General features: G+C 73.7%; 76 protein-coding genes, 1 pseudogene and 1 riboswitch (1 of these 78 cut by a window edge). Of the genes and pseudogenes, 34 read left to right on the top strand and 43 right to left on the bottom strand.

Annotation, left to right across the window (positions count from 1 at the left end; all coding sequences use genetic code 11):
• Positions 1-543 precede the first annotated feature (543 nt).
• Entirely contained in the window at positions 544-1,083 is a 540-nt protein-coding gene (locus A4V12_RS20090) for a GNAT family N-acetyltransferase (RefSeq protein WP_064070728.1), read from the top strand.
• A gap of 3 nt (positions 1,084-1,086) precedes the next feature.
• A pseudogene (locus tag A4V12_RS20085) lies at positions 1,087-1,779 on the top strand (methyltransferase domain-containing protein); the annotation flags it as partial.
• Positions 1,780-2,117: 338 nt separating this feature from the next.
• Here the strand turns inward: A4V12_RS20085 and A4V12_RS36945 are convergent.
• From A4V12_RS36945 to A4V12_RS20060, 5 genes are all read right to left on the bottom strand, one after another.
• Complete coding sequence (locus tag A4V12_RS36945; protein ID WP_064070727.1) at positions 2,118-2,615, bottom strand: hypothetical protein; 498 nt, start codon at positions 2,613-2,615, stop codon at positions 2,118-2,120.
• Between the two features lie 200 nt (positions 2,616-2,815).
• Positions 2,816-3,595: an amino acid ABC transporter ATP-binding protein gene (locus A4V12_RS20075; protein WP_064070726.1), complete on the bottom strand. Its 780-nt coding sequence runs from the start codon at positions 3,593-3,595 to the stop codon at positions 2,816-2,818.
• An 8-nt stretch (positions 3,596-3,603) separates the two neighbouring features.
• Positions 3,604-4,404, bottom strand: coding sequence for an amino acid ABC transporter permease (locus tag A4V12_RS20070; protein ID WP_064070725.1), 801 nt, complete (start codon positions 4,402-4,404; stop codon positions 3,604-3,606).
• Positions 4,401-5,249, bottom strand: a complete 849-nt coding sequence (locus tag A4V12_RS20065) for an ABC transporter substrate-binding protein (RefSeq protein WP_079137169.1) — start codon at positions 5,247-5,249, stop codon at positions 4,401-4,403. Before A4V12_RS20065 ends, A4V12_RS20070 begins: the two co-directional genes overlap by 4 nt.
• Before the next feature lie 477 nt (positions 5,250-5,726).
• On the bottom strand, positions 5,727-6,233 hold the full coding sequence (locus tag A4V12_RS20060; protein WP_064070724.1) for a GNAT family N-acetyltransferase: 507 nt from the start codon (positions 6,231-6,233) through the stop codon (positions 5,727-5,729).
• Positions 6,234-6,639: 406 nt separating this feature from the next.
• On the opposite strand from A4V12_RS20060, the gene A4V12_RS20055 reads away from it, so the two are divergent.
• A complete protein-coding gene (locus A4V12_RS20055; RefSeq protein ID WP_064070723.1) occupies positions 6,640-7,056 on the top strand; it encodes a cold shock domain-containing protein in 417 nt (138 codons plus the stop codon).
• Positions 7,057-7,159: 103 nt separating this feature from the next.
• Positions 7,160-8,413: a cytochrome P450 family protein gene (locus A4V12_RS20050; protein ID WP_064070722.1), complete on the top strand. Its 1,254-nt coding sequence runs from the start codon at positions 7,160-7,162 to the stop codon at positions 8,411-8,413.
• On the opposite strand, the gene A4V12_RS20045 is transcribed toward A4V12_RS20050, so the two are convergent.
• Positions 8,387-8,626, bottom strand: a complete 240-nt coding sequence (locus A4V12_RS20045) for a hypothetical protein (protein WP_064070721.1) — start codon at positions 8,624-8,626, stop codon at positions 8,387-8,389. The genes A4V12_RS20050 and A4V12_RS20045 overlap by 27 nt on opposite strands.
• 67 nt (positions 8,627-8,693) lie before the next feature.
• Positions 8,694-9,173, bottom strand: coding sequence for an NUDIX domain-containing protein (locus A4V12_RS20040; protein WP_064070720.1), 480 nt, complete (start codon positions 9,171-9,173; stop codon positions 8,694-8,696).
• A gap of 78 nt (positions 9,174-9,251) precedes the next feature.
• Here A4V12_RS20040 and A4V12_RS20035 point away from each other — a divergent pair, with 78 nt between their 5' ends.
• Positions 9,252-10,031 carry a uracil-DNA glycosylase gene (locus A4V12_RS20035; protein ID WP_079137168.1) on the top strand — a complete coding sequence of 260 codons (780 nt, stop codon included), beginning with the start codon at positions 9,252-9,254 and terminating at the stop codon, positions 10,029-10,031.
• A 24-nt stretch (positions 10,032-10,055) separates the two neighbouring features.
• Here the strand turns inward: A4V12_RS20035 and A4V12_RS20030 are convergent, their stop codons facing one another.
• The 3 genes from A4V12_RS20030 to A4V12_RS20020 all read right to left on the bottom strand — a co-directional run bounded on the left by A4V12_RS20030 (position 10,056) and on the right by A4V12_RS20020 (position 13,962).
• Positions 10,056-10,994, bottom strand: coding sequence for an FAD-dependent oxidoreductase (locus tag A4V12_RS20030; protein ID WP_064070719.1), 939 nt, complete (start codon positions 10,992-10,994; stop codon positions 10,056-10,058).
• 101 nt (positions 10,995-11,095) lie between these two features.
• Positions 11,096-12,493: an FAD-dependent oxidoreductase gene (locus A4V12_RS20025; protein ID WP_064070951.1), complete on the bottom strand. Its 1,398-nt coding sequence runs from the start codon at positions 12,491-12,493 to the stop codon at positions 11,096-11,098.
• 32 nt (positions 12,494-12,525) lie between these two features.
• Positions 12,526-13,962, bottom strand: coding sequence for an FGGY family carbohydrate kinase (locus A4V12_RS20020; protein ID WP_064070718.1), 1,437 nt, complete (start codon positions 13,960-13,962; stop codon positions 12,526-12,528).
• Between the two features lie 559 nt (positions 13,963-14,521).
• Between A4V12_RS20020 and A4V12_RS20015 the strand changes: the two genes are divergently transcribed.
• Entirely contained in the window at positions 14,522-15,517 is a 996-nt protein-coding gene (locus A4V12_RS20015; protein ID WP_064070717.1) for a hypothetical protein, read from the top strand.
• A gap of 38 nt (positions 15,518-15,555) precedes the next feature.
• A complete protein-coding gene (locus tag A4V12_RS20010; RefSeq protein ID WP_064070716.1) occupies positions 15,556-17,082 on the top strand; it encodes an amino acid permease in 1,527 nt (508 codons plus the stop codon).
• 34 nt (positions 17,083-17,116) lie between these two features.
• Here the strand turns inward: A4V12_RS20010 and A4V12_RS20005 are convergent, their stop codons facing one another.
• Positions 17,117-17,848 carry a GntR family transcriptional regulator gene (locus A4V12_RS20005; protein WP_064070950.1) on the bottom strand — a complete coding sequence of 244 codons (732 nt, stop codon included), beginning with the start codon at positions 17,846-17,848 and terminating at the stop codon, positions 17,117-17,119.
• A 195-nt stretch (positions 17,849-18,043) separates the two neighbouring features.
• On the opposite strand from A4V12_RS20005, the gene A4V12_RS20000 reads away from it, so the two are divergent.
• Positions 18,044-19,234, top strand: a complete 1,191-nt coding sequence (locus tag A4V12_RS20000) for a zinc-dependent alcohol dehydrogenase (protein WP_064070949.1) — start codon at positions 18,044-18,046, stop codon at positions 19,232-19,234.
• A 6-nt stretch (positions 19,235-19,240) separates the two neighbouring features.
• On the opposite strand, the gene A4V12_RS19995 is transcribed toward A4V12_RS20000, so the two are convergent.
• The gene (locus A4V12_RS19995; RefSeq protein WP_064070715.1) at positions 19,241-20,647 is read right to left on the bottom strand and encodes an FAD-dependent oxidoreductase; all 1,407 of its coding nucleotides are present in this window, start codon (positions 20,645-20,647) and stop codon (positions 19,241-19,243) included.
• Positions 20,648-20,670: 23 nt separating this feature from the next.
• Positions 20,671-21,048 carry an ArsR/SmtB family transcription factor gene (locus A4V12_RS19990; protein ID WP_064070948.1) on the bottom strand — a complete coding sequence of 126 codons (378 nt, stop codon included), beginning with the start codon at positions 21,046-21,048 and terminating at the stop codon, positions 20,671-20,673.
• A gap of 100 nt (positions 21,049-21,148) precedes the next feature.
• Between A4V12_RS19990 and A4V12_RS19985 the strand changes: the two genes are divergently transcribed.
• Positions 21,149-23,131, top strand: coding sequence for a heavy metal translocating P-type ATPase (locus tag A4V12_RS19985; RefSeq protein ID WP_064070714.1), 1,983 nt, complete (start codon positions 21,149-21,151; stop codon positions 23,129-23,131).
• 100 nt (positions 23,132-23,231) lie between these two features.
• On the opposite strand, the gene rpmF is transcribed toward A4V12_RS19985, so the two are convergent.
• The 12 genes from rpmF to A4V12_RS19925 form a co-directional block, all read right to left on the bottom strand.
• Positions 23,232-23,402, bottom strand: coding sequence for a 50S ribosomal protein L32 (gene rpmF / locus A4V12_RS19980; RefSeq protein ID WP_064070713.1), 171 nt, complete (start codon positions 23,400-23,402; stop codon positions 23,232-23,234).
• A 73-nt stretch (positions 23,403-23,475) separates the two neighbouring features.
• Positions 23,476-24,018 carry a PadR family transcriptional regulator gene (locus A4V12_RS19975; RefSeq protein ID WP_064070712.1) on the bottom strand — a complete coding sequence of 181 codons (543 nt, stop codon included), beginning with the start codon at positions 24,016-24,018 and terminating at the stop codon, positions 23,476-23,478.
• A 26-nt stretch (positions 24,019-24,044) separates the two neighbouring features.
• Positions 24,045-26,072 (bottom strand): NADPH-dependent 2,4-dienoyl-CoA reductase, encoded by a 2,028-nt coding sequence (locus A4V12_RS19970; RefSeq protein WP_064070711.1) that lies wholly within the window; start codon positions 26,070-26,072, stop codon positions 24,045-24,047.
• A gap of 148 nt (positions 26,073-26,220) precedes the next feature.
• Positions 26,221-27,066: an ATP-binding cassette domain-containing protein gene (locus A4V12_RS19965; protein ID WP_064070710.1), complete on the bottom strand. Its 846-nt coding sequence runs from the start codon at positions 27,064-27,066 to the stop codon at positions 26,221-26,223.
• Positions 27,063-27,812 (bottom strand): cobalt ECF transporter T component CbiQ, encoded by a 750-nt coding sequence (gene cbiQ, locus A4V12_RS19960; RefSeq protein ID WP_064070709.1) that lies wholly within the window; start codon positions 27,810-27,812, stop codon positions 27,063-27,065. Before cbiQ ends, A4V12_RS19965 begins: the two co-directional genes overlap by 4 nt.
• Positions 27,813-27,818: 6 nt before the next feature.
• A complete protein-coding gene (locus A4V12_RS19955; RefSeq protein ID WP_064070708.1) occupies positions 27,819-28,214 on the bottom strand; it encodes an energy-coupling factor ABC transporter substrate-binding protein in 396 nt (131 codons plus the stop codon).
• Entirely contained in the window at positions 28,211-28,894 is a 684-nt protein-coding gene (locus tag A4V12_RS19950) for an energy-coupling factor ABC transporter permease (protein ID WP_064070947.1), read from the bottom strand. The genes A4V12_RS19955 and A4V12_RS19950 overlap by 4 nt, the downstream gene beginning before the upstream one ends.
• 30 nt (positions 28,895-28,924) lie before the next feature.
• Positions 28,925-29,129: riboswitch (cobalamin riboswitch) on the bottom strand.
• A gap of 67 nt (positions 29,130-29,196) precedes the next feature.
• Positions 29,197-29,601, bottom strand: coding sequence for a PTS-dependent dihydroxyacetone kinase phosphotransferase subunit DhaM (locus A4V12_RS19945; protein WP_064070707.1), 405 nt, complete (start codon positions 29,599-29,601; stop codon positions 29,197-29,199).
• Positions 29,598-30,215 carry a dihydroxyacetone kinase subunit DhaL gene (dhaL, locus tag A4V12_RS19940; RefSeq protein WP_064070946.1) on the bottom strand — a complete coding sequence of 206 codons (618 nt, stop codon included), beginning with the start codon at positions 30,213-30,215 and terminating at the stop codon, positions 29,598-29,600. The genes A4V12_RS19945 and dhaL overlap by 4 nt, the downstream gene beginning before the upstream one ends.
• A gap of 8 nt (positions 30,216-30,223) precedes the next feature.
• Entirely contained in the window at positions 30,224-31,216 is a 993-nt protein-coding gene (gene dhaK, locus A4V12_RS19935) for a dihydroxyacetone kinase subunit DhaK (RefSeq protein WP_064070706.1), read from the bottom strand.
• Between the two features lie 237 nt (positions 31,217-31,453).
• Positions 31,454-31,681, bottom strand: coding sequence for a DUF2945 domain-containing protein (locus tag A4V12_RS19930; RefSeq protein ID WP_064070705.1), 228 nt, complete (start codon positions 31,679-31,681; stop codon positions 31,454-31,456).
• Between the two features lie 58 nt (positions 31,682-31,739).
• Entirely contained in the window at positions 31,740-31,919 is a 180-nt protein-coding gene (locus A4V12_RS19925) for a DUF6480 family protein (protein WP_064070704.1), read from the bottom strand.
• Positions 31,920-32,082: 163 nt separating this feature from the next.
• On the opposite strand from A4V12_RS19925, the gene A4V12_RS19920 reads away from it, so the two are divergent.
• Positions 32,083-32,661: a Dps family protein gene (locus A4V12_RS19920; protein WP_064070703.1), complete on the top strand. Its 579-nt coding sequence runs from the start codon at positions 32,083-32,085 to the stop codon at positions 32,659-32,661.
• Between the two features lie 52 nt (positions 32,662-32,713).
• Here the strand turns inward: A4V12_RS19920 and A4V12_RS19915 are convergent, their stop codons facing one another.
• The 4 genes from A4V12_RS19915 to A4V12_RS19900 form a co-directional block, all read right to left on the bottom strand.
• A complete protein-coding gene (locus A4V12_RS19915; protein WP_064070702.1) occupies positions 32,714-33,211 on the bottom strand; it encodes a hypothetical protein in 498 nt (165 codons plus the stop codon).
• 30 nt (positions 33,212-33,241) lie between these two features.
• Positions 33,242-33,874 carry a class F sortase gene (locus A4V12_RS19910; RefSeq protein ID WP_064070701.1) on the bottom strand — a complete coding sequence of 211 codons (633 nt, stop codon included), beginning with the start codon at positions 33,872-33,874 and terminating at the stop codon, positions 33,242-33,244.
• Complete coding sequence (locus A4V12_RS19905) at positions 33,867-34,706, bottom strand: DUF4397 domain-containing protein (RefSeq protein WP_064070945.1); 840 nt, start codon at positions 34,704-34,706, stop codon at positions 33,867-33,869. The genes A4V12_RS19910 and A4V12_RS19905 overlap by 8 nt, the downstream gene beginning before the upstream one ends.
• A 156-nt stretch (positions 34,707-34,862) precedes the next feature.
• Positions 34,863-35,486: an RNA polymerase sigma factor gene (locus tag A4V12_RS19900; RefSeq protein WP_064070700.1), complete on the bottom strand. Its 624-nt coding sequence runs from the start codon at positions 35,484-35,486 to the stop codon at positions 34,863-34,865.
• A gap of 107 nt (positions 35,487-35,593) precedes the next feature.
• Between A4V12_RS19900 and A4V12_RS19895 the strand changes: the two genes are divergently transcribed.
• The 3 genes from A4V12_RS19895 (at position 35,594) to A4V12_RS19885 (ending at position 39,132) form a co-directional block, all read left to right on the top strand.
• Complete coding sequence (locus A4V12_RS19895) at positions 35,594-36,613, top strand: MerR family transcriptional regulator (protein WP_064070699.1); 1,020 nt, start codon at positions 35,594-35,596, stop codon at positions 36,611-36,613.
• Positions 36,614-36,937: 324 nt separating this feature from the next.
• A complete protein-coding gene (locus tag A4V12_RS19890) occupies positions 36,938-38,182 on the top strand; it encodes an NAD(P)/FAD-dependent oxidoreductase (protein ID WP_064070698.1) in 1,245 nt (414 codons plus the stop codon).
• 218 nt (positions 38,183-38,400) lie between these two features.
• Entirely contained in the window at positions 38,401-39,132 is a 732-nt protein-coding gene (locus tag A4V12_RS19885) for a methyltransferase domain-containing protein (protein WP_064070697.1), read from the top strand.
• A 92-nt stretch (positions 39,133-39,224) separates the two neighbouring features.
• Here the strand turns inward: A4V12_RS19885 and A4V12_RS19880 are convergent, their stop codons facing one another.
• Positions 39,225-40,358, bottom strand: coding sequence for a polyprenyl synthetase family protein (locus A4V12_RS19880; protein ID WP_064070696.1), 1,134 nt, complete (start codon positions 40,356-40,358; stop codon positions 39,225-39,227).
• Between the two features lie 90 nt (positions 40,359-40,448).
• Positions 40,449-42,560 (bottom strand): MMPL family transporter, encoded by a 2,112-nt coding sequence (locus A4V12_RS19875; RefSeq protein WP_064070944.1) that lies wholly within the window; start codon positions 42,558-42,560, stop codon positions 40,449-40,451.
• A 76-nt stretch (positions 42,561-42,636) separates the two neighbouring features.
• Here A4V12_RS19875 and A4V12_RS19870 point away from each other — a divergent pair, with 76 nt between their 5' ends.
• Positions 42,637-43,134, top strand: coding sequence for a MarR family winged helix-turn-helix transcriptional regulator (locus A4V12_RS19870; RefSeq protein WP_234372254.1), 498 nt, complete (start codon positions 42,637-42,639; stop codon positions 43,132-43,134).
• Between the two features lie 448 nt (positions 43,135-43,582).
• Here the strand turns inward: A4V12_RS19870 and A4V12_RS19865 are convergent, their stop codons facing one another.
• Positions 43,583-44,380, bottom strand: coding sequence for an N-formylglutamate amidohydrolase (locus A4V12_RS19865; RefSeq protein ID WP_064070695.1), 798 nt, complete (start codon positions 44,378-44,380; stop codon positions 43,583-43,585).
• A gap of 52 nt (positions 44,381-44,432) precedes the next feature.
• On the opposite strand from A4V12_RS19865, the gene A4V12_RS19860 reads away from it, so the two are divergent.
• From A4V12_RS19860 to A4V12_RS19825, 9 genes are all read left to right on the top strand, one after another.
• Entirely contained in the window at positions 44,433-45,308 is an 876-nt protein-coding gene (locus tag A4V12_RS19860; protein ID WP_064070694.1) for a DUF72 domain-containing protein, read from the top strand.
• Positions 45,309-45,338: 30 nt separating this feature from the next.
• Positions 45,339-45,485 carry a hypothetical protein gene (locus A4V12_RS38100; protein WP_199831326.1) on the top strand — a complete coding sequence of 49 codons (147 nt, stop codon included), beginning with the start codon at positions 45,339-45,341 and terminating at the stop codon, positions 45,483-45,485.
• 28 nt (positions 45,486-45,513) lie between these two features.
• Entirely contained in the window at positions 45,514-45,921 is a 408-nt protein-coding gene (locus A4V12_RS19855) for a DUF3662 domain-containing protein (protein WP_064070693.1), read from the top strand.
• A 103-nt stretch (positions 45,922-46,024) separates the two neighbouring features.
• Positions 46,025-48,454: a SpoIIE family protein phosphatase gene (locus A4V12_RS19850; RefSeq protein WP_064070692.1), complete on the top strand. Its 2,430-nt coding sequence runs from the start codon at positions 46,025-46,027 to the stop codon at positions 48,452-48,454.
• Between the two features lie 10 nt (positions 48,455-48,464).
• Positions 48,465-49,595 (top strand): sugar ABC transporter substrate-binding protein, encoded by a 1,131-nt coding sequence (locus A4V12_RS19845; protein ID WP_064070942.1) that lies wholly within the window; start codon positions 48,465-48,467, stop codon positions 49,593-49,595.
• Positions 49,596-49,598: 3 nt separating this feature from the next.
• On the top strand, positions 49,599-50,384 hold the full coding sequence (locus tag A4V12_RS19840; protein ID WP_079137166.1) for an ATP-binding cassette domain-containing protein: 786 nt from the start codon (positions 49,599-49,601) through the stop codon (positions 50,382-50,384).
• A complete protein-coding gene (locus A4V12_RS19835) occupies positions 50,384-51,592 on the top strand; it encodes a sugar ABC transporter permease (protein ID WP_064070690.1) in 1,209 nt (402 codons plus the stop codon). The genes A4V12_RS19840 and A4V12_RS19835 overlap by 1 nt, the downstream gene beginning before the upstream one ends.
• A 94-nt stretch (positions 51,593-51,686) precedes the next feature.
• Positions 51,687-52,163 carry a MarR family winged helix-turn-helix transcriptional regulator gene (locus tag A4V12_RS19830; protein ID WP_064070689.1) on the top strand — a complete coding sequence of 159 codons (477 nt, stop codon included), beginning with the start codon at positions 51,687-51,689 and terminating at the stop codon, positions 52,161-52,163.
• Positions 52,164-52,285: 122 nt separating this feature from the next.
• The gene (locus A4V12_RS19825) at positions 52,286-53,794 is read left to right on the top strand and encodes an MFS transporter (protein ID WP_079137165.1); all 1,509 of its coding nucleotides are present in this window, start codon (positions 52,286-52,288) and stop codon (positions 53,792-53,794) included.
• On the opposite strand, the gene A4V12_RS19820 is transcribed toward A4V12_RS19825, so the two are convergent.
• Positions 53,677-54,081 carry a ChaB family protein gene (locus A4V12_RS19820; protein ID WP_064070688.1) on the bottom strand — a complete coding sequence of 135 codons (405 nt, stop codon included), beginning with the start codon at positions 54,079-54,081 and terminating at the stop codon, positions 53,677-53,679. The genes A4V12_RS19825 and A4V12_RS19820 overlap by 118 nt on opposite strands.
• A gap of 188 nt (positions 54,082-54,269) precedes the next feature.
• On the opposite strand from A4V12_RS19820, the gene A4V12_RS19815 reads away from it, so the two are divergent.
• From A4V12_RS19815 to A4V12_RS19805, 3 genes are all read left to right on the top strand, one after another.
• A complete protein-coding gene (locus A4V12_RS19815; RefSeq protein ID WP_064070687.1) occupies positions 54,270-54,719 on the top strand; it encodes an SRPBCC family protein in 450 nt (149 codons plus the stop codon).
• A 235-nt stretch (positions 54,720-54,954) separates the two neighbouring features.
• On the top strand, positions 54,955-55,359 hold the full coding sequence (locus tag A4V12_RS19810) for a DUF6153 family protein (protein ID WP_064070941.1): 405 nt from the start codon (positions 54,955-54,957) through the stop codon (positions 55,357-55,359).
• A 92-nt stretch (positions 55,360-55,451) separates the two neighbouring features.
• Complete coding sequence (locus A4V12_RS19805) at positions 55,452-56,153, top strand: DUF305 domain-containing protein (protein WP_064070686.1); 702 nt, start codon at positions 55,452-55,454, stop codon at positions 56,151-56,153.
• 198 nt (positions 56,154-56,351) lie between these two features.
• On the opposite strand, the gene A4V12_RS19800 is transcribed toward A4V12_RS19805, so the two are convergent.
• Entirely contained in the window at positions 56,352-57,440 is a 1,089-nt protein-coding gene (locus A4V12_RS19800; RefSeq protein ID WP_064070685.1) for a hypothetical protein, read from the bottom strand.
• Between the two features lie 194 nt (positions 57,441-57,634).
• On the opposite strand from A4V12_RS19800, the gene A4V12_RS19795 reads away from it, so the two are divergent.
• Positions 57,635-57,925 carry an STAS domain-containing protein gene (locus A4V12_RS19795; protein ID WP_434974781.1) on the top strand — a complete coding sequence of 97 codons (291 nt, stop codon included), beginning with the start codon at positions 57,635-57,637 and terminating at the stop codon, positions 57,923-57,925.
• Positions 57,926-57,930: 5 nt separating this feature from the next.
• Positions 57,931-58,860, top strand: coding sequence for an anti-sigma factor RsbA family regulatory protein (locus A4V12_RS19790; RefSeq protein ID WP_064070939.1), 930 nt, complete (start codon positions 57,931-57,933; stop codon positions 58,858-58,860).
• Positions 58,861-59,326: 466 nt separating this feature from the next.
• On the opposite strand, the gene A4V12_RS19785 is transcribed toward A4V12_RS19790, so the two are convergent.
• Entirely contained in the window at positions 59,327-60,370 is a 1,044-nt protein-coding gene (locus A4V12_RS19785; protein WP_064070684.1) for a DUF6777 domain-containing protein, read from the bottom strand.
• 353 nt (positions 60,371-60,723) lie between these two features.
• On the opposite strand from A4V12_RS19785, the gene A4V12_RS19780 reads away from it, so the two are divergent.
• Positions 60,724-62,061 (top strand): streptophobe family protein, encoded by a 1,338-nt coding sequence (locus tag A4V12_RS19780; protein ID WP_234372252.1) that lies wholly within the window; start codon positions 60,724-60,726, stop codon positions 62,059-62,061.
• Between the two features lie 421 nt (positions 62,062-62,482).
• Here A4V12_RS19780 and A4V12_RS19775 read toward each other — a convergent pair whose 3' ends face one another.
• Both A4V12_RS19775 and A4V12_RS19770 read right to left on the bottom strand, forming a co-directional pair.
• Positions 62,483-64,105 carry a trypsin-like serine protease gene (locus A4V12_RS19775; RefSeq protein ID WP_064070683.1) on the bottom strand — a complete coding sequence of 541 codons (1,623 nt, stop codon included), beginning with the start codon at positions 64,103-64,105 and terminating at the stop codon, positions 62,483-62,485.
• A gap of 396 nt (positions 64,106-64,501) precedes the next feature.
• Entirely contained in the window at positions 64,502-65,014 is a 513-nt protein-coding gene (locus tag A4V12_RS19770; protein ID WP_107415459.1) for a hypothetical protein, read from the bottom strand.
• A gap of 365 nt (positions 65,015-65,379) precedes the next feature.
• Between A4V12_RS19770 and A4V12_RS19765 the strand changes: the two genes are divergently transcribed.
• A complete protein-coding gene (locus A4V12_RS19765; RefSeq protein ID WP_159028902.1) occupies positions 65,380-69,216 on the top strand; it encodes a polymorphic toxin-type HINT domain-containing protein in 3,837 nt (1,278 codons plus the stop codon).
• Positions 69,206-69,664 (top strand): hypothetical protein, encoded by a 459-nt coding sequence (locus A4V12_RS19760; protein ID WP_064070681.1) that lies wholly within the window; start codon positions 69,206-69,208, stop codon positions 69,662-69,664. Before A4V12_RS19765 ends, A4V12_RS19760 begins: the two co-directional genes overlap by 11 nt.
• 844 nt (positions 69,665-70,508) lie before the next feature.
• Here A4V12_RS19760 and A4V12_RS19755 read toward each other — a convergent pair.
• The 6 genes from A4V12_RS19755 to A4V12_RS19730 all read right to left on the bottom strand — a co-directional run bounded on the left by A4V12_RS19755 (position 70,509) and on the right by A4V12_RS19730 (position 81,019).
• Positions 70,509-73,814, bottom strand: coding sequence for an RHS repeat-associated core domain-containing protein (locus A4V12_RS19755; protein WP_079137160.1), 3,306 nt, complete (start codon positions 73,812-73,814; stop codon positions 70,509-70,511).
• 911 nt (positions 73,815-74,725) lie between these two features.
• The gene (locus A4V12_RS19750; RefSeq protein ID WP_064070680.1) at positions 74,726-75,682 is read right to left on the bottom strand and encodes a serine/threonine-protein kinase; all 957 of its coding nucleotides are present in this window, start codon (positions 75,680-75,682) and stop codon (positions 74,726-74,728) included.
• The gene (locus A4V12_RS39530) at positions 75,682-76,650 is read right to left on the bottom strand and encodes a hypothetical protein (RefSeq protein ID WP_267893208.1); all 969 of its coding nucleotides are present in this window, start codon (positions 76,648-76,650) and stop codon (positions 75,682-75,684) included. Before A4V12_RS39530 ends, A4V12_RS19750 begins: the two co-directional genes overlap by 1 nt.
• Before the next feature lie 9 nt (positions 76,651-76,659).
• Positions 76,660-79,173, bottom strand: coding sequence for an FHA domain-containing protein (locus A4V12_RS19740; protein ID WP_064070679.1), 2,514 nt, complete (start codon positions 79,171-79,173; stop codon positions 76,660-76,662).
• A gap of 170 nt (positions 79,174-79,343) precedes the next feature.
• A complete protein-coding gene (locus A4V12_RS19735; protein ID WP_064070678.1) occupies positions 79,344-80,090 on the bottom strand; it encodes a zinc-dependent metalloprotease family protein in 747 nt (248 codons plus the stop codon).
• 362 nt (positions 80,091-80,452) lie between these two features.
• Positions 80,453-81,019 carry a TetR/AcrR family transcriptional regulator gene (locus A4V12_RS19730; RefSeq protein WP_064070677.1) on the bottom strand — a complete coding sequence of 189 codons (567 nt, stop codon included), beginning with the start codon at positions 81,017-81,019 and terminating at the stop codon, positions 80,453-80,455.
• A 91-nt stretch (positions 81,020-81,110) separates the two neighbouring features.
• Between A4V12_RS19730 and A4V12_RS19725 the strand changes: the two genes are divergently transcribed.
• The 3 genes from A4V12_RS19725 to A4V12_RS19715 form a co-directional block, all read left to right on the top strand.
• Positions 81,111-81,521, top strand: a complete 411-nt coding sequence (locus A4V12_RS19725; RefSeq protein ID WP_234372251.1) for a DUF1348 family protein — start codon at positions 81,111-81,113, stop codon at positions 81,519-81,521.
• Positions 81,522-81,636: 115 nt separating this feature from the next.
• Entirely contained in the window at positions 81,637-82,524 is an 888-nt protein-coding gene (locus tag A4V12_RS19720) for an SDR family oxidoreductase (protein ID WP_064070675.1), read from the top strand.
• A protein-coding gene (locus A4V12_RS19715; protein ID WP_234372250.1) for an FUSC family protein crosses the window boundary here: on the top strand, positions 82,521-82,722 show its start. The gene runs 1,049 nt beyond the window's last position; only the first 202 of its 1,251 coding nucleotides appear in the window; its start codon is at positions 82,521-82,523; the stop codon falls past the right edge of the window. Before A4V12_RS19720 ends, A4V12_RS19715 begins: the two co-directional genes overlap by 4 nt.

The following is an 82,722-nucleotide window of genomic DNA, read 5'->3' as shown; positions in this document are numbered from 1 at the left end:
GGCGTTGTCGTCGGTCACCATGGCTCCCTCCTCCGCCTTGCGATCGCACGCACCGGACACCGCGACCCCCGCCCTCCGGGCGGACGCCGATACTTTGCGGACACTCCCTAGAGGCCCGCCACGCAGCCCTGGCCGGGTAATCGACCCACTGCGCGTCAGCCAGCAGACTGTCTCCAAGACCTGATCTTGTAGGTGGTCGTGGGGCGTCGATCGAGTGTGTTCGTCCGGCCGGCCACGATCGACGAGGGTCGTAGGCTGCAGCGGATCAGCCGGACTGCGAAGGACCCGGTCGAACTCCGCCGGGCAATCGTGGTGCTCATCTGCCTGATCGTGGATCGAAGCGGAGTTCGCGGCGCTGCGCCACTTCGCGCTCAACGGCACCGACCACCGCAGCCACAGCGAGCAGAACGCCGCCATCGCCGCCTACGTCCGCCGGCGCAACGCACGCGCCGAATCGAAGACCGCCTTCGCGCCCGACTCCTCGATCCGCAGTTGGACCAAGTACCCCGCCAGGGCGGACTGAGCCAGCTCTACGATCTTCACATGAGTGACCGGAACCCGAAGGCCGATGAACTGCAGACGGCTCGGCTATCGCTACGGCGTCCGACCGAAGCCGATATCGATGCAATCTTTGCAATCCACCATGATCCCGAGACGTGCCTGCACAACCCCTCCGATGCGCTCGCCCGGCCCGACGAGGCCAGGGAGCTGTATCGACGCTGGAACGAGCAGTGGCAGCGATACGGATACGGGTACTGGGTTGCCCGGCGCCACGATTCCGATCAGCAGTTGGGCTTTTGCGGGATCAAGCCCATGGAACTGCAGGGCATGAAGGTCCTTAACCTCTTCTACCGCTTCGCCACCTCGGCCTGGGGCCAGGGCTACGCCGGCGAAGCCGCCACCGCGGTGACCACCTGGGCATCCCGCCATGTTCCCGACCTGCCGCTGATCGCCCGCGTCCGGCCGGCCAACACCGCTTCCCAGCGCGTGGCGATCCGCGCCGGCCTGACACGAGCGGAGCACCTCGACGGCACTGGATACGACGGCCACGACTGGATCTACGCAGCGAAGCTGGCGAACTGAAAGGGCACCCGTGCCACCAGCGGCGATGACGCAGCCATGGTCCAGGATCGCGACCGGTTCCTGCCGACCGGCACCTACGCGCCCATTCGCGAAGTCGGGGCCCGCCTGACGGCCGACGCCGTGTCCGAGCAGGGCACGGTGGTGGACGTGGGGTGCGGCACGGGTTACTACCTGGCCGGCGTACTCGACCAGTTGCCCGGTGTCCGTGGTCTGGGGCTGGACACATCGGTGCGCGCACTGCGCTTGGCAGCCCGTGCCCACGACCGAGCCGCCGCGGTGGCCTGGGACGTCTTCCGTCCCTTCCCGCTGGCCGACGAGGCGGCCGATGTCGTGCTGGACGTGTTCGCCCCACGCAACCCGGCCGAGTTCCGCCGCGTCCTGCGCCCGACCGGCAGGCTGATCGTGGTCCGACCCACCGGACGGCACCTGGCCGAGCTGCGCGGGCAGGTGCCTGCGATGGTCACGATCGACCCGGCCAAGGAACAGCGCCTGGACCGGGCGCTCAACCCGTTCTTCGAGGTCGCCGTTACCGAACAGGTGGAGTACCGCGCGTCCTTGACCAAGCTGGATGCCCTGAACCTGGTCGCGATGACGCCGAGCGCACGCCACGTGAGCCGTGCAGACCTGAATGACAGCAGCGTCCTGCCGGACCAGGTCACCGTCTCCGTGCTGGCCACCGCTTACCAGCCTCGGTGACCGGGCGCATGCGCCTGCTGCCGACGGCACCTGGGACACGGTTCTGGCTCGACTGACCGCCCAGGCGGACTCCATCAACGGGATCGGCTGGAGGTTCCCGGTCCACTGGACGATCAAGCTGGCCCACCAGCACGCCACGAACCGGGCTCGGCCGGGAAGCGACGACCCCGGCCGGGAAGAGCGGCGGCGCATCAGGCGACGACGCAGGTCGCGTCTGGAGGAAGCCCGGCTCCGGCAGGTCCCGAGGGGGTTGACGAGCAAGGTTCATCTCGCCGCGGACCGCCGGTGCCGGCCGTTGTGGTTCGTCCCAACCGCCTGATCACGACGTCACGCAGGACCTAGTCGGGGATTCCTGGCATGCCCCATCGGGCGGCTCTGTCGCTGACTTCGGCTTTCGGGCAGGTTTGGCGCCAGGTCGTGAGGGCCGGGGGGCGGGCCGGGCGGCCGGAGAGGCGCCGCCTGCCGTGCACGTTCAGGCGGAGTGTTGCCAGGTCGTGCACGTTGTCGTGAATGAGGACGACGCGGGTGACGTGCTGGGGGTCGTGTTCGGTGGTCCGTCCACCGACGCGGCGGAGGCGGACTCTGGCCGGGCCGCCGGCTCCACCCGGGACGATGCGCGCCTCGACCAGACGCCGTCGGTCCCACCCCCAGTACGCGACCTCCCCGAGCAGATAGACGGCACCTGCGTAGAGGACCCATGTGGCATCCGAGTCCGTCCACATCAGCAGGCCGAAGAAGCCGAGGCAGCCGACCGTCACCCCGATGCGCCGGAGCCGCGGAACCATCTGCATGCTCTTGTCGTCCGCGTCCCACAGCAGATCCTCGCTGGCAGCCATGCCGCCATCATGTGCCCCGCCCGTCTGCCTGGAAAGCCCAGAGCGTGCCGCAAGGCCCGACTCAGGGGACTTCGACTCGTACCGGTGCTGAGCGTTGGTCCGGTTCCGTGGGCTGCGCGGTGATCCGTCCGGCATCGGGCTCGAAGGAGACTCCCCAGCTCTCCGCCCGGCAGCCGATCGATCACGACGTCACACAGGCCCTAGGGCGCCTCCTCGGGGCCGGGCGGGTCGGCGGCGGCCGGGTCGAGGATGCGGGTCAGGAAGTTCCGGGTGCGTTCGTGCCGCGGATCGCCCACGACCTGCGCGGCCGGGCCCTGTTCGACGATGCGGCCCTCGTCCATGAACACCACCCGGTCGGCGACCTCGCGGGCGAAGCTCATCTCGTGCGTGACGACCATCATGGTCATGCCCTCCGCCGCCAGCATCCGCATGACGGCCAGCACGTCACCGACCAGTTCGGGGTCGAGCGCCGACGTCGGCTCGTCGAACAGCATCACCTCGGGGCCCATCGCCAGCGCCCGCGCGATCGCCACCCGCTGCTGCTGCCCGCCCGACAACTGCGCCGGATAGGCGTCCGCCTTGTCCGCCAGCCCCACCCGCTCCAGGTTCTCCCGGGCGACCTTCGCCGCGTGCCCCTTGGCGCGCCCCAGCACCCGTCGCTGCGGCAGGGTGAGGTTCTCCGTCACCGTCACGTGCGGGAAGAGGTTGAACTGCTGGAACACCATGCCGATCCGGCGGCGTACGGCGTCGATGTCGACGTCCAGGTCGGTGACCTCGGTGCCGCCCACGAAGACCTGGCCCCGGGTCGGTTCCTCCAGCAGGTTCACGCAGCGCAGCAGCGTCGACTTGCCGGAGCCGGACGGCCCGATGACGCACACCACCTCACCGGTGGCGACCTCCAGGTCGATGCCGCGCAGCACCTCGTTGTCGCCGAAGGACTTGTGCAGGCCGCGGATCTCGATCTCGTACGGTGTCGGCATCGGCGTCCTCACTTGGCCCTGGCGGTACGGGCCTCGAGGCGGCGCACCACGAAGCTCAGCGGAATCGTCACCAGCAGGTAGCACAGGCCGGCGACGAGGATGGGCGTGGAATTCGCGGTCTGGCTGGCCAGGTCACGGCCGAACTTGGTCAGTTCGCGCTCGTCCAGGGTCACTCCGAGGAACAGCACCAGGGAGGAGTCCTTGAACAACAGCACCAGTTCGTTGGTGAGCGGCGGGATGATGATCCGGTACGCCTGCGGGAGGATCACCGACACCATGGCACGGGCGTGCGAGAAGCCCAGCGACCTGGCTGCCTCCATCTGCCCCCGGGGCACGGCCTGGATGCCCGCCCGGATCGTCTCCGCCATGTACGCCGCGGCCACCAGCCCGAGACCGAGGGCGACCTTGCCGTACGTGCCGCCCGGGATCTCCGTGCCGGGGAACGCCAGAGGGACGGCCACTCCGACGAAGATGAAGATCAGGAGGGCGGGCAGGCCGCGGAAGATCTCGATGTAGACGCTCGCGGCCCACCGGTAGGGCGCCACCGACGACAGTCGCATCAGGGCGATGACGAGGCCCAGCACGAGGCCGAAGGCGAAGCCGGAGAGGGTGTACACCACCGTGTTGCGCAGGGCGATGGTGATGATGTCGGGGAAGAGCCGCTCGGCCAGGTCCGCCTGTGCGAACTGGTTCTGCAGACGGTCCCAGTCGGCCAGGACGGCGATCACGACGACGACGGCGACGAAGACCGCGTACTGCACGCCCTGCGAGATCCTCCGCCGCTGGCGCCTCGTCAGCCGTGAGGTCACGACTGGCCCTTGGGCAGCGGGCCGATCCACTGCTCGTAGATCTTGTTGTACGTGCCGTCGGCCCGGGCGTCGGTGATCGCCTTGTCGATCGCGGCGCGCAGCTTGGTGTTGCCCTTCTTGACGGAGAAGCCGTACTGCTCCCCGGTCTCGATGTTCTGCCCGAGGGCGAAGGCGTCGGCGTTGGCCTTGTCCTTCAGCCAGCCCTGCACGACGGGGTAGTCGATGACGACGGCGTCGACCTGTCCGGTGCGCAGGCCGTTGAGCACGGCGTCGGAGCTCTCGAACGCCACCGGGTCGAACCCCTGGCTCTTGGCGTAGCTCTCGCCGGTCGTCTCGGCCTGGGCGCCGAGCTTCAGCTTCTTCTCCTTGATCTCGGCGAGGGTGGTCACCCCGCTCTTCTTGCTCGCCAGCAGGGCCTGGGTGGCGTCGAAGTAGGGCACCGAGAAGTCGACGTTCTTCTTGCGGTCGGCGGTGATCGTCATCCCGGCGGCGGCCAGGTCGCACTCGCCGGAGTTGAGGAACGCACCGGTCTTGAAGTTCTCGAACGGGGTGTCGAGGATCTCCTGTTCGACCCCGAGGTCCTTCGCCACCAGGTCGATCAGCGCCACGTCGAAGCCGACGATCTTGCCGTCCTGCTCGAACTGGAAGGGCGGGTACGGCAGGTGGGTGCAGGTCGTCAGCTTGCCCTTCTCGACCACGGGCACCCCGCCCGCGGCCTCGCCGGGTCCTTCGTCGCCGTTGCCGCACCCGGTGGCGACGAACAGCAGACCGGCCGCCGCGGCGCCGGCGGTGAAGACGGTACGGGTGCGGTGGGCGCGTCGCTTGCCGCCGGCAGTCCTCGTCACGGTTGACCTCCATGGGCGCGTGGGCGGCCTTCGGGCGGCGCCGGGGGTGACGCCGGTGACGCGGCCGCCGGGCGTGATCGTATGACACGGAGGGCGCGCCGTCGCGGAGATCGGCCACGCGGCCGCGGGCCGGGCGGGACCGGGTCCGTCGCCCCCGTGCCGGGCGGCCGGCCCGGACCGTGGTCCCGGGTCCGGCCCCGCGCCGTCCCGGCGGGCCGGGCGCCGGGTCGCGGGAGCGGGCCACGTGCGGGACCGGGCCGGCCAGGGGCCGCGAGGGGTCCGGAGCTCAGGCGCGCGGGTCGGCGGCCGCCCGACGGTGAAGGGGCGACTGCCGCCACCGCCGCGGCAGCCCTGATCAGCAGTGGGCCGTACGCCGCGTGCGCGAGCACCAGGGCGTCACCAGGACGGCCGGCCGCACACCGATCCGCGAGAAGGACGGCTAGCGGGAGCGGGCTCGGGACTCCCGGGCCCGCTCCGTCACGTCCCGGCGCCGATCGTCCTGCGGAAGCACACCCGGTCCTGCCCGGGGCCGTCGTGGTCCCGGTGCACGGACATCCCCTCGACCTCGTGGTCGCCCTCCACCACGCCGAACCCCATGGCCCGGTGGAAGGCGACCGCCGCGCCGTCCCCCGGGGCGGCCACCGCCCGCACCTCCCGCCTGCCGGCCTCGGCGGCCCGCTCGAAGAACGCCGTGTACAGGCCGCGTGCCAGGCCGCGCCCGCGCAGCACCGGGTCGACCCCCACGAAGTGGATGTAGGCGACCTCCTCGCTGTCGGCCGAGTGGAGGCCGATCAGGAACGCCTTGACCCCCGTGCTGTCCTCCGCCACCAGGCTCGTACCCGCGAAGAACTGCAGGAACAGTCTCGGCAGGATCAGCGACGGCCCGCGGGGGCCGGCCGGCGCCGGCGACCGGCCGGCCCACCTGTGCGCGCACTCGACCAGTGCGCGGTGGTCGGACACGCGTGCCCGGCGCATCATCGGCATGTCAATCCCCTTGGGTCTCGGTGCGCTCGGTGTGCCACCGGCGGGTGCGGGTCGGTCCCTCCCCACCATGCCGCCCCCGGCGCGACGCAGCGCGGCGACCACCGGTGTGTCGTGGCGTGCGGATGACCGGCACCGCCGCGCCCCGGCCGGACGTCCACCGCCGCCGTGCCGCCGTGCCGCCGTGCCGCCGTGCCGCCGTGCCGCCGTGCCGCCGTGCCGCCGCGCCCGGTCCCGGTGCCCGTCTCGTTCGGTGCCCACCGTGCGCCGCCCGGGGTCCGGGCGCACCGGACGGCACCCGCCGGGGCGCTGCCGGGCGGGGCCGAACGGCGGTAGATTCACCGCCGGGCCGAGCGGGCCCAGGACCCGTACGGGTGGCGGAGCGGCGCGTGGGCGTGGAGGTACGGCTGTGCTGATGATGGGCAAGATCCTGCGGTTCGACGAGGTCCGCGGGTACGGGTTCATCGTGCCCCGGGAAGGCGGCGAGGACGTCTTCATGCACGCGAACGACCTGGTCGACGACAAGTACCTGTACCAGGCCGGGCGGGAGGTCGAGTTCTACCTGGAGATGGGCGACAAGGGCCCCAAGGCGTCCGAGATCCGGCTCGTCCACCAGCCCCCGCGCCGCCCGGCGGCCGCCGCCGTCCCGGTGCCGCGGGACGACGCCGACGACGACACGCTCGACGTGCTGTCCACCGCGGAGTTCCAGGCCGAACTGACCGAGGTCCTCATCGACGCCGACGGCACCCTCACCACCGCCCAGCTCAAGCGCGTCCGCACCCGGGTCACCGAACTGGCCCGCGCGCACGGCTGGGTGGAGGGCTGACGAGCCACCCGGCCGCGGCCCGGCGCCCGCCCGCACGGCAGGACCCGCCCAGGACGCCCGTCCGTGCCACCGGGGCACGGCGGCGACGGACAGGAGACCGCTCATGAACGCCGCACGACCGCACCGCATGGACTCCGCCGGAGGCTGCCCGCACGCGGCCAACGCGCGGCTCCTCGCCCAGGGCTCCGTCGCGCCCGTCGTCCTCCCAGGCGACGTACCCGGCATGGCCGTGGTCGGCCACGAGGCGCTCAAGCGGTTCCTCACCCACCCGGACGTGGCCAAGGGCGCCGAGCACTTCACCGCCCTGCGCGACGGGCGCATACCCGCCGGCTGGCCGCTGCGGACCTTCGCCACCGTCCCGGGCATGACCACCGCCGACGGCGCCGACCACCGGCGGCTGCGGTCGCTCGTCGGCCAGGCCTTCACCGCGCGGCGCGTGGCGGAACTGCGGCCCCGCGTCGAGGCGCTGACCGCCCGGCTCCTCGACGGGCTGGACCGGGCCGCACGGGCCGGCGACGGCGTCGCCGACCTGCGCCGCCATCTCGCCCTGCCGCTTCCCCTTGGCACCATCTGCGAACTGCTCGGCGTGCCGGACGAACACCACGACCGGCTCCACCGGCTGTCCAGCCTGGTGGTCTCCACCGACATCGGCCCCGAGGAGGTGACGGCCGCCAACCAGGAGATGGCCGAGACCCTCGGCGCCGTCGTGGCGGCCCGGCGGGCGGCCCCCGGCGACGACCTGACCAGCGCCCTGATCGCCGCCCGGGACGCCGGCGGCGACCGGCTCGGCGAAGGGGAACTGATCGGCACCCTGCTCCTGATGGTCGTCGCCGGGCACGAGACCACCCTGAACCTCGTCACCAACGCCGTCCGCGCCCTGTGCGCCCACCGCGACCAGCTCGGCCTGCTCCTCGACGGCCGCGCCCACTGGGCCGACGCGGTCGAGGAGACCCTCCGCTGGGACAGCCCCGTCAGCCACTTCCCCTTCCGCTACCCCACGCGCGACCTCACCCTCGACGGCACGCTCGTCCCGGCGGGCACCCCCGTCCTGGCCGGCTACTCGGCGGCCGGCCGCGACAAGGACGCCCACGGCCCCGACGCCGAACGGTTCGACATCACCCGTACCGCCCGCGGCACCGCCGTCCGCCACCTCTCCCTCGGACACGGGCCGCACTACTGCCTCGGCGCGCCGCTCGCCCGCATGGAGGCCACCATCGCCCTCGAACGGCTCTTCACCCGCTTCCCGGACCTGGACCTCGCGGTCCCCGAGGCGAGCCTGCCCCGCGTCCCGAGCTTCGTCGGCAACAGCGTGCGCACCCTGCCCGTACGGCTACGAGGAGGCGGCGCCGCCCGCTGAACGCAGCACGGACACCAGGTGCAGCAGCCGCGCCTCATTGCCCGTCAGGCCGGCGCGGCGCAGCGCCTCGTCCGCCTCCGCCATCGGTGACGCCAGGTACGCGCCGGCCATCGGGGCGAGCACCGGATCGGCGAGCACCGCCCGGGTCGCCTCCAGCAGGCGTATGTACGCCTGGGCCGCGGCGCGCTCGGGCATGGTCAGGGTGGTGGTCATCTCTCGCTCCCTGTCGACCGGTTGATGTGTCGTCCCCGCCGTCCACTCTCGCGCACGGCACTGACAATCAGCTCCCGTCGCGCTCGCGCACGTACGCGGCCAGCCGCTCCAGGAACACCTGCTGGCCGGAGACCAGGCGGGATGCCGCCCGGTCCGGGGACATCCACTCCACACGGTCGACCTCCGGGAACTCCCGGGTCCGCCCCGACCCGCGCGGCCATTCCATGGTGAACGTGCCGGGCACCACCGCCGCCGGGTCCAGGTCGGCCTCCACCGCCCAGACCGTGACGATCTTGCCGTTCGCCTGGCGGGTCTCGCCCAGCGGCACCTGCTCCCCGTCCGGCACCGGCAGGCCCAGCTCCTCCACGAACTCCCGCCGCGCGGCCGCCTCGGGCGTCTCGTCCGCGCCGTACTCGCCCTTCGGGACCGACCACGCCCCCGCGTCGCGGGACGCCCACAGGGGGCCGCCCATGTGGGCGATGAGCACCTTCAGCCCCCCGTCCGAGGTGCGGAACAGCAGCAGGCCGGCACTTCGCTTCACCGTCATGCCGGAAGTCTGCCCACCGGTCGGCGCGTTAGCGTCGGTACCGCAGCGATCACCCCGAGCGAGGGAGCGAGAGGTCACATGTCCGTGTCCGAAGGGCCCCGGGGCGGGACGGACGAGCCCGGATACCCCGAACGGGCGGCCGCCACCGCCCCGTCCGTGGCCGCGCTCGACGAGCGGGTCACGCACTGCCGCGCCTGCCCGCGGCTGGTCGCCTGGCGTGAACAGGTGGCCCGCGAGGGACGCCGGGCGTACGCCGGCTGGGACTACTGGGCGCGGCCCGTGCCCGGCTTCGGTCCCGACGACGCCCGCCTCCTCGTCATCGGCCTCGCCCCCGCAGCCCACGGCGGCAACCGCACCGGCCGCATGTTCACCGGCGACCGCTCCGGGGACGTCCTGTACGCCGCCCTGCACCGGGTCGGCCTCGCCAGCCGGCCGGATTCCACCGACATCGACGACGGCCTGCGCCTGTACGGGACACGGGTCACCGCCCCCGTCCACTGCGCCCCGCCCGCGAACCGGCCCACGCCCGGCGAACGCGACACCTGCCGCCCCTGGCTCGCCGGTGAACTGCGCCTGCTGCGCCCCACGGTGCGCGCCGTCGTGGTCCTCGGCGCCTTCGGCTGGCAGGCCGCGCTGCCGGCGCTGGCCGCGGGCGGCTGGTCGGTGCCCCGGCCCCGGCCGGCGTTCGCGCACGGGGCGCACCACACGCTGGCCGCCACGGACGGCGGACCGGACCTGGAACTGTTCGGCTGCTACCACGTCAGCCAGCGCAACACCTTCACCGGCCGGCTCACCCCGGCCATGCTCTCGGACGTGCTCGGCCGGGCGGCGCGGGCCGCCGGGCTGAGCGCGCCCTGACCCACGGCAGGGCACCGTCCCGGGTCACCACCACGGGCCGCGCCAACGGCCGGCGATGCGGCGCCACCCGCGCAGCGGCGCCCCGCCCTCCACGGGCACGACCGCCCCGGGCCACGGCTCGGCACCGGACAGGAAGGCCAGCACGGGCCCCGCCACCGCCCGCCCCTCCGCGGCGGCCCCGCCGGCCGGTCCGCCCGGGTGCACCAGGCCGCCCACCGCGAACACGCCGGGCACCGACGTACGGGACGCACCGTCCACCGCCGGCCCGCGCGTCCCCCCGGCCAGGGCCACGCCACCCGACCGCGCCAGCTCGTGCTCCGGGACCCAGTCGCCGGTGAGGACCAGGGTGTCGCACGCCAGGGTCGTCCCGCGCCCGTCCCGGTGCCGCACCCGTACGCCCGACAACCGCCCGCGCCCGAGGACCTCGGCGACCGCCGTACCGCGCAGCACGGGCAGCCGCCCGGTGACGGCGCCCGGCCGGCGCCACGGCTCCCGCGTGACCACGGCCACCACCCGCACGCCCGCCCCGCGCAGCGTCCGTACCGCCCGCACGGCGTCCGGCTCCGCACCGACGACCACCGCGCGGGTGCCGACGGGCTGCCCGCGGTCCAACGCCCGTCGCACCTGGCCCCCGGTCAGCACTCCCGCGGGGCGGGTCCCCGGCACGAGGCGGGCAGCGCGCGGGCGTTCCCGCGCACCCGTCGCCAGGACCACCGCCCGCGCGGTGACCCGCGCGCGGCCGGACGGGCTCGTCGTGTCCAGCGTGAGCGGGCCGGACCAGCCGGTGGCGGTCGCGCCGGCGCGGAGCACCGCACCGGCGCGTACCGCCGCGTCCGCCCGCCGCCGGACGCCCGCGAGGTCCCGCTCCGGCTCCCGCTCCAGCACTTCCACGGTGCCCGCGCCCCGGGCGGCCAGCCGGGCGGCGGCGGCCAGTCCGGCGGGCCCCGCCCCGACGACGAGCACGTCGACCGTACGCTCCGCCGTCCCCGTCCCCGTCCCCGTCCCCGTCCCTGTCGTTCCCGTGCCTGTCGTCCCGGCCCCCGTCCCTGTCGTCCCCGTGCCCGTCATCGCGCCCCCTCGAACAGCTCCCGGACCGCCGCCCCGCAGAAGGTCCCCTGGCAGCGGCCCGCGCCCGCCCGCGTCCGGCGCCGCAGCCCGGCGGGCGTGGCGGGCGGGACCGGTGAGGCGAGCGCGTCGCGGATCTCGCCGCGCGTCACCCGCTCGCAGTGGCACACGATCTCCCCGTACGCCGGATCGGCGGCGATCGCCTCCGCGTCGGCGTACGGCCGCGGGAACGCCTCGCCCACGTTCGGCATCCGCACCGCGGGCAGCTCGCGCGCGGGGCCGGGCTCCAGCCCGGCGCGGGTCAGCAGGCCGACCACGTGGGCGGCGATGGCCAGGGAGGCGGTGAGCCCCGTCGAGCGGATGCCGCCCACGGTGACGTACCGCTGTCCGGGGTGGCAGGCGATCCGGTAGTCGTCCTCCTCGGTCGCCGCCCGCAGCCCCGCGTAGACCGCCGTAACCTCCTCGTCCAGCAGCGCGGGCAGGATCCGGCGGCCCCGCTCCCGGAGGAACGCCAAGCCCTCGGCCGTCGACCCGGTCGCCGCCTTGTCGTCCACGTCCTCCGCGGTGGGCCCCAGCAGCACCTTGCCGTGCACGGTGGGGGAGACCAGCACGCCCTTGCCGCGGGCGGTCGGCACCGGCAGCAGGATGTGCCGCACCAGGCCGCGGGCGCACGCGTCGAACACGATCAGCTCGCCCCGCCGGGGCCGCACCGTGAAGTCGCGGTGGCCGAGCCGCCGGTCCAGCTCGTCGGCGTGCAGGCCCGCGGCGTTGACGAGGAACCGGGTGCGCAGCACGCCCCGGGTCGTCACCAGTTCGTGCCCCGGCCGGACGTCCAGCACCCGGTGGCCCAGCAGCAGGTCCACCCCCGCGCGGACGGCCTGCGTGGCGTACGCGAGCACGGTCGTCCACGGGCAGATGACGCTCTCGTCCGGCACGTGCAGGGCGCCGAGTGCCCCCGGCCCGAGGTGCGGTTCACGGGCCCTCAGCTCCTCGGGGCCGATGAGCCGGGCCGCCCCGTACCCGTTCGCCAGGGCCTTGCGCGCCAGCCCCGGCAGCGCGGCGAGCTGGTCCTCGTCCCAGGCGACGAGCAGCGCGCCGAGCGGCTCCACCGGGATGCCCGTGTGTGCGGCGTAGCCGGTCAGGAGCCGGTGCCCCTCCCGTACGAGCCGGGCCTCCAGCGAGCCGGGGACGGCGTCGAAACCGGTGTGCAGGATCGCGGTGTTGGCCTTGGACGTGCCCTCGCCGACGTCGTCCGCGGCGTCCACCAGCGCGGTGCGCAGCGGGAAGCGGGCCAGCTCCCTGGCGATGGCCGAGCCGACGACCCCGGCACCGACCACGACCACGTCGTACGGTGCGCCGGGCGGGGCGGCCCCGGTCACGGCGGCGGCCCGGGTCACGGCGGCGGCCCCGGTCACGGCGGCGGCCCGGGTCACGGCGTGCGCTCCGGCAGGGCGGCCACGGCCGCGCGGAAGGCGCCCATCCGCTCGGCGGCCTCGGCGGCGGAGACGCGCGGCTCGTAGACGGCGGACGGCCGCCACCGCGGTACCACCTCGCCCAGCGGCAGCAGCGGGTCGAGGCCGAGGCGGGCGAGGGCACCGGCGCCGAGGGCGGTGGCGTCCGGGGACGAGGCCACCTCCACCGGCAGCTGGAGCAGGTCGGCCTGGGTCTGCATGAGCAGCGCCGAGCGGGTCAGGCCGCCGTCGACGCGCAGGGTCGCGAGCGGGGCGCCCAGGTCGGTCGCGGCCGCGCCCGCCAGCTCCACCACCTGCGCGGCGATCCCCTCGCACAGGGCCCGCACGAGGTGCCCGGCCGTCGTGTCCAGCCCGAGGCCGGTCACCGAACCGCGGGCGTCACCGCGCCACCAGGGGGCGGCGAGCCCGGCCAGCGCCGGGACGAAGGTGACGCCGCCCGCGTCCGGCACGGAGGACCCCACCGGGTCGAGGTCGGCGGCCCCGCCGATCACCCCGAGGTCGGTGAGCCAGCGCACGGCGGAGGCGGCCGTGTACACCTGCCCGTCCAGGCAGTAGGCGGTCCGCCCGGCGAGCCGCCACGCCACGCAGGCGACGAGCCCCGATCCGCCGCGCCGGGGCCGGTCGCCGGTCTGGGCGAGGAGGAACGCCCCGGTGCCGTAGGTGCACTTGGCGTCGCCCGGCGCGGTCGCGCCCTGGGCGAGCAGCGCGGCCTGCTGGTCGACCAGCAGGCCGGTCAGCGGTACGCCGGGGCCGAAGGCGCTCGTGGTGCCCACCGGGCCCGCCGCGTCCACGATCCGCGGCAGGCGCTCGCCGGACAGCCCGTAGACCTCCAGCGCCTCGGGCGACCAGGCGGCCCGGTCCAGGTCGAGCAGCTGGGTGCGCCCGGCCGTCGCCGCGTCGGTGACGAACTCGCCGGTGAGCCGGTGGACCAGCCAGGCGTCGCTGGTCGTCACCACGCCTTCACGGGTCAGGTGCCGGCGTATCCAGGCCATCTTCGGAGCGGCGAAGTAGGGGTCGAGGGGCAGTCCGGTGACCTCCCGCAACCGGTCGGCGTGCGGGGCCAGTTCGGCGCAGACGTCCGCGGACCGCCGGTCCTGCCAGACGATGGCGTCGGTCAGCGGCTCCCCGGTGGCGGGGTCCCAGGCGAGGACCGTCTCGCCCTGGTTGGACAGGCCGACGGCGACGACCGGCTCCCCGGCGGCGGCCAGGGCGCGGCGCCCGGCGCCGACGACGGAGTCGAGCAGCTCGCGCGGGTCGGCCTCCACCCGGCCGCCCGGCAGGTGGCGGGGACGCACCGGGGCGGTGGCGGAGCCGATGACGCCGCGGTCCGGGCAGATCACCAGGGCCTTGGTGCCCGAGGTGCCCTGGTCGACGGCCAGTACGGGCCCCGTCATCGCCACTCCCGTTCGTGTGGTGTTCTCACGGACCGCGGTCGTTCGCGGCCCGCGAGGAGATCGCCGTGGTGCGTCGTGGTCCGCCGTGGTGCGCGGTGGCGCACGGACGTCCGCCGACGTCCGCCGCCGTTCGTCCCGCAGCGTGCGACAGCCGCCGGAAGGCGTCCGAAAGCCGCCCGGAGGCCCCTCGAAGCTTCGTCGAGGAGATCGCCCGAACGTGCGCGAAGACCTCGCCGAAAGATCGTCGATCAAGCGTGGTCCAGACCGGCTCCGGCGTCAAGGCCCACCGTGACCGTTCGGACACGGAGGGCGGGCACGCCCGCTCCGCACGCTACTGACGGTTCATCAATGTTCTTTACGTTGCGGAACGTTGTGTTTCTCGCTCGAAAATGGACCACGGTCGTCCGTCGAGCCCTATAGTGATCGCCGATCAACGGCCGGTAGTCGAGGAGAGTCACGACCGCTCCCCGTGGCACGCCGGCCGCACCCCCCACCGTGCGCCCAGAGGACCCATGACCGTCACACCGATACCGGCCTGCCCACCGACGGGGACGGGGTGATGCCCGGCCAGGACTTCCGGCCGGTGTACCACCCGGCGGGCCACGACATCGCCCTGCGCGGGGTGCTCCAGGACCTGCGCACCGGGCGGTGGCTGTCGATGGCCCAGCTCCTGACCGACACCGCCCGGACCGCCGACCGGTCCCTGTGGACCCGCCGCACCCAGGTGCTGGCCGCAGTCGCCGCGGGCTCCGACGTCGTGCAGGCCTGGCGCGTCGAGCAGCCCCACAGCATCGCCGCGGCCGTCATGCACGCCAGGGTCGCCGTGGAGCGCTCCCTGCGCGCCCACCGGGAGGGGCACCCGCGCACCGGGGAGCTGTGGCGGCTCGCCTGGGAGGCGTGCCGTGACGCCTCCCACGTGGCGCCCGCCGACCCGGTGCCCTGGGTGTGCCTGCTGGCCCTGGCCGTCCTGGACGGCGACCGGAGCATGGAAGAGCACCGGGAGCGACCGCCCGGCCCGATGCTGCCGCCCGGGCCGTGGGGCCTGCTCGCCGAGGCCGACAAGCGCGACCCGCACAACCGCGAGGCCTACCACCGGATGCTGCAGTTCCTGTACACCCGCCACCCGGGCAGCGGGTCCCTGCCGGAGGCCGTCAACTTCGTCCAGTGGGCCGCCGCTTCGGCGCCCCCGGGCTCGGCGCTGCACGCCCTGCCGCTGTACGCCAGGGTCGAGCGGTACCGCCGCGACGGCGGCCAGGAGCGCGCCCTGGACCTGCACTGGGTCGCCGAGGACGCGACGCGCGACGCCGAGCGGGCCCTGCTGGCCTGGTTCGACCATGCCGACCCGGCCGCCGAGTCGCTCCTCGACCTCAACCACCTGGCGCACGCGCTGTGGGGAGCCCTCCGGTTCGACGCCGCCGCCCGGGTCTTCGAGGCGCTGGGCCCGTACTACACGCCCCAGCCGTGGGCGTACCGCACCCGCGATCCGGCCGACCAGGCCCTGGCCGAGGAGCTGTTCACCCGCGCCCGCGCCCGCTGCCTGCACGCCCCCCGCTGACCGACACCCCACACCACCCACCACTCGGAGGTAGCGCCATGTCCCGCACCCTATGGGCCGGTCCGGAGCGGCCGGCGCCGGTCACGGACGAGGAGGAGCGGCTCAGGGAGCTGGGTTACCAGCCGGTCCTGGCCCGCCGCATGGGGGGCTTCGGCAACTTCGCCATCAGCTTCTCCGTCATCTCCGTCCTGTCCGGCTGCATGACCCTCTACGGCTTCGGCCTCGGTACCGGCGGGCCGGCCGTGATGATGTGGGGCTGGGCGGGCGTCGGCCTCTTCGTGCTCTGCGTCGGTCTGGCGCTCGCCGAGGTGACCAGCGCCTACCCGACGTCCGGGGCGCTGTACTACATGGCCGACCGGCTCGGCGGGCGCCGCTGGGGCTGGTACACGGGTTGGCTCAATCTGCTCGGTCTGCTCGGCGCGATCGCCGGCATCGACTACGGCGCGGCGCTCTTCACCGGCGCGTTCCTCAACCTGCGCTTCGGCTTCGAGCCGACACCCGGCTCCACCTTCGTGATCTTCCTGTGCATCCTGCTGCTGCACGCCGTGCTGAACCTCTTCGGCGTGCGCCTGGTCAGCGTCCTCAACTCCATCAGCGTGTGGTGGCACCTGACCGGTGTCGCCGTCATCGTCGGAGCCCTCGCGATCGTCCCCGACCAGCACCGGTCGGCGGAGTTTGTCTTCACCGAGTTCGTCAACGACACCGGCTGGGCCAACCCCTTCTACGTGGCGGCGGTCGGCCTGCTGCTCGCCCAGTACACCTTCTCCGGTTACGACGCCTCCGCCCACCTCTCGGAGGAGACGTCCAACGCGTCCGTCTCCGCCGCCAAGGGCATCGTGCGGGCCATCTGGGTGTCCTGGCTCGCCGGCTTCGCGCTGCTCGCCGGGCTGACGTTCGCCATCCAGGACTACGCCGGCACGCAGAACACCGCCACCGGCGTACCGCCCGCCCAGATCATGCTCGACGCGCTCGGCTCCGGCGGCGCCACCGCGCTGCTCCTGGTGGTGATTGTGGCGCAGCTGTTCTGCGGCAACGCCGAGGTGGCCGCCGCCAGCCGCATGGTCTTCGCCTTCAGCCGGGACAACGCACTGCCCGGGGCAGCGCTCTGGCGCAAGGTCAGCACCCGCACCCAGACCCCGGTCCCGGCGGTCTGGCTGTCCGTCGCCGTCGCGGCGGTGCTCGCCGTGCCGTCCCTGTACTCGGCCACCGCTTACGGCGCGGTCACCGCCATCAACGTCATCGGCATCACTCCCGCGTACGCGATCCCCATCTACCTGCGGCTGCGCGCCGGGGACCGGTTCCGGCCCGGCCCCTGGTCACTGGGCCGCTGGAGCAGGCCCGTCGGCTGGACGGCGGTCGTGTGGGTGGCGGTGGTGACCGTGCTGTTCTGCCTGCCGCAGAAGTCGCCGGTGACCATCGACACCATGAACTACGCCGTGATCGCGCTCGCGGTGGTGCTCGTCCTGTCCACCGCGTGGTGGTACGTCGCCCGCCGCTCCTACGGCACCCCGGCCCCGTACGGCACCGCCCGCGAGCAGGCGGAGCTGTCGGAGGGCATCGTCTGACGCCGCCGGGCCCGGCCCCGGTGCGCGAACGGTCTCAGCCGGTGAACTCGTAGGTCCAGGAGGCCGCGTCGGGCGAGAACCGGATGTCCGTCACCTCCAGCACATGGCCGTGCTGGTCGCTCACCACCCGGTGCACGGTGAGGCACGTGGTGGCGACCGGGCCGTGGCCGACGCCGATCGACTCCCGGCGGGTGAGCCGCAGCCCCGCCCGGTGCATCCAGTGGTACAGCATCCGCAGGTCGGGGCGGGCCGGCCAGGACTCCGGGCGCCGGTAGCGGGCGAGTTCGGGCACCTCGGAGAGCGCGTACCGGGAGAACCGGGACACCGCCTCCTGCACCGGTGTCCCCCCGGTGCCCGGCACCTGGTGGCGGTGGACGAGCGACGGCTCGCCGGGCGGCAGGCCCAGCCGTTCGGCGAGGCCGGTCGGGGCCGGTTCCCAGAAGAGCCGCGTCACGGCCGCCGCGTCCGGACCGCCGGTGCCGCACGGGAAGCGCAGCAGACCCGGCGCGAGGACCGGACCCGAGGCGTCCGGTGCGGTCGCCGCGGCGAACGTCCCGCGCCGTTCGGTCACCACGAGCCGTTCGTCGCGCAGCAGTTGCAGGGCGTTGCGCACGGTGTGCCGGTTCACCCGGAAGCGGTGCACCAGCGAGCGCTCGGACGGCAGCCGGGCGCCCGGGGCGATGCGCCGCTGGGTGAGGTCGTCGCGCAGCGCGGCGGCGACCCGGAGATAGAGCGGGAGCGCCGCGGAGGTCTGGGGCTCAGCCATGTTCAACCCTCAATTTCCTTCGCTCACAGTAGTCGAGCGTGCCGTGTGGGTGATCAATCACTATCATTGGTCTAAACCTCTACGGAAGGGGGTCCCCGGCATTCCGTCGCACTCTGGCCGGATCGGATTCACCCGCCGGGCGCCCGGGTACCCGTGGCCGCGCCCCCGCAGGAGACCGGCGAAGGGAAGCGCACGATGAGGGCCGTGACATGGCAGGGAAAGCGCGACGTACGGGTGGAGACGGTGCCCGACCCCAGGATCGAGGAGCCGACCGACGCGATCGTCAAGGTCACCTCCACCGGGCTGTGCGGCTCGGACCTCCACCTCTACGAGGTCCTCACGCCGTTCATGACACCCGGTGACATCCTGGGACACGAGCCGATGGGCATCGTGGAGGAGGTCGGCCCGGAGGTTCCGCACCTCAAGCCGGGCGACCGCGTGGTCGTCCCGTTCCAGATCGCCTGCGGACACTGCTGGATGTGCACCTCGGGCCTGCCGACCCAGTGCGAGACCACCCAGGTCACCGAGGAGGGCATGGGCGCCGCGCTCTTCGGCTACACCAAGCTCTACGGAGCGGTGCCCGGCGGCCAGGCCGAGTACCTGCGCGTCCCGCAGGCCCAGTTCGGACCCATCAAGGTCCCCGAGGGCCCGGCGGACGACCGCTTCCTGTACCTGTCCGACGTCCTGCCCACCGCCTGGCAGGCCGTGCAGTACGCCGACGTCCCGCCGGGCGGCTCGGTCGCCGTCCTCGGGCTCGGCCCGATCGGCGACATGAGCTGCCGCATCGCCCTCCACCAGGGCGCCGCCCAGGTGATCGGCGTCGACCTCGTGCCCGAACGCCTCCAGCGCGCCCGGGAACGCGGGGTCGAGGTGTACGACCTGAGCGGGTTCGACGACCACGACGAACTCGTGGACGCCATCAAGGACCGCACGGGCGGCCGCGGTCCCGACGCCGTCATCGACGCCGTCGGCACCGAGGCGCACGGCAGCCCGGTCGCCCGCACCCAGCAGAACGCGGCCGGACTGCTCCCCAAGGCGTGGGCGGCCCGGCTGCACCAGAAGGTGGGCGCCGACCGGCTGGCCGCCCTCTACCTGGCCATCGCCCTGGTGCGCCGGGGCGGCACCATCTCGCTGAGCGGCGTCTACGGCGGGGCGGCCGACCCGATGCCGATGCTGACCCTCTTCGACAAGCAGGTCCAGCTGCGCATGGGCCAGGCCAACGTCCGCCGCTGGGTCGACGACATCCTGCCCCTCCTCACCGACCACGACCCCCTCGGCGTGGACGACTTCGCCACCCACCACCTCCCGTTGACGGACGCCCCGCACGCCTACAGGATGTTCCAGCAGAAGCAGGACGGCGCCGTGAAGGTCGTCATGCGCCCCTGAGTGCGGTCAGCCGGTGCCGCCCTCCTCGGCCTCCGGCCGCAGCGGCGGCTCCGCCGGGGTCGCCGGCACCGGCCGCAGGAGCACCGCCCGGGCGACCCGCGGGGCGAACAGCGCGGAGAGCGGGCTCGTCAGCATCAGTACGGAGCGGAAGGCCCGCCCCACGTCGGGGTCACCGGTGTACCGCGCCTGCACCCGGTCGAGGTACCAGGCGGCGGGCCGGTCGAGCGGCCGGGACGCCGTGGCGTTGCCGACGGCGCCCGGCATGGTGCGGTCGGACCCGGCGGAGATGTCCCAGGCCTGCCGGGACGCCCGGCACAGGGCGCGCTGCACGCGCAGCGTGGTCGGCGTCCTGCGCGGGTCCGCCAGCGCGTCGCGCAGCGCGACCGCGCCGAGCGCGGCGACCGCCATGCCCTGACCGTAGATCGGGTTGAACGTGCACAGCGCGTCCCCGGTGGCGAGGAACCCCGCCGGGCGGCGCCCGGGCCGGTCGTAGCGCCGCCGCACGTTGGCCGTCCGGCGGAAGCTGCGCACGGTCGACTCGGGGTGCGCCCGGGTCAGCCAGTCGTGCAGGATCGGGTGCGGAAGCCTCTTCGCGTACTCCGTGAACGCGTCCCCGTCCGTGGGTGGTTCGTCACCGCGCAGCCCCGAGAGGGTCACCAGGAACCGTCCGCCCTCGATGGGCAGCGCCCCGCCGCCGTAGGGCTGCCGGGCGTTGGGGACGACGTAGAGCCCGAGGCAGTCGGCGAGGCCGCCGTCGGAACCGTCCCGGTACACCCGGGTCGCGTACGCGAGGCCGGTGTCGATCGTCTCCTCGTGCGCGGGCTCGGCGCCGATCGCGGCCAGCCACTGGGGCGCCTGCGAACCGCGGCCGGACGCGTCCACCACCAGGTCGGCCTCCAGCGGCCGGGACCCGCCGCCCGCGCCGCGCTCGCGCACCAGCACCCCGCGCACCCGGGCCGCGTCGCCGAGCAGCCCCACCGCGTCGGTGTTCTCCACCGCCGTGATCCGCGGGTCCGCCAGCACCCGCCGCCGGACGAGGTGTTCCAGCCGGGGCCTCGCGCCGGTGTACAGGTAGGCCGTGCTGGCGGTGCGCCGGAACCACCGGCCGCCCTGCCACTGCACCATGTCGCGCGGCATGCCCAGCCGGGGCGCGCCCTGCTCGTCCAACTCGTCCACCAGGCCCGGCAGGAGCTGCTCCAGAGCCAGCTGCCCGCCCTCCAGCAGGACGTGCGTGTGCCGCGCCTGCGGCACTCCCGCGCGGGGTTCGGGCCCCTCCGGGAAGCGGTCGCGCTCGACGACGGTGACCCGTTCCGCGTGCTCGGCGAGCACCCGGGCCGCGAGCAGTCCGGCGATGCTCCCGCCGATGACCACGGCGTGCCGTGCCCCGCGCCTTGTACCCAACTGGTCGGCCATGCGCGCCCCTTCGCGTCGTCCGTCTAGGACTGACCAGTATCCCCCGCGGATCCGGGGAGGTCGCGCGCTCCGAGGCGGAGGTGCTCGATGTGGTACACGGCCTCGTCGAGGAGCTGGGCGACGTGGTTGTCGTACAGGCTGTACTCGATGCGCCGGCCCTGACGCGTGCCGGTGACCAGGCTCAGGGCGCGCAGCAGCCGCAGCTGGTGGGAGACCGCCGACTGCTCCATGGCCACGGCCTCGGCCAGCTCCGTCACTCCGCACGGCCCCTGGCGCAGCCGGGTGAGGATCATCAGCCGGGACGGAGTGGCGAGGGCCTGGAGCGTGGCGGCGATGGTGGCCGCCGACTCCGCGTCCAGGCGTGCCGCCGGGGTCGTCTCACCGTTCACTCCGTGTCCCATGCCGGTCATCGTAACCGCGTGTCCCTCGTACGGATGAAGACCTCTTCATGTGTTCCGCTATGGTGGTGCTCCCAGCCGCTCCGTGAAGAGGTGTACGCCCATGGCATCCCCGGTGCTCGACGCCAGGCCCGCGGCCCGCTCCGGCCCCGCCGCCCCACCGCTCCGCCGGACCAGGGTGTTCGCCCTGCCCGAGGTCCGCTGGGCCGCGCTGTCCGCCGCCGCGTTCCTCGCCGCGTTCCCGCTCGACCTGGCGGGGGCGCCCGCCTGGGCCTGGGGACCGCTCTACGCCGTCTGCTACCTCGCCGGGGGCTGGGAGCCGGGGTGGGCGGGACTGCGGGCCCTGCGGGAGAGGTCCCTCGACGTCGACCTGCTGATGGTGGTCGCGGCGGTGGGTGCCGCCGCGATCGGGCAGTACCTGGACGGCGGGCTGCTGATCGTCATCTTCGCGGTGTCCGGCGCCCTGGAGGCCCTCGCCACCCGCCGCACGGCCGACTCGGTGCGCGGCCTGCTGGACCTGGCCCCCGCCACGGCCGTACGGCTGGCCGGATCCGGGGAGGAGACGGTCCCGGCCGCGGACCTCCGGGTCGGCGACACCGTCCTCGTACGGCCGGGGGAGCGGCTGCCCGCCGACGGCACCGTCCTCGACGGCACGAGCGACGTCGACCAGGCCACCATCACCGGCGAGCCCCTGCCCGTCCCCAAGGCGCCGGGCGACGGGGTCTTCGCGGGCACCCTGAACGGCACCGGCGCGCTGCGCGTACGGGTCGACGAGGACGCGTCCGGGTCCGTCATCGCCCGGATCGTCGCCATGGTGGAGGAGGCCAGCGCGACCAAGGCCCCCACGCAGCTGTTCATCGAGAAGGTGGAACAGCGCTACTCGGTGGGCGTCGTCGTGGCGACCCTCGCCCTGTTCGCCGTGCCCCTCGCCTTCGGCGCGGACCTCACCGCGACGCTGCTGCGGGCCATGACGTTCATGATCGTGGCGTCGCCGTGCGCGGTGGTCCTCGCCACCATGCCGCCGCTGCTCTCCGCGATCGCCAACGCCGGCCGGCACGGCGTCCTCGTCAAGTCGGCCGTGGCGATGGAACGGCTGGGCCGGATCGACCGGGTCGCGCTGGACAAGACCGGCACCCTGACGGAGGGCGCGCCGCGGGTCGCCGAAGTGCGTCCGACCGGCGGCCCGTTCACGGAGCCGGAGGTCCTCGCCCTGGCCGCCGCCGCCGAGCTGTCGAGCGAACACCCGCTCGCCCGCGCGGTGGTGGACGCCGCCCGCCGGCGCGGCCTGACCGTGCCGCGGGCCACCGACTTCTCGTCCGCGCCCGGCCGGGGCGTGCGGGCCGTCGTGGACGGCCGGGTGGTCGAGGTGGGCCGCCCCGCGGCCCCGCCGCCCGCCGCACAGGACGGGCCGGACGTCCCCGCCGCGCAGGAGGCGCAGGCGTCCGCCGTCCGCGACCTGGAGGCCGCCGGCCGGACCGCCGTCGTGGTGACCGTCGACGGCGTGCCCGTCGCCGTGCTCGGCGTCGCCGACCGGCTGCGCGAGGGGGCCGCGGACGCCGTCGCCGCGCTCACCCGGCTCAGCGGCACCGCGCCGGTCCTGCTGACCGGCGACAACGAGCGCGCCGCGCGCCGGGTGGCCGACGACGTCGGCATCACGGACGTACGGGCCGGTCTGCTGCCCGAGGACAAGGTCGCGGCCGTACGGGAGGGGGAGCGCGCCGGTCTGCGCACGCTCGTGGTCGGTGACGGCGTCAACGACGCGCCGGCGCTCGCCGCCGCGCACTGCGGTGTCGCGATGGGCCGCGCCGGCTCCGACCTGGCCCTGGAGACGGCCGACGTCGTCGTCGTACGGGACGAACTGGCCGCCGTCCCGGCGGTGGTGGCCCTCTCGCGGCGGGCCCGGCGGCTCGTCGTGCAGAACCTGGTGATCGCCGGGGTGTGCATCGGCGCCCTGGTGGTCTGGGACCTGGCCGGGCATCTGCCCCTGCCTCTCGGCGTGGCGGGCCACGAGGGCTCCACCGTGCTCGTGGGCCTCAACGGCCTGCGGCTGCTGCGCGAGAGGGCATGGCGCGGGGCCGGCGGCTGAGCGCGCACCCGGCGGGGCGGACGTGTCGCCGGGGGCGGCGGCGGCCCGTGGTCGCCCCTTCCTTCTTCCGGGACAGCACGCCGGTCGCCGGTCCCGCCGGTCAGCCCTCCGGGTGGATCAGACCGCGCTCGTACGCCTTCACCAGGCGCTGCGGCACCTGGTGCACGGTCCCGTCGACCGTGACGGGCACCAGCTGGGGCGTGGACGCCTTCCACTGGGCGCGCCGGTGGCGGGTGTTGGAACGGGACATCTTCCGCTTGGGTACGGCCATGACCGGGGGACCTCCATCGTCGGTACGGTGGCGGTCACGCTACATGAAAACGATTACCGTTAACAAACGCCGGTCAGCGGTCCCCGTCGTCGAACCCGGCCAGAGCCTCCTCCAGCCACGCCGTCCAGAACCGCTCCAGCTCGATCCCGCCGCGCAGCACCAGGTGCCGCAGCCGGTCCGCCTCCGTCGTGCGGCGCTCCGGCGGGAACTGCCGCTCCTCCATGCCCCGGTACTCCTCCAACTGGGCCCGGTGCAGGGCGAGGTGGCGGCGCAGCTCGTCCGCGAACCCCTCGGTGCCCACCACCGCGGCGGCCCGCAGCCGCAGCAGCAGGGCGTCGCGGATGGGCTTGGGGTCCTCGCTGCGCCGCACCCAGTCGGTCAGCTCCGCGCGGCCCGCGGGCAGCACCTCGTACTCCTTCTTCTGCCCCCGGGAGGGGACCGGGGCGGGCAGGGCCCGGATGTGCCCCGCCTGCTCCAGTTTCCCCAGCTCGCGGTAGATCTGCTGGTGCGTCGCCGACCAGAAGTAGCCGATCGACCGGTCGAAGCGGCGGGTCAGCTCCAGACCCGAGGACGGCTTCTCGAGCAGGGCGGTGAGGATCGCGTGCGGGAGTGACATGACCGCATCCTAGGGAGGCGGGACCGTCACAGGGTGGCCGCCAGTCGCGTCCCCTGGTCGATCGCGCGCTTGGCGTCCAGCTCCGCCGCCACGTCCGCACCACCGATGAGGTGGACCGACGCGCCCGCCGCGACCAGCTCCTCGTACAGGTCGCGCCGCGGCTCCTGGCCGGTGCACAGCACCACGGTGTCGACCGGCACGGTGCGGGCCTCGCCGTCCACGGTGATGTGCAGGCCCTCGTCGTCGATCCGCTCGTAGGTCGCGCCCGCGACCATGGTCACGCCACGGTGCTTCAGCTCCGTGCGGTGGATCCACCCGGTCGTCTTGCCGAGGCCCGCGCCGACCTTGGACGCCTTGCGCTGGAGCAGGTGCACGGTGCGCGGCGGCTTCGGCCGCTCGGGCGCGCGCAGCCCGCCGCGCTCCGCGTACGAGGTGTCGACGCCCCACTGCCGGAAGTACGTCTCGGCGTCGCGGCTCGCGCCCTCGCCGCCGTCCGTCAGGAACTCGGCCACGTCGAAGCCGATGCCGCCGGCCCCGATGATCGCGACCCGCTCGCCGACCGGCGCCCCGTCGCGCAGCACGTCCAGGTAGCTGACCACGGAGGCGTGGTCGACGCCCTCGATGGCGGGCGTGCGCGGGGAGACCCCGGTCGCCACGACCACCTCGTCGTAGCCGCCGAGCAGCTCGGCCGTGGCGTACGTCCCCAGCTTGACGTCCACGCCGCGCAGCGCGAGCTGGGTGCGGAAGTAGCGCAGCGTCTCGTCGAACTCCTCCTTGCCCGGCACCCGCTTGGCGATGTTCAGCTGGCCGCCGATCTCCTCCGCCGCGTCGAACAGCGTGACGTCGTGGCCGCGTTCGGCGGCGGAGACGGAGCAGGCGAGACCGGCCGGGCCGGCGCCGACGACGGCGATGCGCTTGCGCAGCCGGGTGGGGGAGAGGACCAGTTCGGTCTCGTGGCAGGCGCGCGGGTTGACCAGGCAGGAGGTGATCTTCCCGCTGAAGGTGTGGTCCAGGCAGGCCTGGTTGCAGCCGATGCAGGTGTTGATGGTCTCGGGCCGGCCGTCCGCCGCCTTGGCGACGAAGTCCGGGTCGGCGAGGAAGGGGCGGGCCATCGAGACGACGTCCGCGCGCCCCTCGGCCAGGATCGCCTCGGCGACCTCGGGGGTGTTCACGCGGTTGCTGGTGATCAGCGGGATCGACACCGACCCCATGAGCTTCTTCGTGACCCAGGTGTACGCGCCGCGCGGCACCGAGGTGGCGATGGTAGGGATCCGGGCCTCGTGCCAGCCGATGCCGGTGTTGATCATCGTGGCGCCGGCCGCCTCGATCTCCCGGGCGAGCGCGACGACCTCCTCCAGGGACGAACCGCCGGGGACCAGGTCCAGCATGGAGAGGCGGTAGATGAGGATGAAGTCCGCGCCGACCCGTTCGCGGGTGCGGCGGACGATCTCCAGCGGGAAGCGGACGCGGTTCTCGTAGCTGCCGCCCCACCGGTCCTCGCGCCGGTTGGTCGCGGCGGCGATGAACTCGTTGATCAGGTAGCCCTCGGAGCCCATGATCTCGACGCCGTCGTACCCGGCCGACTTCGCCAGCTCGGCGGCCCGCGCGTAGTCCTCGACGGTCTGCTCGATCTCGGCGTCGGTCAGCTCGTGCGGCACGAAGGGGCTGATCGGCGCCTGGAGGGCGCTCGGCGCGACGAGGTCGCGGTGGTAGGCGTACCGGCCGAAGTGCAGGATCTGCATGGCGATCCGCCCGCCGGCCGCGTGGACCGCGTCCGTCACCACACGGTGCTCGGCGGCCTCCTCCTCGGTGGTGAGCCGGGCGCCGCCCTCGTAGGGCCGCCCCGCGTCGTTGGGCGCGATGCCGCCGGTGACGATCAGCCCGACGCCGCCGCGGGCGCGCTCGGCGTAGAAGGCGGCCATGCGCGCGAAGCCGTTCTCGGCCTCCTCGAGGCCGACGTGCATGGACCCCATCAGCACCCGGTTGGGCAGCGTGGTGAACCCGAGGTCCAGCGGGCTGAGCAGGTGCGGGTACGGGTTCGGGGTCGCAGTCATGGGGGCGCCTCCTCGCGCGGTGTCGTCGCCCCAGTTGTAGACGACGCCCGACCCCTTGTGCAACAAGTTGCATAAGATCGGGGCGTGACATGCGCAACCCCGCCCCGGCGGCGATCACGCGGCCGGGACGGGGAGCACCGGACAGGATCTACGCCTCCCGCACCGCCGCCGCCCAGGCGTCCAGCTCCTCCGGGGTGCGCGGTCCGGGCACGTCCGCGCCCAGCAGGCCCCGGTCGCGCAGCAGGCGGGTCACCGCCATGCCCCACGGCCGCCGCAGGCCCGCCGCGTCGAGGAGCGCCTGGTCGGCGAGGAGCCCGGCGACCGGCCCGGTGCGCGGGCCCTCCGGGGTGAGGACGGCCGCGTCGTCGGCCCAGCGCAGGGCCAGGTCCACGTCGTGCGTCGCCATCACCACCGTGGTCCCGGCGTCACGCAGCCGGTCCAGCACGGCCAGCAGCCGCTCCTGGCCGTGCGGATCGAGGCCCGCCGTCGGCTCGTCGAGGACCAGGACCCGCGGGCGCATGGCGACGGCGCCCGCGATCGCGGCCCGCTTGCGCTGACCGTACGAGAGCAGGTGGGTCGGCCGGTCCTCCAGCGCCGTGATGTCCAGCGCCTCCAGGGCCTCGCGGACCCGCTCCCGCACCTCGGTCTCCGGGAGCCCCAGGTTCATCGGCCCGAACGACACGTCCTGGCCCACCGACGCGGCGAACAGCTGGTCGTCCGGGTCCTGCACCACCAGTTGCACCGTCGTCCGCAGCCGGGTCAGCCCCGCCCTGTCGTACGACACCTCGCGGCCCTCCAGGAGCAGCCGCCCGCTCCCGCACCGCAGACCGCCGCTCAGCAGCCGGAGCATCGTCGTCTTGCCGCTGCCGTTGCGGCCGAGCAGTGCGATGGACCGCCCCTCCGGCACGGCGAAGTCCACGCCCCGCAGGACGGCGGGACCGTCCTCGTAGGCGTATCCGGCGCCCACGAGCTCCACGACGGCGGAAGGGTTCACGGCAGCAGCCTTTCGAGTACGAGGGTGAGGGCGACGAGCCCGGCGAGCAGTGCCCCCGTCGCCCCCAGGAACCGCCGGGACACCGCCGTGCGCGGCACCAGCACCCGCAGCGTGCCGTCGTAGCCGCGCCCGGCCAGCCCGGACTGAAGCCGGGCCGCCCGGTCGAAGGCGCGCACGAACGCCGTCGCGCCCAGGCCCGCCAGGGAGCGCCAGGTGGCCGCCCGGGTGGTCAGCCCGAGCCGCGCCGCCTGTGCCTCCCGGATGCGGCGGACGGAGTCCAGGAGCAGGAAGCTGATCCGGTACATCACCAGCGCGACGTCGACGACCGGCGCCGGCACCCCGGCCCGTACCAGCCTCGGCAGCACGTCCGACACCGGCGTGGTGAACGCGAACAGCAGCACGCCGAGCGACGCCGCCGACGTCCGCAGCAGCAACTGCCCCGCGGCGGCCGGACCGCCCGGCGCGAGCGTCACGAGCCCGCCCTCGGCACCCACCTGGAACAGCAGCGGGACGGCCCCCGTCACGCAGAACCCCAGCGGGATGCGCCACGCCCGCCACAGCTGCCGCGGCGCGACCCCCGCCGGGCCGAGCAGGACCGCCAGTGTCGCGGCGGCGACGAGCGGGGCGCCCGGCCAGGGCGACAGGCACACGGCGAGCGCCGTCAGGCCGAAACCCAGCACGGCCTTCTCGCCCGGATGGCGGCGGCGCCAGCGACTGCTGTGCGCCGCCGCGTCGATCGGCAGCACCGGCGGCTAGGCGGAGGTCCGGGGCGAACCGGCCTCGGCGCCGGCCGGAGCGTCGGCCGGGCCGTCGGCCGGGGCGTCCGCCGCGGGGGAGCCGGCGAGCGCCCGCGCCTCGCCCTGCCGGCGTCCGCGCCGCAGGCCGAAGTAGTACGCCAGCACACCGGCGCCCAGCGCCGCCTGGAGCGAGAACAGGGCCGATTCGATCTCGCCGGAGGGCGGTTCGTACAGCGGGCTGAACCACGGTTCGTAGTCCGGGTGCGACTCGGTGATCGCCGTCTCCGCCTGTCCGTCGGCGCCCGTGAACGGCTCCTCCTTGTGGTCGCCCAGCCCCAGCGCCAGCGGGAGGACGGCGAGCGCCACGACGACGAGCAGCAGCAGCGTGTTGATCCTGGCGTTACGGCTCATCGGGCCACGGCCTCCTTCTTCGCGGACAGCACGCCGAGCCGGGCGAGGTCGCCCTTGCTGGACTGCATCAGCAGCCGCATCACCAGCACCGTGAGCAGACCCTCGCTGACCGCCAGCGGGATCTGCGTCAGCGCGAAGATGCCGCCGAACTTCGCCAGCGCCCCCACCACGCCGCTGCCCGGGTCCGGGAAGGCCAGCGCGAGCTGCACGCTGGTCACGCAGTACGTGGACAGGTCGGCCACGAAGGCCCCGGCGAACACGCTCACCATCAGGGGCACGTCGAAGCGGCGCAGCAGCCAGTACACCCCGAAGCCGGCCCACGGGCCGACGATCGCCATCGAGAAGACGTTGGCGCCCAGCGTCGTCAGGCCGCCGTGCGCCAGCAGCAGCGCCTGGAACAGCAGGGTGATGGTGCCGAGCACCGCCATGATCGGCGGCCGGAAGAGGATCGCGCCCAGACCCGTACCCGTCGGGTGCGAGCAACTGCCCGTCACCGACGGCAGTTTCAGGGCGGAAAGGACAAAAGTGAAGGCACCGGACGCGCCGAGCAGCAGGGTCGACTCGGGGTTGGCCTTGACCTCCCGGCTCAGGGCCCGGACGCCGTGGACGACGAAGGGAGCGGCCGCGACACTCCAGGCGGCCGCGTGCACGGGGGGCAGATAGCCCTCGGCGATATGCATGTTGGGGGAGACCCTCTCCAGCACCTCGTGGATGGACAACGCGCCCTGGCCGGTCTCCTGGCTGACGGGTCATGCCGCCGCGACTCCGCCTTCCCGGACCCCGCGGTCTCCCGCGGCGTTCCAGTGGCTTCCCGAGGTGGTTCCCCGGGGGTGGAGCCGGACTTCCCGATCACAGTGGCGAGGGCCGCACCGGTACCGCACCGGTTTCCCGTACACCAAGGCCCTGCGACACTAGTGCGTTGACCAGGTGCATCACAAGCCGCGCGCGGGCGCACGGCCCGGCTCCACCCCGCGGGCGCGCCTCAGCCCTTGCGGTAGCCGTACGCCTCGGCCGCGGCCGCCGCCACCGCGTCCAGGTCGCCGCCCGCCGACGCCGTGACGACGGCCGCCACCGCGCCCTCCACGAACGGCGCGTCCACCAGCCGTGTGCCCTCCGGGAGCTCGTCACCCTCCGCGAGCAGGGCTTTCACCGTCAGCACGGCGCTGCCCAGGTCCACCAGGACCGCCACGCCCGCCCCGCCGTCGACCGCCGTGGCCGCCTGCCGGATCAGCTCCGCGCTGGTGCCCAGCCCGCCGTCCTGCGTGCCGCCCGCCGCCGCCACCGGAGCGGTCCGCCCGCCGCCGGCGAGGCCCCGCGCCAGCTCGGCCACCGAGGCGGCGACCGCCGCGCTGTGCGAGACGAGGACGATGCCCACCGCCGCGCTCACCGCGCCCCCTCCGCCGCCGAGCTCAGCGCGGCGACCAGCAGCGCCGAGGACGTCGCCCCCGGGTCCTGGTGCCCCACGCTGCGCTCCCCGAGGTAACTGGCCCTGCCCTTGCGGGCCCGCATCGGCACGGTCGCGAGCGCCCCCTCGTCCGCCGCCTCGGCCGCCGCGGCGAACGAGGCGCCGAGCGACTCGCCCAGCGCCTCCACGGCCGGCTCCAGCGCGTCCAGCATCGTCTTGTCCCCGGCCTTCGCCCCGCCGAGCTGCGCCACCGCCGCCACGCCCACGCGCAGCGCCTCGGCCAACTGGACGGGCGCGACCTCGGCGGCGTCACCGAGGGCCTTGCCGGTGCGCCGCAGCAGCGTCCCGTACAACGGCCCGGACGCGCCGCCGACCGTCGAGATCAGCTGCCGTCCCGCGAGCACCAGCAGGGACCCCGGCGTCCCGGACGGCTCCTCCTCCAGGGCCCGGACCACCGCGGCGAAACCGCGCCGCATGTTGGAGCCGTGGTCGGCGTCCCCGATGGCCGAGTCGAGCTCGGTGAGCCGGTCCGCCTCACGGTCCACGGCCGCCGCCGCGCCGGTCAGCCAGCGCCGGAAGAACTCCGCGTCGAGCATCACGGCCCTCACATCCCCCACCGCAGGGCCGCGGTGCGCACCGGCGCGTCCCACAGCCGCAGCATCTCCTCGTCGGCCTGGCACAGGGTCACCGAGCAGCCCGCCATGTCGAGCGAGGTCACGTAGTTGCCGACGAGCGTGCGGGCCACCGGGACGCCCCGCTCGGCCAGCACCCGCTGGACCTCCGCGTTGAACCCGTACAGCTCCAGCAGCGGCGTCGCCCCCATGCCGTTCACCAGGACGAGGACGGGGCCGCGCGGCCGCAGGTCCTCCAGCACCGCGTCCACGGCGACGTCGGCGATCTCCCCCGAGGTCATCATCGGGCGCCGTTCCCGGCCCGGTTCGCCGTGGATGCCGACGCCCAGTTCCAGTTCGCCGGGCGGCAGGTCGAAGGTCGGACTGCCCTTGGCCGGTGTGGTGCAGGCGCCCAGCGCCACGCCGAAGCTCCGGGAGCGGGCGTTCACCTGCCGCGCGACCGCCTCGACCCGCTCCAGCGGCGCACCCTCCTCGGCGGCCGCACCGGCGATCTTCTCCACGAACAGCGTGGCCCCGGTCCCGCGCCGCCCGGCCGTGTACGTGCTGTCGGCGACCGCCACGTCGTCGTCCACGAGCACCTTGGCGACCTGGACGCCCTCGTCCTCGGCGAGTTCGGCCGCCATCTCGAAGTTCAGGACGTCGCCGGTGTAGTTCTTGACGACGAACAGCACCCCGTGCCCGCTGTCCACGGCCGCCGCCGCCCGGACCATCTGGTCGGGAACGGGCGAGGTGAACACCTCGCCGGGGCAGGCCGCGGCGAGCATCCCGGGGCCGACGAAGCCGGCGTGCAACGGCTCGTGCCCCGACCCGCCGCCGGACACCAGCGCGACCTTCCCCGCGACGGGCGAGTCCCGCCGCACGACGACGCGGTGGTCCACGTCCACGACGAGTTCGGGATGGGCGGCGGCGATCCCGCGCAGCGCGTCGGCGACGACGGTCTCGGGTACGTTGATCAGCATCCGCAACGGTGACTCCTGGGGGAGGTGGCCTGGTGGGCCCCGGCCTCCGGCGGGCCGGGCCGAACGGTGACGCGCCACCACCGTACTGACGTGTGCTCGGGCCGCGGTGCGGAATCACGGCTCCGGTCCGGCCGGCGCCGGTGACCGGGCCGTCGACGCAGACGGGACACCGGGCCGGCGACGAGACAGGACACCGGGCCGGCGACGGGACGGCCGCCGGGTTCCGCGCCCCGCTCCGGCCCGTCAGGACGTGCCCTTGCCCTTCCTGCGCAGGGCGGACGGCTTGTGCACGGCCGAGCGTCCCGACTTGTCGCTCTCCACCTCGTACTGCGGCTCGTCCTTCGACGCGTCGACGGTCCGGCCCGCGGCCTCGGTCCGGCCCGTGATCTTCTTTTTGACCTTCCCGGTCACGTTCTTGCCGTGGCTCTTCCACGACACCTTGTCACCCTTGCCGAGATCGTCCTTGGCCATGCTCTGCTCCTTGGTCGGTGGTGCGGTACGGGGGGCGGGCGGTGGCCCGCACGGCGGCTCACAGGAAGAGGACGCGGGCGAGGAAGAAGCCCGCCACGACGACGGCGCCGAAGAGGATGAGCCACACCCAGACGGCCGGGTGCTCCCACATACCGCCGTCCGCGCGTTCCTCGTGGGCCTCGGACGTTGAGCCCTCAACCGGCGGAGTCTCCCCGGGAGGCACGAGTGGGTCTGTCATGTCTCCAGATTCGTGCAGGACTTCCGTCCGCGCATCCGCGGACCGGCGGGCGGCTGTGCTCCAGGCCGGTGAGACGGGCGCGGCGGGGCGCGGCTCGGCGCCGGGACGCCCGGGGGAACTGCTTGTCTGGATTCCTCACCATCTGACCAGGCGAGGAGCCCCCATGTCGTCACAGCAGTCGGACATCTCCTACACCGTGCCGGGGATGGACCCCCCGGACAGCCGACGGATCATCGAGCTGCTGCAGATGCGCCTCCACTCCCTCAACGACCTCCACCTCACCCTCAAGCACATCCACTGGAACGTCGTCGGACCGCACTTCATCGCCGTCCACGAGATGATCGACCCCCAGGTCGACCAGGTCCGCGACATGACCGACGACCTCGCCGAGCGGATCTCCACCCTCGGCGGCGAGCCCAACGGCACGCCCGGCGCACTCGTGGAGCGGCGGACGTGGGACGACTACTCGATCGGCCGCGCCGAGGCGATCGAACACCTCGGTGCCCTGGACCTCGTGTACACGTCCATCATCAAGGACCACCGCGAGGCGATGCGGGAGACGGAGACCGCGGACCCCGTCACCCAGGACATGCTCATCGAGCAACTGCGGGGCCTGGAGCTGTTCCAGTGGTTCGTCCGCGCCCACCTGGAGTCCACCGGCGGGCGGCTCAGCACCCGCGGCGCCACCACGGAGACGCAGGCCGCGGAACAGGCGGCCGACCAGGCCCGCAACCAGCCCTGAGCGGGCCCGCGAACCGGGGGCCGGTCGCCCGCCGCGGCCTCACGTGCTCGCGTCAGCCGCCCTGCCGCGGCCGTACCCGGGCGCGCCGGCGGGCGTACCGCCGGACGACGGTGAGGACGACGGCCACGGCGACGACGACGGCGGCGGCCGTGGCGACGGCGGCCGGTCCCGGCCGCCGGAGCGGCCCGGGCCACCCCGGTCGCGCGGACGTGCGGCACGTGGCCCGGGCGCGGCCCGTACCGGCGCGGTGACCGGGGACGCGGGGACCGGGGGAGTGGGGGTCGGTGGAGCGCGGGTCGGGTGGGCGCGGGCGGGCGGGCCGGTCGGCCGCCGACAGCTCCCGCGACAGCCGCTCCCATACGTGCTCCGGGGGGACGACCGGCAGGTCGGACGCGTCGAGCTGCCGCGCCGCCGTCACCACCCGCCTCATCCAGGCCAGTTCGTCCCGGCAGCGGGCGCAGACGGCGACGTGCCGCAGGGCGGCGGAGTCCCCGTCCGAGGCGTTGCCCAGGGCCAGTTCCACCAGATGCGCGGGCTCGACGTGTGCCACCGGACGCTCCACTCTCCCGAGAACCGTGCCTCAGTCGCGCAGGGGCTCCGCCGTGACGACGAGGTTGGACAGGTAACCGCCCCGCTCCGGGTCGAACGGGGGCGCGCAGGTGACGAGGGTGAGGACCGGGGCGTCCGTACGCCGGAACACCGAGGCCGGAAGGTCGTCCTTCGGCACCGTCACCCGGGAGACGACCCGGTAGTCGGCGGGCCGGGACCCGGTGCGCCGTACCTCCACCCGGTCCCCGGGGCGTACCTCGTACAGGGCGGCGAACTCGCCGAGCGCTCCGGTGTCGTCGTCCACGTGCCCGACGAGCACGGCCGACCCGCGGTCGCTGCCGGGCGCGGGACCGAAGCGGTACCACCCGGCGACGTCCGGGTCGGCGGGGACGGCCACTTCGCCGCTTCCGGTCACGCCCACCGGCCGGACGGGAGCGTCCAGGCCGATGTCCGGCACGAGCACCCGGCTGGGCGGCGGGTCGGAGCGCGGTGGGGCGCCGCTCGGCGTCCCGGTCGTACGGGATGGTGAGGCGGGGGCGGCCGGGGCGGCCGTACCGAAGTCGGCCGGGGCCGGGTCCGGCGGCGCGGGCCGCACGGCGAGGAAGGCTGCCAGTGCGGCGACCGCGACCACCGGACCCGTGAGGCGTCGAACGGTGTCAGACACGCCGGCCCGCGACCCGGCGGGTCACCAGGACGCCGGTCACCGTCACGGCACCGACGGCCGCGGCCCAGGCGAGCCACTGCCCGGACGAGTTCGTGGCGGCCGCGGCACCGCTGCCGCCCGCCCCGACCGCGCTCGGCGTCGATTCCATGCCGCTGAACGTCTGGGTCTTCAGGGCCAGGTTCTTGTCCTCGGCGCTGCCCCAGGCGTACACGACGTTGCTGGTGCCCTCCTTCAGGTCCAGATCGGCCGGGCCGATGGCCACGGTGTTCGTACCGGCGAGCACCACGTCGGCCTTGACCGTGCCGGCGTCGACCACGGCGGTGTCCTGGTTCGGGTTCTGCAGTCCGGTGAACACCGGCTGCCCGCCCGCGCGGACGTCGACGGCCGGGGCCGCGGCGACGTGTCGCACCGTCAGACGAGACTTGCCGGCGTCGAGCTTCGCCACGTCGTTCACGAATGCCGTGAGCTGAGGCTTTCCGTCCGCCGACAGGTGGGCGGCGATCGTGGCGTTGGCTCCGGCGGGTACCTTGATCTCCTTCTGGATGGCCGGGGTGCCGTCGGGCCCCTGGCCCGCCGGGAATATCTTGATGTCGTAGGTGCCGGCGTCGAGAGCCTGCGGGTTCGTCACCGTGCCCGGCTTGAAGTCGCCGAGCAGTTCGTTCCCGTTGGCGTAGACGTCGACGGTCAGGCCGGGTACGCCGTGGAAGACGGACACCATGGCCTTGTCCTCGGCGTCGGCGGAAGGGGCCGCGGCGACGGGAGCGGCGACACCCAGCGCGAGGGCGCAGGCGCCGGCCGCGGCGGCGATGGCATGGGGGGTCCGAGAGGTCATCAGGATCATCCCTTCGGGGAACCTCCCCGGTTGGCGGGGAGTCGCTGGTGTTTCGGGTGGGGGCGCTCCCGCGGATGCGAAATGCGCCGATTTGTTTCGCCGTGCGTCCGCCTCGCGTCCACCGGGCGCCGGCGCCGCGGTCCCGGACCGGGCGCGCTAGGCGGTTGCGGTCCGGCCCTGCTCCATGCCGCGGCGCAGCCGGTGCAGGCCCCGGCGGGCGTGGCTCTTCACGGTGCCGAGGGGCATACCGGTCCGCTCCGCGATCTGCGCCTGGGTCAGGTCCTCGTAGAAGGCCAGGCACAGGACGTCGCGCTGGTCGCTCGGCAGCCGCGACAGTTCGTGCACCAGCAGTACCCGGTCCAGGACCTCGTCCGCCGCGCCGCCGGGCGGGACCGGCCGCGCCCCGCGGGTGGCCGAGTCGACCAGTTCCAGGCGCCTGGTCCGGGCCGCCAGCGCGTCGACGATCTTGCGCCGGGTGATCCCCACGAGCCAGGCGCCGAGCGGACCCCGCTCCGGGCGGAAGCCCGCGCGGCCCCGCCATGCGCCGATGAACACCTGCTGGGTCACGTCCTCGGCCTCGTCGGCGTCCCCGAGGGAGCGGGTCGCCATGGTGTGGACCAGCGGGCCCCAGCGACGGTAGATCGCCGCGAAGGCGTCCTCGTCGGCCGCCCGGAGACCGCGGCCGAGCTCGTCCTCGTACCGCGTCCCGGGCGTCCCCGCCGGTGGTGGGGCGCCCGCGGTCGGCGCGAGGGAGGGGGTGCTTCGCGTGTGGGTGGTCATGGCCTGGTTCCTCCTGCCGTGCGTCGGTGCCGACGCCGTGGTTCCAGTCTTGGACGCACAAACGACGCACACAACATGCGTCGTTTGTGCGTCGTACACTGCGAGGCGTGACAGCGGACAGGAACGACGAGGACGGGCGGGGCGGCGGCGGACTGACCACCGGCGAGGTGGCCAGACGGCTCGGCGTCGCGCCGACCACGGTCCGTACGTGGGACCGCCGTTACGGACTGGGCCCCGACGCGCACACCGGTGGCACGCACCGCCGCTGGACCCCCGCGGACGTGGCACGGCTGGAGCGCATGTGCGCCCTCACGGCGACCGGGGTGCCGCCCGCCGAGGCCGCGCGCATGGTGAAGTCGCCGGAGCCGCCGGCCCCGGACGGACCGGCCACGGTCGCCGCCCCGCCGGTCGCCGTGCCACCGATCGCCGCCCCGCCCGGGCTGCCGGCGGCTCCCCGGCGCAGCCGTGCCCACGCCGGCCTCCGGCTGGGGGACGTGCGCCAGGAGTGCAAGGGCATCGCCCGCGCGGCGCTGCGCCTGGACGCCGCCGCACTGGAGGACCTGCTGGCCACCGCGATCGAGGCACACGGCCTGATCGCCGCCTGGACCGAGGTGCTCATGCCCACGCTGCAGGCGGTGGGCCGCAAGTGGGAGAACTCAGGCGAACGGTACGTCGAGGTCGAGCACTTCCTTTCGTGGCACGTCTCGGGTGCGCTGCGGCGCTGCGCCCCGCCGGTGGCCGCCGACCGTCCCGGCGCGACCACGATGCTCGCCTGCGTGCCGGGCGAGAACCACACGCTGCCCCTGGAGGTGCTCGCCGCCGCCCTGGCCGAACGGCAGCTCCCGGTACGCATGTTCGGCGCCGCCCTGCCCGTCGACTCGCTGGTCGCCGCGGTGCGCAGGACCGGGCCGGCCGTGGTGGGGCTGTGGGCGCAGTCCCGCACCACCGCAAGCCGGCCACTGGCCGAGCACGTGGCCGCGATGGAGTGGGGGGTGCGCGGCGCCCGCAGGAAGGCCGTCGTCATGACGCTCGGCCCCGGCTGGGCCGGACACGCCGTGCCCGGACTGCCGCGCCCCCGGGGCCTGGCGGAGGCCGTGGCGGCGGTGGAATCCCTCGTCCCGGGGTGATCCCCGCGAGGCCCCGGAGGACCCTGCCCCGGCCCGCCACCTGCGTGCCGGCGCAACCGACGCAAGGGGCCTCCGGGGGACCGACCCGCCCGGCCGACCGCACCGCCCCGGTGGAGCGACCGGTCCGCGGCACTCGGGCGCCTGCGCGGTGGCCGGACCCGCCGGACGGGCGAACGGGCGCCCAGCCACGGTCACCGGGCCCGCCAAGGGGTACGCGTTACGGCGGGCCGGGCGGGGTACGTCGGGCCGCCGGGCGGACCGACCGCCCCGTTCACACGCCACGGCCCCCCGCCGCGCGGCCGGGCGCGCCGACGGAGGAGGAACATGACCGCTCACCACCGCGACCGGCCGGACACCGTGGTCGTCGGCGCGGGACTCGCCGGTCTCGCCTGCGCCCTGGACCTCGGCCGTGCCGGACGGCGCGTGGCCCTGCTGGAGGCGTCCGACGCCGTGGGCGGCCGGATGCGCACCGACCGGCGGGACGGGTTCCTGCTGGACCGGGGGTTCCAGGTGTTCAACACCTCCTACCCGCAGGTCCGCGGGCGGCTGGACCTCCGGCGCCTGCGCCTGCGGCCCTTCACCCCCAGCCTCGTCGTCCCCACCCCGACCGGCCCGGTGCGCCTCGCCGACCCGACCAGGCGGCCCCGCTGGGCCGGCTCCCTGCTGCCGGGGCGGGTCCTGCCCGCACGTGACCTGGCCGCGCTGGCCGCGCTCTCCGCACGGGACGCGCTGCTGCCCGCCCGGTACGTCAAGGGGCGGCCGGACGGTTCGACCGCAGCCGCCCTCTCCCGCGCCGGGGTGTCGTCCGTGACGGTCGACCGGATCCTGCGGCCCTTCCTGTCCGGCGTGTTCCTGGAGGACCGGCTGGAGACCTCCGCCCGCTTCTTCCACCTGGTGTGGCGCAGCATGATCAGGGGGACGCTCTGCCTGCCCGCCGACGGGATCGGCGCCGTACCGGCGCAACTGGCGCAGGACCTGCCCGACGGCGTCCTCCGCCTGGAGACGCCCGTCACCGGGATCACCCCCTCCGGGGTGCTCCTGGCGGACGGCGGCGAACTGCCCGCCGCGACCGTCGTGGTGGCGACGGACGCCACGGCTGCGGCCCGTCTGCTGCCGGGGCTGCCGGTCCCGGACGGCCGCACGGTGACCACCTACTACCACGCGGCGCCGAGGACCCCCCTGGCCGAGCCGACGCTGGTGGTGGACGACACCGGCGGGGTGCTGAACAGCTGCGTACTGACCGAGGTCACCCGCACGTACGCGCCGCCCGGCACGGCGCTGGTCTCCACCTCCGTGCTGGGCCCCGACCGGCCCGGTGGCGGCGGCACCGTACTGCGGCGGCTGGCCGAGCTGTACGCGACGGACACGGGCGACTGGCAGCAGGTCGGCGTCCGCACGGTCGAGGGCGCCCTGCCCGCGATGCGGCCGCCGTGGCCGCTGAGCCGGACCACGCGCTTCGCCCCGGGCCGGTACGTCTGCGGGGACCACCGGGCGACCGGTTCGGTGCAGGGCGCGCTGGCGTCCGGCACGCGGGCCGCCCGCGAGGTGCTGGCCGACCTCGGTGGGTGAACCGGCGACCCGCGGGCCGGGGGTGAACCGGCCGCCGGTGGGCCGGACCACCGCTCCGCAGGTCCGGGGCGACCCGCATCCGGCGGCGGTGCGCGCACCGAAGACGGGGCGGAAGCCCCCGTGACGTCCGGCGGGCCCGCACGTCCGCCCGCCGCGTCCCGCCGGCCCGCGTCCCGCGCGGCCGGTGCCCTCCGCCCCCACACCGGGAGAAGCCCCTGATGACACTGCTCCGCGACCGCGACCTGGCCCGCGCCTTCGACCACGCATCGCACACCTACGACCTGCTCACCGGCCTGAACCCCGGCTACCGTTCCGACCTGCTCCGCTCCGCGCGCCGGCTGCGGCTGCCCGGGGATGGGGCGGGACTGCGGGTGCTGGACCTCGGCTGCGGCACGGGCGCTTCCACCCGGGCGCTCCTGCGGGCCGCTCCGCGCGCGGACATCACGGGTGTGGACGCCTCGGCGGGGATGCTGGAACGGGCGACGGCGAAGCCGTGGCCGGAGCGGGTGCGCTTCCTGCACCTGACGGCGGAGGAGGTCGCGACCTCGGGCGAGGGCCCGTTCGACGCGGTCTTCGCCGCCTACCTGTTCCGCAACGTCACCGACCCCGACCAGGTCCTCGCCTCGGTCCGCCGGCTGCTGCGACCGGGCGGGCGGCTGGCCGTCCACGACTACAGCCTGAGCGGCTCCGCCGCGCACCGCGCCCTGTGGACGGCGGTCTGCCGGGGCCTGATCATCCCCGCCGGCACCGTCACCGGCGACCGCGCCCTGTACCACCACCTGTGGCGCAGCGTCCTCGCCTTCGACACCGCCCCCGCTTTCACGGACCGCCTGGCGCGGGCCGGGTTCACGGACGTGCGCGCCGCCCCCGTGGCCGGCTGGCAGACGGGCATCGTCCACACCTTCCTGGCCCGGAACGGCTCCACCGCCCCCGCACCACGCGTCGCGTGAACCGCCGGCCGGGCACCCCGCCCGGCCGGCGGCAGCCCGGCCCCGCGCCCACCTGCCGGACGCCGGCGGGGAAGCGCCCCGCCACCGCCCCGCTACCGGGTCCTGTCCGGTGCGATCCCCGACGCCCGCTCGACCAGGACGGCGAACTCCCCGCGTACGGCGGGGCCGGCGCCCGTGCTGCCGAAGTGGCGCACGCCCGCGGCGGCCAGCTCCGCGATCCTCGACTCGACCACGGAACGGGCGCCGGTGCGCTCCAGGGCGGCCCGCATCCGGGCGACGGTCTCGTCCGGCCGGGGATGCGCGCCGGGGGCCAGGACGGCGGCGGCCTCCTCGTCCCCGGACGCCTCGGCGAGGCGGAGGGCCATGGCGAGCAGGTAGGTGAGCTTGCGGGTCCGCAGGTCGTCGTCGACCGGCTTGCCCGTGCGCGCCGGGTCGCCGAAGGCACCGAGGAGGTCGTCCCGGAGCTGGAAGGCCAGCCCGGCGCACCGGCCGGCGGTGCGCAGCGCGTCGAGGGTGCGCTCGTCCGCGCCCGCGAGCGACGCCCCCAGCGCGAGGGGCCGGCCGATGGTGTAGAGGGCGCTCTTGAGCGTGGCGATGGTCAGCGCCTCGTCGACGCCGGACGCCCCGCTCGCCTGGGCGTGGAGGTCGCGGTACTGCCCCGCGACCATCTCGCCGCGCATCGCCCGCCATTCGCGGTGCAGCCGCGCACCGTGCGGGGAGCCGAGCGCCGTCTCCGTCAGCAGGTCGTCCGCCCAGGCGAGGGCCAGATCACCGGCGAGCACCGCGCCGGCGGTGGCGAACGCCTCGGGCGGGCCGCTCATCCCCGCGGCGCGGTGCATCCGGGCGAGGTCGACGTGCACGGCGGGAGCGCCCCGGCGCAGCCGCGACCCGTCCATCACGTCGTCGTGGATGAGCGCGCACGCCTGGACCAGCTCCAGGGCGGCGCCCAGCCGCAGGACCGCCGTGGCGTCGCCCGAACCGCCCGCGGCACGCCAGCCGCACCACACGAACGCGGTGCGCAGCCGCTTCCCGCCGCGCCGCAGCAGCGCGGCGACCCGGCCGGCCACGTCCCGGGCGAACACCGGGTCCACCTCGCCGGCCCGGTCCAGCGCCCCGCCGAGGACCCGTTCGAGCTCCCCCTCGACGGCGTCGATGGCGCCGAGCGCGGTGAGCGGATCGTCGACGGGCCGGGCCGGTTCCGCCGTGGTCGGCCGTATTCCCAGCATGCACAACCCCTTTTCGCTTCCGGTCACCCGTACACCCGTTGTTTCCGCCGCCCGGACCGGTCCGGATGCGCCGTTCCGCCGTACGCAGCGCTACGCGGCCCGTCGCGAGCCCTCCGTACGCCCGTCACCCGCCTTGCTCAGGGCGGACGGCCACCACGCCCGGGGACCGATGTCGATCATCAGCGCGGGCACCAGGAGCGACCGGACCACCAAGGTGTCGAGCAGGACGCCGAAGGCCACGATGAACGCGATCTGGAGCAGGAAGGCCAGCGGGATCACCATCAGGGCCGCGAACGTCGCGGCGAGCACCACCCCCGCGGACGTGATCACGCCGCCGGTCGTGGTGAGGCCGCGCAGCACGCCCTGCCGGGGGCCGTGGACCAGCGCCTCCTCCCGGACCCGCGACATCAGGAAGATGTTGTAGTCCACGCCGAGGGCCACCAGGAACACGAACCCGTACAGGGGTACCGACGCGTCCGTGCCGCTGAAGCCGAGAAGGTGCTCGAACACGAGGGCGGAGACGCCGAGCGTCGCCAGGAAGTTGAGCGCGACGGTCGCCACCAGCAGGACGGGCACCAGCAGGGACCGCAGCAGCAGCACCAGGATGACCAGGATGATGCCGAGCACGACCGGGACGATCGTGGTGCGGTCCCGGGCGGCGGTCTGCTGGACGTCGTACTGCTGGGCGGTGTACCCGCCGACCAGGGCGTCGGCGCCGGGCACCGCGTGGACCGCCTCGCGCAGCCGCTCGACGGTCCGCTTGGCGGCGGTGCTGTCCGCGGCGGCCTCCAGGGTGGCGTCGATGCGCACGCGCCCGTCGACGACGAGCGGCTCACCCGCCCCGGGCCGCCCCGACGCGGAGACCGCCCCGGCGGACGCCACGCCCTCGGTGCCCCTGGCCGCCGCGGTCACCCGCTCCGCCCGGTCGGCGTCGGCGATGATCACGGCCGGGTTGCCGGAGCCGCCCGGGAAGTGCTCGCCGAGCGTCTGCTGGGCGGCGACCGACGGCGCGTCGCCCACGAAGATCTCGTCCAGCGGCACGCCCCTGGCCGAGAGCGAGGGGGCGAACGCCGCGAGCGCGGTGAGGGCGAGCGCGGTCACCACCCAGGTGCGGCGCGGCCGGCGGTCGACCTTCGCGGCGACCCGGCGCCACACGCCGTGCCCCTCGACGGACGCGTCGGACGGCTTCGGCCGGGAGGGCCAGTAGGCGGCACGGCCCAGCAGGGCCAGGACGGCGGGGAGGAAGGTGAGCGTGGAGAGCACGGCGCAGACGATGCCGATGGCACCGACCGGGCCGAGCGCCCGGTTGTTCGTCAGGTCGCTGGCGAGCAGGGCCAGCAGCCCGAGCGCCACGGTGGCGGCGCTGGCCGTGATCGCTCCGCACGACCGGCGTACGGCGGCCAGCGCGGCCTCGGCGCGGTCGCCGCGCACGGCAAGTTCCTCGCGGAACCGCGCCGCCAGCAGCAGCGCGTAGTCGGTGGCGGCGCCGATCACCAGGATGGAGAGGATGCCCTGCACCTGTCCGTCCACCCGTACGACGTCGCGGTCGGCGAGCGCGTAGACGACGGCGCACGCCAGTCCCAGGGCGAACACCGAGCCGAGGATGATGACCAGCGGGAGCAGGACGCTCCGGTAGACGAGCAGCAGGATCAGCAGTACGGCGCCGAGCGCCACCCCCAGCAGCAGGCCGTCGATGCCCGCGAACGCGTCCGACAGGTCCTCCTGGCTCGCCGCCGGACCGGCGATCTCCGCCGACGCGTCCGGCACGTCCTTCGCGGCCCGCCGGACCTCGTCGAGCGCGGCGGGCAGCTCCTCGCCCAGGTCCGGCCGCAGCTGGACGACCGCCTGCATGGCCAGGCCGTCCTCGGAGACGATGGCGGGCGAGGGCCGGCCGACGACCCCGGCGTCCCGGTCGAGCCCCGCGACGGCCCGGGTCGCGGCGGCCCGCTGCGCCTCGGTGACCCGCTTCCCGTCCGCCGTCCAGACCACGATGGCCGGCAGGCTCTCGGACTGGTCGAACGCCTCACGGGCGTCGAGCACCTTGGTCGACTCGGCGCTCCGCGGCAGGAAGGCCGCCTGGTCGTTGGTGGCGACCTCGCCCAGTTTGCCCGCGTAGGGGCCCAGGGTTCCCCCCACACCCAGCCAGACCAGCAACAGGACCACGGGCACGAGCCACCGGGCCCGGCGCGGTGCGGTGTTCATCGGCATCCCCAGCCACATAGACGGAGTAAGTCAGTCATCAAGTATCTCAATGATTGAGTGATCCTATACTGAGGGCATGAGCGGTCCCGGCATGCCCTTGCCCCCGGCCGGCGGGGACGACCCGACGAGCCTGCAGTCCTTCGCGGTCCTGCTGCGCCGGATGAATGCCGAGTTCAACCGCATCGCCCAGGAGTTCGCCCAGGCGCACAGCCTCCACCTGACCGATGTGCAGGCCCTGATCGCGATCCTCGACGCCGACGCGGAGGACGAGGACGAGCCGATGACACCCGGGCGGCTGCGACGGCAGCTCAACCTCACCTCCGGCGCGGTGACCGCCTGTGTCGACCGGCTGGAGAAGTCGGGACACATCAGGCGTGTCCGGGCGGTCGACGACCGCCGCGTGGTGCACCTCCACTACGCGGAGGCCGCCAAGGGCCTCGCCCGGGACTACTTCCGGCCGCTCGCCCGGAGCACCGACACCGCGCGCGGCCGTTTCACCGACGAGGAACTGGCGGTCGTCGTCCGCTTCCTCACCGAGATGAACCGCGAACTCGTGCTGCTGCGAAGGGAGTAGGACCCCTCGGGCGCGGCTGCCCCCGGGACCCGGCCGACGGGCTGCGGACGCCGTCACCGGCCCGTACGCCGCACCCGTCGCACGGCGACACCGCGGTGGACGACGCCCCGGTGCGCGACACGCCGGCCCGCGGGCCAGGCCACCGGAACGCCACCGCGGGTGTCCCTCGCGGCCCGGTGGCCCGCGGCCCCGTCACCCCCGGCCCGGTTCCTTCCGGCGCGCGGGGCGGGCCGGAAGGAACCGGGCGGGGGCGATGGCGTGCTGATCGCCACGTGGCTGGTCATGGCGCCCCTTCCTCGGCCGCGCGGGCCGTTCCGCCGCCCCTCCAGCGTCACGGCGCCCCGCGGCCGCGGCGACCCCGGTCACCCGGCCGGGTGGCGTCCGGCGCCTTCCCGCAGCGCCGCCCTCCGCCGTCCCGAGCCGCCGCAGCGCCGCGCGGCGAGGCCCGTCAGAGCGGGAGCCGGTCGACCAGACCGGCCAGCGCCCGGCCGAGCGCACCGACCGCCGCGTCCCGGGGCGCGCCCCGCTCGTCCAGGTACAGGTCGCGCCGGATCTCCACCATCAGCGCACCGACCCTCGCGTCCCGCCCGTAGTACCGCAGCGGCACGTACGCCCCCGCGAACGGGGTGTCCGGCTCCGTGCCGCCGAACCCCGCGAACGCCCGCCGCGCCGCGTCGAGCAGCGGACCCGACGTGTGGAAGGCGTCCGTGCCCAGGCAGACCGGCGGGCGCGGCCCGTCACCGTGGAGCTCGTACGGCAGCGCCCGCGCCGGGTAGGAGTGGACGTCGACCACGACGGCCCGGCCGACCGCGTCGAGCCGCTCGGCCACCGCCGCCGTCATCGCCTCCGCGTACGGGTGGAAGTAACGCTCGATCAGCGGCCGCGGGTCGGCGTCCGCCGGGCGGAGCACCTCCCGGTGCGTGGTGCGGGTGTAGACCGCGCCCATGCCCACCGCCAGCATCTCCTCCCGCTCGTCGGGGAACCGCTCCGGGTCGACCACCAAGCGGGACAACCGGTTGACGAACCGCCAGGGCCGCACCCGCGCCGCCACGGCCGCCGCGGCGGCGATCCGATCCGTCCACGCGTCGGTGATGTGGTCCAACTCGGCCTCCAGCGCACGGTCGTCGAGCACGATCCCGGCACGGACGTCGGCGGGTATCACGCGGGACGCGTGCGGGACGTGCAGGATCACGGGCGACCCGGGGTCACCCGGGTGGAGCAGGAAGGGGGCGGTGCCGTCGGTCATCCGTTTCCTCGCATCATCGTGACGGGCGCCCGCCCGGGGGTAGGCGGGCGGCATGGGCGACATCCTGATCGGTACATGTTCCTGGACGGACAAGGCACTTGTGGGCAGCGGGTGGTACCCCCCGGGGCGGCGCGACGCCGAGAAACGCCTCCGCCACTACGCCGAACGCTTCCCCGTGGTGGAGGTCGACGCCACGTACTACGCGCTGCCCAGCGCACGCAACAGCACCCTGTGGGCCGAACGCACCCCCGACGGCTTCCGCTTCGACGTCAAGGCGTTCTCCCTCCTCACCGGCCACCCCACCCGCACGGCCGCCCTCCCCGCCGACCTGCGCGACCGCGACACCGCTGATCCCGGCCTCCTCGACGAGATCTGGCACCGTTTCAGCGAGGCCCTGCGACCGCTGCGGGAGGCCGGCCGGCTGGGCACCCTGCTGTTCCAGTTCCCGCCCTGGTTCGCCCCCGGCCCCCGGGCGGAGGCGGTCCTCCACCGCACCAGGCGCCGCGCCGACGGCTGGCCGGTGGCCGTGGAGTTCCGGCACCCCGACTGGTGGCGCGAGGCCCGGCGGGCCCGTACCACCGCCCTGCTCACCGACCTGGACGCGGCCGCCGTGGCCGTCGACATGGCGCAGGACCTGCCCACGTCCATACCGCCGCTCACCCCGGTCACCTCCGGCGACCTCGCGGTCGTCCGCTTCCACGGCCGCAGCCCCGCCTGGGGCAGCGGAAGCAAGGAGGACCGCTTCCGGCACACCTACCGGGACGACGAACTGGCCGAGTGGCGGCCCCGGCTGCTCTCCCTGGCCGCCCGGGTGACGGAGCTGCACGTCCTGTTCAACAACTGCTGCGCCGACGCCGCCGTACGCGCCGCCGAGGCCATGTGCGACCGGATGCGCCCGGCCGCACATCGTCAGGACGCCACCGGGTAGACGTGCCGTACACGCTCACGAGGAGGTTCCATGTCCGGACTGATGACCCGCATCAAGCAGTTCACCCGCAGCCCGCAGGGGCGGCGGACGATCGACTCGGCGCGGCGCGCCGCCGCCGACCCCCGCAAGCGCGCCCAGGCCCGCCAGCTGCTGGGCCGGCTGCGCGGACGGCGGTGACGACGCGGCGAGGAGGGCGAGCGGGCACATGGCGAAGGGAACCCTGACACGCTGGGAAAGGGCTTTGGAGCGCTGGCAGAGCGCCCTGGTCTCCAAGGCCCTGCGGCACGAGCCGGTCGAGCTGCTCGACGCGCTGCGCCGCGAGTGCGACGGCCACGCCGTGGTGTGCAGCGGCACCAGAGTCGTGGTGCCCAACGCGTACGAGGTCGAGCTCGACGCCCGGGTCCACGAGGAACTGCTCCGCCACGGCGCGGGCGACGTCGGCCAGGCCCTCACCGACGCCCTGGCCCGGCACGGCGAGCGCCGCGGCTACGAGTGGGCCGGGCCGCTGACCGTACGCGTCGTCCCGGCCGACCGCCCCGCCGGCGACCCCTACCGGGTCGGCAGCAGCCCGATGCCGCACGTACGCGCCGACGCGTTCCCGGCGGCCGGATGACACGGCTGACTGGCTGCCTGTGCCCGGGAAGGCGCAGCATGGGGTAGAGGCGCCGACAGCGCCGCACGCTGGCGACTTCCCGGGTACGGAGGCGGTGCACGCGTTGAGCGGGCAGATCTTTGCGACCTTCGGGGTGGAGCTGGCCGCTGTCTACGTGCCGTCCGACAGCATCGACGAGCTGCGGCTCGCGGAGGTCGCCGGCGATGCGCGCGGATCGTACGTCATCCCGCCGGCGTATCCCCTCTCCGGCCGATCCCCGGTCGCCGACGCCTGCCGGGCGGGGCGGCCGCTCTGGCTGACGTCGCAGGACCCGGCCCTCGACGGGACGGCCGGCCCGGTCTCGCTGGGCGCGCTGCCGCTCGGCGGCGATCCGCTGCTGCTGGGCTGCCTGCTCGTCCTCCGCAAGGACGGCGAGGGCTTCGACGCCGACCAGCGGGCCTTTCTGGAGCTGTACGCCGACCAGGCGGCGGCCGGCCTCGAGGCGGCCGCCGCCCGGGTCGCCCCGCCCGTCGAGACGGGCTCCCCGGGCCCCGCCCTGCTGCCGATGCGGGGCGGCACCTTCTCCCTCACTCTGCGGACCGGCCACATGGAGGTGGACGGGCAGGTGCTGAACCTGCTCGGGGTGCCGCCGGCGGAGTTCGACGGCAACGTGTCCACGCTGCTGGAGTGCGCCGTCCCCGACGACGTCCCGGCCCTGATGTCGGTCGTCGAGCCCGACCGTGCGACCGGCCACCAGCAGCTGGCGTTCCGCGTCCGCCGGCCGGGCGGCGAACTGCGCTGGCTGGGGCTGCGCTGCCGGGTCGTGCCGGCCGCCGACGGCCGGCCGGAGCGCGTCCTCGGGGTGGTGGGCGACGCCTCCTACCTGCGCCCCACACCCGACGAGGTGTCCCTGGTGCAGCGGCTGTCCGCCGCGCTGGGCGGCGCCACGACCATCCGGGAGGTCAGCAGGGTCGTCGTGGAGTCGCTGCGCGCCCCGCTCGCCGCCACCCGGGTCGCGGTCGCCGAGCTGGAGGGCGACCGGATCGTCGTCACCCTGCTCGACCCGCCGAACCCCGATGCGTGGCCCGAGGTGTGGCGCGCCGAATGGCGCTCGGAGTGGCCCGACGCGTCCTGCCACACCCTGCCCACCCTGGAGAGCGCCCTGCGCGAGGGCCATGTGACCCTGTGGCCGCCGGGCGCCCCCCTCGAACCGGGCCTGTCCGGCATCGGCCCCGGCGGGCTCGCCGTCCTCCCCCTCCCGGCGGACGGCCGGATGGTCGGGGTGTGCCTCGTCGGCTGGGACGGGGAGCACCGCTTCGGACCGGAGGAGCGCTCCCTGCTGACGGCGACGGCCGGCCTGGTGGGCCAGGCCCTCACGCGCGCCCACGCCCTGAACGCCGGGCACGAGCTGGCCACGATGCTCCAGCGCAGCCTGCTGCCCCGCAAGCTCCCGGCGCTGCCGGGCGGCGAGGCCGTCGCCCGGTACCTGCCCGCGACGGTCGGCCTCGAAGTGGGCGGCGACTGGTACGACGTCATCCCGCTCGCCGACGGGCACGTGGCGCTGGTCATCGGGGACGTCCAGGGCCACAGCGCGGGCGCCGCCACGATCATGGGGCAGATGCGGACGGCGATCCGGGCCTACGCGGTCGAGGGCCACCCACCGGACGTCGTCGTGGCCCACGCCAACCGGCTCCTCGTCGGCATGGAGACCGACCTGTTCGCCACCTGCTGCTACGTCGACCTCGACATGGAGGAGGGGCTCGCCTGGTTCGTCCGGGCCGGGCACCTGCCGCCGCTGCTGCGCCTTCCCGACGGTGCCGCCGAGCCGGTGGAGGTCGAGGGCGGCCCGCCGCTCGGTGTCATGGCGGAGGCCGAGTTCCCGCTGACCGAGGTCGGTCTCGTTCCCGGCACGCTGATCGCGCTGCTCACCGACGGCTTGGTGGAGTCCGCGAGCCTGCGCCTGGAGGACGGGATGCGCGCCGTCTGCCGGGTGCTGCGCGGGGCCGACCCGGCCGACCCCGGCCGGGTCGCCGACGAGCTCGTCGCGGGCACCCGCCGGCGCGACGACGACGTGGCGGTGCTGCTGCTGCGCTACGACGGGATGCGGGTGCGCCCGATCCGCGCCCGGTGGGCGGTGTGGCGGCTGCCCGACGCCGTCATGCACGCCCGCCGCTTCACGGCCCGCACGCTGCGCGGCTGGGGGGTGACGGAGGAGGTGGACGTCGCGCTCCTGGTCGTCTCCGAGCTGGTGACGAACGCCATCGCCCACACGCAGGGGGAGGTGCGGCTCGACCTGACGCTGGCGGGGGACCGTCTGCGCGTCGCCGTGAACGACGCCTCGCCCCGCGCCCCCGTCAAGTCCGCCGGCATGGACTGGGAGGCCACCGGCGGGCGCGGGCTGCTGCTCGTCGAGGCGATGACCACGGCGTGGGGGTCCGTGCCGCTCAGCGGCGGCAAGCAGGTGTGGTGCGAGATCGCCGTCTCACCGGGTGAGCGGGCCGGGGACGGGGGTGACGCCGATGCGCCGCACGCGCCGGTGGCAGCGGGGGAGTGAGGTGGACACGATGGACAGCACGCACGCCCGCGGGACGCGCGCCCGGCGGCGGACCGTGACGGCGGCCCTCGCGGCGGCCGGGCTGGCCCTCACCGCCGGTCTCACGGCCTGCGGGAACGCCGCCGAGGTCCGCGAGCCGGGCACGGGCGTCGACCGCGACGGGCGGTCGATCGGGCTGCTCCTGCCGGACGACACCAACCGCTTCAACGCCTTCGACCGGCCGCTGTTCGAGCAGCGCGTCGCCGAGCTGTGCGCGGACTGCGAGGTGGAGTCCGCCAGCGCGCAGGCCGATGTCGCGACCCAGCAGCAGCAGGTCGACGCCATGATCACCAAGGGCGTACGGGTCCTGGTCCTGGACGCCGTCGACTCCCGGTCGCTGCGGTCCTCCGTCGAACGGGCCCGGGAGGCCGGCATCGAGGTGGTGGCCTACGACCGGCTCGTGGAGGGCCCGATCTCGGCGTACGTCTCCTTCGACGGCGAACGGGTGGGCCGGCTCCAGGGCGAGGCGCTGCTGCGCGCCCTCGGCGACAGGGCCCGGGACGGACAGATCGTGATGATGAACGGTGCGGCCACCGACCCGAACTCGGCCTGGTTCAAGCGCGGCGCGCTCGCCGCGCTGGAGGGCAGGGTCGCCATCGGCAAGGCGTACGACACCGCCGAATGGCTGCCGGTGAACGCCCACATGAACATGTCCGGGGCCATCGCCTCCCTGGGCGCCGACAGCATCGACGGGGTGTACTCCGCGAACGACGGCCTCGCCGCGGGCATCATCTCGGCCCTCAAGTCGGCCAAGATACGGCCGCTGCCACCGGTGACCGGGCAGGACGCGGATCTCGCCGGGATCCAGCGGATCGTGGCGGGGGAGCAGTACATGACCGTCTACAAGCCGTTCCGGCAGGAGGCGTACGCCGCCGCGGAGATGGCGGTCGCGCTCGTACGGGGACAGCGGCCGGACGGCGTCGCCACGGGCACGGTGGACAGCCCCACCACCCGCGACATCCCCTCCGTCCTGCTCACCCCGGTCTCCGTGACCGCGGGCGACATCGAGAAGACCGTGATCAAGGACGGGATGTACACGGTCGACCAGATCTGCACCCCGAAGTACGCGGCCGACTGCGAACGTGCCGGCCTGACCCCCTAGGACGTGGTTCACATGCCTGCACCGCCCCTGCTGGCGCTGAAGGGCATCTCCAAGCGGTTCGGCGCGGTGCAGGCGCTCGCCGACATCGACCTGGAGATCCGTGCCGGCCAGGTCGTCGCGCTGGTGGGCGACAACGGCGCCGGCAAATCGACCCTGGTCAAGATCATCGCGGGCGTGGACCCGGCCGACCACGGAGTCGTCGTCTGGGACGGGCGCCCGGTCCACATCACCCGGCCGCACGAAGCGCAGGCCCTGGGCATCGCGACGGTCTACCAGGACCTGGCGCTGTGCGACAACCTCGACGTCGTGGGGAACCTGTTCCTGGGCCGGGAGATCCACCGGGTCGGCGTCCTGGACGAGGTGGAGATGGAGCGCCGCACCCTCGGACTGCTCGACACCTTCTCCATCCGCATGCCCAGCGTGCGCGTCCCGGTCGCCTCCCTCTCCGGCGGGCAGCGCCAGACGGTCGCCATCTCCCGCTCGCTGCTGGGCGAGCCGCGACTGGTGCTGCTGGACGAGCCGACCGCGGCGCTGGGCATCGAACAGACCGCCCAGGTCCTCGACCTGGTCGACCGCCTGCGCGAGCGCGGCCTCGGCGTCCTCCTCATCAGCCACAACATGGGGGACGTCAAGGCCGTCGCGGACTGGATCGCCGTCCTGCGCCTCGGCCGCAACAACGGCTTCTTCGACGTGACGACGACCTCGCACGAGCAGATCATCTCCTCCATCACCGGGGCCACGGACAACGCGGTGTCCCGCCGCGGGACCCGTGAGTGGGAGGTGGGCTGATGAGCGGCGGCAGCGGCACCGCGGGGGACCGGCCACACCGCTGGGGAGCGCTCCGCGACAGCCTCCGCAGCGGTGAACTCGGCTCCCTCCCGGTGCTGCTGAGCCTGGCGTCCATCTGGCTCATCTTCGCCTCCCTCGACGAGAAGTTCCTCTCGCCCCGCAACCTGTCCAACCTCAGCGTCGACATCGTGGGCACCGGGCTGATCGCCGTGGGAGTGGTCTTCGTCCTGCTGGTGGGGGAGATCGACCTGTCGGTCGGCTCGGTCAGCGGCCTCGCGGCGGCGGTGTTCGCCGTGCTGAACGTCCAGCACGGCATGGCGGAGGTCCCGGCCGTGCTGGTCGCGGTCGCCCTGGGGGCGGCCATCGGGGCCGTGCACGGCTTCTTCTTCGCCAAGGTCGGCGTCCCCGCGTTCGTGGTCACCCTCGCCGGGCTGCTGGGCTGGAACGGCCTGATGCTGTACGTCCTCGGGTCGAGCGGCACCGTCAACCTCGACGACGAGGGCCTGGTGGCCATGCTCACCAGCCACTACTTCAACGACGTGGCCGTCGCCTACGGGGTCGCGGCGCTCGGCACGGCCGGGTACTTCCTGGTCTCCTTCCGCGACGCACGGCGCCGGATCGCCGCCGGGGTGCCCGCCCGGACCGGCGGCGGGATCGCCGTGCGCACCGGAGCCCTCGGAGCGGTGACCTTCGCCGCCGCGTTCGTCCTCAACCGGTTCCAGGGCCTGCCGCTCGCCCTGCTCATCTTCATCACGGTCCTGGTCGGCCTGGACCACGTGCTGCGCCGCACCACCTACGGGCGCATGATCTTCGCGATCGGCGGCGGTGTGGAGGCCGCCCGGCGGGCCGGCCTGGGCGTGGTGCGGGTCCGGATCTCGGTGTTCATGGTGTCGAGCACCATGGCCGCGGTGGGCGGCCTGTTCCTCGCCTCCCGGGTCACCTCGGCCAGCCAGGCCTCCGGCGGCGGCAACCTGCTGATGAACACCATCGCTGCCGCGGTCATCGGAGGCACCAGCCTCTTCGGCGGCCGGGGCCGGGTCTGGTCGGCGCTGCTCGGCGTGCTGGTCATCCAGTCGATCGCCTCGGGCGTCGCCCTGCTGGGCATCCAGGCCGCCGTACAGTACATGATCACGGGCGGGGTGCTGCTGGTCGCGGTGGTCATCGACGCGCTGTCCCGGCGGGCCCAGAAGGCCCACGGCCGGGTCTGAACCGGCGCGGGGCACGGACACCACGGACCGGCGCCCCGCCACCGCCCATTGACTATGTTGACATAGGTATCTTGCTATACCTAAAGTCCGGGGTATGCCCGCCCCAGACCCGTCCGCGCAGGACATCAGCGACGTCGCCACCGGCCTCGCCGCCGTCCTGCCCGTGCTGCAGCGGGCCCTGGACCGCCGGCTCGCCGGGGACTTCCCGCACCCCAGGCCCCCGGAGGGGCAGCTCGCCCTGCTGCGGCTGGTCGGGGAGCGCGACGGCATCACCGTCCGCGAGGCCGCCGACGCCCTGCTGATGAAGCCGAACAACGTGAGCGCCCTGGTCTCCCGGATGACCGAGGACGGCATGCTGGAGCGCCGCCCGGACCCGGCGGACAAGCGCGTCGCGCACCTGCACCTGACGGCCGAGGCCCGCCGCCGGCTGACCGCGGTGCAGGAGCTGTTCGACGGGTACGTCACCGAGGCCCTGCACGCGCTGACGGACGGCGAGCGCGACGCCCTGGGCTCCGCCCTCGGCGCCCTGCACGGACTGGCGCGGCACCTCCACCCCGCCACCGCCCGCTGAGGCACACCCCCGGACCGGAGCGAGGCCGCGGCACCCCACCGTGCCGCCGCCCGCCCCCGGGGCGCACCCACACCCTCTCGGGGCGCACCCACGCCCTCCGCACCAGGAAGCACCGCACACCCATGCCCTCCACCGCCGTGGAACGCTCACCCCTGCCCGCACACGCCTCACCCACCGGCCCCGCGGCCGCTCCCCGAGGTCGCCGGGGCAACCCCTGGCTCACCCTCGTCGCCGTCGCGTTCGGCCTGTTCATGGTCGGCCTGGACGGCTCCGTCGTCGCGATCGCCAACCCGGAGATCGGCCGCGACCTGCACGCCTCCACCGCGGACCTGCAGTGGGTCACCAACTCCTACCTGCTCGCCCTGGCCGCCGCGCTGATCCTCGGCGGGAAGCTGGGCGACCGCTTCGGACGCCGCACGTACTACCTGGCCGGCGTCGCCGGATTCACCCTCGCGTCCGTCGCCATCGGCCTCGCCGGTTCCATCGAGGGCGTCATCGCCTTCCGGGCCGCGCAGGGCTTCTTCGGCGCGCTGCTGATGCCCAACACCCTGGGCCTGCTGCGGGCGGTGTTCCCGCCGAGGAAGTTCGGCATGGCCGTCGGCATCTGGGCGATGGTGTCGTCCGTCTCCACCGCGCTCGGCCCCATCGTCGGCGGCCTGCTCGTCGAGCACGTCTCCTGGCAGTCGGTCTTCTACGTCAACGCGCCGATCGGCGTCGTCGCGCTCGCCTTCAGCGCCCTCGTCCTCCCGCAGAGCAGGAACCCCGCCGGTCACCGGCGCTTCGACGTCCCCGGCGTCATCCTCCTCGCCCTCGGCCTGGTCGTCGTCGTGTTCGGCGTCGTCAAGGGCGAGACGTGGGGCTGGACCTCCGGCCCGACCCTCGCCACGCTCGCCGCCGGGCTCCTCGTCCTCGCGGTCTTCTGCCGGTACGAGACGCGCGTCGAGCACCCGCTGCTGCCCATGCGGCTGTTCCGCAGCCCGGCGCTGACCATCGGCACCGTCATCACCGCCGCCAACTTCTTCGTGCTCCTCGGCGTGATCTTCTTCGTCATGCTGTACCTGCAGAACGTCCGGGGCTTCACCCCCGTCGAGGCGGGCGTCCGCACCCTGCCGCTGAGCCTCGCCTCGGTCGTCGCCTCGCCGCTCGGCGCCGCGCTCACCGACCGCTTCGGCGCCCGCCTGACCATGCCGCTCGGCATGCTGCTCCAGGCAGCCGCCTCCTTCGGGATGCTCGGCTGGGATGCGCACTCCTCGTACGCGGCGATGTGGCCGCCCTTCGTCGCGCTCGGCCTCGGCGTGGGCATGGTGATGGCCGCCTCCTCCGAGGCCGTCGTCGGCAGCGCGCCGGTCGAGGACGCCGGCGTGGCGGGAGGGCTCCAGGCCACCGCCCTCCAGGTGGGCGGGGCGCTCGGCACCTCGGTGCTCGTCTCCCTCATCAGCAGCCGGGTCGGCACCGGCGGCCGCGGCGAGGACGGTGAGCAGCGTGCGACCCACCCGGCCACACCGCCCGCCGCTCAGGACGACCGCGCCTGCCGTGTACGCGTCCTGTTCTCCCTGCGGATCGCCTCCGCCAGCTCCTGCTTGGACATCCGGGACCTGCCCGTCACGCCCAGCCTGGCGGCCACCTCGTAGAGGTGCTGCCGGGTGGCGTTCTCGTCGACGCCCTCGCCACTGCGACCGCCCTGCTGCCGGGGCCGGGCCGCCCGCGGGTCCGAGGGCCCCTTGCGCCCGCCCTCCTTGCGCTCCCAGTGGTCGCCGACCTTCTCGTGCGTGTGCTTGAGGGCGCTGTACGCCACCCGGTGGGCGCGCTCGCCCTCGCCGTACTCCTCGACCGCGGAATCGTGCGCCGCGACCCACGTCCGGCGCGCGCTCTCCGGCGAGCGCCGCAGGGTCGACGGCAGCTCCTGCTCTCCCGGCACGCTCCTCACCTCCTGCCACCGCACCGGACCGTTCGGGACGGGTGTCCGCGAGCCGCCGGGACAAACGGGTGAGGAACAGGGGTCATGAGTACGGGGGACGGGGGCACACGAGGGCCCGAGGACACCGATGAGGTCGATGCCCGGCGTACGGCCGGGCTGTCGGATCCAGGGAAAGGACGCAACAGCACATGTCGCAGGTCGAGGAATCCATCGAAGTCCGCGTGCCGGTGCGCACCGCCTACAACCAGTGGACCCAGTTCGAGACCTTCCCGCAGTTCATGGAGGGTGTGGAGCGGATCGAGCAGCGCACCGACACCCTCACCCACTGGGTGACCCAGGTGAACGGCGCGGCCCGGGAGTTCGACGCCGAGATCACCGAGCAGGTCCCGGACGAGCGCGTCGCCTGGACCACCGTCGGCGGCGAGGCGCGGCAGGCCGGTGTGGTGACCTTCCACCGCATCGACGACACGACCACCAAGGTGATGCTGCAGATGGACTTCGAGCCCGACGGGTTCACCGAGACCGTCGGGGACAAGCTCGGCTTCGTGAAGCGGCAGGTCACCGGTGACCTGAAGCGGTTCAAGTCCTTCATGGAGTCCCGTGGTTCGGAGACCGGCGCCTGGCGGGGCCAGGTCTGAGGCGGGAACGCGGGGGCCGGGCCGGACGGGTGACACCGCACCCCTTCCGGGCCCTGCCTGCCGTGACCCGGCGCCCCGTGGTGGCAGGCTGGGGTGCGTTAACTCCAAGCGCTCCGCCACAGGGGTTGCTGGGCCGGGCCCCCGGACGGCACCGACCGTCCGGGGGCCCCGGTCTGTCCACAGGCGGGACCACCCGTCAGCGGGGGACGAGGGGCGGGCCCTTACGATGGCCACCATGAGCACCGGTCACCACCGCCGTCGCGTACGCCTCCCGGCGTACCGGGGCGCGTTGCTGATCCTGGCCGTACTGGCCGGGGTGCTCGCCATGCACGGGCTCGCGCCCGGCACCCTCGCCCCGCACCCCGGCGCCCACTCCGGGACCCACGCGAAACCGGCCGCCCATGTCGCCGGTGACGCCTGCGACCACGTCGAGGAGGGCGGCGGCGGGACGGGCCACGCCCAGCACGCGGACTCCACCTGCGCGGCCGGCGGAGTGTCCGGCGCCCCGGGGCAGCCGCCCCTGCCGGCCGGCACCGTCGAGGCGGCCGCCCGCACCGCGCTCCACGCCCGCCCGGGTGGTGCGACGGTGTCCGGCCGCGCTCCGCCCGACCTCGCCCGACTGCAACTCCTGCGCATATAGGGACGCCCCGCGCGGCGCACCGTCCTCCCGCGAGGACGGCCGACGCCGTGCCCGTGAATCCGTCCCACCGCATGCAAGGAGTCGCACCACCCATGACCGCAGGACGTCTTTTCCGAGCCCGCAAGGCCGCCGTCACCACCGCGGCCGCCGTCACCGCCGCCCTCGTCGTCGCCGCCTGCGGCACCGACGGCGCGGACACCTCCCACGCGGAACACGGCAGCGCGCCGTCCGCGTCCGCGTCGCCGTCCGCCTCCGCGCCGGGCGCCGTCGAGAAGGGTGGTCACAACGCCGCCGACGTGGCCTTCGCCCAGGGGATGATCCCGCACCACCGCCAGGCCGTCGCCATGTCCGTCATGGCGCGGGAGCGGGCCTCCGCCCCGGAGGTCAAGGAACTCGCCGCCGCGATCGAGAAGGCCCAAGGGCCCGAGATCCGGACGCTGTCCGGGTGGCTCACGTCCTGGGGCGAGCCGGTGCCCGCCGAGGACGCGGCCGGGCACTCCGGGCACGACGGCCACGGTGAGGCCACTGCGTCCGCCGGGACCACCGGGGCGAGCGGGATGGCCGGGATGATGACCGAGCAGGAGATGGACGACCTGGAGAAGTCCTCCGGCAAGGCCTTCGACACCGCCTTCCTCAAGCTGATGATCAAGCACCACGAGGGCGCGGTGGCGATGGCGCGCACCGAGCGGCAGCAGGGGGCCCACCAGCCGGCCAAGGCCATGGCCGACGACATCATCGCCTCCCAGTCCGCCGAGATCACCCGGATGAACGGGCTGCTCGGCAGCGGCGGCTGACCCGCCCTCCACCGACCGCGGCCCGAGCGGCCGGCGGCGGCACCGTATCCGCGGTGCCGCCCCCGGCCGGGCCTCCCCCCGGCCGTGGCGCCGCGGCCGTGACCCCGGGGCCACGCCCCCGGTGTCCCCGGCCGTGCTCGTCACAGGCTGAGATCACGGCCCCCCGGGGTCACGGCCCGGGGGCCACGGCTCCGAAGGTCAGGCCGCCGCGTGCGCCGGGACCCGGTCGCGGCCCCCGGGGTGCCGGTGGCGCCAGAACCAGAACACGGCACTGGACACCAGCGCCCACGTACCCAGCACCGCGAAGGGGAACAGGTGCTGGTGCCCGTTGAAGTACACGGCCGTGTGCTGGGCGTTCACCGACGCGCCCGGCGGCAGCCAGCGGCCGATGTGACCGAGCGCCGACGGCAGCAGCGGCCAGGACACGGCGCCGCCCGAGGAGGGGTTGCCCAGCAGCACCATCAGCCCCCAGGTCGGCAGCATCGCCCACCGCCCCATGAGTGTGTTGAACATCGTGAAGACCATGCCGGAGGTGAACATCGTCAGGGTCAGGATCATCCAGGACTCCGCGAACGGCAGGTCCACGGCGCCGAGCAGCCAGTCGACCGCCGCGGCGATGGCGAAGCCGCCGAGCAGCGCGTACGCCGCCGTGAAGACGATCCGCTCGGCCGGATCGAGCGCCCGGGCGTGCACGCTCAGCTGGATCGCCCCCACGAAGCCGATGATCACCGCGGCGAGCGAGATGTAGAACAGCGCCAGCCCCCGCGGGTCCCCCTCCTGCAGCGGCTCGATGTCCCGCACCACGACCGGTACGCCCGTAGCCCGGCCCACCGAGGCCCCCGCCTCGGCCAGCAGCTGCGCCACGGACGCCCCGGCGGCGCCGACCACGTCCAGCCGGACCCCGCCGCCGCCCGGCCGGCCGGCGAGCACGGCGAAGACCTCCTGCTCGTCCACCGCGCGGCGTGCCGCGGCCTCGCTTTCGTACCGGCGCAGCTTCAGCGAGGCGTTCAGCGCCCGTTCCATGCCGGCGACGAACCTCGCGCCCTGCGCCGTGTCCAGGGGACCCACCACCGCCGTGGGGATGTGGCGCGGCGTCGGGTTCGCCATCGTGTACGTGTACGAGCCGGCGAACAGCGCGGCGGCCGCGGCGAGGATCAGCACCAGCACGGTGGCCGGCAGGAAGGGCGACGCCTTGAACGCCGCCCACGCGTCACCCCGGGCCGGCGGACGGCCGTGGGCGCCGTGCGGGGACCCCCCGGGCTCCTTGGCATCATGCGTATCGGACATGCCGTCAGGCTAAAGCGAACATATCCCTCCAAAAGGCGGGAACGCGCGCTGATGGCGGGCTCCGCGGGGGCCACCGGCTTCGTCCGTGGCGGCGCGGGAGGTACCGTCATGGGTCGGACGGAAGTCACGGAGGGGCGATGGCCGTACCGCAGTCGCAGGCGGTGTCCGTTCCAGGACGCCCCCGGTGTCCCCTGGTGTCCGAGTGCGGCCCGGGGGACTGCGTGAGGGTGTCGGGGCAGGTGTACCTCGATACGCTCACCGACTGGGAGCGGATCCTGGGCGGCTTGGCACGACGTGAGGGAGACATCCGCATGGACATGACGGATCTCTCCTTCGTGGACGTGGCGGGCGCGACCTCGCTCGCGCGCACGGCGCAGCGCCTCCCGGAGGGCCGGCGGATCGTGGTCCGCAGGCCGCCGGCGTCGCTGACGCGGTCGCTGGAGCTGTTCTGGCCGGAACTGGTGGCAATCGAGGTGGTGGAGTGAACGTGATGGCGCAGACGGCCGAGCCGTTCACGCACCCTGCCCTGTTCTACGCCGACGAGGCCGGGTACCTGGCCGGGACCGTCCCCTTCGTCGAAGCCGGCCTCGCCGCCGGCGAACCGGTCGCGGTCGCCGTCCCCGGGGAGAACCTCGCCCTGCTCCGCAAGGCACTGGGCGGCGACGCCGACCGCGTACGCCTGCTGGACATGGAGCGGGAGGGCCGCAACCCCGGGCGCATCATCCCCCGAGTGCTGCGCGGCTTCGCCGACGCACACCCGGGCAGCCGCGTACGGATCATCGGCGAACCGATTTGGCAGGGCCGCAGCGTCGGCGAGTACCCGGCCTGCGCCCAGCACGAGGCCCTGATCAACCACGCCTTCGCCGGGCGCGAGGCCACCATCCTGTGTCCGTACGACACCGCGAAGCTCGACCGGGCGGTGCTGGACGACGCCCGGGCCACCCACCCGGTGCTCATACAGGACGGCGTCGAGCGGACCAGCGACGCGTACGCCCCCGACCGGATCGTCGACGGCTACAACCTGCCCCTCGTCCGGCCGCCGGGCGCCGCGCACGTGGCCTACGACGCCGACCTGCTGCCCGACGCCCGCGGCTTCGCCCTGGATCGGGCGGACGTACTGGGCCTGCCCGCCGACCGCCGCGACGACCTGGCCCTGGCGGTGGCGGAACTGACCACCAACAGCGTGGTCCACGGCGGAGGCACGGGGACGCTCTGGGTGTGGGCCGAGGACGGCCACCTGTTGTGCGAGGTACGGGACCGCGGCCGGCTGACCGACCCCCTCGCCGGTCGCCGCCCCGCGCAGCCCGGCCAGATCGGCGGGCGTGGCCTGCTGCTGGTCAACTACCTCGCCGACCTCGTACGCGTCCACAGGGCCGACGACGGCACCACCATCCGCTGCTACTTCGGGCTGCGGTCCTAGGGGGTGTCTCGCCGGTCATGCCGGGCTCCCGGCGTCCGTCACCGCGCCTCGCGGCGTTGTCGTCATGGTTCCGCCATGACTGCCTCCTCCGCCTTGTGATGCACGGCGCCGGACGCCGCTCGCCGATCCGGCCTGATCGACAAGACACCCGCTAGACCTCCCTGCGGAGGCCGGCGACACGAACAGCGACGGACCTGTCTCCCGGACGCACCGTCCCCTCCCGCGCGGCGGCATTCGCCGTCGTCCTGGCGCACACCGGTTCGTCGCCGGGCCTGCCGCTGCGCGGAGACACGAACGCTGATCGAGAGGCGGCTCGCGGCTGAGCCGGCCGCTCCAGGGGTGGGCCCCTCCCGCGCCGGACGCCGGACCCTCCTCGCGCCGGAACCCGCCCGCTCCGGACGCCGGGCCCCGCCCGCGCCGGGGCGCGAGCGGGGCCGGGATCGGTGGCGGGCGGGGCCCGTAAGGGTCAGGACGCCGGGGCTGACGGGTCGGACGGGCCCGAGGGATTGGACGGGTCCGACGGGGCGCCGGTGTCCGTGCCGGGATCGGTGCCGGAGTCGGGGGGCGGCTCGACGGTGGTCTCCCCGGCGGGCGGCTCCGTCGTGGTCCCGGTGTCCGGCGACGGCGGGTCCACCGGGGACTCGGGCGGCTGGTCGCTGGGGGAGGGCGGAGTCTCGGGCTTCGGTGAGGACGGGGTCGGGGACGTCGCGGTGCCGGTGGGCGCGGTCGTCGGCGCCTTGGTCGGCTTGTCGCGGTCGGCGTTCGAGTCGCCCGGCCGCCGCGCCACCCACTCACCGGTCTTGGGGTCGACGATGACGAAGGTCTTCACGGGCTTCGGCGCCGGTTTCACGACGACCGTGTTCTCCAGCCGGTAGCCCGGCCACGGTGTGCCGACGGGCCGCGGGGCGGTCTTGCCGATCACCGGCTCGCCGAGCGGGTTCCCGCAGGCGCACCGCACGCGCGGCACGCCCCGGTTGTCCACCAGCACCGCGGTGCCGGCCTGGAGCACCGCCTGGTACGCGCGCGGGGCGCCGTCCCGGTACCCGTGGTTGGTCACCCAGGTGTCCGCGCGCAGCTGGAGCGGGGTCAGCGCCCGCAGGTAGTCCGGCACCGTGGGCGGTTCGATGCGCAGCGCCTGGGCGAACGCCTTGTTCTTGGCCGGCTCCGCCGCCAGGTACTCGATCTGGCGCTCGACGTCGCAACTGGGGGCGTTCTTCGTGCCGCCGTACAGGCCGCGCCGGGAACCCTCGTACTGCCGGACGGAGTTGTCGCCGGCCGGCGGCGCGGTCGTGGGGACCTGCACCGGGGGCGAGGCCGGTTCGGCGGGCTGGCGGGCCGTGGATTCGGTGAACGGGTCGGGGCCGCTGGCGGCGGCGTTCTGCAGGGAGATCGTGCCGCCGCTCCCACCGCCGCCCCCGCCGTCCTTCTCCCCGCCGCTCGGGCGGGTGAGCACGACGGCGACCACCACCGCCACGACGATCGCGGCGGCGGCGATGGCGATGCGGGGCACGGAGCGCCACCACGGACGGTCCCCGCCCCCCGGACCGCCGGCGCCACCGCCGTCCCCGCCGCCCGGACCTCCCGGCCCACCGGCCTGGTGCGAACCGCCGGTCCCGCCGCCACCGGGGGCGGAGGGCGGCGGTGGGCCGCCCTGAGGAGGCGTGGAGTGACCCGAGACGGGGCCCGGGGGAGGGCCGGTCGGGCGATCGGAGGGCGGTTGGGAAGTCACGTTTTTCCCTTTCTTCCGTTCCGCGCCCATTGTGTGCTCCGGCCGGGCGGGTGCCGCAAGCGGAGGGGGGCCGCCCGATGACACTCCGCCACCGTCCGGAGGCGGCAGGCCCGTCGCGCGCTTACGGTGGCAGCGTGATCCGCCAGGGACCCCACGCATCGAACCCCGCGCCGCACCCCTCGTCCGGTGGTGCCCACGGCGCCGTACGCGACTGGGTCGACGCCCTCGTCACCGTGCTCGCCGCACTGGCCGCCATGGCCGTCGTCGCCGCCCTCGGCCTGTGGGCCGCGGGCGCCGCCGACCTGCCGGGCGGGGCGTTCCCGCGCGTCGTGGCCGCCGTGGTGGTCATCGCCGCGGGCGGCTCGGTGGGCGTGTCCGGCCGGGCGGGCGGCCTCGCGGGCACGGACGCGGAACTCACCGTCATGCCCCTGTCCGTCGCCCTCACCGGCGCCCTGGTGGCCGGCTGGTCGTTCCTGCGCCCCCTGCGCCACCACGCCGTCACCCGGACCGGTGAACTCCTCGCCCGGGTCGCCCGGACCGCCGTGCTCTGGCTGGCCGCCCTCGCCGCCCTCACCGCCCTGGCCCGGCACACCTTCACCATCGTGCCGCCCGACTCGCCCATCGACATCATCGGCGGCCTGCTGGACGCAACACCCACCGTCGGCTTCCAAGCCGACCTGGGCCCCACGCTCGCCTTCGGCCTCCTGTGGCTGCTCGGCGTCCTCGCCATGGCCCTGCTCGTCTCCCGCCGGGCCCCGCTCCCCGCCCGGCTGCTGCGCTACCAGGCACCGGTGCGCCCGGCCGCCTTCGCCATGCTGTTCCTGCTCCTCGCGTACGTCGTCATCGGCCTGGTCGTCGGCCTGATCGTGGCGGCGACCCGGGGACACGCCGCCCAGACGTTCGCCGTCATCCTGCTCGGCCTGCCCAACGTCGTCTGGCTCGCCCTGGGCCTGGGCATCGGCGCCTCCTGGGAGGGCAGGGTGGAGGGCCCGTTCGGCCTGCCCATGCCCCACGTCCTGGACGTGGCGCTGCGCGGTTCCGAGAACACCACGCTGGACGTCGCCGCCCTCGCCGAGCACGACGGGCGGGCCTGGCTGCTCATCCCGGTCGCGGCCGTGCTGCTGCTGGCCGCCGCCTTCGTCATGGCGGTGCGCTCACCGGCCGGCACCCGGCTGTGGCAGTACGCCGTCCACCTCGGCGTCGCCTTCGCGCTCACCATGCTGGTGGTCGTCCCCCTCACCCGTGTCGTCGCCCGGCTCGGCCTGTCCATCCTCGGCATCGTGGAGATCAAGGACCTGGGCGGCCAGGTGTCCCTGCACCCGAACCTGTGGACCGCCGTCGGCCTCGCCCTGCTGTGGGGCCTCGTCATCGGCCCCCTCGGCGGGCTGCTCGCCGCCCGCGTACGCCGCAGGGGAGAAATCCCTCCCGCCCCCGGCGCGCCCCCGCCCCCGCCCTCATCCCCGGCTCCCTAGGTCGTGTCCGCAAACGATCCCGGGTGGGTTGGCGGAGCCGGAGGATGAGCGAGGCGAGGTGCGCTCCGGCTTGGTAGGGGTGGCGATCGCGCGGAGCTGCTTGAGGCGGTTGAAGCGGCGTTCGACCGGGTTCGGCTCTTGTCGAGCTCGCGGTCGAAGGCTGGTGATCTGCTGTGCCCACCCCGACGACGAGGTCCTCATGACGGAGGCACTCTCGCCCGGGCGGCGGCCGGTGGACGCCCGTCGTGATCGTCGGGGCCACGCACGGCGAGGGGGACCCGTCGCCGGAACAGGGCGAACCCCCGCGCCTGGCCGAACTGCGGTCCAGCGCCGCCCTCCTGGGCGGCGCGCGGGTGGTCCACCAACGCGCCCGGTGTCCGTGGCGCCGGGAGATGCCACGGACACCGGGCGGGGACTGGTGTCAGAGGGTGCCGGTGATGGCGATGGCGTCGGGAGTTCCCGGAACGCCCTGAAGGTCGAGCCGCGTGGTGGCGGCCCAGGTACGGTCGGTACGGCGGACGGTGTGCAGGGCCTTGTTGTCGGCAGTGGTGACGGCGAGCTGGAGCTCGCCGTCCACGGCAGCCGCGGAGAGGGACTTGGCGGTGACGACGCCGAGGACGTCCTTCAGGTCACCGAGGGGGGACCAGGTGCCGTTTCCGTTGCGGATCGCGTGGTACTGGCGGGTGCCGTTGTCGGTGGCGATGACGATGTGGGCGTCGTTGCCGGCGCCGGCCATACTGACGGAGGTGATGGGGCCGGTCGGGGAGCCGACTGCCGCGGCGACGTCGCCCCAGTTGGTCCAGTGGCCGGTGGTGTTGCGGATGGTGTGGAAGGCCTTGCCGCCGCTGATGGCGGTGACCTGGAGCCGGCCCCCGGCGCTGGCGGTGGCAGCGGCCGTGACCTTGCCGATCGGGCCCACGGCGCCGGCGATGTCACCGAAGCCGGTCCAGTGGCCGGTGGTGTTGCGGACGGTGTGGAAGATCCTGCCGTCGGCGACGGCGACGACGTGGAGGTCATTGCCGATGGAGACGGCGGAGACCTGTGTGAGGTTGCTGAGGCGGCCGGCGACAGCCCCGACGTCGCCGAAGGTGCCCCACGTGCCGTCCGCCTTGCGCACGGTGTGGAAAAGGCGGGCGTCCTTGCTGATCGCGAGGACATGGGTGTCACCGTTGATGCCGGCGGTGGCGGCGTTACGGATGCCGCCGATGTCTCCGGCCTTGGTCTGGACGTCGGTGAATCCCGTCCAGTCGCCACCGGCGAGACGGATGCCCTGGTGGAGGGTGTCGCCGGCCTGAACGAGGGTCTCGGTCTTCCAGCCGGTGGCCAGGGCACGGGTCCGCAGGATCCAGTCGCGCAGGTCGTCGGTGCGGACGGCGACGGCGCCCGTGCGGGTCTCGGCAGGGTCGGTGCCGAGACAGCCACCCTGCCAGGAGCGGCTGTTCAGGGCAACGAGTTCACCATTGGTGTTCAGCACCGGGCCGCCGGCGTCGCCCTGACAGATGGTGCCGCCCGGCCCTGCTGCGTCGAGGGCGAGAGTGGTGGCAGTGCCGGCGGAGGCCTTGAAGGAGGCCGTGTGGACCTTGCCGGGGACCCACGTGGTCTTGGTGCGGCCGTAACCGGCGGCGGTGACCGCGGCATCGGCGGCAGGGGCGGCGGGGGCGAGTTTGACCGGGGCGGCGTCAGCGACGAGCCGGTCCAGGCGCAAGAGGATCAGGTCGCGGTCGGCGCGGGGGGCGAGCTCGGTGACGCTGTAGGTCTGGGAGCCCACGACTGCCTTGACCGGCTGCTTCGACACCCCGGCGGTGACGCCGGTACCGAAGCAGCTCTTGGCGGTCAGGAGCCAGTCGGCGGCGATCAGGGTGGCCGAGCAACCCCGGGCGGTGGCCTCGTCGCCGATGGTGAGCTGGGCCGTGTAGGCGTGCGCGCCGGCGTCCGGGGTGCCCACAGCGGCGTGAGCGGAGCCGACGGCGAGAGGGAGGCTGAAGCCTATGGCGAGCGTGAGGCCGGCCGTCATCCACGGAGGCCGCGGACGCGAGTTGAACATGAGCATTCCTTTGCAGAGGTGGGAAGCGGAGCGCGCTGAACCGAGCAGCAGCGGCGCGCAGCCGCGTTCCGGTTCTGTGCGACACGGAGCCCCTTGGAGAGGCGGGGCGTCAACAGGCGAGTCGGGCGCGATCAACGCCGACGATCTTCTTGTTGCCGTCCAGGGCCACGACGCTCGTGCGGTGACGGCGGAGCCGGCACGGCCGGCGGCTCAAGGCGCTGGCGAACAGGACGGCAAAGGTTGGCGATCGTGGGGTCGGCGATCGGCTGCCCCGGCGAGGGGGCTCGCGACGGGGAGCCGCTGGCCGGGTCAAGCCGAGCGGCGAACGGTCGAGTGCCCTTCTTCAGGCGGAGGGCCGGCGTGACGGCGGAAGGGCACCACCGGCGCCGGTCGGCCTCAGCCCGTCACTCGGAGCTCCACGAGGACGGCGGGGCGCGGGTTCTTTTCGTCGCCCTCGCCCACGGGCTTGTAGTCGTCCTTCGGGACATCGACAGTCGTGGTCTTCCCATCCGTGGTGAGGCTCGCCCGGACGGCGCGGTCGTCGGTCCGGATGGCGTGCACGCGGTCGACTTCGAGGCTGAGATATCCGCTCTTTCCCGTGGTGCTGAAGCAGTAGCGGCCCTCGTTGTTCTGGAGGGTCCACACCTGGATCTGATGGGGAGCGGAACAGTCCGTCAGGGTGATGTGACCGTCACCTCGGTGCAAACGGATGCCCTTTTCCTTGAGGATTCCTTCGGCGCCCGGATAGGTGAAGTCTTCTATGGCGTAGGGCGGTTCCGCCTCGGCGCCGTTCGCGGCGCTCAGAGCTGCCGGCGCGGTCTGCGGGGCGGCGGTCGCCGAGGTGAGAGCGGAGATCCCGGTGAGCGTCACGACAGTGCCGGCAACGCCCGCGAGCATCATTTTGCGCATGCCAAATATCACGAGAGTTTCCCTTCGGAGGACGCGGCGCAAGACGGCAGCCGCAAAGAAGGCCCGTTCGCGAGGGCCTTTTAGAAAGTATCACCCTCATTCATCGACCTGTCACACCGTCAACCCGCATAACGAGCTCATAACGGATGATCTGCCGATGGAACGCAACGGCGTGACGACCCGTCATGCCGGAATCGTGAATTCCATATCCGGTGAAGGTGCCGGCGACTTCAGATATATGCTTCGTCGGCCGACATTCGGCGACCCCGTCCTGACCAGGCGGGGTTTATTGAATGGAAAACAGAAACGTGAATAGAGCTGGGAGAAGGTGGGCGCGTGGCACACGTACGGTGTGCCTCGGGGTCTTGACGCTCTCGCTGACCTTGGGCGCCCTCGCGCCGGCGCACGCGGAGGACGCACCGGCTGCCACCGCAACGGCTCCGGTGACCGACCGGCAACGGGTCCTGGACGCCTGGAATGCCGGCGGCCCTTCCGTCCGGGCGGCCGCCGAGCTGGCCCTGCAGGGGACCGAGGCCGACATCAGGCTGTTCCTCGACAAGGAGCAGGCCGTCGCCGAACGCCACGACGTGCAGATGCTGTTCTCGCAGTTGTACTCCGTGAGCGGGCCCAAGGTTCGGGAAACGGCCCTCAAGGCCCTGGACAGTGGTGACCGTGAGCAGGCGCTCGCCTACCTGCGCGACGGCTGGCGGGAGCCGCTGCGGCAGGACAGGCAGCTGCGGATCTCTCAGCTGATCAGCGGGGGCGGTCCGAATGTCAAATCCGCCGGTGTCGCCGCGCTGGACGGAGGGCCCGACAAGGTCCGTGAGTTTCTTGAGAAGGGCCAGTTCACCGCTGCCGAGGCCGACGACCGCCTCGCGCTCTCCCGCATAGTCAGCACCGGTGGACCGGCGACCAAGGCGGCCGCGATGGCCGCCGTCGACGGCACCATCGAGGACGTACGGGAGTTCCTCCGGGTCGGGCAGTACATCGCCCGCGCGAGGGACAAGGAGCGGGCCACCGTCGCGCAGCTCGTGGAACGGGCGAAGGCGGCTGGGGCGCAGGCGAAGCAACAAACCGACGCCGCCAAGGAGGCTTCGGCCCGAGCCGTCCAGGCCTCCGCGCTGGCGAAGGAATCGGCGCTCCAGGCCGCCAAGGAGACCGCCGCGGCCGGCAAGGACGCGAAGCTCGCCTCCGCCGCGGCCGGAAGGGCAGCCCGCGCCGCCAAGGGTGCCGCCGCGGCAGCGCAGCAGGCCATCGCCGCAGCGCGCGCCGCGAACGCCGCCGCTCGGGTCGCCTCCGCCGCTGCCTCGCAAGCGGCCATCGCGGCGGCCGGCGCCGCCGACGCGGCCGCCCGCGCCAGGGGGGCGGCATCGGCGGCCGCCACCGACGCCGGTCAGGCTGCCGCAGCCCGCAAGGCCGCGGAGGACGCACGTTCCATCGCGAAGCAGGCACGCCAGGCCGCGCTCGCGGCCCAGGCCGCCGGAGTCGCCGCGCTCGCCGCCGGTTCCGCCGCCGCGTCCGCGACGAGCGCGGGCCACAACGCCGACGAGGCCGCTCGCGAGGCCGACCGTGCCGGCGCTCTCGCACGTGCGGCCGGGGGGAGCTCCGCCGAGGCCGACGCAGCCGCCGCCACCGCTCGCCGTCAGGGCCGCGAGGCCGCCCGCGCCGCGGGTGTCTCCCAGAGCCTCGCCGAGGAGTCCGCCAAAGCGGCCAACCAGGCCAGGGACGCGGCGAACAGCGCCGCCGACCACGCCGACAACGCGGCCAAGGCTGCGGAGGAGGCGGCCAAGCAGGCCGGCAACTCCGCCAATGCCGCCAAGGAGTCCACCACTCACGCCAACGAGGCGAAGAAGGCCGCCGACATCTCGACAGCCGCGGTCAAGCAGGCGCGTGAGACTTTCGAGCTGACCCGCAAGAGCGAAGCCGAGGAACTCACCGCCCGTACCGCCGCGGCTCTGGAAGCCGCACGGGCCAGCAGGGCGGCCTACGAACTGAACGCGGCCCGGGCCGACAAGAGCACCAAGGGCCTGGACGGCCTGGTCGACCAGATCTCCGCATACGCCGCCCGGCCGGACACGGATCGGTCACGAGTCGTCGCGAAAGGCCGCTGGGTCGCCCTGGTGACCATGAAGACGCGCGGCCCGTGGAGCAGCACCGCGGCCGGCGACGCCCTTGCCGGTTCCGACGACGACATCGTCGCCTACGTGCGCAAGGGCTGGAAGGAAGCCGCGCAACGGGACGAGCGGGCCCGTGCCGAGCGACTGGCCGAGGAAGCGGAGTCGCCTGCGGTGCGCAAGGCGGCCGAGGAGGCCCTGGGAGGGGACGCCGCACGGATTCATGCCTTCCTCACCACCGGACAGCACGAGGCCGCGGCCAACGACTACAGGCTGCGGATCTCCCAACTCGTGAGCACGGGCGACGTGGCCACCAAAGAGGCGGCCACTGCCGCCCTGGACGGCAACACGAACACCCTGCGGACGTTTCTCATGTCCGGTCAGTACACCGCCCGCATCAAGGACGAGCAGCTCGGCGCCTCGCGGCTTGCCAGCACAGGCGGTCCCGAGCTGAAGGCGGCGGCGAGCGTCGCTGTCGAAGGCACTCCCCAGGCACTGCACCAGTTCATCACGGTGGGCCGGCACCGGGCCGGACGCCAGGATGCCCTGGCCGCGACACACGTCGCCGATGTCCAGCACATGATCGCCGAGGCGGCCGGTGCCGCTGCCACTGCCCAGCAGAACGCCGCCGAGGCACAGAGGGTCGCCGCGCTCGCCCGTAGCAAGTCGGGCGAGGCCAAGACGTGGGCCGACAAGGCCGCCGAGTCGGCGCGAGAGGCGAAGAAGTACTCCGCCGAAGCCACCGAGTCCGCCAATCAGGCGTCCGCGTCCGCCGCAGAGGCCCAGAAGTCGGCCAAGGCGGCCCGCAAGGCGCAAGCGGATGCCGAGAAGGCCGTCGCCGAGGCGCGGCTCTCGGCGGAGAAGGCACGTACGTCCGCCGCGTGGGCCCGTCACTCCGCCGAGGACGCCTCCGAGTCCGCCCGGCAGGCGCGTGCGTCCGCCGAGGCCGCTGGGAAGGACGCGGCCGAGGCCGACAAGGCCGCCGGCGAGGCCAAGACGATCGCAGAGACCAAGAGGCGTGCCGAGGAGGAGGCTCGGCGCCGGGACGAGCAGGCCCGCAAGGACCGTGAGGAAGCACTGCGCCAGGCTGCCGAGGAAGAGGCCAAGGCCGACGAGTGGACCTGGTCCGACAGCGGGCACCTGCTGCTCGACATCGCGGGCCTCGTCCCCGGAGTGGGTGAGTTCGCCGACGGCGCCAACTGTGCCTGGTACGGCGCCGAGGGCGACGCGGTCGACGCCGGCCTGGCCTGTGCCTCGGCCGTTCCGGTCGCGGGCTACGGGGCTTCCGCTGTGAAGTTCGGCAAGTGGGGTGACAAGGCCTACGGCGTTTTCAAGGGCATGTTCGGCAAGAAGCCGAAAGTCTGCCCGGTGCCCTCGGCCAACAGCTTCACGCCTCAGACCCCCGTTCTCATGGCGGACGGCACGCACAAGCAGATCCAGCACGTACGGCTCGGGGACCAGGTCCTCGCGACCGACCCGCGCACCGGTCTGACGCTGCCGCAGACCGTACAGCGACTGATCACCGGTACCGGGCCGAAGAGCCTCGTCCGCTTGACCGTCGACACCGACGGTCCGCTCGGCCACGCCACGGGCTCGTTCACCGCGACCGACAATCACCCGCTGTGGGACGCCGGCCGGCACGCCTGGGTCGAGGCCGGACGGGTCCGACCGGGGGACCGGCTCCGCGGATCCGACGGCATCCTTCGAACCGTCGTCGCCACCCGCGCCTGGGCCGAGACGCAGACGGTCCACAACCTCACCGTCGCCAACACCCACACCTTCTATGTGAAGGCCGGCGGGGCGACCGTCCTCGTGCACAACGACGGTGGCTTCGTCTGGGAGAAGGGATGGGAGCAACTCCAGAAGGACTGGGAATCGGGGAACCAGGACGACGACGGCTACCACGCTCCCCGCGGCAACCAGGCGGAGAACAAGCAGTTCAACGACGCTTTGCGATCCGTCGAGCGCGACCTCGGCCGCCAGGTGTCGCCCGCCGAACGCCGTGCCCTGCACGCCCGGATCTCCGGCCAGGGATACGACTACCATCGCATCATCGAGGAAGCTAAGGGGTTGTTCGGTGGATGCTGACAGGGAGTCGCTGGGCGTTCGGCGGCTGCTGACCGGAGCAGTGCTCCGTTCGGTCGGTCGTGCCGTGGACATGGGAGTAGTGGAACTCACCGGCGAACAGGGAGAGGACCTCGCGCTGCACATCCAGTGCGCCTTCCGAGTACTCCGCGAAGACAAGGTACTGCTGGGCTCACGTGACATGACGTACGTGCGAAACGGCGCCGAGGCGAACGCATTCGACAACTTCACCACCGCGTACGACGACCGAGCAGCGCTCCTCAGCCGCGTGCTCGGCGGCGCCCGCCCCAAGATCGAGAATGTCCTGCAAAGCCCGACGGGCGCACTGACCCTTGAGGCGACCGGCGGGTTCAGGGTCGAGGTCTTCCCGGACCGCTCCGCCAGGGAGGAATCCTGGCGCGCCTTCAGACGGGACGGAGAACACTACGGGTTCCCGCCGGGCCTGGTTTAGGAGTCCCTGGCGAATGCCCGTCCTTCACCACCGAGGTGTTCCGGCTGGCACTTGTGCCGAGAACGGACACCGCAAGGGTAGGGCACGGGCGAGCCACCCGCAGTGAAGGACCATCCGTAAATGGGCGGGGCGGTACAGCTGTCTGTGCCGCCCCGCTCGGGCTGTGGGCCGCTACGCCGACAAGGGCCGCCGGCCTTTTCTCTGTGCCGCCGCCTTGCCCGAGCGGCTGCCGGGTGAGCGATCTCAACTCTGCTTCGTGCCCCTGCCTCCGCGCTCTGCAGCAAGGACACCGGGCGCCCCTTCCTCGGGCGGCTCACGCGCGGGAGGTTTGCCGGTCCTGCGTGGAAGGCTGGAAGAGGCGCGGTCGCCGGTCCCGCCACGCCGCCGTCCCCCCTGCCGCTGGGTGTGGCAGGGGGTAGCGGTCGGATCCAGACGTTCGGCGGACGTGGATACAGCGCGCGAAGGCTGGCGGGAGGCACACGATTCAGCGACGCCGTCGGCCGAGCACCACAACAAGCGCAACCAGGAAGGCGCCGATGATTAGGCCAATTCCCCAGGGAGGCAGCTCCGAGGCGGATGGGGGCATGATAGCGGCGTAATTCATGTTTTTCCTCGCGTGGAAATTGTCAGCCATGCTCCGCCAAGCAAGAGAAGCACCCCGATCGTGATAGGAAGGGCCGCCCTGGCATTGCCGTTCTGCGCGTCCCCGATGCCTGTGAAGAGCAGCAGTGTGCCACATAGAATGGCGATGATTGACCCGGCCAGTACAACGAACCGGCGCATCCGTTTCCCTCCCTATGTGCTGGCGCCGGAGGGGAGGCGATGCCTCCCCTCCGGCGTACGGTCAGTTCTGGTAAGCCGCAGTGGTGGCTGCCGCAGCGCCTGCTGCTACTACGGAGCAGCCCGTTAGCCCCGCACCCAGGGATACGCCGAGGGTGGCGAAGCTGCCAGCCGCAGCCCCTGCCAGGCAAAGGCTTTCGATTCCGATACCGGCCAGCATTCCCATCTTGGTGGCGTTGGCGCCCTGCGTGTCCCCGGTAACGGTGTCCTCGACAAGGTTCGCCCAGTCACCAATGCCGGTCACCGAACCGAAGCTGAGCGTTCCCTGCGGGTCGGTTCGGTTGATGGGGTCGCCTGCGGCGTAGAGGTAGGGGTTGGTTTCCTGGCCGGAGGGGTCGGGTTGGGTGAAGCGGGCGGTGTTGGGGTCGTAGTAGCGGGCGCCCATCTTGTAGAGCCCGGTGGGGTCGGCGTAGGTGCCGGCGAAACGGTAGGGCTGGGGGATGGTTTCGGTGGTGGTGCGGGCGCGGCCGGTGGGGTTGTAGGCGTAGGTGTGGGTGCGTGCGCCTTGCTCGTCGACGAGGCCGAGGATGTTGCCGGTCGCGTCGGTGAGGTAGTAGTAGCTTTTACCCCCGGTTCGCATGGAGTTGAGTGTGCCCGCGGGTTCGCGGATGAATCCGGTGTCGGTGCCGGCCGTCGTCGTTCCGGTGAGACCGACGGCGGTGTGGTGGAACCATGTGTCGCCGAGTTTGGTGCGCTCGCTGTTGTCGGTGCCTGCGTGGACGGCGTCGCGGGCCGTGCCGCTGGTGGTGATGGTCTTGAGCTGGTTGTGGTCGGTCCAGGTCTCGGTGGAGCGGGCGAAGCCTGTTCCCGGGGTGGCGGCGAGTTCGTTGCCGGCCTTGTCGTAGGCCCAGCCGTCGGTCGACCCGTCCCTGGAGATGAGCTGGGAGGCGTCGTTGTAACCGAATGTCGGGGTGGCGGGGCAGGTGGCCGCGGAGGAGTCGTAGTGGGTGAGGTTGCCCGCCTTGTCCCAGCAGTACAGCCAGGAGGCTTTGCGGGTGCCGGTGGTGTCGGCTTCCCTGGCGTAGGACAGGCGGCCTTGCGCGTCGTAGGTGTAGCTGGTGGTCAGTTTCGCGGCGTTGTCGGTCCGGGTGCGGATCTTGGTGCCGTCCGTGGCGCCGCCGGTGCCGTAGCCGTAGGTGTAGGACAGGTCCACCAGGGTGGTGGTACCCGATGTGGTCCTGACCGCCTTGGGGCGGCTGGACTCGTCGAGGGTGACGGTCTGGGTGGTGCCGCCGGGGTAGACGGTTTTGGTGCGCTTGTCGTTGTTGTTGTAGTCGAAGTCGGTCTTCTTGCCGGCCGGGTCGGTCAGGTGGTCGAGGCGGCCGGCGGCGTCCCAGGTGTAGTCCGTCTTGCCGTTGGGATCGGTGTAGTAGTCGACATCCCCGCCCGCGGTGTAGGCCAGCAGTGTCCGGGCGCCGTGCTGCAGGGTGCGGGTGGCTTCCCGGTTGAGCTTGTCGAACGTCCAGACGGTGGTGCCGGACGCGTCGCTGCGGGAGGTGAGGTTGCCGTCGCCGTCGTAGGTGTAGGTGACGGTCATGTTGGTCGAGGAGACCTGCTTGACCCGGTCACGGGTGTCGTAGACGTACACGCTCTTGATTCCGCGGCCGTCCGTGACGGTCTCGACCCGGCCCAGACCGTCGTGGGTGTAGGTGACGGTGCCGAGCGGGGCGGGCGGGGTGACCTTCGACAGGTTGCCCCTGGTGTCGTAGGTGAAGGAGGTGACCTTGCCGTTGGCGTCCTTCGCGGTACACCGCTGGCCCTCGAACCCACCGCAGGCCGGGGTGGCCTTGTTGTACGTGTACGACCTCTGGCCGCCTGCGGTGCCGGTGGTGGTGACGGTCTCGGTGTTGCCGTTGGTGTCGTAGGTGTAGTCCTCCTTCTGCCCGTCGGCGGAGGTGAAGCTGCCGGGCAGGTCCCCGCCGGCGATCGTGCGGTACCCGGTGAGCGCGGCCGTCGCGCCCGTCGGCAGCTGGGCGGAGGAAGGGTTGTTGCGGGCGTCCCAGCCGTAGGTGGTGATGTTGCCGCCGCTGCCGTCCGTGCCGGTGCCCATGGCGTCGGTCGCCGTCTGCAGCAGGTGGTTCTTGTACGACTTCGAGCGGCTGTGTCCCAGCGGGTCGGTGACCTTGGTGATCTCACCGTCCGCATTGTGGGTGTGGACGGTCCTGTCGCCGTCGGGGTCGGTGACGGTGGTCGTGCCGGCGGCGGAGGGGGTGGCGCCGGAGTAGTCGTAGCGCCAGGTCGGTCCGGTGTGGCCGCTGCTGGTGGACTCCGTCACCCGCTGGACCGACCGCACGCGGTTCTGCGCGTCGTAGGTGAACAGGGTGACGGTGCCCTCAGGTGTGGTCGCCTTGGCCAGGCGGCGGGAGGAGTCGTACTCGTACGACGTCGCCTTGCCCGCGGTGTCCGTCGCCTTCGCGAGGTCGCCGGCCGGGTCGAGGTCGAAGACCGCGGTGCGACCGGTGTGGTCCTTGGCCTGCCACTGCGAAGCGTTGGTCTTCACCAGGTCGATCCACCGGCCCGAGCGGGTCTCGGTCAGCTTGAAGCCCTTGTGCTCGCCCGTTTCGTCGTGCTGGTCGACGAGGATGGTCCCGTTGTTCTTGTCCGTGACCTTCGTGAGCGTGCCCTGGCCGCTGTAGGTGTCCTTCGAGCCGGACTTGCGGTCGGTGAGGGTGTAGGTGCCGTCCGCGTTCTTCCTCAGGTCCTTTGAGTATCCGGTCGGCGTGCGGTAGGTGCCGTCGGTGTTCTTCGCGAAGCGGACCGCGGCGCCGGTCGCGTCGTGGACGACGACCTCGGTGTCCAGGATCTGCGCGTAGCGCTCGTACCCCTGCCACCAGCGCTGGGAGACCTTGCCCCATGGGGCGTCCAGCGAGTTGTAGGTGCGGGTGAGCTGCAGCTTCCGACCCACGCCCGCGATGTCGAAGTCGGTCGCGGTAAGCAGCAGATTGCCGTTGGACAGATTGACCCGCGCCACCAGGGCATCACTCAGGCGAGTGTCGGAGAACTCGTGCCAGGGCACCTGTCCCTGCCCCTCGGGCACGTACGTCACCTCCGCCTCGGCCGCGGCCCGCGCGGTGCTCGTGGCGGGCGCCTGGCCGACGTCAGCGGTGCCGGCCGTGCGGGCCTTCTGCGCAGCACGCCATGCGGCGAGCTGCGGTGACGGCTGCGCCTCGGCTTCCGAAGCCGGAGCCTTGGTCGTCCCGGGCGGAACGGGCGGCGGTGTGACCGCCTTGCCGGGTGTGGTCCACGGAGTCGTCGCCTGCGGTAACTCCGGCTCGGGCATCGCGGCCGCGAGCGCCGGCGCTCCCGCCATGACCAGGGAGATGGCGGCGATGGCCGCGACAAGGGTGCGGCGAGAGGATCTGCGGGCACGCCGAGAAAACGTGCCCGAAACACGGGAATGCATCAACTTCCCCCCACAGGAAGAAAGGCCACCGTGACCCCAGTGGTCACGAGGCGTTCACAAGCTGCCACAGTTTGTTGACAGGCGGCGGCGCCTTGCCCCCGAAATTCGAACGTATGTGGGGTGGAATGAGTCGTGCCGCTTCAGCTGCCGTACCGACCCAAACTGGGATCAAGGAATCCGTCCACCGAGAGCAGCAGCGTGCAGGCGGCATCCAACCAGGCGTGAACCATTCGACATCGACCAGCTGATTTCCGCCAAGTACGGGCGGCATGACGCCACCGAACGGCAGGGCCGTGTGGACGGGCGGCCCCGCCGCTCGGGTGAGGGGCGGGGCCGGTGTGCTCGGCGGCGGTCGGGGGTGCCGTCGAGCTCGGGTCGGAGTGCTTGTGCCCGGGAAGCCCCTGGGCATTCATGAGTTGGCCCTTCCGGGACGTGGGCGTGGACACCGGGATCCAGCCGGGCTCGCGCCAAGAGGGTTGCTCGATCGGGTGAGTAATTGTGTCGAGCGATGGTGACGGGTCGGGTTGACCGCCCTGGTGAGTGAGTACCGCGTCTCCGTCAAATGGCGGTCCAGGCGGCGGAAGCCGTGGGCAGCCAGGACACCGTTCGCCGCTGCCGGTGCGCGCCCTTTGCGAAGGGTCGTTGGGGGCGCACCAGCGTACGGCTTGGACGGCGCCCGCAGACCTCTCGGGCGACTCATGGACCCGGCTGCGGTCAGGGCGCTGAGCGCCCACCTCACTCGGCAGTGGGAGGCCCACCGCGAGGAGGTGGCGAGGCTGCGCGAGGCCCAGCCGCCCGGCGCCGGTGCCCGGGGGCCGTCACAGCTCCCGGAACACCGGCAGCGCCCATGCCGGCGGGGCGGGCGGCGGCGTGGAGCCACCGGCCGCGTCGCCCAGCAGCGCCGCCCGCAGCTCGGCCACGAACTGCAGGCACGTCTCGTACCGCTCCGCCGGTGTCTTCGCGAGCGCCTTCGACAGCACCGCGTCGACCGCCGGCGGCAGCCCGGGCCGCTCACCGGTCAGCGGAGGTGGCGGATCGTACTGGTGGGCCCAGAGCAGCGCCATGTCGTCGTCCCGGCGGAACGGCGGCACCCCGGCCAGCGTCTCGTACACCACGCACCCGAGGCTGTACACGTCGCACCGGCCGTCCACCGGACGCCCCGAGATCTGCTCCGGCGCCACGTAGTCGAGCGTCCCGACGAACTGGCCCACACTGGTGAACCCCGTGAGGGACAGGGACTTCTTCGTGAGCCCGAAGTCCGTGAGGTACACGTGCTCGGGGTGCTCGCTGTCCGTGCCCGGTGCGACCAGGATGTTGCCCGGCTTGACGTCCCGATGCACCAGGTCGTGCGCGTGCGCGGCGTCCAGTGCCGACGCCACCTGGGAGGCGATCCGCCCCGCCTGCTCGGGCGGCAGCGGGCCCTCCCGGTCCAGCAGCGCCCGCAGGTCCTGCCCCGCGACGTACCGCATGGCGATGTACAGCACGCCCTCGGTCTCGCCCGCCTCGAAGACGGGCACGATGTGCGGGTGGTCGATCGCGGCGGCCACCCGCGACTCGTGGGCGAACCGGCGGCGGAAGGTGTCGTTGCGCGCCAGCTCGGGCGCGAGCAGCTTCAGCGCCACGGCCCGGTCGAGCCGCAGGTCGCGCGCCCGGTACACGACGGCCATGCCGCCCCGGCCGATCTCGTTCTCCACCCGGTAGTCCGCGATCTGCTTGCCGACGAGCCCGGAGGGCCGTCCGGCGGGCAGGTCGTCCCGCGTGACGCGGTCCACCATCAGCCGTCACCCGTCCGGTCCGGCGGACCTTCCGCGCGGTCGTCCTCGGCGGGCGGCCGCTCCACCACCCGCGTGGGCTCCGGACCCGGCTCTGGGGCCTGTTCCACCACGCGGGTGGGTTCAAGGTCCGTGACAGGGGGCTGCTCCGCTACGCGGGTGGGTTCGAGGTCCGCGACAGGCGGTTGCTCCGCCACGCGGGTGGGTTCGGCGTCCGGTTCCGGCGGTTGCTCCGCCACGCGGGTGGGCTCCGGGGGCTGCTCCACCACGCGGGTGGGTTCGGGGGCCGGTTCCGGGGGCTGCTCCACCACCCGCGTCGGTTCGTGTCCGGCGGGCGCGGCGGGGACCGGGCCGGTGCGGGGGCCCGGCGTGGCGGATGCCCCCCGGCCGCCGGGCGCGGCCGCGGGCGGTGGCTGCCCGCCGCCCGTCGACCCGGTACCGGCGACGGACGGGCCGGCCGAGGCGGCGTACGTGGTCAGCCGCGTACCGTCGCAGTACAGCCAGCGTTCGCGCCGCGCGTCGTACATCCACAGGGACTCGCCGTCCACCACCAGGCCGATCCGCAGCCCCTGGGTCCGGCGCCGGAACGCCTCACCGTCCACGTGTCCCGCCACCAGCTCCTCCGCGGCCGCCCGGTAGCGGGTCACCGCCTCCTCGGCCCGGGCCAGCAGCGGCCGCGGATCCGTGGCCGTCCCCATCGGCCGGCCCGCCGCCGGGGGGTCGGGCGGAACGGACACCAGCAGCCGCCCGTCCACCCAGGCCGACCACCCGTTGGAGCACAGCACCCGGCCCCAGTCGCCGAGCCGTTCCAGCAACTGCACAGGCAGGAAAGGGTCCAGCGGCACGGTCGGGCGGCCCGGATCCGGCGCGTCCCACGCGGGCAGCCCCTCGGCCGGCACGACGTGGCTGGGCCGGAAATCGTCGTCCGCGGAGCCGGACGGGCCCGAGGGGCCGGAGCCGGGAAGAACCATCGACCGCGCCTACTTTCGCATGATCACCGGTTCGTGCCGGCGCAGCAGCCGCGCCACCGCGAACCCGAGGACGACGCTCAGCACCACGAGCATCCCCATGTCGAGCAGCCACATCGACACGGTGTGGTCGAACAGCGGGTCGGCGGTCTTGCCGGTCGGCGAGAGCTTCTGGATGTCCACCGTCGCGCCCATCGCGCCGAACGCCCACCTTGAGGGGATGAGCCACGACAGCTGCTCCAGGACAAGCGCTCCGTGGATCTTGAGCAGGCCGCCGCAGAACACCACCTGCACGATCGCGAGGAGCACCAGGAGCGGCATGGTGACCTCCTCCTTGCGCACCAGCGCGGACACGAACAGGCCGAGCATCATCGCCGTGAACGACAGCAGCGCAACGGCCAGGGTGATCTCGATGAGCGGCGGCATCAGCACGCCCTTGCCGCCCGGGGCGTTCAGCGGGACGCCGATCAGCGCGACCAGGGTCAGGACCACGGCCTGCACGACCGTGATCACGCCGAGGACCACCACCTTGGACATCAGGTACGCCGATCTGGACAGGCCGACGGCTCTCTCCCTGCGGTAGATCGTCCGCTCCTTCACCAGCTCCCGCACCGCGTTGGCGGCGCCGGTCAGCACCCCGCCGACGCACAGGATCAGCAGCACGTTCATCGTCGACTCGCGGCCGAACCCGCCCTCGGACAGCGCCCTGGCCATCGCTCCCATCACGAACGGCAGCGCGATCATGATGGCGATGAACGTGCGGTCCGCGCTGAGCGCGGCCGTGTAGCGCCGTACGAGCGTCCGCAGCTGGGCGCCCCAGCTCTGCGCCTTGGGCGGGGGCGCGGGCGGTGTCGCCGCCCCGGCGCCGTCCGGCAGCGGGGGCCGCTGCATGGCGCCCGCGATGTACTGGCGGTGCAGGGAGGAGTCGCGGTACTGGCCCGCCCAGTCGCGCTCCCGGTCGTTCTCGAACGCCTCGAAGGCCTCGGGCCACTGCGTGAACCCGAAGTACCGCAGCGCGTCCTCGGGCGGGCCGTAGTACGCGATCCGTCCGCCCGGTGCCAGTACCAGCAGCCGGTCGCAGACGTCCAGACTGAGCACGCTGTGGGTGACGACGATGACCGTACGGCCGTCGTCGGCGAGCCCGCGCAGCATGTGCATCACCGACCGGTCCATGCCCGGGTCCAGCCCGGAGGTCGGCTCGTCCAGGAAGAGCAGGGACGGCTTCGTCAGCAGCTCCAGCGCCACGCTGACCCGCTTGCGCTGCCCGCCGGACAGGCTGTGGATCGGCTGTTCGGCGCGCTGCTGGAGGCCCAGTTCCTCGATGACCTCGTCCACCCGCGCCTGCCGCTCGGCACGGGCGGTGTCCTCGGGGAAGCGCAGCTCGGCGGCGTACGTGAGGGCGCGGCGCACGGTCAGCTGGAGGTGCAGGATGTCGTCCTGCGGCACGAGGCCGATGCGGCGGCGCAGCTCCGCGTAGTCGCGGTACAGGTCGCGGCCGTCGTAGAGGACCGAGCCCCGGTCGGCGGGACGCAGCCCGGTCAGGGCGTTCAGCAGCGTGGACTTGCCCGAACCGCTGGGTCCGACCACGCCGAGCAGGCACTTCTCACCCACGGGGAAGGACACGTCGTCGATGAGGGTCTTGCGGCCCCGGTCCACCGTGACCGCCAGGTCCTGCACGTCGAGGGACACCTCTCCGGTGTCCGTGAACTCCACCAGCTGGGAGCCGACGAGGCAGAAGGCGGAGTGCCCGATGCCCACGATGTCGTCGGGCGTCACCCGGGCACGGTCGACCGGCTGCCCGTTGAGAAAGGTGCCGTTGTGACTTCCCAGGTCGTGGATCCAGTACGTGCCGTCCGGATCGGCGAGCAGCTCGGCGTGCCGGCGCGAGACCGTCAGGTCGTCGACGACCAGGTCGTTGTCACCGCCGCGCCCGATGCGTACGGTCCGGCTGGGCAGCGGCCGTATCGAGGTGGGCTGCCGGAACGTTCCGGTGGCCGCGGGCAGCGACACGGACGACGGACGCGGCACGGCGGACGGGGCGCCCGACGCGGGCGGCGCATGGGACGCCGGAGGATTGTGCGACGCGGGCGGCGCATGGGACGCCGGGGGAGTGTGCGAAGTCGGAGGCGCGTGGGACCAGGAGGGTGACGGCGCGGGCGGCGCGGGGGGATCCGGCTGCGCGGGCGCATCCGGTCGCGCGGGCCGCTCGGGCGCCGACAGCATGGCGCGCGGCCCGTCGGCCGGGTGCCCGAAGTGGAGCACGCTGCCGGGGCCCACGCTGCACACCTGGACGCGTCTTCCCTCGGCGAAGGTGCCGTTGGTACTGCCCTCGTCCTGAACGGTCCACTGCACGCCCTCGGGACGCAACACCGCGTGGTGCCAGGAGATCCGGGCGTCGGCGAGCACGATGTCGCTCGCCGGGTCACGCCCGATGTGGTACTCCCGGCCCGGAATCATCACGGTGGAGTCCCCGTCGATGTCGAGGACCAGCTCGGGCGCGGTGGACACATATGGCCGCTCTCCCATAAGGGAATTTTATCCGCTCTGACCGACATCCGCCTGGGAAGCCGGAAACGGTGCCGTGCGCCCCGTGTACCCGCGACCGTCCCGTACGCCCCCTTCCGCATCTGCATCCCTCCCCCGTGCCGTCCGTTCGCGACGCCGCCGACCCGTCCCAGCCGTCCCGCTGCCCGGTCTCACCGGCCCGGACGGCGGCGGTAGTCGGCCACGATGCCCACCACGGCGTTGAAGGCGCGGACGGTGTCGGCGGGCCGCGGCCGGCCCAGGGGTGAGCCGAGCGGCTCTCCGCGGTAGGTCTGGCGGGGGTTGGAGTAGCGGTTGATGCGCCGGCAGGGGCCGCCGGTCGCCCTGCGGCAACTGGACTCGTACGCCTCCAGGGTCGACCACCGCCCCGAGGGCGGGAAGTAGCCGCGGGCGCTGTTCGCACCCCGGGGGGCGGTGACGTAGTCGTGCATGGCGCCCAGGTTGTGCGCGATCTCGTGGGCGAGGGAGTGGTGCGCGAGGGCCCGCTGCGCGACGAGGCTGTAGCCGTGGTTGCTCGTCCGGGACGTGACGCGCCGGGGCCGGTTGGCCAGCCCGGCGGGCCCCTTGCTGCCGGTCACCACCGTCACGAGGTCGGCCCCCAGGCGGTCGCGCAGGCGCGGCAGGTGGTCCGCCACGCCGTCGCCGCGCCGGGCGACCGCCTTCAGCAGGGCGTCGCCTGACCGGTCCAGCCGGGCGGGCACCGTGGCGCGGACGATGCCGGTGAGCCGGAGGCGGGCGTGGACGGCCCCGGCGGCGAACGCCTGGGAGGTGGAGGTGACGGCCTGTCGGATGCGGGCCCGCAGGGTGCGTTCGCCGCCCGCCTCACCGGCGGCGCGGGCGGTGAACCCGGCCAGGATGTCGATGGTGACGACCCGGTGGCCGTAGTGGGTTCGGGGCACACGGGTGCAGTGACGTTTCTTCTCGCTGGGTGCCCGGCACGTCCCGCCCGCTGCCTGCCGTGGCGGTGCGGGCGCCGCGGCGGGGGCGGGGGGCGGGGCGGAGAGGGTTGAGAGGGCGGAGGGCGAACGGTCCTGGGCGGGTGCGCACCCGGCCGTGCTCAGCACGAGGGCCAGTGCGGCGGCACCCCAAGAGGAATGTGCAAGGCGCATCTCCATCCTTTCGCAGAGCGGAACCCCAGGGTGTCCTTGCGAGAAGGGCGGTGCCACATGCGCGGGGCGGCCCCGATTCACCGGTTCGGCGGCACGCGGGCCGGCACCGGTCCCCCCCCCGCGTCCCCCCGCGTCCGCTCCTCCGGCCCGGTTCAGCGCCGTGCCGTGACCGCGTCCAGCAGCAGGGCGGCCGCCGCCCGGGCCTCCCCGGCGGGGGCGGAGGAGCCGGTGAGGGCGGCGGTCGTGATGGCGCCCTCGGCGAGCAGGGCGACCTGGCGTCCGGTCGCGGCGGGGGCGCCCGCCGCGGTCGTCAGGCCGGTGACGTACCGGAAGAACTCCTCCTTGTGCCGCCGCGCCGCCGCGGCCACCTCAGGCGAGGTCGCGCCCAGTTCCCCGAAGCCGTTGATGAACGCGCAGCCCCGGAAACCCGGTTCCTCGAACCAGCCGCGCAGCCAGTCGAAGACCGCCAGCACTCGCTCGCGCGGAGCGGCGCCGGTGGCGTCCACGTACGCGGCGAGGCCGGCGCGCCACCGGGCGTCGCGTCGCAGCAGGTACGCCTCGACCAGGTCGCCCTTGGAGGGGAACAGCTGGTAGAGCCGCCGCAGGGTGACCCCTGACGCGCTGCGCACGGCGTCCATGCCGACGGTCTGGATGCCGCGGCCGTAGAACAGGTCCTCGGCCGCGTCGAGGATCCGGGTCCTCGCCCCCTCGCTGTCCATGCCGTCACTCCCTTGCGTGAGAACCACCGTTCTCGTAGGGTACCCGAGCGGGTGAGAACGATCGTTCTCGCCGCTGTCGAGAGGAGTCGCCGTGCGTCCGCCCCTGCCTCCGTTCACCGAGGAAACCGCCCGTGAGAAGGTCCGGCTCGCCGAGGAGGCATGGAACACCCGCGACCCGGAGAAGGTCGCCCTCGCCTACACCGAGGACTCCGAGTGGCGCAACCGCGACGTGTTCCTGACCGGCCGGGACGAGATCGTCGCCTTCCTCACCGCCAAGTGGCGGCGGGAGCTCGACTACCGCCTGCGCAAGGAACTGTGGGCGTTCACCGCGGACCGCATCGCCGTGCGCTTCGCGTACGAGTACCACGACGCCGACGGACGGTGGTTCCGCGCGTACGGCAACGAGAACTGGGAGTTCGCCCCGAACGGCCTCATGCGCCGGCGCTACGCGAGCATCAACGACGTACCCATCGCCGCCGCGTCGGACCGGATCCCCGTCTGACCCGCCGGCCGGCCCACCGGCCGCCACCGTCTGATTCGCGGCGAATGGTTCGGTCCGTGAGTCTTGGGAACGCGAGAAGTCGACTCCGACAACCCTTGACCAGGAAAGGCGGACCATGACCGACCCCCGCGAGCCCCAGGACCCCGTCACCCGGCACCCGCGGCCGGACTTCCCCGACCAGGACCAGCAACACCCGGGATGGACCGGCCCGATGGACCCGCCGCCGGACCACGGCGAGGGCTCCTACCGGGGCACCGGACTGCTGCGGGACCGCGTCGCCGTCGTCACCGGGGGCGACTCGGGCATCGGGCGCGCGGTGTGCCTCGCGTACGCCCGCGAAGGCGCCGACGTCGTCTTCACCCACCTTCCCGAGGAGGAGGACGAGGCGCGCGAGACCGCGAGGCTCGTCGAGGAGGCCGGCCGCAAGGCCGTCTCCACCGCCGCCGACAACCGGGACGAGGAGCAGTGCCGCGCCCTGATCCGCCGGGTCGCCGACGAGTTCGGACGCATCGACGTCCTGGTGAACAACGCGGCGTACCAGATGGCCCAGCCGGACGGCATCGAGGCCATCACCACCGAGCAGTTCGACCGGGTGATGAAGACCAACCTGTACGGCATGTTCTGGCTGACCAAGGCGGCGCTGCCGCACATCCCCCGGGGCGGCTCGGTCATCAACACCACGTCCGTGCAGGCCTACAAGCCCAGCCCGCCGCTGCTCGACTACGCCATGACGAAGGCCGCCATCGTCAACTTCACCCACGGTCTGGCGCAGATGGTCGCCGAGCGCGGCATCCGGGTCAACGCCGTGGCCCCGGGACCGGTCTGGACACCGCTCATCCCGGCGACGATGCCCGACACGGCCGAGTTCGGCAAGCAGTCGCCCCTCGGACGGCCCGCCCAGCCGGCGGAGATGGCACCGGCGTACGTCTTCCTCGCCTCACAGGCGGCGAGTTACCTCACAGGGGAGATCGTCAACGCCACCGGCGGCACCCCGCTTCCGTGAACCCGGCGGCCCGCGCGCAGGAGCTGGGGCAGTGGGCCGGCTGGGAGGCCGCGGCCGTCGGCCGGTCCGTACGCCGGGCCCTCGCCGGCCCGGGGCCCGAGCGCGACCTCGCCGTCCAGGCCATCAAGGCCGCCGGAGCCGCGATCCTCGCCTGGGCGGTGGCCGGCTGGTGGTGGCAGGCACCGCTGGCGCTGATGG

Source organism: Streptomyces noursei (assembly GCF_001646665.1).
In the GTDB taxonomy this organism is placed as follows: Bacteria; Actinomycetota; Actinomycetes; order Streptomycetales; family Streptomycetaceae; genus Streptomyces; species Streptomyces lavendulocolor.
The sequence above is the reverse complement of the archived record's forward strand: the minus strand, read 5'-3'. Positions and strand labels throughout refer to the sequence as shown.

Excerpts from the sequence above, each read along its gene's own strand:
- A4V12_RS19975 (WP_064070712.1), bottom strand. The coding sequence starts at position 24,018 with ATGTCACTCCCGCACGCGATCCTCACCGCCCTGCTCGAGAAGCCGTCC.
- A4V12_RS20035 (WP_079137168.1), top strand. The coding sequence starts at position 9,252 with ATGTCCGTGTCCGAAGGGCCCCGGGGCGGGACGGACGAGCCCGGATAC.
- A4V12_RS20060 (WP_064070724.1), bottom strand. The coding sequence starts at position 6,233 with ATGCCGATGATGCGCCGGGCACGCGTGTCCGACCACCGCGCACTGGTC.
- A4V12_RS20000 (WP_064070949.1), top strand. The coding sequence starts at position 18,044 with ATGAGGGCCGTGACATGGCAGGGAAAGCGCGACGTACGGGTGGAGACG.
- A4V12_RS19835 (WP_064070690.1), top strand. The coding sequence starts at position 50,384 with ATGAGCGGCGGCAGCGGCACCGCGGGGGACCGGCCACACCGCTGGGGA.
- A4V12_RS19860 (WP_064070694.1), top strand. The coding sequence starts at position 44,433 with ATGGGCGACATCCTGATCGGTACATGTTCCTGGACGGACAAGGCACTT.
- dhaL (WP_064070946.1), bottom strand. The coding sequence starts at position 30,215 with ATGCTCGACGCGGAGTTCTTCCGGCGCTGGCTGACCGGCGCGGCGGCG.
- A4V12_RS19950 (WP_064070947.1), bottom strand. The coding sequence starts at position 28,894 with ATGCATATCGCCGAGGGCTATCTGCCCCCCGTGCACGCGGCCGCCTGG.
- A4V12_RS20020 (WP_064070718.1), bottom strand. The coding sequence starts at position 13,962 with ATGACGGGGCCCGTACTGGCCGTCGACCAGGGCACCTCGGGCACCAAG.
- A4V12_RS19990 (WP_064070948.1), bottom strand. The coding sequence starts at position 21,048 with ATGGGACACGGAGTGAACGGTGAGACGACCCCGGCGGCACGCCTGGAC.
- A4V12_RS38100 (WP_199831326.1), top strand. The coding sequence starts at position 45,339 with ATGTCCGGACTGATGACCCGCATCAAGCAGTTCACCCGCAGCCCGCAG.
- A4V12_RS19825 (WP_079137165.1), top strand. The coding sequence starts at position 52,286 with ATGCCCTCCACCGCCGTGGAACGCTCACCCCTGCCCGCACACGCCTCA.
- A4V12_RS19925 (WP_064070704.1), bottom strand. The coding sequence starts at position 31,919 with ATGACAGACCCACTCGTGCCTCCCGGGGAGACTCCGCCGGTTGAGGGC.
- A4V12_RS19865 (WP_064070695.1), bottom strand. The coding sequence starts at position 44,380 with ATGACCGACGGCACCGCCCCCTTCCTGCTCCACCCGGGTGACCCCGGG.
- A4V12_RS19900 (WP_064070700.1), bottom strand. The coding sequence starts at position 35,486 with ATGACCACCCACACGCGAAGCACCCCCTCCCTCGCGCCGACCGCGGGC.
- A4V12_RS20040 (WP_064070720.1), bottom strand. The coding sequence starts at position 9,173 with ATGACGGTGAAGCGAAGTGCCGGCCTGCTGCTGTTCCGCACCTCGGAC.
- A4V12_RS20010 (WP_064070716.1), top strand. The coding sequence starts at position 15,556 with ATGTCCCGCACCCTATGGGCCGGTCCGGAGCGGCCGGCGCCGGTCACG.
- A4V12_RS19750 (WP_064070680.1), bottom strand. The coding sequence starts at position 75,682 with ATGGTGGACCGCGTCACGCGGGACGACCTGCCCGCCGGACGGCCCTCC.
- A4V12_RS19720 (WP_064070675.1), top strand. The coding sequence starts at position 81,637 with ATGACCGACCCCCGCGAGCCCCAGGACCCCGTCACCCGGCACCCGCGG.
- A4V12_RS19875 (WP_064070944.1), bottom strand. The coding sequence starts at position 42,560 with ATGAACACCGCACCGCGCCGGGCCCGGTGGCTCGTGCCCGTGGTCCTG.
- A4V12_RS20050 (WP_064070722.1), top strand. The coding sequence starts at position 7,160 with ATGAACGCCGCACGACCGCACCGCATGGACTCCGCCGGAGGCTGCCCG.
- A4V12_RS19855 (WP_064070693.1), top strand. The coding sequence starts at position 45,514 with ATGGCGAAGGGAACCCTGACACGCTGGGAAAGGGCTTTGGAGCGCTGG.
- A4V12_RS19955 (WP_064070708.1), bottom strand. The coding sequence starts at position 28,214 with ATGAGCCGTAACGCCAGGATCAACACGCTGCTGCTGCTCGTCGTCGTG.
- A4V12_RS20005 (WP_064070950.1), bottom strand. The coding sequence starts at position 17,848 with ATGGCTGAGCCCCAGACCTCCGCGGCGCTCCCGCTCTATCTCCGGGTC.
- A4V12_RS20045 (WP_064070721.1), bottom strand. The coding sequence starts at position 8,626 with ATGACCACCACCCTGACCATGCCCGAGCGCGCCGCGGCCCAGGCGTAC.
- A4V12_RS39530 (WP_267893208.1), bottom strand. The coding sequence starts at position 76,650 with ATGGTTCTTCCCGGCTCCGGCCCCTCGGGCCCGTCCGGCTCCGCGGAC.
- A4V12_RS19815 (WP_064070687.1), top strand. The coding sequence starts at position 54,270 with ATGTCGCAGGTCGAGGAATCCATCGAAGTCCGCGTGCCGGTGCGCACC.
- A4V12_RS19930 (WP_064070705.1), bottom strand. The coding sequence starts at position 31,681 with ATGGCCAAGGACGATCTCGGCAAGGGTGACAAGGTGTCGTGGAAGAGC.
- A4V12_RS20015 (WP_064070717.1), top strand. The coding sequence starts at position 14,522 with ATGCCCGGCCAGGACTTCCGGCCGGTGTACCACCCGGCGGGCCACGAC.
- A4V12_RS19790 (WP_064070939.1), top strand. The coding sequence starts at position 57,931 with ATGGCGCAGACGGCCGAGCCGTTCACGCACCCTGCCCTGTTCTACGCC.
- A4V12_RS19885 (WP_064070697.1), top strand. The coding sequence starts at position 38,401 with ATGACACTGCTCCGCGACCGCGACCTGGCCCGCGCCTTCGACCACGCA.
- A4V12_RS20090 (WP_064070728.1), top strand. The coding sequence starts at position 544 with ATGAGTGACCGGAACCCGAAGGCCGATGAACTGCAGACGGCTCGGCTA.
- A4V12_RS19730 (WP_064070677.1), bottom strand. The coding sequence starts at position 81,019 with ATGGACAGCGAGGGGGCGAGGACCCGGATCCTCGACGCGGCCGAGGAC.
- A4V12_RS19800 (WP_064070685.1), bottom strand. The coding sequence starts at position 57,440 with ATGTCCGATACGCATGATGCCAAGGAGCCCGGGGGGTCCCCGCACGGC.
- A4V12_RS19985 (WP_064070714.1), top strand. The coding sequence starts at position 21,149 with ATGGCATCCCCGGTGCTCGACGCCAGGCCCGCGGCCCGCTCCGGCCCC.
- A4V12_RS19830 (WP_064070689.1), top strand. The coding sequence starts at position 51,687 with ATGCCCGCCCCAGACCCGTCCGCGCAGGACATCAGCGACGTCGCCACC.
- A4V12_RS19970 (WP_064070711.1), bottom strand. The coding sequence starts at position 26,072 with ATGACTGCGACCCCGAACCCGTACCCGCACCTGCTCAGCCCGCTGGAC.
- A4V12_RS19775 (WP_064070683.1), bottom strand. The coding sequence starts at position 64,105 with ATGTTCAACTCGCGTCCGCGGCCTCCGTGGATGACGGCCGGCCTCACG.
- A4V12_RS20075 (WP_064070726.1), bottom strand. The coding sequence starts at position 3,595 with ATGCCGACACCGTACGAGATCGAGATCCGCGGCCTGCACAAGTCCTTC.
- A4V12_RS19755 (WP_079137160.1), bottom strand. The coding sequence starts at position 73,814 with ATGGCGGGAGCGCCGGCGCTCGCGGCCGCGATGCCCGAGCCGGAGTTA.
- A4V12_RS19920 (WP_064070703.1), top strand. The coding sequence starts at position 32,083 with ATGTCGTCACAGCAGTCGGACATCTCCTACACCGTGCCGGGGATGGAC.
- A4V12_RS19995 (WP_064070715.1), bottom strand. The coding sequence starts at position 20,647 with ATGGCCGACCAGTTGGGTACAAGGCGCGGGGCACGGCACGCCGTGGTC.
- A4V12_RS19880 (WP_064070696.1), bottom strand. The coding sequence starts at position 40,358 with ATGCTGGGAATACGGCCGACCACGGCGGAACCGGCCCGGCCCGTCGAC.
- A4V12_RS19770 (WP_107415459.1), bottom strand. The coding sequence starts at position 65,014 with ATGCGCAAAATGATGCTCGCGGGCGTTGCCGGCACTGTCGTGACGCTC.
- A4V12_RS19805 (WP_064070686.1), top strand. The coding sequence starts at position 55,452 with ATGACCGCAGGACGTCTTTTCCGAGCCCGCAAGGCCGCCGTCACCACC.
- A4V12_RS19740 (WP_064070679.1), bottom strand. The coding sequence starts at position 79,173 with ATGGGAGAGCGGCCATATGTGTCCACCGCGCCCGAGCTGGTCCTCGAC.
- rpmF (WP_064070713.1), bottom strand. The coding sequence starts at position 23,402 with ATGGCCGTACCCAAGCGGAAGATGTCCCGTTCCAACACCCGCCACCGG.
- A4V12_RS19905 (WP_064070945.1), bottom strand. The coding sequence starts at position 34,706 with ATGACCTCTCGGACCCCCCATGCCATCGCCGCCGCGGCCGGCGCCTGC.
- A4V12_RS19845 (WP_064070942.1), top strand. The coding sequence starts at position 48,465 with ATGGACAGCACGCACGCCCGCGGGACGCGCGCCCGGCGGCGGACCGTG.
- A4V12_RS19870 (WP_234372254.1), top strand. The coding sequence starts at position 42,637 with ATGAGCGGTCCCGGCATGCCCTTGCCCCCGGCCGGCGGGGACGACCCG.
- A4V12_RS36945 (WP_064070727.1), bottom strand. The coding sequence starts at position 2,615 with ATGGCTGCCAGCGAGGATCTGCTGTGGGACGCGGACGACAAGAGCATG.
- A4V12_RS19810 (WP_064070941.1), top strand. The coding sequence starts at position 54,955 with ATGAGCACCGGTCACCACCGCCGTCGCGTACGCCTCCCGGCGTACCGG.
- A4V12_RS19890 (WP_064070698.1), top strand. The coding sequence starts at position 36,938 with ATGACCGCTCACCACCGCGACCGGCCGGACACCGTGGTCGTCGGCGCG.